The sequence below is a fragment of the Streptomyces sp. NRRL B-24484 genome (assembly GCF_000717715.1).
Taxonomy (GTDB): Bacteria; Actinomycetota; Actinomycetes; order Streptomycetales; family Streptomycetaceae; genus Kitasatospora.
Map to the genome: position 1 here is coordinate 1 of NZ_JOAI01000030.1, position 99661 is coordinate 99661.

Here is a 99661-nt window from a genome sequence, read left to right on the forward strand (position 1 = left end):
GAAACGCCCGGTTACATTCCGAACCCGGAAGCTAAGCCTCGTAGCGCCGATGGTACTGCAGGGGGGACCCTGTGGGAGAGTAGGACGCCGCCGAACAATCATTGAAAGAGAAGCCCCCTCCCCTTCGGGAGGGGGCTTCTCTGCGTTAACCTTCGCCAATGCAGAACCTGACGCTCACCTGGCAGGCCTCGGCCGGCGCATCCGCGGCGCTGTACGCCTCGGCCTTCGCCGCCGGGCGGGCCCGTCGTGCGACGCCGGCCGCCCTGCTGAGAGAGGCCGGTACGCTCCTCGCGCTGTTCACGCTGTGGCAGGTGGTGGGTCATCTCTCGGTGATGAGCACGGACCACGCGCTGGACCGGGCGGAGTGGATCCACCGCACGGAGCTGGCCTTCGGCCTGCCGGACGAGGTGGCCTGGCAGCGGGCGGTGATGCCGCACCCGTGGCTCGTCCAGGGGGCGAACTACTACTACGCCACCATGCACTTCGGGGTGATGCTCGTCCTGCTGCTGTGGCTGTTCCTGAAGCACCGGGAGAACTACGCCTGGGTGCGGACGACGGTCGTGGCGACCACGGCCGCCTGCCTGCTGATCCAGTTCATTCCGGTCGCGCCGCCGCGCATGCTGCCGGGCAACGGCTTCGTCGACCTGGCCGTGCAGTACGGGCAGTCGGTGTACGGCGGCGCGGTGGCCGGTGTGGTGCCGGACCAGTTGTCCGCGATGCCCTCGGTGCACGTGGCCTGGTGCGTCATCGTCGCGGTGGCCGTGATCGTGGTCGGGCGGAGCCGCTGGCGCTGGCTGGTGGTGGTGCACCCGGTCCTGACCGTGGTGGTGGTCGTGGTGACCGCGAACCACTTCTGGGCGGACGGGGCGGTGGCGGTGGCCCTGCTGCTGGTGGTCTACCTGGTGCAGCACGCAACGGCGGGCTGGCGGGGCCAGACGGGCGTGCCGGGCGTGGTGCAGGTCCGGCCGGAGGACGGCCGCCGTGAGGCGAAGGAGCACAGCCCCGCCGTCCGCTGAGACGCGGAACGGACGGGGCTGCGGGGACTGCGGTACTGCGGCGATGCGGGGGTCACGGCAATACCGGGATCGCGGTTCTGAAGTGACCGCGGGAACGGCGCCGGACGCGACGGTGGGCCGGGCCCCGTGGGGGAGAGGTCCGGCCCACCCGTTCCGGGGGGGGTTACTTGAGCGGCAGTGCCGCTCGGCCCCAGCCGCTGTTGGTCAGCGACGCGGTCGCCCAGTACCAGGACGCGAGGCCGGAGACGGCGGCGACCCAGCCGGCGAGCTTGCCGAGGCCGGAGCTGTCGCCGAACGCGGCGACCGCGCCCAGCAGCAGGGAGACCGTGAGCAGGCCGTAGACGGCGCGTCCCAGCCAGCCGCCGCTGTTCCAGCCGGCGAGGGTGAGGGTGAGCGCCAGCAGCGCCCAGAGCAGCAGGAAGAGCCCCGCGGCGTTCTTGCCGGCGCCCTCCGCGGTCGACCAGGTCGCCCAGAAGGCGCCGAGGCCGGTGAACGCGGTGCCGGTGAAGCCCTCACCGACGTGCAGCTGCCACAGGCCCGCGACGAACAGCGCGATGCCGCCGACCAGGTGGGTGAGCGAGACGGCGTCCTTGACGCCGGCACCGCTGAGGGCGCCGGTGGAGAGCAGGCCGTATGCCAGAAGGGTCAGTCCGAGGGCCAGGTATCCGAGAGGACCCGCGTCGGCTCCTGCGGGTCGGGCGTCCGCCCCGGTAGCGACATTGCTCACCGGAGGCTCCTTTCACTGCGTGCCGGGATGGCGGCGTGTTCTGTGGGGGCGCACCGCGGCATGGGGGAGCGCGGTGCGTGACGGTGCACGGAGGTGCACGAGGAGGTGCGGTGCGGTGCACGGAAGGTGCGTGAGGTGCTGCGCGATGCCGGGCCGCGGGCGCACGGACGTGGACGTGCGGGCGGTTCTCCGGCTGGTGAGGACCGGCGGCGCGGCCGTCGGTCGGTGCCCCTCCGGGGTGATCCCCCGGTGATGGATGTGTACCCGGTCCTGGCGCCTTGTACCCTTGTGAATCACACAATTTGTGCAGTCGTCAGCTGTGTGGTGCCGCGGTCCGACCACCCGGTGAACGGGATTGAACGCGCCGGTGCTGCTGGGAGGTTGGCCGCGGCGGTCAGGCGTGCCGCTGCTCGGGCACCCGCAGGGTGAGGATCGCCATGTCGTCGGAGGGCGGCTCGGGGGCGAACCGTTCGACGGCGCGCTGGACCCGGGCGGCCACCGCGCCGGCGGTCAACCCTGTGCAGCCGGTGAGGACTTCGGCGAGACCGTCGTCGCCGAGCATCCGCCGGCCCTCGCGGCGTTCGGTGACGCCGTCCGTGACGCAGAGCAGCACCTCGCCCGGGGCGAGTACCAACTCCTCGGCGGTAAGGTCGAGTTCGTCCATGACACCGAGCAGCGGCTGCGGCGAGGCGGCCTGGTCGACCTGGCCGTCGGTGCGCAGCCGCAGCGGCAGCGGGTGGCCGGCGCACACCAGGGAGAGGGCGGTGGAACCGTCCGGCCGGGGCGTCAACTCCCCGTAGAGCAGGGTGAGGAAGCGGCTGCGGGTGCCCTCGTCGAGGATGGCGGAGTTGAGCCGGGCGAGGACCTGCGGCGCGTCCAGGCCCTCGCGGGCGAGCAGGCGCAGCGAGTTCCGGGCGAGGCCGGTGACGGAGGCGGCCTCCGGGCCGGTGCCGCAGACGTCGCCGATGGCGAAGCCGTAGGTGCCCTCGCGGATCGGGAAGATGTCGTAGAAGTCGCCGCCGACCTCGTTGCCCTCGCCGGCGGCCTGGTAGAAGACCTCGACCTCGACGCCGGGGATCTTCGGCAGCTCGGGCGGCAGCAGGGCGCGCTGGAAGGCCTGGCTGGTGGCGTTGCGCTCCGAGTACAGGCGGGAGTTGTCCAGGGCGAGCGCGGCGCGGCGGGAGAGGTCCTCGGCGAGTTCGAGGATCTCCTGGCGGAAGCGGACGCCGCTGCCGACGCCGAGGACGAGCAGGCCGATGACCCGGTTGCGGGCGGCGAGCGGCAGGACGACGGTCTCGCCGAGCAGGCCGGCGAGGGCGGGGCTGTCGCTGAGGCCGAGGCTGCGGGCGGTCTCGGCCGGGGCCTTCCAGAAGCGGGCGCCGGCGGCGGGGACGGCCTCCGGGGAGGTGGTCTTGTCGAGGACGTCGCGCAGCGGGTCGATCCGGTCCTCGTCCTCGTGCAGCAGGAAGGCGAGGTCGGCGCCGCCGTTCTGCTCGCCGGTGGTGTAGACGGCGCACCAGGCGGCGAGCTTGGGGACGGCCATCTGTGCCATCAGGGCGAGGGTCTGCTCGTGTTCGAGGGTGCCGGCGAGCAGGTCGGAGGCCTCGACGAGGAAGGAGAGCGAGCCGCGGCGCAGCTGTTCGAGCTCGGTGAGGCGGGCGCTCTCCAGGGCGAGGGCGATCCGGTCGGCGGCGAACTGCAGGCGCAGCGCGTCCTCGTTGTCGTAGCGGGCGGGGGCGCCGGCGGCGACGCCGAGCGAGCCGGTGAGGCGGCCCTCGACCTTGAGCGGGACGGTGATGAGGGAGCGCAGGCCGCTGCCGTTGAGCAGGGGTGCGGCGGAGGGGCGGACGGAGAGGTCCTCGTGGACGGCGGGGAGCCGGGCTGAGTCGTAGCGGCCGGCGCCGCCGTCGATCGGCAGGCGGGCGTAGCGGCGGCCGGAGCCGGGCAGGCCGGTGGCGGCGCGGACCTCGAACTCGGTCTCGTCGTCGGTGGTGAGCAGCAGGTAGGCGGCGTCGGCGTCGAGCAGGTCGCGGGCGCGGTCGACGATCCGCTGGAGGAGTCCGTCGAGGTCGCCCAGGTCACCGGCGGAGAGGGGGCCGACGAGCAGGTCGAGGGGTTCGATCGCGGCGGGGACCTCGGCGGCGGTGCCGGGGCTGCGCAGCACGGCGCGGTCGCCGTCCCGGACGAGCAGGCAGAGCGTGGAGGGGACGCCCGCGGCGTCGCGGAGGCGGACCTGGACGCCGTAGACCTCGACGGTCCGGCCGTCGCCGGCGCGGACGCCGAAGCTGCCCTCCCAGCGGGCGAGCCGGAGGGTCTCGGCGAGGCCGAGTCCGAGGCCGGGGGACTGCGGCCAGGCGGCGAGGTCGGCCCAGGGGCGGCCGAGGGCCTGGTCGGCGCCCTGGCGGAAGAGCGCCTCGGCGTCCGGGTTCCAGCCGCGGACGACGCCCTCGTCGTCGAGCTGGACGACGGCGACGCGCACCGGCCCGTCGGTGTCGGGGAGTTCGCCGCCGGGCAGGCTCGGCACGGCGTAGCGGGTGCCGTGGACGTGCTCGGGCAGGGCGAGCCGGAACCAGACGGTCTTGCGTCCGGCGGCGTACTCGACGCCCCAGCAGGAGGAGAGGGCGGAGCACATGAGCAGGCCGCGGCCGCCCTCGCCGTCCGGGTCGGCGTAGCGGTCGGAGGCGGTGGGCACGTTGGCGAAGGCCGGCAGGCCGCGCTCGGGGTGGTGGTCGGTGACCTCGATGCGGACGGTGGCCTCTTCGCGGACGCAGCCGACCTCGGCGGCGGTGCCGGCGTGGACGACGGCGTTGGTGACGAGTTCGCTGACGAGGACGACGGCGTCGTCGACGACCTCGGGCAGGCCCCAGCCGAGCAGTGCGTCGCGGACGAAGCCGCGTGCGGCGGCGGCCGAGCGGCCGGCCGGTTCGAAGGTGGCGGCTGCGCGCGCGGTGACCACGTGCCCACGGCTCCTCTGCTCTGGTCCGGTCTGCTCAGGTCCGGTCTGTTCCGGTCTGTTCCGGCTGTGCGGCCACCGGGAGGGTCCGCCACGGGGCCCGGTGCAGCGTTCCACCCTACTTTCCGCTTCGTTCCCCGCGTGGGCCGGGCGCCGAAACAGATCCCTGGGGGTGATTCTGCCCACGGATTCGGTGCGCGTGCGGTGAACCCTGTGCAAGCGGACGGACACCGGGCGCAGGTGCTGACAGACTGGGGGGTCCGCAGGACATGGACCGGCGACGTACGGTCGGGAGGGGTACCGGCGCTGCTGAGGGCTGCCGGGCCGCCCGAGCGGTACTGGAACGGTACCGGACAGTCACGATGTGGGAGGGTCCCGTTGAGTTCGGCCACCAAGGACGCCATCGCCACGACCGGGGACGCGGACCGCGCCGGCCACCGGGCCCGCGGGGTGCCCGGGCGGCGGTCCGGGCACGCGAGGGGCGCCGAGCCGGCCGACCTGCGCAAGCTGCTGGCTGCGCTGACCGCGATGCGGGACGGCAACTTCCGGCGGCGGCTGACCTTCCCCGGGGACGGTCCGCTGGCGGAGATCGCCGCGGTGTTCAACGAGGTCGCCGAGCGAAACCAGCACCTCACGGGCGAGCTGGCGCGGGTGCGGCGGGCGGTCGGCCGGGAGGGCCGGCTCTCGGAGCGGCTGGAGGCGGGTGTCGGCGAGGGCGCCTGGATGGCCGCCATCGACAACTGCAACGCGCTGATCGACGACCTGGCCCGGCCGATGGCCGAGGTGGGCCGGGTGCTGACCTCCATCGCGGAGGGCGACCTGGACCAGCGGATGGAGCTGCGCTCGGTGCACACCAGCGGGGCGAGCTACCCGCTGCGCGGCGAGTTCCTGAAGGTGGGCCGTACCGTCAACGGGCTGGTGGACCAGCTGTCGGAGTTCACCGACGAGGTGACCCGGGTCGCGATCGAGGTGGGCACCGACGGCAAGCTGGGCGGCCAGGCCCGGGTGCGCAGCGTCTCGGGCAGCTGGAAGGACCTCGCGGACTCGGTCAACACCATGGCGGGGCGGCTGACGGCGCAGGTGCGCAACATCGCCGAGGTGACGACGGCGGTCGCGAAGGGCGACCTGTCGCGGAAGGTCACGGTGGACGTGGCCGGCGAGATGCTGGAGCTGAAGAACACCGTCAACACGATGGTGGACCAGCTGAACTCGTTCGCCGCGCAGGTGACGACGGTGGCCCGCGACGTGGGCACCGAGGGGCGGCTGGGCGGTCAGGCGCAGGTGCCGGGCGTGGCCGGCGTGTGGCGCGACCTCACCGACTCGGTGAACTTCATGGCGGCGAACCTGACGGCGCAGGTGCGCAACATCGCCGAGGTGACGACGGCGGTCGCGAAGGGCGACCTGTCGCGCAAGATCGAGGTGGACGCGCGCGGCGAGATCCTGGAGCTGAAGAACACCATCAACACGATGGTCGACCAGCTGTCCGGGTTCGCGGAACAGGTGACGAGGGTGGCCCGCGCGGTCGGTACCGAGGGCATCCTCGGCGGTCAGGCGCAGGTGCCGGGCGTGGCCGGCGTGTGGAAGGACCTCACCGAGAACGTCAACTCGATGGCGAACAACCTGACCAGCCAGGTGCGCAACATCGCCCAGGTGACGACGGCGGTCGCGAAGGGCGACCTGTCGCAGAAGATCCAGGTGGACGCGCGCGGCGAGATCCTGGAGCTGAAGAACACCATCAACACGATGGTCGACCAGCTCGGCGCGTTCGCCGACGAGGTCACCCGCGTCGCCCGGGACGTCGGTACCGAGGGCATCCTCGGCGGCCAGGCGAGCGTGCCGGGGGTGTCCGGCACCTGGAAGGACCTCACCAACAGCGTCAACCTGATGGCCAACAACCTGACCAGCCAGGTGCGCAACATCGCCGAGGTGACCACGGCGGTGGCCCGCGGCGACGTCTCCAAGAAGATCACCGTCGACGCCAAGGGCGAGATCCGCGAGCTGGTGACGACCGTCAACACGATGGTCGACCAGCTGTCGGCGTTCGCGGACGAGGTGACCCGGGTCTCCCGCGAGGTGGGCACCGAGGGCATCCTCGGCGGCCAGGCCCGGGTGCGCGGGGTCTCCGGCATCTGGCGGGACCTCACCGACAACGTCAACTTCATGGCGTCCAACCTGACCAGTCAGGTGCGCAACATCGCCGAGGTCGCCTCCGCGGTGGCCCGCGGCGACCTGTCGAAGAAGATCACCATCGAGGCGCAGGGCGAGGTCAAGGCGCTCGCCAGCACCATGAACACGATGGTCGACCAGCTGTCGGCGTTCGCCGTCGAGGTGACCCGGGTGGCCCGCGAGGTGGGCACCGACGGCACCCTGGGCGGCCAGGCCTCGGTGCCGGGCGTCGGCGGCATCTGGAAGGACCTCACCGACAACGTCAACCTGATGGCCAACAACCTCACCGGCCAGGTGCGCAACATCGCCCTGGTCATCACGGCGGTGGCCCGCGGCGACCTGTCGCAGAAGATCGACGTCGACGTGCGCGGCGAGATCCTGGAGCTCAAGACCAGCATCAACACCATGGTCGACCAGCTGTCCTCCTTCGCCGACGAGGTCACCCGCGTCGCCCGCGAGGTGGGCACCGACGGCCGGCTCGGCGGCCAGGCCCGGGTGCCCGGCGTGGCCGGCCGCTGGCAGGACCTCACCGAGTCGGTGAACGAGCTGGCGAACAACCTGACCCGGCAGGTCCGCGCGATCGCCCAGGTCGCCACCGCGGTGACCCGCGGCGACCTGTCCCCGCGGATCGACGTGGACGCGTCCGGCGAGCTCGACGAGCTCAAGGACAACATCAACCAGATGATCGCCAACCTGCGCGAGACCACCCGCACCAACAAGGACCAGGACTGGCTGAAGACCAACCTGGCCCGGATGTCCGGTCTGCTGCAGGGCCGCCGCGACCTGGAGGCCGTCGCCTCGCTCATCATGACCGAGCTCACCCCCGTGGTCTCGGCCCAGCACGGCGCCTTCTTCCTCGCCCAGCCGTCCGGGCGGACGGCCGAACTGGTCACCGAGGACGACGACGAGAACGACACGGTGCTGCGCCTGATCGGCAGCTACGGCTACCAGCGGCGCACCATGCCGACGACGTTCCGGCCGGGCGAGGGCCTGGTCGGCCAGGTCGCGGTGGAGCGCCGTTCGATCGTGATCAGCCACACCCCGCCCGGCTACCTGAAGATCGCCTCCGGGCTGGGCGAGGCCTCCCCGGCGCACGTGGTGGTGCTGCCGGTGCTCTTCGAGGGCCGGCTGCTCGGCGTGATCGAGCTGGCCTCGTTCAGCGCCTTCACCGCCGTCGCGCTGGACTTCCTGAACCAGATCGCCGACCTGATCGGCGTCACCGTCAACACCATCAGCGTCAACACCAAGACCGAGGGCCTGCTCCTGGAGTCGCAGCGGCTCACCGCCGAACTCTCCATGCGGTCCGCCGAGTTGGAGGCCCGCCAGGAGGAGCTGGAGCGCACCAACGAGGAGCTGCAGGAGAAGGCCGAGCAGCTCGCCCAGCAGAACCGCGACATCGAGATCAAGAACAGCGAGATCGAGGAGGCCCGGCAGATCCTGGAGGAGCGCGCCGAGCAGCTCGCCCTCGCCTCCCGCTACAAGAGCGAGTTCCTCGCCAACATGTCGCACGAGCTGCGCACCCCGCTGAACTCGCTGCTGATCCTCGCCAAGCTGCTCTCGGACAACAACGAGGGCAACCTGTCGTCCAAGCAGGTCGAGTTCGCCGAAACGATCCACGGTGCGGGTTCCGACCTCCTGCAGCTGATCAACGACATCCTCGACCTGTCCAAGGTCGAGGCGGGCAAGATGGACGTCCGCCCGGCCCGGATCGCCCTGGTGCAGCTGGTCGACTACGTCGAGGCGGCGTTCCGGCCGCTCGCCGAGGACAAGAGCCTGGACTTCGCCGTCCGGGTCACCGACGACCTGCCGGTCACCCTGCACACCGACGAGCAGCGCCTCCAGCAGGTGCTGCGCAACCTGCTCTCCAACGCGGTGAAGTTCACCGACAGCGGCGCCGTCGACCTGCTGATCCGCCCGGTCACCAACGGCGACGTCCCGCAGCACGTCCGCGAGCAGCTGCTGGAGGCCGACGCGATCGGCGACCCGGACGAGGAACTGATCGCCTTCTCCGTCTCCGACACCGGCATCGGCATCCCCGGGAACAAGCTGCGCGAGATCTTCGAGCCGTTCCGGCAGGCCGACGGCGGCACCAGCCGCAAGTACGGGGGCACCGGCCTCGGCCTGTCGATCAGCCGGGAGATCGCCCGTCTGCTCGGCGGCGAGATCCACGCCGAGAGCGAGCTCGGCCGCGGCTCGACGTTCACCCTCTACCTGCCGCTGCGCGCCGACGCGACGGACACCGCCCCGCAGGACCGCCCGGGGGCCGGCCAGACGGTGCGCGCCGCGGTCGGCGTCACCCCGGTCGGGACACCGGTGCCGGTCGGCGAGAACCCGGCGGAGCACTGGGCCCAGGAGGTGCGCGAGCTGGCCGAGGAACGCCGCAGGGGCGCCGCCGAGCGGCGCCGCGCGGTCGAGGGCCGCACCCCGCGCCGGGCCCTGGAGGGCCGCGCCTCCGCCGAGCCGGTGGTCGCCGAACGGGAGCAGTTCCCCCGCCAGCCCGAACGGCCCGCCGACCGGTCCGGCGCCGCCGGCCAGTTCCAGGGCCGCTTCGAGGGCCAGCGGGTGCTGATCGTCGACGACGACATCCGCAACGTCTTCGCCCTCACCAGCGTGCTGGAGGAGTACGGGCTGGCCGTGCTCTACGCGGAGAACGGCCGCGAGGGCATCGAGGTGCTGGAGCAGCACGAGGACGTCGCCCTGGTGCTGATGGACATCATGATGCCGGAGATGGACGGCTATGCGACCACCGAGGCGATCCGGCGGATGCCGCAGTTCGCCGGGCTGCCGATCATCGCGCTGACGGCCAAGGCGATGAAGGGGGACCGCGAGAAGAGCCTGGAGGCGGGCGCGAACGACCACGTCACCAAGCCCGTCGAGACCGACCACCTGCTGGCGGTCATGCGCCAGTGGCTGGCGGTCGGGTAGCCGCCAGGTCCACCGGTCGGTCCGCACTGGCGGGTCCGACCGGGAACCGGGTAGTGTGCCGCAATCGTTGCGAACGGTGACCGAACCGTGACTGGGTGTCCCGGATCGGCAGTCCCGGCGGCCGGAGTTGCCGGGAGCGATGTGGTGGGCGAGGGGGTACGGCTAGCATGACCGGGTCAGTAGTGGGCGGCACGGGCGTGCCGACCCTGGGCAGGCAACCGGCAGGAGGGCGGGTCCTGGTGCAGAAGGCGAAGATCCTCCTGGTCGACGACCGGCCGGAGAACCTGCTGGCGCTGGAGGCCATCCTCTCCGCGCTGGACCAGACCCTGGTCCGGGCCTCGTCCGGTGAGGAGGCGCTCAAGGCGCTGCTCACGGAAGACTTCGCCGTGATCCTGCTCGACGTCCAGATGCCCGGCATGGACGGCTTCGAGACGGCGGCCCACATCAAGCGCCGCGAGCGCACCCGTGACATCCCGATCATCTTCCTGACCGCGATCAACCACGGGCCGCACCACACCTTCCGCGGCTACGCCGCCGGTGCGGTGGACTACATCTCCAAGCCCTTCGACCCGTGGGTGCTGCGCGCGAAGGTCTCCGTCTTCGTCGACCTCTACATGAAGAACTGCCAGCTCAAGGAGCAGGCCGCCCTGCTGCGCCTGCAGCTGGAGGCGGGCGAGGCCCCGGCCATCGGCGGTGCCCTGCTCGGCGAGCTCTCCGCCCGGCTGGCGACGGTCGAGGAGCAGGCGGAGGCCCTCACCAAGCAGCTGGACGGCTCCTCGGAGACGGCCGCGGCCGCGGGCGCCGCCCACCTGGAGCGCAAACTCGCCGGCCTGCGCCGCGCCCTCGACGCCCTCCGCCCCGGCTCGTCCTGACGGCCCGCCGGGCGCCTTCCCGCGTCCACCCGGTCGGGTGAGGCCGGGGCCCCGACCGGACGTCCGCGACACGCCGCCCTGCTCGCGCTCGGTCACATGTGCAGGCGTGCCGGCCGCCGGTAGGCTGCTGTGCCATGGCCACACGTACGCCCGGAAGCCAGGCACGCAACCCGAAGCCCGGGCCGGCCAAGAAGGCGCCGGCCAAGAAGGCCGCCGCCACGCCCGCAACACCGCGCAAGGCCGCCGCGAAGAAGGCGCCCGCCAAGAAGGCCGCGGTGCCCGCCCCGCCGCCGCCCCGCCCGATACTCTTCCGTGCCGTCCGGGCCGTCTGGCTCGGCCTCGCGCACTCCGTCGGCGCGCTCTTCCGCGGCTTCGGCCACGGCGCCCGCAACCTCGACCCGGCGCACCGCAAGGACGGCGTGGCCCTGCTGCTGCTCGCCCTGGCCCTGGTCACCGCCGCCGGCACCTGGTTCAGCCCGCAGGGCTGGCTCGGTGAGGCCGCCACCAACGTCGTCTCCGGCCTGTTCGGCCGGCTCGACGTGCTGGTGCCCTTCCTGCTCGGCGGCGTCTCGGTGCGGCTGATGCGGCACCCGGAGGTGCCGGAGGCCAACGGCCGGATCGTGATCGGCCTGACCGCACTGGTCGTCGGCATCCTCGGCCTGGTCCACATCGGCTGCGGAGCGCCCGTCATGTCCAGCGGGGCGTCCCGGATACGGGCGGCCGGCGGCATCGTCGGCTGGGCCGCCTCCACCCCGATGATGGCCGCCGCCGGACCGCCGCTCGCCGTGCCGCTGCTGATCCTGCTCGCCTTCTTCGGCCTGCTCGTGGTCACCGCCACCCCGGTCAACAAGATCCCCGAGCGGCTGCGCGGCCTCGGTGAACGGCTCGGCGTGGTCGAGCCGGCCCTCGCCGGTGCCCCCGCCGGCGACGGCTCCGCGGTCACCGGCGCCTCCCGCGGGCACTCCACCGAGCCGCCCGAGGACGCCGACCCCGACGCGCTGCCGTTCACCATCGACGACGAGGGCGCCGCCCCGCGCAGGCGCCGCCGCCGCAAGCAGGTCGACGACCCGGAACTCGCCTCGGCCGTCCCCGACATGTTCGTCAAGGACCCGTACGAGACCCGCGACCTCGCGGCCGGCGTCGCCGCGGACCTGGACGGCGCCCTGCTGTACGGCGTCCCGGGTTCGCCCGCCGTCGCCAGCATGATCCACCAGGTCAAGGACAACACCGCCCCGCCGGAGGAGCCCGCGGTGCCCGCCGCCCGCTCCGAGGGCGCGCCCGAGGGCCACGGCCCGGCGCCGGTGCGGATGGAGCAGCTCACCCTCGCCGGGGACATCGCCTACTCCCTGCCGCCGCTGGACCTGCTGGAGCAGGGCGCCCCGGCGAAGGCCCGCTCCCGGCTCAACGACGAGGTCGTCGCCCAGCTCACCGGCGTCTTCGCGGAGTTCAAGGTGGACGCCCGGGTCACCGGCTTCACCCGCGGCCCGACGGTCACCCGCTACGAGGTCGAGCTCGGCCCCGCCGTGAAGGTCGAGCGGATCACCGCACTGGCCAAGAACATCGCCTACGCCGTCGCCAGCCCGGACGTGCGGATCATCTCGCCGATCCCCGGCAAGTCCGCGGTCGGCGTGGAGATCCCGAACCGGGACCGCGAGATGGTCAACCTCGGCGACCTGCTGCGCTCGCGCGCCGCCGCCGAGGACGACCACCCGATGGTCGTCGGCATGGGCAAGGACGTCGAGGGCCACACCGTCATGGCCAACCTCGCCAAGATGCCGCACGTCCTGGTCGCCGGTGCCACCGGTGCGGGCAAGTCCTCGTGCATCAACTGCCTGATCACCTCCGTCCTCGTCCGCTCCACCCCGGACGAGGTGCGGATGGTGCTGGTCGACCCCAAGCGCGTCGAACTGACCGCGTACGAGGGGATCCCGCACCTGATCACGCCGATCATCACCAACCCGAAGAAGGCCGCCGAGGCCCTCCAGTGGGTGGTGCGCGAGATGGACATGCGCTACGACGACCTGGCGGCCTTCGGCTTCCGGCACGTCGACGACTTCAACGCCGCGGTGCGCGCCGGCAGCGTCAAGCCGCCGCTCGGCAGCGAGCGCGAGCTGACGCCCTATCCGTACCTGCTGGTCATCGTCGACGAGCTGGCGGACCTCATGATGGTCGCGCCGCGGGACGTCGAGGACTCGGTCGTGCGCATCACCCAGCTGGCCCGCGCGGCCGGCATCCACCTGGTGCTCGCCACCCAGCGGCCCTCGGTGGACGTGGTGACCGGCCTGATCAAGGCCAACGTGCCGTCCCGGCTCGCCTTCGCCACCTCGGCGATGGCCGACTCCCGGGTCATCCTCGACCAGCCCGGTGCGGAGAAGCTGATCGGCAAGGGCGACGCGCTCTTCCTGCCGATGGGCGCCTCCAAGCCCGTCCGCATGCAGGGCGCCTTCGTCACCGAGGCGGAGATCGCCAAGATCGTCCAGCACTGCAAGGACCAGCTGGGCGCCGTCTACCGGGACGACGTCACGGTCGGCGGCGGCCCCAAGAAGGAGATCGACGAGGAGATCGGCGACGACCTCGACCTGCTGATCCAGGCCGCGGAGCTCGTCGTCTCCACCCAGTTCGGCTCGACCTCGATGCTCCAGCGCAAGCTGCGGGTCGGCTTCGCCAAGGCCGGCCGACTGATGGACCTGATGGAGTCCCGGGGCATCGTCGGCCCCAGCGAGGGCTCCAAGGCCCGCGACGTCCTGGTGAAGCCGGACGAACTGGACGGTGTCCTGCTGACACTCCGTGGATGAGCCGCCTCTCACTCGTTCGGAGGAATGTGATAAGTAGGGGGAACCGCGCCGAGCAGTCGGCGCGTCCCTATCGGGGCGGGGACGAATTGTGCGTCCGGCCTGCGCTGACCTGCCGTCAGACGCGACCGGCAAGCCGCCCACGTTCGGGCCTATTCCGCTTGAGATTCGTTCCACCCCCGCCCCTAGACTGTTTTCTCAGCAGGTGGCCAACGCTCGAAAGGCGCGTCCAGTGACCATCGGCAAGTCCCCCGACCGTGGCAGCAGCCGGCCCTCCGCCCGCACGTCCCGGAACGAACCGGGGCAGCCGGCGCCGGCGGCCGACCAGCCTGCCGCTGACCTCCCGAGCATCGGTCGTGTGCTCACCACCGCCCGCATCGACGCCGCCCTGACCGTCGATCAGGTGAGTACGAGCACCCGCGTCCGCGTCCCCATCGTCCACGCCATCGAGCAGGACGACTTCTCCCGCTGCGGCGGCGACTTCTACGCCCGCGGCCACATCCGCGCCCTGGCCCGCGCCGTCGGCGTCGACGGCGAGGAGCTGGTGGCCCGCTACGACGCGGCGCACGGCGGCGCGCCCGCCGACCGCCGCCCGACCCAGCTCCTCGACACCGCCCCGATCAAGGTCAACGACCACCGCCGGCCGAACTGGACCACCCCGATGGTGGTCGCCATCCTCGCGGTGGTCGGCCTGATCGGCTTCAACCTGTTCGGCGGCCACTCCAACACCCCCGCGACCGGCGCCGCCAGCTCCCCGCTGGCCAGCGCCGCCGGCTCCGCCCCCGCCAGCCCCTCCGCCCAGCCCCCGGCCCCCGCGCCGAGCCTCGCCCCGATCGCCGCGGCCCCGGCCGACAAGGTCACCGTGAAGCTCGTCGCGGAGAAGGCCACCAGCTGGGTCTCCGCCAAGGACGGCAAGGGCAAGGCCCTGTTCTCCAACAACCTGGAGACCGGCCAGGACCAGACCTTCACCGACCCCAAGCAGATCAGTCTGGTGCTCGGCAACGCCGGCGCCGTGCACGTGTACGTCAACGGCAAGGACCTCGGTCCGGCCGGTGCCGACGGCCAGGTGGTGCACGTCACGTACACCCCGGGAGACCCGCAGGCAGGCTGAGTCGGGGTGCTCGATCGGCGCGCAGGGCCTCCGGGGCGAACGGCACCGGGGGCCGCGCGTTAATCTTGGCGTCATGCCTGAACGCCGTACTGTCGCCCTTGTCACGCTCGGATGCGCCCGCAACGAGGTGGACTCCGAGGAACTCGCCGGGCGACTGGAGGCGGACGGCTGGCAGCTGGTCGACGACGCAGCCGACGCCGACGTCGCCGTCGTCAACACCTGCGGGTTCGTCGAAGCCGCCAAGAAGGACTCCGTCGACGCCCTGCTGGAGGCCAACGACCTCAAGGGTCACGGCCGCACCCAGGCCGTCGTCGCGGTCGGCTGCATGGCCGAGCGCTACGGCAAGGAGCTCGCCGACGCGCTGCCCGAGGCGGACGGCGTGCTCGGCTTCGACGACTACTCCGACATCTCCACCCGGCTGCAGACCATCCTCTCCGGCGGCCACGTCGAGGCCCACACCCCGCGCGACCGCCGCAAGCTGCTGCCCCTCACCCCCGTCGAGCGGCAGGCCGCCGCCGCCGAGGTCGCCCTGCCCGGCCACGGCGCCCCCGAGGACCTCCCCGACGGCGTCGCCCCGGCCTCCGGCCCCCGCACCCTGCGCAAGCGGCTCGACGACAGCCCGGTCGCCTCGATCAAGCTGGCCTCCGGCTGCGACCGCCGCTGCTCCTTCTGCGCCATCCCGGCCTTCCGCGGCTCGTTCATCTCCCGCCGCCCCTCCGACGTGCTGAACGAGGCCCGCTGGCTGGCCGAGCAGGGCGTCCGCGAGGTCGTCCTGGTCAGCGAGAACAACACCTCGTACGGCAAGGACCTCGGCGACATCCGACTGCTGGAGACCCTGCTCGCCGAGATCGCCGACATCGACGGGATCGAGCGCGTCCGGGTCAGCTACCTGCAGCCCGCCGAGATGCGGCCCGGCCTGATCGACGCGATGACCTCGATCGACAAGGTCGTGCCCTACTTCGACCTCTCCTTCCAGCACTCCGCGCCCGCCGTGCTCCGCCGGATGCGCCGCTTCGGCTCGACCGACCAGTTCCTGGAGCTGCTGGACGGCATCCGGGCCAAGGCCCCGCAGGCCGGCGCCCGCTCCAACTTCATCGTCGGCTTCCCCGGCGAGACCGAGGCGGACTTCGCCGAGCTGGAGCGCTTCGTCTCCGGCGCCCGCCTCGACGCGATCGGCGTCTTCGGCTACTCCGACGAGGACGGCACCGAGGCCGCGACGCTCGACGGCAAGCTGCCCGAGGACGTCGTCGCCGACCGCCTCGCCCGGCTCTCCCGGCTGGCCGAGGAGCTCACCGCCCAGCGCGCCGAGGAGCGGATCGGCACCGAGGTGCTGGTCCTCGTCGAGTCCGTCGAGGACGGCACCGTCGAGGGCCGCGCAGCCCACCAGGCCCCGGAGACCGACGGTCTCACCACCCTGCTCGGCGCGGACGACGCCGAGGTCGGCCGGTTCTACCGGGCCGTGGTGGTCGCCACCGAGGGCGTCGACCTCGTCGCCGAGGTCGTCGGCGACGCCGCGCCAGGAGCGGACGCGTGACCAAGGGGCCCGGCGCCCCGACCGCGGCCCCGCCCGGCCGCCCCGGGGCCGCGCCGTCGCCGCAGCAGCCGGGCCTGTGGAACATCGCCAACGTCCTGACGATGATCCGCCTGCTGCTGGTGCCGGTCTTCGTGCTGCTGCTCTTCGCGGACGGCGGCCACGACCCCAAGTGGCGCTCGGTCGCCTGGGCCTCGTTCGCCATCGCCATGATCACGGACGTCTTCGACGGCGAGCTCGCCCGCCGCAAGGGCCTGATCACCGACTTCGGCAAGATCGCCGACCCGATCGCCGACAAGGCGATCATGGGCGCCGCCCTGATCGGCCTGTCGATCCTCGGCGACCTGCCCTGGTGGATCACCGCGGTCATCCTGGCCCGCGAACTCGGCATCACCCTGATGCGGTTCTGGGTCATCCGGTACGCCGTCATCCCGGCCAGCCGCGGCGGCAAGCTGAAGACGCTCACCCAGGGCATCGCGGTCGGCATGTACGTGCTGGTGCTGACCGGTCCGCTGGCCACCGCCCGCGCCGTCGTCATGGGCGCCGCCGTGCTGCTCACCGTCGCCACCGGCCTCGACTACGTCGGCCAGGCGGTCCGGCTGCGCCGCGAGGGCCTGGCCGAGCAGCGCGCCGCGGAGAAGGCCGCCGGCCGATGAGCACCCCGGACGGCGGCGCCGAGCAGGACGGCACCGCCGAGCAGGAGGCCGCGCGGGACGGCGGCGCCGGTGACGGTCTCGCGGAGCGGGTGCACGCCGCGCTCCGCGGGCGGAGCGCCACCGTCGCCGTCGCCGAGTCGCTGACCGGGGGTCTGCTGGCGGCGGCTCTGGTCGACGTCCCGGGCGCCTCCGCGACCTTCCGGGGCTCCGTCACTGCGTACGCGACCGACCTCAAGGCGTCCGTGCTGGGCGTGGACGAAGGGTTGTTGGCCGTCCACGGCCCCGTCCATCCGGTGGTGGCCCGCCAGATGGCCGAGGGCGTACGGGCGCTGCTCGGTGCCACCTACGGGCTCGCCACCACGGGGGTGGCCGGACCGGAGCCGCAGGACGGCGTGCCGGTCGGCACCGTGCACATCGGTTTCGCCGGTCCGTCGGGAACACGGGCCGACTCCCGGGTGTTGTCGGGGCAACGTGCAATCATCCGTCGCACGACGGTGGCAGCCGCACTGGAGCTGCTGCTGGAGCGCCTAGCGAGTGACGGTCCGTCGCGCTGAGCTTTCCCGAAATCTCCGAATCGGCCGCCCGAGCTGGAGGATCGTGTTACAGCACAGGCCCCGGGCGGGCAGAACAGAGCCAAGCCGAGTCACCGCGTGGCGACGCCACGGGCCCGGACGACGCACAGCGGACGCCCGGGCGGGGTACGGAACGGGAGGGGACAGCCTTGCAGCCCAGAGTGAACACGACCACGGTCCCCGCACGCGATGCGGACGAGGCGGTACGGTGGGGTCGTGACATCTCGATCCGCAGTCCGAGGAGGGAGGCACCGATGATCCTGCTCCGTCGCCTGTTGGGCGATGTGCTGCGTCGGCAGCGCCAGCGCCAGGGCCGCACACTCCGCGAGGTGTCGGCGGCCGCCAGGGTTTCGCTCGGCTACCTCTCCGAGGTGGAGCGGGGGCAGAAGGAGGCTTCCTCCGAGCTGCTCTCCGCCATCTGCGACGCGCTCGACGTCCGGATGTCCGAGGTCATGCGCGAGGTCAGCGACGAGCTGTCCCTCGCCGAACTTGCGGCGATGGCCACCCTCTCGGAGGGTGATCTGCTGAGGCCGGTCCTCGAACCGGTTCCGCTGCCGGCCCCCGGTGTCGATCGGGCCGGCACGACCGTGCCCAAGGCAGCAGCCATGGACGTGGTCGCGGCCTGACCGGACCTCGCCCTCCCCGACCAGGGGAGCGAGTGAAGGAGGCCCCGGTGCGCAGAGTCGGTACGGCACGAGCCCAGGTGCTCGTCAGGGCGGCCGGGCGGGCCCACCTCAGGTGGGTCGGCCCGGCCGCCCTGCTGTGTGCGGCCGCCGGATGGTGGCTGTTCGGTCCGGGCGCGGCCGGGGACGGCCCGGCGCTCGGCATACTCGCGGCCGGCGGCTGGGGGCTCGGGCTGCTGCCCGTGCACACCGACCGCCGGCTGACCGGCCCGGCCCGGCGACCCCGGGCCGTCCCGCCGGACCCGGACCCGGACCCGCGGAACCTGCCGGACCTGCCGGACCGCGACGGACTCGGCCCGGCGGCCTAGGCCCCCGCGCGCGGATCGTGCCGGGCGTACGACGCCGGGCCGTCTCCCCGGCCCCGACGGGCCGGGAGGTGCCCCGCCCGCCTCTGGGCGGTTCGCCCGGGCGGCTCAGGAGCGTGCCTCCGCGACTATCGGCCGCGGTCCTGGGGCCGCAGGCGGTAGCCGCGGGGGGTGGGGTGGAAGCCGGCGGTCTCCAGGACGGGGCCGAGCGGAGAGGTGAGGGCGGCCTCGCCGTTGGCGCGCTCCACCGTGACGCTGCCGAGCGCCCCCTCGCGGGCCGCCCGCCCCAGGGCCTGCGCGGCCGTCGCCAGCACTTCGCCGTCCGCCCAGGACAGCAGCGACTTGCCGCCGCGCTCCACGTACAGCACCAGCTCGCCGTCGACCAGGACGACCATCGCACCCGCCTTGCGGCCGGGCCGGTGGGCGGAGCCCTTGGCCGGGGAGGCACCCGGCGGCTCCGGCCAGTCCAGGGCGGCGCCGTAGGCGTTGGCCGGGTCGGCGGCGGCCAGCACCAGGGCCTCGGGCTGGTCGGCGGCGCCCGGGCCGCCGGCCGTCCAGCCCTGGGCGCCGGCCCGCTCCAGCCGTCCGCTGACCGAGCGCAGCCGGTCCGCGGCGCCGTCCATGGCGAACTGGGCGCCGCCCAGCCCCTCGACGAAGTACCCGCGGCGGGCCCGGCCGCGCTCCTCGAAGGCGGCGAGCACCCGGTAGACGCCGGCGAAGCCGCCCGGGACGCGTTCGGCGGCGACGGTGCCCCGGGTGAGGACGCCGTGCCGGTCGAGCAGGCTCTGGGCGCGGGCCGCGGCCAGGGCGGTCGCCTCGGCGGCGGGCTCCGGCAGCAGTGACCAGCGGCCGGCCGTGGTGGGCGGCCCGGGGCGGCGGGCGCCGTAGGCCCGGCCGGCGCCGCCGAAGCGGCCGCGCGGGGTGGCGCGCGGTGCCCGGTGGGCCGTCGATCCGGCCGTCCGGCCGGAGCCGAGCAGGGCGCGCAGCGGGGCCAGCGAGTCGTTGGTGACGTACCCGGCCCAGACCAGGTCCCAGAGGGCGTCGGCGAGGGCCGTCTCGGCGGTGTCCGGCTGCCGGTCGGCGAGCTGGCGGAAGAGCAGGCCGTACCCGCCGGAGAGGGCCTCCAGCAGCTCGGTGTGGACGGGGGTGAGCGCGGGCGGCACCGGCTCGGGGCGCAGCAGGTGGGCGTTCTCGGCGAGGTGGAGGCTGATCCAGCCGTCCTTGCCGGGCAGGGCCCCGGCGCCGGCCCAGCCGACCTCGCCGGAGACCATCAGCTCGTTGAGCATCTCGGGGGCGTAGTCGTTCAGCCGGGCCGGGAGGATCAGCTTCTCCAGGGCGGAGGCGGGCAGGGCGGTGCCCTGGAGCTGCTCGACCACCCGGTAGAGGCCGTCGAGTCCGCGCAGCCTGTGCCCGGCGAGGTGCTGCCACTGCGGGAGGAAGGCGGCCAGCGAGCGGGGCGGCACCGGCTCGACCTCCTGGCGGAGGGCGGCGAGCGAGCGGCGGCGCAGTCGGCGCAGCACCTCGGCGTCGCACCACTCGACGGTGGCGGTGTGGCCCTCGACCGGCCGGAACTCGCCCTGGACGAGGCGGCCGGCGGCGGTGAGCCGGTGCAGGGTGCCGGTGACGACCGCGGAGCCGAGGCCGAAGCGGGCGGCGGCCTCGGGGGCGGTGAACGGGCCGTGGGTGCGGGCGTAGCGGGCGAGCAGGTCGCCGAGCGGGTCCTTGACCGGCTCGGTGAAGGCCTCGGGGACGCCGACCGGCAGGGGGGTGCCGAGGGCGTCGCGGAGCCGGCCGGCGTCCTCGATCGCGGCCCAGCGCAGCTCTCCGCCGACCCGGACCTGGATGGCCCGGCGGGCGGACTCCAGCTCCGGCGCCCAGAGCGGTTCGGCGCCGCGGACGGTGAGTTCCGCCTCGGAGAGCGGGCCGAGCAGCCGCAGCGCGTCGGCGACGCCCTCGGCGTCCTTGATCCGCCGTTCCGGGGTGAGTCGCCGGAGTTCGGCCTCCAGCTGGGCGAGGACCTCCGGGTCGAGGAGTTCGCGCAGCTCGGCCTGGCCGAGCAGTTCGGACAGCAGCCGGGAGTCGAGGGCGAGCGCGGCGGCGCGGCGCTCGGCGAGCGGGGAGTCGCCCTCGTAGAGGAACTGGGCGACGTAGCCGAAGAGCAGCGAGCGGGCGAAGGGGGAGGGCTCGGGGGTGGTGACCTCGACCAGGCGGACGGCGCGGGACTCCAGGTCGCCCATGAGCTCGACCAGGCCGGGCACGTCGAAGACGTCCTGCAGGCACTCGCGGACGGCCTCCAGCACGATCGGGAAGGAGCCGTACTCGGCGGCGACCTCCAGCAGTTGGGAGGCGCGCTGGCGCTGCTGCCAGAGCGGGGTGCGGCGGCCGGGGCTGCGGCGGGGCAGCAGCAGGGCCCGGCCGGCGCACTCGCGGAACCGGGAGGCGAACAGCGCGGAGCCGCCGACCTGGTCGGTGACGAGCTGTTCGATCTCGGCGCTGTCGAAGAGCGCGGCGTCCGCGCCGACCGGGGCCTCGTCGGCGGGCGGCGCGTCGGGGGAGGGGAAGTCCAGCAGGTCGGCGTCGGGGAGTCGCAGCACGATGCCGTCGTCGGCGTGCATGACCTGCGGGTCGAGGCCGTGCTTCTCGCGCAGCCGGGCGCCGAGGGCGAGCGCCCAGGGGGCGTGCACCTGGGCGCCGAAGGGGGAGTGGACGACGATCCGCCAGTCGCCGAGCTCGTCGCGGAAGCGCTCGACGACGATGGTGCGGTCGTCCGGCAGGTGGCCGCAGGCGGCGCGCTGCTCGGCGAGGTAGGTGAGCAGGTTGCCGGCGGCCCAGTCGTCGAGGCCGGCGGCCTTCAGCCGCTCGGTGGCCCGCTCGGGCGGGAGCGCGCCGAGCTCGCGGACGAAGGCGCCGACGGCGCGGCCGAGTTCGAGCGGTCGGCCGAGGGTGTCGCCCTTCCAGAAGGGCAGCCGCCCGGGCACGCCGGGGGCGGGGGTGACGAGGACCTTGTCGTGGGTGATGTCCTCGATCCGCCAGGAGGTGGTGCCCAGGGTGAAGACGTCGCCGACCCGGGACTCGTAGACCATCTCCTCGTCGAGTTCGCCGACCCGGCCGCCGCCCTTCTTCCCCGTCTTCGAATCGGCGCCAGTCGTGCCGGCGATGAAGACGCCGAACAGGCCGCGGTCGGGGATGGTGCCGCCGGAGGTGACGGCGAGCCGCTGGGCGCCGGGCCGGCCGGCGACGGTGCCGGCGACGCGGTCCCACACCAGGCGGGGGCGCAGTTCGGCGAAGGCGTCGGACGGGTACCGGCCGGCGAGCATGTCGAGGACGCCGTCGAACGCGGACTGCGGCAGGGAGGCGAACGGGGCGGCCCGGCGGACGAGGGCGAGCAGCTCGTCGACGTCCCAGGTGTCCAGGGCGGTGACGGCGACCAGCTGCTGGGCGAGGACGTCCAGCGGGTTGCGGGGCATCCGCAGCGCCTCGATCCGGCCGGCGCGCATCCGCTCGGTGACGACGGCGGACTGCACCAGGTCGCCGCGGTACTTAGGGAAGACGACGCCGGTGGAGACCGCGCCGACCTGGTGGCCGGCCCGGCCGACGCGCTGCAGGCCGGAGGCGACCGAGGGCGGGGACTCGACCTGGACGACCAGCTCGACGGCGCCCATGTCGATGCCGAGTTCCAGGCTGGAGGTGGCGACCACGGCGGGCAGCCGGCCGGCCTTGAGGTCCTCCTCGACCTGGGCGCGCTGCTCCTTGGAGACCGAGCCGTGGTGGGCGCGGGCGATCAGCGGCGGGGCGCCGCCGGCGGCCCCCGAACCGCCCATCAGCTGGGCGGGGGCGTGCGCCTCGGGCAGCGGTTCGCCGGTGGCGCGCTCGTGGGCGATCTCGTTCAGCCGGTTGCAGAGGCGCTCGGCGAGGCGGCGGGAGTTGGCGAAGACGATGGTCGAGCGGTGGGCCTGGACGAGGTCGACGATGCGCTCCTCGACGTGCGGCCAGATCGAGGTCTGCCGTGCGGGGTCGTTGTCGTCGCCGGCGGCGGAGGGCAGTTCGTCGAGGTCGGCGACCGGGACGACCACCGACAGGTCGAACTCCTTGGCGGCGGGCGGCTGGACGACGACGGCGCCGCGTTGCGGGCTGAGGAAGCGGGCGACCTCCTCGACGGGCCGGACGGTGGCGGACAGGCCGATCCGCCGGGCGGGTGCGTCCAGCAGCGCGTCCAGCCGCTCCAGGCTGAGCGCGAGGTGGGCGCCGCGTTTGGTGCCGGCGACGGCGTGCACCTCGTCGAGGATCACCGTGTCGATGCCGCGCAGCGCGTCCCGGGCGGCCGAGGTGAGCAGCAGGAAGAGCGACTCGGGGGTGGTGATCAGGATGTCCGGGGGGTGGGAGGCGAACCGGCGGCGGTCGGCGGCGGGGGTGTCGCCGGAGCGGATGCCGACCTCGATCTCGGGCTCGGGCAGGCCGAGCCGGACGGAGGCCTGGCGCAGGCCGGTGAGCGGGGCGCGGAGGTTGCGCTCGACGTCCACCGCGAGGGCCTTCAGCGGCGAGATGTAGAGCACCCGGCAGCGGCGCTTGGGGTCGGCCGGCGGCGGGGTGGCGGCGAGCCGGTCCAGCGCGGAGAGGAAGGCCGCCAGGGTCTTGCCGGAGCCGGTGGGGGCGACGACCAGGACGTCCGTCCCCCGGCCGATCGCGGTCCAGGCCTCGGCCTGGGCGGCGGTGGGCGCGGTGAAGGCGCCGGTGAACCAGGCCCTGGTCGCCGGGGCGAATCCGGCGAGGGCGTCCGCGGGGCTGTGCTGGGCCATGCCCCCCATGGTGCCCGGTCCCACTGACAGGGCGGGTCCACCGACAGGCCGTCCGTCTGCCGCAACCTGGCAGGCAGAATCGGACATTCAACTCATATGGTGAAGATTCAGTCACACTTTCCGGGGCCGGCGCGCCCCGGGAGGAGGACGTCACCAGCTCGGCCGCGCCGCCCGCGCCCGGCCCGAGGAGAGCGGAGGCCGCCATGGAACCGGGTGCCCCGGCGGCCGGCGGACCCGGCCGCGGACGCCGCCGCCTCCTCCAACTGCTGCTCGCCATGCTGCTCGTGGCCCTGGTCGTCGGTGGCGCCGTCCCGTACGTCTCCGGCGCCGGCCGCGCCTACCTCAGCTACCTCGTCCTCGCCGAGCGGCAGGACGCCGACGGCGCCTCGCTCGCCGCCGCCGAGGCCCGGGCGGTCGGCGGTCGGGTCGTCCAGGGCTACCCGCAGATCGGCGCGGTGCTCGCCTACGCCTCCGGCGGCTTCGCCCAGCGGCTGCGCGAGCGGCCCGGCATAGCCGCCGTCGGAGCCACCCGCACCGCCACCGTGCCGAGCCCGCCCGGCCCGCTCAGCGGCGCCGACTTCCGCCCCGCCAACGAGGCCGCGGCCGCCGCCGACAACGCCCAGGGCGGCCTCTCCGACCCGGCCGAACAGGACGACTGGAACCTCGCCATGATCGGCGCCGGCGACCCGCAGTCCGACTCCGCCGCCCTGCTGCGCACCCCCGCCGCGGACCGCGCCCAGCCCGCGGCGGCGCCCACCGCGGCCGCGCTGCGCGGCGTGCTCGTCGCCGTGCTCGACTCGGGTGTCGACGACACCCACCCCGACCTGCGCGACGCGGTCGACCCGCGTGCCTCGGTCTCCTGCGCCGACGGCCGCCCGGACGCCCGCTACGGCGCCTGGCGACCCGACGAGGGCGTCTCCGAGAGCGGCCACGGCACCCACGTGGCCGGCATCGTCGGCGCCGCCCGGGACGGCCGCGGCGTGACCGGCGTCGCCCCGGGCGTCCGGATCGCCGCCGTGCGGCTGCTCGGCCCGCTCGGCCAGTACTACACCGAGAACATCGTCTGCGGCATGCTCTGGGCCGCCGACCACGGCGCCCGCGCGATCAACGACAGCTACTTCGCCGACCCGTGGAAGTACAACTGCCCCGAGGACCCGGACCAGGCCGCGCTCACCCAGGCCGTCGCCCGGGCCGTCGCCTACGCCCAGAAGCGGGGCTCGGTGGTCGTCGCCTCGGCCGGCAACGACGGACAGGACCTCACCGCCGACCGGGACGACCGGCGCAGCCCCAACGACCGCACCTCCGGCCCGCCGCAGGACCGCCACCTCGGCACCGAGTGCATCCGGCTGCCCGGGGAGCTGCCGGGCGTGGTCACCGTCAGCGCCGTCGACCGCTCCGGGGTGCCGGCCGGCTACACCAACTACGGCGGCGTCACCATCGCCGCCCCCGGCGGCGACCCCGACGGCGGGGTGGACGGCGCGATCGTCTCCGACTGGCCGGGCGACCGGTACGCGGCGCTCGCCGGCACCTCGATGGCCGCCGCCCACGTCACCGGCGCCGTCGCGGTGGTCGCCGCCGAGCACCCCGGCTGGGGGCCCGACCGGATCACCGACGCACTGGAGTCGGCGGCCGCCGCCAACTGCCCGCCCGGGCCGGACACCTGCGGCGACCGCAGGTTCTACGGCGCGGGCCTGCTCGCGCTGCCCTGAGACCCGGGGCCGGCCGCCCGCCGGGCCGCGGCGGGTGCGGATGCCCGCCGGAGCGCGACGGGTGCGGACCCGGCTCGGGGATACTGGGTGCCATGAGGCTGACCGAGTTCTGGCGACGGATGCACGAGCACTTCGGCGAGGCGTACGCGGAGTCGTTCGCCCAGGACCACGTGATGAGCGAGCTCGGCGGCCGGACGGTGCTCCAGGCGCTGGACGGCGGCTGGGAGGCCAAGGACGTCTGGCGGGTGGTCTGCGGCAACCAGGGGGTGTCCGCCCGGCTGCGCTGACCCGCGCCGCGGCGGCCCGGCCGCGATTCCCGAAGGGCCGCCCGTCCGATGGGCGAGACTGGGCGGGTGGACAGCAGCCCAGAACAGACCAGCCAGGCGACCGGGGCCCCGGAGGAGCGGCCCGCCCGCGAGGACCGGTTCGGCCGCAGACCCCAGCTGCGCGGCGGCGCCATGCCGCGCTGGCTGCCGAGGGCGATGGTGCTCGCGCTGGTGCTGGTCGGCCTCTTCCAGCTCGCCGACTGGGCGTTCCACCGGCTGATCGACCTCTTCGTCATGCTGCTGGTGGCCTTCTTCCTCTCGCTGGCCATGGAGCCGGCGGTGGACCGGATGGCGGCCCGCGGGGTGCGCCGCGGGCTCGGCACCTTCCTGGTGTTCATCGCGGCGGTCATCGCGATCGGCGGCTTCCTCGCCGCGCTCGGCACGCTGCTCGTCGACCAGGTCACCCGGGTCGCCGGCGAGCTGCCGCACCTGCTGGAGAACCTGATCGGCTGGATCAACCGGACCTTCCACCAGGACCTCTCGCTGGACGAGCTGCAGAAGCGGGTCCTCAAGGACTCCGGCACCGTCGAGAAGTACGCCCAGCAGGCGGCCGGCAACGTCTGGGGCGTCTCCAGCACCGTGATCGGCGGGCTGTTCCAGGTCTTCACCGTCGGCCTGTTCAGCTTCTACTTCACCGCCGACGGCCCGCGGGTGCGGCGGACGGTCTGCTCGCTGCTGCCGCCCGCCAAGCAGGCCGAGGTGCTGCGCGCCTGGGAGATCGCACTCGCCAAGACCGGCGGCTACCTGTACTCCCGGGCGCTGCTCGCGCTCGTCTCCACGCTCGCGCACTGGCTGGTCTTCCAGGTCCTCGGCCTGCCGTACGCGGCCGCGCTCGGCATCTGGGTCGGCGTGATGTCGCAGTTCGTGCCCACCATCGGCACCTACATCGCCGGCGCGCTGCCGGTGCTGGTCGCGCTGACCGGGCAGCCGGTGGACGCGGTCTGGGTGCTCGGCTTCGTCATCGTCTACCAGCAGATCGAGAACTACGTGCTGCACCCGCGGATCACCGCCAGGACGGTCGACGTGCACCCGGCGGTGGCGTTCGGCTCGGTGATCGCCGGGGCGGCGCTGCTCGGTGCGGTCGGCGCGCTGATCGCGATCCCGGCCGCGGCCACGCTGCAGGGGTTCGTCGGCACCTACGTGCGCCGCTACGAGGTGGCGACCGACCCGAGGATCGACCGCGGGGAGGAGCGCAAGGAACGCCGGGAGCGCAGGCGGCAGGCCGCGCGCCGTCTGCGGCGCATGATGCGGGCCGGATCCGGCGATGATTCCGCAGGTCGGGGCAGGGGGGACGGGGAGGGGTAGGAGTCTCCGCAAGATTCGAACGATTGTTCTCTATACTCGGGAGCGGCGAGTTTTCCACAGGCGCGGCGCGATCCGGGTCGATTGTCGGTGGGACGCGCTAGCGTCGAGGACGATGAAGCGCACAGCACAGAACCCGAGGGTGGAAGCCATGGCAGGAACGGACCGCGAGAAGGCCCTTGAGACCGCACTCGCCCAGATCGAGCGGCAGTTCGGCAAGGGCTCGGTGATGCGCCTCGGCGAGAAGGCCAACGAGCCCATCGACGTGATCCCGACCGGCTCCACCGCGCTGGACGTCGCGCTCGGCGTCGGCGGCATCCCGCGCGGCCGCGTGGTCGAGATCTACGGCCCGGAGTCCTCCGGCAAGACCACGCTCACGCTGCACCTCGCCGCCAACGCGCAGCGGGCCGGCGGCACCGTCGCCTTCGTCGACGCCGAGCACGCCCTGGACCCGGAGTACGCCAAGAAGCTCGGCGTGGACACCGACGCCCTGCTGGTCAGCCAGCCGGACACCGGTGAGCAGGCGCTGGAGATCACCGACATGCTGATCCGCTCCGGCGCGATCGACCTGGTGATCATCGACTCGGTCGCCGCACTCGTCCCGCGCGCCGAGATCGAGGGCGAGATGGGCGACTCGCACGTCGGTCTGCAGGCCCGACTGATGAGCCAGGCCCTGCGCAAGATCGCCGGCGCGCTCAACCAGTCGAACACCACCGCCATCTTCATCAACCAGCTGCGCGAGAAGATCGGCGTCATGTTCGGCTCCCCGGAGACCACGACCGGTGGCCGGGCGCTGAAGTTCTACGCCTCCGTCCGCCTGGACATCCGCCGCATCGAGACCCTCAAGGACGGCACCGAGGCGGTCGGCAACCGCACCCGCGTCAAGATCGTCAAGAACAAGGTCGCGGCCCCGTTCAAGCAGGCCGAGTTCGACATCCTCTACGGCATCGGCATCAGCCGCGAGGGCGGCCTGATCGACATGGGCGTCGAGCACGGCTTCATCCGCAAGTCCGGCGCCTGGTACACCTACGAGGGCGACCAGCTGGGCCAGGGCAAGGAGAACGCCCGCAACTTCCTGCGCGACAACCCGCAGCTCGCCGACGAGATCGAGCGGAAGATCAAGGGCAAGCTCGGCATCGGCCCGAAGACCGAGGAGCCGGCCGACGCGGCAGCGGCGGCGGCACCGGCCGCCGAGGCTCCGGCTGCGGCGCCGGCCACCAAGACCGCCGCCAAGAAGACGGCGGCCGCCGCCAAGGCCTGATCCACCGATGCACATCCCCGACCGCGCATCGGGCTCGGCCGCACCCGCCGCCGAGCCCGATGACGTAGGCCCGCCCGACTGGTTCGCCGCCGTCGCCCTCCCCGAGGACGCGCCGGAAGCGACCGAATCCCCAGCACCCGACGGCCGCGACGACTCCGCAGCGCCGGACCTCGCCGACGTGCCGGGTCTGCGCTCGGCCTCCGCGCTGCCCACCGGCCGACGGCGCCGACGCAGCGCGCTCGCCCCCGACGACGAGGCGCCGCCTGTCGAGGAGGCGGCCCCGCGACCCCGCCGCGAGCGGGCGCCACGATCCGAGCGAGGTGAGCGGCGCGAGCGCGCCGAGCTCGGGGCGCACAGTGAGCACGACGAGGACTCCGGGCCGGGCGGCCGGGCCGGGCGGCCGGGCGGACGCCGCCGGCGGTCCGACCGCGCCGAGCGCGGCGAGCGGTCGTCGGACACCTCGTCCCGGCGCACCGAGGAGCAGGCCGACCCCGCGGGCCGGGCCCGCGACATCTGCCTGCGCCTGCTCACCGGCAGCCCCCGCACCCGCAAGCAGCTCGCCGACGCCCTGCGCAAGCGGGAGATCCCCGACGACGTCGCCGAGGAGGTGCTCTCCCGGTACGAGGAGGTCGGGCTGATCGACGACGCCGCCTTCGCCGCCGCCTGGGTGGACGCCCGGCACGGCCGCCGCGGTCTGGCCCGCCGTGCCCTCGCCCAGGAGCTCCGCACCCGCGGCGTCGCCGGCGACCTCGTCGAGGAGGCGCTCGCCCGGGTCGGCTCCGACGACGAGGCCGAGGCCGCCCGCGCCCTGGTCGACCGCAAGCTCCGCACCACCCGCAGTCTGGAGCCGCAGGCCCGCACCCGCCGGCTGGTCGGCATGCTCGCCCGCCGCGGCTACTCCGAGGGCCTCGCCTTCCGCGTCGTCCGGGAGGCCCTGGGGGAGGAGAGTGAAGGCCTCGGCGAGGATTGGTGACGGATCATCAGTCATCGGCATCAACTCTCGATCGCATCTTGACCGTTTCGTAACCTGCGCTTAGCCTCGCAAGCAGTGAGGGATCACTTCGATCACGCTACGGCCTGCCGTGCGCAGGATCGGTCGGAGTCGGTTCCGCGTACCACCCCCCGGTCCCCGGCAGTTCCCTCACCGCCGCACCGACACAGCGCGCAGGCACGGGGAGTGAGGCCGGGATGAGGATCGCGATGGGCACCGGATCGGTCGCCTCCCTGCTGCTGACCGCCGTCCTCTGCCTCGTCCTGGCGCTCACCTGGCTGATGATCCGCCGGCTGCAGGCCGCCCAGCGCCGCGCCGTCGGCGAGGCCGAGCGGGCCCGCACCTGGGCCGAGACCCAGGCCACCCAGCTGCGCGCCGAACTCGACCGCCGCGAGGAGCGGTTGGCCGAGGAGCTGCGCCGGCTGCGCGCCCAGGAGGACGAACTCGACCGCCGGGCCGGGGAGCTGGACGCCACCCGGGCCGACCTCGCCGAGCTGGAGGCCGACCGCCGCCGCGCGCTGGAGACCGCCGCCGGGCTGACCGCCGCCCGCGCCCGCGAGGAACTCACCCGCGCCGTCGAGTCCGAGGCCCGCCGGGACGCGGCCGTCACCGTCCGGGAGATCGAGCGCCGGGCGAAGAGCGAGGGCGACCAGCGGGCCCGCGAGATCATCGCCGGTTCGATCCAGCGGCTGGCCGCCGAGCAGACCGCCGACACCGTGGTGGCCGCCTTCAAGCTGCCCAACGAGGACATGAAGGGCCGGGTGATCGGCCGCGAGGGCCGCAACATCCGGGCCTTCGAGGCCGTCACCGGGGTCAACCTGATCGTCGACGACACCCCCGAACTCGTCCAGCTCTCCTGCTTCGACCCCGTCCGCCGGGAGGCCGCCCGGCTGACCCTGGAGGCGCTCACCGCCGACGGCCGGATCAACCCGCTGCGGATCGAGGAGGTCCACGAGCGCAGCCGCGCCGAGGTCGAGCGGCTCTGCGTGCGGGCCGGCGAGGACGCGCTGCTCGCCGTCCAGCTCGACGGCATGGAGCCGGAACTCCTCCGGACCCTCGGCACCCTGCGTTACCGCACCTCGTACGGGCAGAACGTGCTCGGGCACCTGGTGGAGTCGGCGCACATCGCCGGCATGATGGCGGCCGAACTCGGCGTGGACCAGGACCTGGTGAAGCGTTCCGCGCTGCTGCACGACATCGGCAAGGCGCTCAGCCACGAACTGCCCGGCAGCCACGCCGCGATCGGCGCCGAGTTCGCGCGCCGGCACGGCGAGTCCGCCGAGGTGGTGCACGCGATCGAGGCCCACCACGGCGAGGTCGAGCCGAAGACGGTGGAGGCGGTGCTCACCCAGGCCGCGGACGCCTGCTCCGGCGGCCGTCCCGGCGCCCGCCGCGAGTCGCTGGAGGCCTACGTCCGGCGGCTGGAGCGGCTGGAGGAGATCGCCCGCTCGCACGACGGCGTCTCCAAGGTCTTCGCGATGCAGGCCGGGCGCGAGGTGCGGGTGATGGTCCAGCCCGAGAAGGTGGACGACCTGCGGGCCAAGACCATCGCCCGGGAGGTCGCCCGGCAGGTCCGCGAGGAGCTCACCTACCCCGGCCAGATACGGATCACCGTCGTCCGCGAGAGCCGGGCCACCGAGTTCGCCCGCTGAGACCCGCCGCGACCCGCTGTGACCCGCCGCGACCCGCCGAGGCTCTCCACGCCTCGCCACGGGCCGGCGGGCCCCGGCCCCGACGGCTCGTCAGCGCCGGCCGGCACCGCCCTTCGCCGCGTCCGTCCGGGCCGCGTCCTCCCGGTCGGCCGCCGCTTCCCGTCCGCCGCCCTCGGCGGTTCCCGTCGCAGCTCCGGTCCCCCCGGCGGCGCCGGTGCCCCCGCCCGCCCCGGCGGCCTCGCCCGAGGCGAGCGCGGCCGGACCGCCGCGTGCGCCCTCGGCAAGGCTGTGCAGCTCCTCGGCACGGCAGCCCTGGGTGGTGCCGACCAGGTGCCCGTCCGGGCGCACCAGCAGCACGGTGTGCGGCTCGGCCCCCGGGTACTCCTCGGTCACCAGCACCTCGGCCGGGAGGGGGAGCGCGGCGGCGACCTCGGTGAGCCGGGGCATCATCCCGGCGCCCAGCCAGTGCCGGGACGACCAGACGGCGGTGCCGGGGGCGACCAGCACCAGCAGGAAGCCCAGCCCGAGCCGGGCGTGCAGCCGGTCCGGCGTGCCCTCGGTGGTGACCACCGGCAGGTCGGGCACCTGGACGCCCGGCGCGGTCGGGGGCAGGTTCTCGGTGAGCGAGGTGGCCCGGGTCGCGCGCTGCTCGGGCACCCGTCCGGGGACGCCGGACGGGGCGGCGGGGTAGGCGGGGGCGCCGCCGAAGCGTCCGGTGCCGAGCTGGCCGTCCGCCAGCAGCGGCGCGTGCTTGCGGAACGAGCCGGTGAACAGCGAGCGCCGGGTCTGCTGCCAGCCGCGCAGCGGCCGCAGCAGCGGCATCGCCTGGTCGACGGCGCGCAGCCGGGCGCCGACGGCGCTGCGCCGCTCGGCCTCGTAGCCGTCCAGCAGGGCCCCGCCGGGCCGCGGGCCGCCGGAGTGGAGGTGCCAGGCCAGGGCGAGCCGCCAGGCCAGGTTGTCGGCGTCGCGGAGCCCGTCGACGAGGTTCTGCATGCCGAGGGCGCCGTGCAGGTGGGCGGCGTCGCCGGCGAGGAAGCAGCGGCCGGAGCGGAAGCGGGCGGCGAGCCGCTGCTGGGCGGTGTGGTCGGCGGCGGCCAGCAGCTCGTACGCGGGGAGTTCGCCGCACCAGCCGGTGAGGGCGGAGCGGACCCGGGTGAGCAGGGTGTCGCCGGTGACGATGCCGGGCCAGGTGGCGTGCGGGTCGACCGGTTCGGTGGGGGCGGGGCGGCCCGGGGGCAGCCGCCAGTCGAGGCGCCAGAGGCCGTCCGGGAGCGGGCGGGCGGAGGCCTCGCGGTCGCCGCGCCACGGGGGCTCGCGGTGCAGCCGGGCCTCGCCGGCGAAGGGCAGGTCGACCCGGACGGTCGCGACCGCGTGCCGGTCGACGGCGGGCCGGCCGGGGAAGCGGATCTTCAGCAGCTTGCGGACGGTGGAGCGGGCGCCGTCGCAGCCGACCAGGTGGCTGCCGCGCCACCAGGTGGAGGCGCCGTCACGGGTGCCGGCGGTGCGGACGCTGACGCCGTTCCGGTCCTGTTCGAGTTCGACCACGCGGGTGAGCGGGACCAGCTGGATGAGCGGGGTGGCGGTGACGGCGTCCCGCAGGCCGCGCTGCATCCGGTGCTGCGCGAGGTGCAGCACAGGCTCCCCGTCGAGCGGGATGCGCAGGACCTCGGCGCGGCGGCGCCAGACCGTGAAGGCGTCCCAGCGGGCCGCGTCGGAGGCCGCCCGGGTGTAGCCGAGACGTTCGAGCAGGGCGGCGGTGTCGGGGCCGAGGACGACCGTGCGGGGGCTCTCCGGGCACAGGCCCGCGCCCTCGTCGAGGAGGATGCTCGGCACCTCGTGCCGGGCCAGGGCCAGGGCGAGCGACAGCCCGACCGGCCCGGCCCCGACGACGATCACCGGGTCCACGCGGGGACCTCCGGGCGTGCGGGATCAGCATATGCCGCGGGGGTGGTCCCTGGTGGTGTCACGAAGAGCAATGCAACAGATCACCTGGGTTGACGTCAAGCAGCAGCAGGTGTGCGCCGGTTCGCGCCGCGGCGGCCGCGCGCCTCGAGCCACTTGGCGAGGCCGGTGAGGGCCAGGCACAGACCGATGTAGAGCGTGCCGACGACGATCACCACGGGGATGTACGGGTAGCCCGTGGAGTTGCTGGCGATCAGCTTGCCCGCGTAGAGCAGCTCGGGGTAGGTGATGACGAAGCCGAGCGAGGTGTCCTTGAGGGTGACCACCAGCTGGCCGATGATCGCCGGGAGCATCGACCGGACCGCCTGCGGCACCAGGATCAGTGTCATGACCTGGGTCTTGCCCATGCCCAGGGCGTAGGCGGCCTCGCCCTGGCCGCGGGGCAGCGCGAGGATGCCGGTGCGCATGATCTCGGCCTGGACGGCGCCGTTGTAGAGGGTGAGCCCGAGGACGAGGGCCGGCATCGGCTCCGAGGGGAACACCGCGTGGTACAGCGCGAAGATCATGATGAGCAGCGGCATGGCGCGGAAGAACTGCACCACGGCCGAGGACACCGCGCGCACCGGGCGGTGGTCGGAGAGCCGGCCGGCGGCCAGCAGCGCGCCGAGCACGATCGACAGCACACCGGCCAGCGCGAAGACCTTGAGGGTGGCCACCACGCCGTCGAGGATGCGCTGCTGCACGGCCGTGTACTGGAACGGGTCCCACAGCTCGGGGTCGAACTGGCCGGCCGCGTCCAGCTTGGCGTACGCGTACCAGCCGAGGCCGGCGATGGCGAGCAGCGACAGGGCACCGAACAGCCGGTAGCGGAGCCTGGCCTTTGGGCCGGGGGTGTCGAAGAGGACCGTCGCGGTGGCGGTGCGGGTGCTCATCGGACCACCGCCAGGCGGCTCTCCAGGAACCGGAACACCCCGCCGACGGTGAAGCTGACCAGCAGGTAGGCCAGCGCCACCCAGAAGAAGATCGCGAGGATGGCGTACCCCTTGTCGCTCAGTGTCGCCTGCACGCTGTAGAGCTCGGCGACGCTGAACGCGCCGGCGATCGCCGAGTTCCTCGGCAGGGCGATGAAGATGCTGCTCATCGGCGGCAGCACGGTGCGGGCCGCCTGCGGCAGCACGACGTGGAGGAGCGTCTGGCCGAAGCTCATGCCCAGGCTGCGGGCCGCCTCGGCCTGCCCGAACGGCACCGTGTTGATGCCCGCGCGCAGCACCTCGCAGACGAACGAGCCGGTGTAGGCGCTGAGCGCGATCACCGCGAAGGTGAAGTTGTCGAAGTGCACGTCCAGCCGCGGGAGTCCGAAGATCACCGCGAAGAACAGCAGGGTCAGCGGGGTGTTCCGGAAGGTGTTCACCCACACGGTGCCGAACACCCGCAGCGCCGGGACCGGGGAGACCCGGAAGGCCGCCAGCACGGTGCCGAGCAGCAGCGCGAACAGCGCACTCACTGCGCTGAGCTCGATCGTCTGCAGGAAACCGTCGCGGAAGAGCGCGAAGTTGTCGCCCTCGAACAGTATGCCCACGCCGGCGGCCCTCCTCTCTAGGTCGTTCGACCGGTCCCGGACCGGATCAGTAGCGCTCGAGCGGCGGCACGGCCGGGGCGGCGGCACCGGACAGGCCGAGCGTCGCGTCGTACGCCTTCTTCCAGTCGCCGTTGTCCTCGTGGGCCTTCAGCGCGTTGTTGATGGCGTCCCGCAGCACCTTGTCGTCGTGGTTCAGGCCCACGCCGTACTTCTCGGCGGAGAAGGTCTTGCCGACGACCTTGAGCTTGCCGGCGTTCTTGGCGCCGAAGCCCTTGAGGATCGCGTCGTCGGTGGTGACCGCGTCGATCTCGCCGGTCAGCAGCTTGTCGACGCACTGGGCGTAGTTGTCGTACTGGACGACCTTCTTGCCCTCGCCGACGTACTTCTGGATCTGGGTCACCGAGGTGGAACCGGTCACCGAGCAGACGTTCTTGCCCGCGACCGACTCCGGGCCGGTGATGGCGGTGTTGTCCTTCTTCACCAGCAGGTCCTGGCCGGCGATGTAGTACGGGCCGGCGAAGGAGACCGAGGCCTTGCGCTTGTCGTTGATGCTGTAGGTGCCGACGTAGTAGTCGATGCCGCCGCCGCTGATCTCGGTCTCGCGGTTGGCGGAGACGACGGTCTTGAAGTCGATCTGGTCGGGCGCGAAGCCCAGGTCGGCCGCGATCATCTTGGCGATCTCGATGTCGAAGCCGGTGCGGGTGTTGGCGGTGACGTCCTCGAAGCCGAGGTACGGCTGGTCCGCCTTGGCGCCGATGGTGAGCTTGCCCTTGGCCTTGGCCTTCTTCCAGACCGGGGAGGCGTCCAGGTTGGCGGACTTGTTCACGGCGTAGGTGGGCAGCGTGGGCGCGGCGGCGTCGGAGCCGGCCGGCGAGCCGTCCTTGCCGCAGGCGGCGACGGCGGTCAGCGCGAGCACCGACAGGGCGGCGGCGATGGTGCGACGAGTCCTCATGAGGGTTGGCTCTCCTCGGTAATGGCCACCGGACGACCGGGGGCTGGGCTGGACCTTCCGTGACTGCGGCCGGGCACCCCGTCGGGCCCGGCCGCTCTGGGTCGGCGCGCAGTGGGGCGCCGCGGCGTTCAGTGACTCAGGATCTTGGACAGGAAGTCCTTGGCGCGGTCCGTCCGCGGGGCGGTGAAGAACGCGTCGGGGGTGTTCTCCTCGACGATCCGGCCGTCCGCCATGAACAGCACCCGGTTCGCGGCGGAGCGGGCGAAGCCCATCTCGTGCGTGACCACGACCATCGTCATGCCCTCGGCGGCGAGCTGGCGCATGACCTCCAGCACCTCGGTGACCATCTCCGGGTCGAGCGCGGAGGTCGGCTCGTCGAAGAGCATCACCTTCGGCCGCATGGCCAGCGCCCGGGCGATCGCCACGCGCTGCTGCTGGCCGCCGGAGAGCTGCGCCGGGTACTTGTCCGCCTGGGCGCCCACGCCGACCCGCTCCAGCAGCTCGCGGGCGGTGGCCTCGGCCTGGTCGCGCGCGACGCGGCGCACCTTCACCTGGCCCAGGACGACGTTCTCCAGCACCGTCTTGTGCGCGAACAGGTTGAAGCTCTGGAACACCATGCCGACCTCGGCGCGCAGCCGGGCCAGCTCCTTGCCCTCCGCGGGCAGCGGCCGGCCGTCGATGGTGATGGTGCCCGAGTCGATGGTCTCCAGCCGGTTGATCGTCCGGCAGAGGGTGGACTTGCCGGAGCCGGACGGGCCGATCAGCACGACCACCTCGCCCTGACGGATACTCAGGTCGACGTCCTGCAGCACGTGGAGGGCGCCGAAGTGCTTGTTGACGCCGGACAGCACCACCAGCGGAGCGGTTGCGGCCGCGGCATCGGTGACGGCGGTCTCGGTCATCGCGCGGTGGCTCCTCGTCTCTGGCCCGGGGTCAGTTCCCGCGGGTGGCAGTGCTGGTGGTGCGAAGTGGTGCCGAACTAGTGCCGGGGGCCGGAGCCGGCGGAGCCCGCAGCCCCCGGTGGGCCGACCATAGGAGGCCCGACGATGCCATGTCAGTCGATCTGAGCGGAACTTGAGGATCACGATCAGGCCACGCACGGCCGCCGGGGGATCACCCTGCGCGTTCGGCGCCGGCCGGAGGGTGCCGGGTATCGGCTCGGTAACGGCCCGCGGCCGCAGCCCCCGGGGAACGGCCGTGTGCGGTGCGATGGGCCGGGGCGCCGGGACCGCCCTGCAGACGGCGGTGTCGCCGCGCCCGGGGCGGACGGCACAATACTCCGAACCGCGTGGCCGTACCGGTCGGGCCGCCGGCCCGGCACACTGGCCGGACGGGCCACCGCGGCAACGGGAGAAAAGGGAGGTACCGGATGCGACTGCTGCTCGTCGAGGACGACGACCGGGTCGCCGCCGCGCTCACCGCTGTCCTGGGCCGGCACGGCTTCCAGGTCAAGCACGCGCGCAGCGGGCACGAGGCGCTGGACGCGCTGGTGCCCGACGGCAACGAGCCGTTCCGGGTGGTGCTGCTCGACCTCGGGCTGCCGGACCGGGACGGCTTCGAGGTGTGCAGCCGGATCAGGGCCGGCAGCGGCGTCCCGGTGATCATGGTGACCGCGCGGGCCGACATCCGCTCCCGGATCCACGGCCTCAACCTCGGCGCCGACGACTACATCACCAAGCCCTACGACATGGGCGAACTGCTCGCCCGGATCCACGCCGTCTCCCGCCGCGGCCTGCCCGCCGCTCCGGCCGGCCCGGCCGAGCAGGCCGACGGACCGCTCGCCTCCCGCGGCATCGTGATCGACCGCGAGCGCCGCCGGGTCAGCGTGCAGGGCCGCGACGTCCCGCTCACCCGCAAGGAGTTCGACCTGCTGGCGCTGCTCGCGCAGAGCCCCGGCGTGGTCTACCGCCGCGAGCAGATCTTCAGCGAGGTCTGGCGCAGCGGCTGGGAGGGCAACGGCCGCACCCTGGAGGTGCACATCGGCTCGCTGCGGACCAAGCTCGGCCTGCCCGGCCTCGTCGAGGCCGTCCGCGGCGTCGGCTACCGGCTGATCGCCGACCAGCCCGCCGACCAGCCCACCGACGGCGCCGACCGGACGGCACCGCCCGCAGCACCCGACGCCGGCTCCGGCGCCGCAGGCTCCGACACCGCCGGCTCCGGCACCGTGGAGCGCTGAGCCCGACGTGCGCAACCGCCTGCTCGGCATCCTGCTCTCCCTGATGGCCTGCGTGCTGGCCGCCCTAGGGCTGCCGCTCGCCGCCGCCGTCGCCGCGGCCGAGCAGAGCCGGGTGGTGGTCGACCGGATCGACGACGCCGCCCGCTTCGCCCAGGACCTGCCGACCCAGGGCCGGGCGGGCTCCGACGCGGCCGTGAAGGGCTCCACCGAACCCGACGCCGGGGACACCACGCGGCTGCGCATGCTCGCGCTGGAGGCCTCCCGCTACTTCGACCTGTACGGCGCCCGGGTGGGCATCTTCCAGCGGGACGGCAGCTCCGTCGCCGTGGCCCCGGTCGGCTGGACGGTGCCCGAGGAGGGCCCCGGCGCGCAGGCCTTCCAGGAGGCCCTGGACGGACGGCGAAGCCACAACCCGCCGCAGGTCTGGCCGTGGACCCCGGACCGCACCATCACCGTCGCCCTGCCGGTGGTCCGCGACGGCGACGTGGTCGCCGTGGTGATCACCGAGTCGCCGACCGGCCCGATGCGCGCCCGCGTGCTGCACAGCTGGCTGTGGATCGGCGCCGGCGAGGCGCTCGCCATGATCGTCGCCGTGCTGCTCGCCGTCCGGCTGACCGGCTGGGTGCTGCGGCCCGTCCGCACCCTCGACCGGGCCACCCACGACATCGCCACCGGCCGCCTCAACGCGCGGGTCGCCGCCAGTGGCGGCCCGCCGGAGCTGCGCCGCCTCGCCCGCTCCTTCAACGACATGGCCGACCACGTGGTGCTCGCCATCGACCAGCAGCGGGCCTTCGTCGCCGACGCCTCGCACCAGCTGCGCAACCCGCTGGCGGCCCTGCTGCTGCGGGTCGAGCTGCTCGGCCTGGAACTCCCGGAGGGGCACCAGGAGGAGGTCGGCGCCGTCCGCGAGGAGGGCATCCGGCTGGCCCGGGTGCTGGACGACCTGCTGGGCCTGGCCACCGCCGAGCACGCCCGCCCCGAGCCGGAGCCGGTGGACCTCACCGCGCTGGTGCTCGCCCGGGTCGACGCCTGGCGCCCGGTCGCCGACCAGCGGGGCATCGACCTCGCCTGGGACGGCCCCCCGGTGGCGTACGGCCTGGCCGACCCGATCGGCTTCGGCAGCGCGCTGGACGCGGTGCTCGACAACGCCCTGAAGTTCACCCCGTCCGGCCGCCGGGTGGCCGTCGACACGGTGCTGCGCAAGCGCGAGGTCAGCGTGGCGGTGACCGACTCCGGCCCGGGCCTCACCGAGGAGGAGCTCGGCCGGATCGGCGACCGCTTCTGGCGCAGCCCCCGCCACCAGAACGTGGACGGCTCCGGGCTCGGCCTGTCCATCGCCCGCACCCTGCTGCTCGCGGGCGGCGGCTCGCTGGACTTCGCCCCGGCCGAGCCCGGCGGGCTCACCGTCGTGCTGTCCGTGCCGCGCCGCCGGGACTGATCGCGCCGCCGCGACCGAGCGCGCCGCCGCGACCGAGCCCCGGGCGGCCACCCCTCAGGGCTTGATCGAGATGTAGTACCGCCGGGCGCCCTCGTGCAGCGGCAGCGGGTCGGTGTACACGGCGGTGCGCAGGTCCACCAGCTGCGCCGCGTGCACCTGCGAGCCGATGGTGTCCCGGCTGTCGATCACCGCCCGGGTCACCCCCTGCACCAGGTCCGGGTCCACGTCGTCCCGGGTGACCAGCAGGTTCGGCACCGCGACGGTGGGCACCGCGGTGCCGGCCGGCTCCGCCTTCGGGTAGGCGTCCTTGGGGATGGTCGCCGCCCGGTAGGCGTCGGTGCCGCCGCCGCCCTCCTGCTGGTGCAGCGCCTCGGCGAGGTCGGCCAGCGGCACGATCCGGATCCGGTAGCGCTCAGACAGGTCGGTGAGCGCGGTGGTCGGCAGGCCGCCGGACCAGAAGAACGCGTCGATCCGGCCGTCCCGCAGCTGGTCCGCCGCGTCGCCGACGCCCAGCAGCGCCGGCTTGATGTCCTTGTCGATGTCGAGGCCGGCCGCGGCGAGCAGCTTGCGGGTGACGAGGTTCACGCCGGACTTCTCCTGGCCCACCCCGACCCGCAGGCCGCGCAGGTCGGAGGTCCGCCGCACCTTGGAGTCGGCGGGCACGACCAGCTGGAGGTAGTCGTCGTAGAGCCGGGCGATCGCCCGCAGGTGCCACTTGGACGGGCTGTTGAAGCCGGCCACGGCGTCGGCGGTCGCGATCGCGAAGTCGTCCCGGCCGGCGGCCAGCCGCTCCAGGTTGTCCACCGAGCCCTGGGAGTTGTCCAGGCGCATCCGCATGCCGGGCATCGCCGTCGAGACGTAGCCCTGCAGCAGCTGTCCGTAGCGGTCGTACACGCCTCGCTGCACGCCGGTCGAGAAGCCGATCTCGCCCTTCGGGTAGCCGGGCGACGCGTTCGAGGAGAGCCACCACCCGGTCAGGGCGCCCGCCACCAGCAGCAGTGCCAGGCCGATCGGCACCGGCCGGCGGCGGGCGGCGCGGCGCACGGCGGCACCGAACCGGGCGGGTATCGAGGACTGGGCCATGCAGGGATACTGCCAGGCCGGGCGGCCCGGCGGGAGGCCCGTCCCACTGCCCGTACCCTTGCTGTCGTGGGTATGGAGGAGAGCTTGCGAACTTACAAGGTCGTCACGTACGGCTGCCAGATGAACGTCCACGACTCCGAGCGGCTGTCCGGCCTGCTGGAGGAGGCGGGCTACGCGAAGGCCGCCCAGGACGCCGACCCGGACCTGGTGGTCTTCAACACCTGTGCGGTCCGCGAGAACGCCGACAACAAGCTGTACGGCAACCTCGGCCGGCTGGCCCCCGTCAAGCAGCAGCACCGGGGCATGCAGATCGCCGTCGGCGGCTGCCTCGCCCAGAAGGACCGCGACACCATCGTCCGCAAGGCGCCCTGGGTCGACGTCGTCTTCGGCACCCACAACATCGGCCACCTCCCCGCCCTGCTGGAGCGGGCCCGGGTCGAGGAGCAGGCCCAGGTCGAGATCCTCGAATCGCTGGAGACCTTCCCCTCCACCCTGCCCACCCGCCGCGAGTCCGCGTACGCGGCCTGGGTCGCCATCTCGGTCGGCTGCAACAACACCTGCACCTTCTGCATCGTGCCGGCGCTGCGCGGCAAGGAGGAGGACCGCCGCCCCGGCGACATCCTCGCCGAGGTCGAGGCGCTGGTCGCCGAGGGCGTCGTCGAGGTCACCCTGCTCGGCCAGAACGTCAACTCCTACGGCTCCGACCTGGGCGACCGCGAGGCCTTCTCCAAGCTGCTGCGCGCCTGCGGCGGCGTCGAGGGCCTGGAGCGGGTCCGCTTCACCTCGCCGCACCCGCGCGACTTCACCGACGACGTGATCGCCGCGATGGCCGGGACGCCGAACGTGATGCACCAGCTGCACATGCCGCTGCAGTCCGGCTCGGACACCGTGCTCAAGGCGATGCGGCGCTCCTACCGTCAGGCGCGCTACCTGGAGATCATCCGCAAGGTCCGCGAGGCCATGCCGGACGCCGCGATCTCCACCGACATCATCGTCGGCTTCCCCGGCGAGACCGACGAGGACTTCGAGCAGACCCTGCACGTCGTCCGCGAGGCCCGCTTCACCAACGCCTTCACCTTCCAGTACTCCAAGCGGCCCGGCACCCCCGCCGCCGAGATGGACGGCCAGATCCCGAAGGCGGTCGTCCAGGAGCGCTACGACCGGCTGATCGCCCTCCAGGAGGAGATCTCCTGGGAGGAGAACAAGAAGCAGGTCGGCCGCCGGCTGGAGATCCTCGTCGCCGAGGGCGAGGGCAAGAAGGACGACCGGACGGCCCGGCTCTCCGGCCGCGCCCCCGACAACCGGCTGGTGCACTTCACCCGGCCGTCCGAGCCCGTGCGGCCCGGCGACATGGTGACCGTCGAGATCACCTACGCCGCCCCGCACCACCTCCTCGCGGAGGGCGCCCCGATCGCCGTCCGGCGGACCCGGGCGGGCGACGCCTGGGAGCGGCGGCAGGCGGCCCCGGCGGCCAAGCCGGCCGGCGTGATGCTCGGCCTCCCCACCATCGGAGCCCCGGTGCCGGTCGCGGCCCCGGCGGGGCCGGGGTGCGGCTGCGACTGACGTTCCCGTCGGGACCCGCGCGGCGGGAGGCCACGGTGCCTCCCGCCGCGCGCGGGTCCCGCGGCCCCCGGTCGGGAGGCACCCCCGCGCGCCCTCGGGGTTCGCCACGGGCCTCCGGCGGGGCTGCGCCGACTAGAGTGATCGCCATGCTGGTTGCCGCCGCCGTGTGTCCCTGTCCGCCGTTGGTCGTTCCGGAGGTGGCGGCGGGTGCCGCGCCCGAGCTGGACGGGCTGCGGGCCGCCTGCGCGGAGGCGGTGGGGGAGCTGCTCGACTCCGGTGCGGAGCTGATCGTCGTGGTCGGGACGGGCCCCAGGGCCGAGGTCTGGACGGAGGGCGGGGCCGGTTCCTTCCGCCGCTACGGGGTGGACCTCGCGGTGCGGCTGCCCGCCGCCGGCGTCTCGGGCCCCGAACTCGCACCCTCGCTGACCGTCGGCGCCTGGCTGCTGGCCGAGGCCGGCGCCGCGCTGCCAGCGCACGCCTGCGCCGTCCGGCCCGACACCGCCCCCGACCGGCTGGCCGGCCTGGGCAAGGGCCTGGCCGACCTCGCGGACCGGGTCGGCCTGCTGGTCCTCGGCGGCGGCAGCGCCTGCCGCTCGGTGAAGGCGCCGGGCTACTGGGACGAGCGCTCCGAGGCCTACGACGCGGCCGCGGCCGCCGCCCTGGCCGCCGCCGACACCGCCGCGCTGGCCGCCCTCGACCCGCAGCTCTCGGCCGAGCTGCAGGCCGACGGACGGGCGCCCTGGCAGGTGCTGGCCGGGGCCGCCGAGGGCGCGGGCCTGAGCGGCCGGCTGCTCCTCGACGAGGCCCCGTACGGCGTGGGCTACCTCGTGGCCTCCTGGCGCTGAGCCCCCGCCCGAGGTCCGGGAGGTCCGGCCCGCGGTCCGGGCGGATCAGGGGGTACTGCCCGCCTCCGGCTTGGTCGCGAAGTCGTTGACCATGTGCTTCGCCTTGGCCGTGCCGTGCTCGATCTTCTCGTGGTACTTGTGCTTGGTCGCCTTGTCGACGGCCTGGCCGGTCTTGTCGACGACGTCGTCGATCTTCTCCTCGTGCCGGCCGGTGAGTTCGCTCGCCTTGACCTTGAGCTCGTCGGCCTTGACCTTGAGGCTGTCCTTCAGTCCCATGGCTGGTCTCCTCGTCCGGTGGGGGAGGGCCGGACCCGGCGGGCCGGCGTCCCATTTCCTCCAACGCTCGGATGTGCCCGGTTGTTCTCCCCGGCAAACCGGGCGTAATCGGGCAAAACGATACGGGGGTGCGAACACCGCCGCAGGGTTTGGGAGACTGGGCGGGTGAGCAGCTCCAGCCCCGTCCCCTCCCGCGTGGTCTCCGTCGTCGGCGCCACCGCAGCCGGCAAGTCCGACCTCGCCGTGGCGATCGCCACGGCCCTCGGCGGCGAGGTGGTCAACACCGACTCGATGCAGCTCTACCGGGGCATGGACATCGGCACCGCCAAGCTCACCGAGGAGGAGCGCGGCGGGATCCCGCACCACCTGCTGGACATCTGGGACGTCACCGAGGCGGCCAGCGTCGCCGAGTACCAGCGGCTGGCCCGCGCCGAGATCGACCGGCTGCTCGCGGCCGGCCGCACCCCCGTCCTGGTCGGCGGCTCCGGCCTGTACGTGCGGGCCGTCGTGGACGAGATGGAGTTCCCCGGCACCGATCCGTCCGTACGCGCCCGGCTGGAGGAGGAGCTGGCCGAAAACGGCCCCGGCGTGCTGCACCGACGCCTCGCCGAGCTGGACCCGGCGGCCGCCGACGCGATCCTGACCAGCAACGGCCGGCGGATCGTCCGGGCGCTGGAGGTCATCGAGATCACCGGCCGGCCGTTCACCGCCAACCTGCCCGGCCACACCGCCGTCTACGACACCGTGCAGATCGGCGTCCGGGTGCCCCGGCCCGAGCTGGACGAGCGGATCGAGCTGCGGGTCGACCGCATGTGGCAGGCCGGACTCCTCGACGAGGTGAGGGAGTTGGAGAAGGTCGGGCTGCGCGAGGGACGGACGGCCTCGCGGGCCCTCGGATACCAGCAGGTGCTGGCCTTCTTCGCCGGCGAGTGCACCGAGGACGAGGCCCGGGCCGAGACCGTCCGCGCCACCCGGCGGTTCGCCCGCCGCCAGGAGTCCTGGTTCCGCCGCGACGACCGCATCCACTGGCTGGACCGCCCCGTCGGCGCCGACCCCGTCGAGCTGCTGGCGCGCTCGCTGGAGCTGATCGGCGGCTGATCCCGCGCTCCGCCCGCGGCGCCCCCGAGGTTCGCCGGGGAGTACCCTCCGGACGTGAGCCCCGAGGACGTCCCGCGCAGCCCCGGAGGCCGCGGGGGGCGCTTTCCGGCCATGTCGTTCGTGCAGCTGCGCACGCAGCGGCAGGTGCACGACGAACCCGCGGTCACGGCCCGATCACGTCATGGCCACGGATCACCCGGAGACCCCGTACGACGCCCTGTCGGCAACCTTGGACATGCCATCATCGTCACTACCGAGGGTCGGTCCGCGCGGGCCGGCTCCACCGTTCACGAGTCCGTGAACTCGTGTCGATCCGTCAGGGGAGGCCGCGTGTCGACGGGTACCGGCCCCGAAACCGAGGAGCTCAGGCAGGGCACCGAGCAGGTGCTGCCCGAACTCGTGGTGCCCACCTCCTACGCGATCGCACTGCCCGCCATCGAGGACCTCGCCGCTCCCGGCGTGGTGCACGAGCGGGAGATCCGGCCGCGCCGCCGACTGCGCTGGTGGCAGCTGCTGCCCATCGTGCTGATGGCCACCTTCGGCTCCCTGATGTTCGCCTTCCCGCTGGCCTTCTCCGGCGACGCCGCCTCCTCGATGATCGGCATGCTCGGCCTGCTGCTCACCGCGGCCTCGGGCGGCTGGGGCGCGATGGCCGCCCGCCGGGCCGGCTACCAGTGGCCGGGCCTGCCCCGGCGCGGCAGCGGCACCCGGGCGAGCTGGCGGGCGATCGCGGCCTACACCCTGATCGCGGGCGCGGCCGTGGCGCTGGCCCTCTGGCGGGTCGTCCACCTGCGCGGCTGATCAGTACCATCGGCCGTGTGAGCGCACCCACCGAATCCGGCCTCCCCTTCCTCAAGGGCCACGGCACCCAGAACGACTTCGTGATCGTCCCCGACCCGGACGGCCGCCTCGACCTCGGCCCCGCCGCGGTCGCCCGGCTGTGCGACCGGCGCGCGGGCATCGGCGGCGACGGTCTGCTGCGGGTGGTGCGCTCCGCCGCCGACCCGGCCGCCGCCCACCTCGCCGACGAGGCCGAGTGGTTCATGGACTACCGCAACTCCGACGGCTCGATCGCCGAGATGTGCGGCAACGGCGTGCGGGTCTTCGCCCACTACCTGGTGCAGGCCGGGCTCGCGAAGCCCGGTGCGCTGGCCGTCGCCACCCGGGCCGGCGTCCGGCGGGTCCGGGTCGCCGAACCGGCCGCCGACGGGACGCCCGGCGAGGTCACCGTCGACATGGGCCGGGCGGTGCTCCCCGGCCCGGACGGCATCGAGGTCGCGGTGGGCGAGCGGACCTGGCCCGCCCGCAACGTCAACATGGGCAACCCGCACGCGGTCGCCTTCGTCGACAGCCTGGGCGACGCCGGGCACCTGTTCACCGCTCCGCGCACCACCCCCGAGGGCGTCTACCCGGACGGCGTCAACGTCGAGTTCGTGGTCGACCGCGGCCCGCACCACGTGGCCATGCGGGTGCACGAGCGCGGCTCCGGCGAGACCCGCTCCTGCGGCACCGGCGCCTGCGCGGTGGCCGTCGCCACCGCCCGCCGCGACGGGCTCGACCCCGCCGTCACCGGCGAGGCCGCCCGCTACACGGTGGACCTGCCCGGCGGCCGACTGGTGATCGAGGAGTTCCCGGACGGCCGGGTGGAGATGACCGGCCCCGCCGAGATCGTCGCCTCCGGCACCCTGGACCCGGCCTGGCTGGCCGGCCTCCCGGCCTGACCCGCGGCCCCGGATCTGGACCGTCGGGCCGGCGGCGCGCACCACTGCGCCACCGCGCCGGCCCGACGGTCCGTCGGTTCCCCCGCCGCACACCCGCGGGCCGTCCGCGCACGAAGGTGTCCGGCGGTCCGTCAGCTCCGGCCGGAGTGCCCTGTTTTCCCGTTTCGGTCGTGGGCGAATCCGCCCGATCGGGTGATCCTGGTCACGGACCGGGAGCATTGCGTCGCGGATCGTGCTGTCCTCGGTAGCATGGACCACCGGGTCGGGAGCCCGCTCCGGTGATCGCTGCCGGAGGTGCGGATGGCCATCGAAGCAGGACCGATCGAGACCGCTCAGCCCGGCGCCGTACCCAGGCGCCCGCTCGGCCGGCTGAGCCGCAGCGCGCTGACCCGGGCCGGCCGCGCCGCCCTGCTGGCCACCGGCCGCGCCCCCGTCCCGGACGCCATCGAACCGATCGTGCAGGCGCACCGCCAGCACCATCCGCAGCCGGACCTCGCCCTGCTCGCCCGGGCCTACCGGCTCGCCGAGGAGGGCCACCGCGGCCAGACCCGCAAGAGCGGCGAGCCCTACATCACCCACCCGCTCGCCGTCACCATGATCCTCGCCCAACTCGGCGCCGGGACCACGACGCTGGTCGCCTCGCTGCTCCACGACACCGTCGAGGACACCGAGGTGACGCTCGATCAGGTCGCTGCCGACTTCGGCCCCGAGGTGGCCTACCTGGTCGACGGCGTCACCAAGTTGGAGAAGGTCGACTTCGGCGCCGCCGCCGAGGCGGAGACCTTCCGCAAGATGCTCGTCGCCACCGGCGACGACGTCCGGGTGATGGTGATCAAGCTCGCCGACCGGCTGCACAACATGCGCACCATCCGACACATGAAGCCCGCCAGCCGCGTACGCATCGCCAAGGTCACCCGGGACGTCCTCATCCCGCTCGCCGAGCGGCTCGGCATCCAGGTCCTCAAGACCGAGCTGGAGGACATCGTCTTCGCCACCCTCCACCCGGAGGAGTACGCCCGGACGCGCGCCGTGGTCGCCGCGCACGAGGCCCGGCCGGACGGACTGCTGGAGCCCTTCGCCGGGACGCTCGCCCGCCAGCTCGCCGAGGCCGGGGTGACCGCCGAGGTCACCGTGCGCCCCCGGCACTGCGTCTCCGTCCACCGGGTGCTGCTCAAGCGGGCCGCCGCGGCCGGCCCGGACGGGCGGCCCCAGGCACTGCAGCCCGCCGACTTCGGCCGGCTGCTCGTGGTCGTCGAGGACAACGCGGACTGCTACGCAGTCCTCGGCGAGCTGCACACCTGCTGGACCCCGCTGCCCGGCGAGTTCAAGGACTTCGTGGCGGCCCCCAAGTTCAACCTCTACCAGTCGCTGCACACCGCGGTGCAACTGCCCGGCGGCGAGGTCGCCGAGGTGCTCGTCCGCAGCCGCGGGATGCACCGGGTGGCCGAGTTCGGCGTGGTCGCGCTCGGCGACCCGCACCAGCCCGCCGACCGGTCGGGCCCCGCCGGCCCGGCCGCGACGGTCGCCGCGGCCGCGCCCGGCACCCCGGCGGCCGGCGACGAGCTCGACCGCACCGACCCGGCGAGACCGGGCTGGCTCAGCCGGCTGCTCGCCTGGCAACAGGAGACGCCCGACCCGGACGCCTTCTGGACGACCCTGCGGGACACCCTCTCCGACGACGGCGAGATCACCGTCGTCACCGAGGCCGGGGACACCCTCCACCTGCCGGTCGGCGCCAGCTGCGTGGACGCCGCCTACCTGCTCGGCGAGGAGACCGGCCACCGATGTATCGGCGCCCGGGTCAACGGCCGGCTCGCCACCCTCTCCACCGTGCTGCGCGACGGCGACATGGTGGCCGTGCTGACCGCCCCGACCGGGGAGCCCCCGGGCCCCTCCGCCGCCTGGCTGGAGCACGCCCGCACCCCCGCCGCCCGCCTCGCCGTGGAGCGCTGGCTGGCCGGCCGTCCCGACGCCGCGCCGGTGGTGGAGACCGGGCCGGCCGACAGCAGACCGGCCCCCCAGCCCCCGCAGCACCAGCCGGCGGGCGCCCGCGGCCGCGCCCCGGTCGCCGTGGCCGGCCGGCCCGGCACTCCGGTGCGGCTCGCCCGCTGCTGCACCCCGGTACCCCCGGACGCGGTCACCGGCTATCCGATCCGCGGCGGCGCCGTCGCCGTCCACCGCACGGGCTGCCCGGTCGGCGAGCGGATGCGCGAGGACGGCCGCGGCCCGCTGTCGCTCACCTGGGTCCCCGGCGCCGCACCGCCGAACGGCTACCGGGTCGCCCTGCAGGCCGAGGCGCTGAACCGGCCCCGACTGCTCGCCGACCTCACCGCCGCGATCTCCGGCGAGGGCGTCGGCATCTTCTCCGCCGACGTCGAGGCCCCCCGCGAGCTGCGGGTCCGGCACAGCTACACGATCGAACTGCCCGGCGCCGAGACGCTGCCCGCGGTGATGCGCGCGATGCTGCGCGTCCCCGGTGTGTACGACGTCTACCGGCCCGGCGCCCCGCGGGAGGACGCCGGCGACACCCCCGTCCGGAACGGCTTCGCCGCAGCCGGCCGCACCGCCGACCCGGCCGCCGAGGACCCTGCCGAGGGCCCGGTCGGCGACGCGGTCGGCGACGCGCAGGACAGTGCCGCCGAGGTGGCCGCGGGGCGAAATGGGGGTGACCCGGCCGGAGGGGCCGTGCGACCATCGTGGGGAATGCACGGCCGGTCCGCGGCGTTCACCGGAGGCAGTAGCGCCGGTGACGGCGGCGGTCCACAGGGGTAGCTCGTCCCGCCCGACGGTAGAAGGGGCGGCAGCCGGGCAGACTCCTCGACGCAGTCCGTCTGCGCCGGCCTTCCCGACACCGCAAAGGATGAGATGACCTCCACGTTCGACAGCCGCACCCAGACGAGCGGGTCCGCCCGCCGGCTCGCCGACCTCAGGGCCGGTGCCCTGATGGACGAGGACCTCGCGGCGATCGACGAGGACCTCGACCACTACGACGGGGAACAGTACGACCGCTCCGAGCGGGCGGCCCTGCGCCGCGTCGCCGGCCTGTCGACCGAGCTCCAGGACGTCACCGAAGTCGAGTACCGCCAGCTCCGCCTGGAGCGCGTGGTGCTCGTCGGCGTGTGGACGGACGGCACGGTCGACGAGGCCGAGAACTCGCTGGCCGAGCTGGCCGCGCTCGCCGAGACGGCCGGTTCCGAGGTGCTGGACGGTGTGATCCAGCGCCGTGACAAGCCCGACGCGGCCACCTACATCGGCTCCGGCAAGGCGAAGGAGCTGCGCGACATCGTCGCCTCCACCGGCGCCGACACGGTCGTCTGCGACGGCGAGCTCACCCCCGGCCAGCTGATCCACCTCGAGGACGTCGTCAAGGTGAAGGTCGTCGACCGGACGGCCCTGATCCTCGACATCTTCGCCCAGCACGCCAAGTCCCGTGAGGGCAAGGCCCAGGTCTCCCTGGCGCAGATGCAGTACATGCTGCCGCGCCTGCGGGGCTGGGGCCAGTCGCTCTCCCGGCAGATGGGTGGCGGTGGCTCCGGCTCCTCGGGCGGCGGCATGGCCACCCGTGGTCCCGGTGAGACCAAGATCGAGACCGACCGGCGCCGGATCCGCGAGAAGATGGCGAAGCTCCGCAAGGAGATCGCCGAGATGAAGAAGGGCCGCGACACCAAGCGCCAGGAGCGCAAGCGCCACCAGGTGCCGTCCGTGGCCATCGCCGGCTACACCAACGCCGGCAAGTCCTCGCTGCTCAACCGGCTGACCGGGGCCGGCGTCCTGGTGGAGAACGCCCTGTTCGCCACCCTGGACCCGACCGTCCGGCGCGCCCAGACCCCGAGCGGCCGGCTGTACACGCTCGCCGACACCGTCGGCTTCGTGCGCCACCTGCCGCACCACCTCGTCGAGGCGTTCCGCTCCACCATGGAGGAGGTCGCCGACGCCGACCTCATCCTGCACGTGGTGGACGGCTCGCACCCCGAGCCGGAGACCCAGCTCGCGGCCGTCCGCGAGGTGATCGTCTCGGTCGAGGCACAGGACGTGCCGGAGATCGTGGTGATCAACAAGGCCGACGCCGCCGACCCGGCGGTGCTGCAGCGCCTGCTGCGCCGCGAGCCGCACGCCATCGTGGTGTCGGCCCGCAGCGGCCAGGGCATCGACGAGCTGCTGCAGCTCATCGACGACGAGCTGCCCCGCCCCGCCGTCGAGGTGCGGGTACTGCTCCCCTACACCCGCGGCGACCTGGTCTCCCGGGTCCACGCGGAGGGCGAGCTGATCTCCACCGAGCACACCGGCGACGGCACCCTGGTGCACGCCAAGGTGGCCGCCGTGCTGGCGGCCGAGCTGGAGCGCTTCGCCGTGGTGGCCCAGGCCTGACGGCCGCGCACCGACGACGCCGCGGGCCCCGCCCCCTCACGAGGGGGCGGGGCCCGCGGCGTTCTCCGGTCACCGCTTCAGGGTGCTCACGTAGTCGAACATCGCCTTCGCCTGCGCGCCGAGCGCCGGGCCGGCCATCCAGGCCGCCGGACGCGGGCCGATCGAGTTGTTGCTGACCAGGGCCGGCTTGCCGTTGCGCAGCACGAACCAGCCGCCGCCGCTGGAGCCGCCGGTCATGGTGCAGCCGATCACGTACATGGTCGGCCGCTCGGCGTCGAAGGAGAGCCGGGCCGGCTTCACCCGCGAGTCGCAGAACTCCAGCTCCCGGCCGTCGAAGGGCGCACCCTGCGGGTAGCCGTACGCGGAGACGCCGGCGATCTGGGTGCGCGGCGCGTCGAACCAGACCGGCACCGAGCTGCCGACCGCCTCCTCCAGCGAACGGCCGTCGGAGGAGTCCTCGTTGTGCACCCGGAGGATGCCGAAGTCGTACTGGCTGGCGGGGCCGCCGCGCTCGCCGCCCTCCTCCGCCCACTGCGGGGAGACCACCGCGTAGTCGGCCGTCCAGGCACCGTACGGCGCGACCTGCTCGAAGGTCGCGTCGCGGCCCTTCGACGCCGCACCGGAGCGGTTGTACGAGGGCACGAACGCCATCTTCTTGAACCAGGTGCCGCCCTTGCCCTCGTGCAGGCAGTGCGCGGCCGTCCACACCAGGTTGGACTTGCCGGGGTGCGCCGGGTCGCTGATCACCGTGCCGGAGCAGACCGCGCTGGTCTGCGCGTCCACCTGCATGAAGATCTTGCCCAGCACCGCCGAGGCGGGGGAGTACGGGTGCGGCTGCGCCTTGGCGGGGATCTTCACCGGCGGCTGCGGGTCGTTCTCCGGCGCGGTCTTCTCGGACTGCAGGGTGGCGTCCTGGGTCTCCATGCCCTGCGCCTTGTCCATGCGCGTCCGGTCCCAGAAGCCCTTCAGCTTCTCCGGGGTGAAGCCGTGCGCGCCGGCCCACTTCGCCCAGTCGTCCGTCGTCCAGCTCTTCAGGTTCTTCAGCGCCTCGGACAGGTCGAGGCCGGGCTTGGCGGGGCCGGAGGCCGAGGCCGGCGCGGCCGCGTCGGCGCCGCCCCCGGCCTCCGGGTCGCAGGCGGTCGCGGTGAGGGTGAGCACGGCGGCCGCCGCGGCGGCGGCTGCGGTCCTGCGGAAGGTGGAAGGCATGTCTGTCCCCGTCTGCTGTGTCGGTGTGCCCGCGGCCGGCCGTCCCGGGGAGTGCCCCGGCACCGCCGGTCGCGTCGGTGCGTGTCCGCCGTCGGGCGGTCCTGCTTCCCGGGCGGTCGTGCTGTCGGGCGGTCTGTCGGCGGTACTACTGGCGGGCGATCCAGGCCAGTGCCTGCTGGGCGACGCCCTCCAGGTAGGGGCCGCTCAGGGTGGTGTGCGCGTTGGTGCCGATCGAGGTGTTGCTCACCAGGGCGAGCCGGCCGTCCGGCATCGCGGCGAACCAGCCGCCGCCGCTCGCACCGGCGGTCATGGTGCAGCCGATGGTGAGCATCGCCGGGCGGGCCGCGTCGAAGGACAGCCGGGCGGGCCGCCCGCCGTCGCAGCGGTCCAACTCCTGACCGTTGAACGGCTTGACCGCCGGATAGCCCCAGGCGGAGATCCGCAGCTGCTCGCGCGGCGCGTCGAACCAGACCGGCATCGCGGTGCCGATCGTCTCCTCCAGCGACTTCGAGGGGTCCTGCGGGTTGTGCACCCGCAGCACCGCGAAGTCGTACTGGTTGGCGGCGTCCCCGCTGTGCCCGCCCTCGACCGGCCACAGCGGCGAGGTGACCACCTTGTCGGCCCACCACTGGCCGAGCGGCGCCACCTCGGCGAGCGGAGCCCTGCGGCCGCCGCTCGCCGCCCCCGAACTGTTGTAGGCCGGAACGAAGATGACGTTCTTGAACCAGTCGCCGCCCTTGCCCTGGTGGACGCAGTGCGCGGCCGTCCAGACCAGGTTCGACCTCCCCGGGTGCGCCGGGTCGGCGACCACCGTCGCCGAGCACTGGCCGATGCCGCCGCCCGGCGCGTTGCTGAACACCTTCCCGGAGGCCGGGTAGCGGGTGTACGGGCGCTCCACCGCGACGGCCGGCACCGGCGCCGGGTCGGGCTCGGTGCCGTTGTCCCCGGGCGGCGGCGGAGCGGCCGGCGGCGCCGGCTGCTGCGGTGCGGCGGCGTCCATCCGGTCCGGGTTCCACAGGTCCCGCACCACCGGGTTGTGGAACACGTGCCGGGACGCCCACTGGTCCCAGTCCGCGTACTTCCAGTGGCGCAGCTCGTCCCAGCTCCGCGGCAGCCCGGCCAGCAGCCCCGAGGGCAGGTCGGTCGGCAGCTTCAGCCGGCCCGCCCGCGCCGATGCGGCGCTGCCCGACGGCTCCGGAGCGCCCCCGCCCTCCGGTGTGCAGGCCGCGACGGTGAGCAGCAGTGCCGCGGCGAGTGCCGCGAACGGCCCCGCCCGTCCGATGTGTGCCATGGCTACGTCCCCCCTGACGTCGCTGCGGCCGGATCGCCGCCGGTGAAGTCTGCCACCCCCGGCGCGGCCGACGTCGCAGGGGTGCACGCCGGTTGACAAGAGGTCACCGAACCGTGACCCGGACGCACCGTCAGCACACACCACCCCCACGGGTGAGCGAACCGGAATCTTTCACTGCAACGAGTGAGGCGCTTTTGTGGTCGGGCACCTCAGGAAGGTAACCCTTACCTGTCGCCTTCCGGGTGCCGTCCCCCCGCCGCACCCGTTCGACCCCGCGCCGGCCACGGCGCGCACCCAAGGAGCAGCCTTGAGCACCGCCCTCACCGGAGCCCCGACCCCCGCCGCGCCGCCCGGACCAGCTGCCCCCCGAACACGCCGCGCCCCCGACGACGACCCGCTGCACGACCCCCTGCCCGATCCGCCCGAGCACCCCGCGACGGACGACCCGCTGCTCCACCCCGACCCGGCCACCGCCGCCGAACACGCCACCACCGAGGCCGTGCTGCGCTGCTGGGCCCGCGAGACCGGCACCCGCCCCGACGCCGCAGGACGCCTCTCGGCCCCCGTCCTCGGCGGCGCCGCCCGGCTCTCCGCCCCCGTCCGCTACTGGTCCCCGTGCGGCCGCCACCGCTTCGGCCCGGCCACCGTCGGCACCGGGCCCGGCGGCCCCGCCGCCCCCGTCGACGCCGTCACCGCCACCGCCCTGCTCGCCCGCACCGCCGACGGCGACGGCCGGCACACCGACCCCGGCCGGATCGCCGACCTCGCCGCCCGGGTCGCCGACTCCGCCGCCCGCACCGCCGAGATCCTCGCCCACCGCCGCACCACCGCCGACCCCGCCGGACACCCGCCCTTCCTCCGCTCCGAACAGGCGTTGCTGCTCGGCCACCCGCTGCACCCCACCCCCAAGAGCCGCGACGGCCTCGGCCCCGCCGAGAGCCGCGCCTACTCGCCCGAACTCCACGGCTCCTTCCGCCTGCACTGGTACGCCGTCGACCGCTCCCTGCTCGCCGCCGACTCCGCCGAGGGGCAGAGCGCCGACCGGATCACCGAACGGCTCCTCGCCGCCCCCGGCCTCCTCCCGCCCGGCACCGCCGCCCTGCCGCTCCACCCCTGGCAGGCCCGCGAACTCGCGCTGCGCCCCGCCGTCGCCGCCCTGCTCGACCAGGGCCTGCTGCACGACCTCGGCCGGCACGGCGAGCCCTGGCACCCCACCTCCTCCGTCCGCACCGTCACCCGCCCCGGCACCCCCTGGATGCTCAAGCTCTCGCTGGGCCTGCGGATCACCAACTCCCGACGTGAGAACCTCCGTAAGGAACTCCACCGCGGCACCGAGGTCCACCGCCTCCTCGAAGCCGGCCTCGCCGCCGAGTGGCGGGCCGCCCACCCCGGCTTCGGCATCGTCCGCGACCCCGCCTGGATCGGCGTCGACCACCCCGCCCTCACCGACCCCGACGGGCTGTCCACCGTGCTGCGCCGCCAGCCGTTCGGCCCAGCCGACCGCGTCCACTGCCTCGCCGGACTGCTCGCCGAGCAGCCGGTCGGGCAGCGGCTCCACTCCCACCTCGGCCTCGTCCTCGCGGCCCTCGCCGCCCGCACCGGCCGCCGCCCGGGCACCGTCGCCGCCGAATGGTTCCTGCGCTACCTCGACGCCGTCGTCCTGCCCGTCCTCTGGCTCGACGGCACCGCCGGGATCGCCCTGGAGGCCCACCAGCAGAACACCCTCGTCCTGCTCGACGAGGACGGCTGGCCCGTCGGCGGCCGCTACCGCGACAACCAGGGCTACTACTACCGCGACTCCGCCGCCGAACGGCTCACCGCCCGGCTGCCCGGCCTCGGCACCGCCAGCGACACCTTCGTCCCCGACCCGGTCGCCGACGAGCGCTTCGCCTACTACCTCGGCATCAACCACGTCCTCGGCCTGATCGGCGCCCTCGGCGCCCAGCGGCTCGCCGACGAGGAGGTGCTGCTCGCCGCCCTGCGCCGCTTCCTCGCCGGCCCGCGCGCCGCCGCCACCGGCTCCGGCCTGCCCGCCCACCTGCTCACCGCCCCCACCCTGCGCTGCAAGGCCAACCTGCTCACCCGGCTGCACGGCCTCGACGAACTCGTCGGCCCGGTCGAGACGCAGTCCGTCTACGTCGACATCCCCAACCCGGTGGCCGCCGCATGACCCCGCCCGCCGCCCCCGCCCCGGCGGCTCCGGAACCGGGGGAGCGCCCGGCCCCGCCGGACGGCATCGCCGACCTGGGACCGATCGCCACCCCCGCCGGGGAGTTCCGGCTCCGGCCCGTCCGGCTGCCCGACGACCTCCCGCTGATCGCCGGCTGGATGAACGACCCCTCCGTCGACGCCTGGTGGAGCCTGGCCGGCCCGCCCGGACGCACCGAACGGCACCTGCGCGACCAACTCGACGGCGACGGCCGCAGCCTGCCCTGCCTCGGCCTGCTCGACGGCACCCCGATGAGCTACTGGGAGATCTACCGGGCCGACCTCGACCCGATCGCCGCCCACTACCCGGCCGAGCCCCACGACACCGGCCTCCACCTGCTGCTCGGCCCGCCCGCCGCGCGCGGCCGCGGCCTCGGCGCCGTCCTGCTCGACGCCCTCGCCGCGCACGTCCTCGCCCACCGCCCCGCCTGCCGCCGCGTCCTCGCCGAACCCGACGTCCGCAACACCGCCTGCCGCCGCTCCCTCGAACGGGCCGGATTCCGGCAGGACGGCGAGCTCCGACTCCCCGACAAGACCGCCGCACTGATGGTCCGCCCCCGCGCCCGCACCCGCCCGCTCCCCGCACCCCGCGGCGGCGGCGAACCGTACGACCTGCTCGGCGTCGGCATCGGTCCGTTCAACCTCTCCCTCGCCGCGCTCGCCCACGGCGCCGCCGACGCCGTCTCCGCACTGTTCTGCGAGGCCGAGCCCGAGTACCGCTGGCACCCCGGCATGCTCGTCGAGGGCGCCCGGATGCAGGTGCCCTTCCTCGCCGACCTGGTCTCCCTGGTCGACCCCACCAGCCCCTGGTCCTTCCTCAACTACCTGCGGCACCAGGAACGCCTCTTCCCCTTCTACTTCGCCGAGCGCTTCCAGCTCTCCCGCCGCGAGTACGCCCACTACTGCCGCTGGGTCGCCCACCGGCTGCCCAACTGCCGCTTCGGCGCACCCGTCACCGCGCTGCGCTGGGACACCGACGAACGGCTGTTCCGCGCCGAGGCCGGCGGCGAGGAGATCCGCGCCCGCAACGTCGTCCTCGGCGTCGGCACCCGCCCGCACCGGCCGGCCGCCTTCGCCGACCTCGCCGGCCACCCCCGGGTCTGGCACTCCGCCGACTACCTCGCACGCCGCGCCAGCCTCGACGGCGCCCGCGACATCACCGTCCTCGGCTCCGGCCAGTCCGGCGCCGAGGTCTTCCTCGACCTGCTGCGCCACCGCGCGGACGACGGCACCCGGCTGCGCTGGCTCAGCCGCACCCGCGCCCTGGCCCCCATGGAGTACTCCAAGCTCGGCCTGGAGCACTTCACCCCCGACTACACCCGCTACTTCCACAGCCTCCCGCGCGAGGTCCGCGACCGGCTGGTGCCCGCCCAGTGGCAGCTCCACAAGGCCGCCAGCGCGGAGACCCTCGCCGAGATCCACGACCTGCTGTACGAGCGTTCCGTCGGCCGGCCGCCCGGCGGCGACCCGGTCGAGATCGTCCCCGGCACCGCCGTCACGGCCGCCCGCACCGGACCCTGCGGCGGCCTCGAACTCCACTGCCGGCACAGCGACTCCGGGGCCGACCACACCCTGCGCACCGACGCCGTGGTGCTCGCGACCGGCTACCGCGCCACCCGCCCCGACGCCCTCGACCCGATCGCCGACCTCATCGACTGGGACGAGCAGGGCCGCTACCGCGTCGACCTGGACCACCGGGTCGCCACCCGGCCCGGACTCACCGGCGGCCTCTACGTGCAGAACGCCGAACTGCACACCCACGGCGTCGGCACCCCCGACCTCGGGCTCGGCGCCCACCGCGCCGCCGTGATCCTCAACGCCGTCGCCGGCAAGGAGCTCCACCCGCTGCCTGCCCGCACCGCCTGGACGAGCTTCGCCCCGCCCGGCGGGGTCTGAGCCCCGCCGGTCCGCCGTGGCGCCGTACCGCCGGTCCGCCGTGGCGCCGTACCGCCGGTCCGCCGGTCCGCCGTGGCGCCGTACCGCCGGTCCGCCGGTCCGCCGTGGCGTCCGGGGCCGGGCCGGGGCGCACGGGGCGCCCGGCCCGGCGGGCGCCCCGGCCCCGCCCGCCGCAGCGCGCACCGATTGTCGGCGGCGCGCAATAAGGTGGGCGGCGTCATGACGAACGACTCCGCACCCCTGCCCCTGCCGGGCGACGACACGCCGGCCCCCGTACCGCGCTCCCGCATCCCCGAGCTGCTGCACGCTGCCGTCACCGCGGTCGGCGGCATCGAGCGCCCCGGCCAGGTCAGGATGGCCGAGGCCGTCGCGGACGCGGTCGACGAGGGCGAACACCTCCTCGTCCAGGCCGGCACCGGCACCGGAAAGTCCCTCGCCTACCTGGTGCCCGCCCTCGCCCACGGCGACCGCGTGGTGGTCGCCACCGCCACCCTCGCCCTGCAGCGCCAGCTCGTCGAGCGCGACCTGCCGCGCACCGTCGACGCCCTGCACCCCGTGCTGCGCCGCCGCCCGGCCTTCGCGATGCTCAAGGGCCGCTCCAACTACCTGTGCCTGCACCGGGTGCACGAGGGCACCCCGGCGGACGAGGGCGAGGGCCTGTTCGACGCCGCCGAGGTGCTCGGCGGCCCGAGCAGCAAGCTCGGCCAGGACGTGGTGCGGCTGCGCGAGTGGGCGGACGAGACGGAGACCGGCGACCGGGACGACCTCTCGCCGGGCGTCTCCGACAAGGCCTGGGCCCAGCTGTCGGTCAGCTCCTCCGAGTGCCTCGGCGCCTCCAAGTGCCCGTACGGCCAGGAGTGCTTCGCGGAGGCCGCGCGCGAGCGGGCCAAGGTGGCGGACGTCGTCGTCACCAACCACGCGATGCTCGCGATCGACGCGATCGAGGGCGCGCCGGTGCTGCCCGAGCACGGGCTGCTGATCATCGACGAGGCGCACGAGCTGGTGAACCGGGTGACCGGCGCCGCCACGGCGGAGCTCACCGTCCACGCGGTGAACCGGGCCGTCCGGCGGGCCGCCAAGCTCGCCAACGAGAAGTCGGTGGACGCCCTCCAGGCCGCCGCCGAGAACTACCACGGGCTGATGGAGACCGCGCAGCCCGGCCGGGTCGAGGAACTGCCCGAGTACCTCGCCTACGCCGTGACCGCGATCCGGGACGCCGCCCGCCAGGTCATCACCTCGCTCGGCGAGACGAGGGACCGCTCGCTCTCGGACGAGGACGCGGTGCGCAAGCAGGCCATGGCCTCCGCCGAGTCGCTGCACGAGACGGCGGACCGGCTGCTCCAGGACTCCGCCTACGACGTGGTGTGGATCGAGCGCAGCGACCGGTTCGGGGCCGGCACGGCCTCGCTGCGGGTCGCCCCGCTCTCCGTCTCCGGTCTGCTGCGGGAGAACCTCTACCGGGACCGCTCGGTGGTGCTCACCTCGGCGACGCTCAAGCTGGGCGGCGACTTCAACGGCGTGGCCGCATCGGTCGGGCTGCCGGCGGAGGGCCGGCTGCCGGACGAGCGGACGGCCGTCGAGCCGGAGCCCGACGGCGGCGAGGACGTTCCGCCGACCTGGCGCGGCCTCGACGTCGGCTCGCCGTTCACCTACCCCAAGCAGGGCATCCTCTACGTCGCCAAGCACCTGCCGCCGCCCGGCCGCGAGCCGGACCGGCCGGCCATGCTGGACGAGCTCGCCGAGCTGATCGGCGCGGCCGGCGGGCGCACGCTCGGCCTGTTCTCCTCGATGCGGGCCGCGCAGGCCGCGGCGGAGGCGCTGCGCGAGCGGCTGGACAACCGCATCCTGCTGCAGGGCGAGGAGACGCTCGGCGAGCTGATCAAGGCGTTCGCCTCGGACGCCGAGTCCTGCCTGTTCGGCACCCTGTCGCTCTGGCAGGGCGTCGACGTGCCCGGATCGGCCTGCCAGCTGGTGGTCATGGACCGCATCCCCTTCCCGCGGCCGGACGACCCGCTGATGAGCGCCCGGCAGAAGGCGGTGGAGGAGGCCGGCGGCAACGGCTTCATGGCCGTGGCGGCGACCCATGCGGCGCTGCTGATGGCGCAGGGCGCGGGACGGCTGGTCCGCGCGGCGGACGACCGCGGCGTGGTGGCGGTGCTCGACCCGCGCCTGGCCACCGCCCGGTACGGCGGGTTCTTCCGCTCGTCGATGCCGGACTTCTGGTACACCAACGACCGCAACCAGGTCCGCCGCTCACTGGCGGCGATCGACGCCTCGGCCCCGCCGGTGAAGCCGGTCCGGTAGCCGGGGCGCGCCGTGCACCTCCCGCTCGGTCGGGGATGGGCCGGTCAGGGCAAGCAGAAGGGGGCGCGGGGAGCCGCGCGGGCCGTGTGCCCCGCGCAGTTCTCCGCGCCCCCGGCGCGCTGCCCGTCAGAGGCGTCGCAGCACCGCGACGACCTTGCCGAGGATGGTGGCGTTGTCGCCCGGGATCGGGTCGTACGCCGGGTTGTGCGGCATCAGCCAGATCTTGCCGTCCTCGCGCTTGAGGCGCTTGACGGTGGCCTCGCCGTCGATCATCGCCGCGACGATGTCGCCGTTCTCGGCGACCGGCTGCCGGCGGACGGTGACCCAGTCCCCGTCGCAGATCGCCGCCTCGATCATCGAGTCGCCGCGGACGGTGAGCGCGAAGAGCTCGCCCTCGCCGACCAGCTGACGCGGCAGCGGGAAGACGTCCTCGACGGTCTGCTCGGCGAGGATCGGGCCACCCGCCGCGATCCGGCCGACCAGCGGCACGTAGGAGGTCGAGGGGCGGCCGGCCGTCTCCGCGGTGTTGGGGCGGGCGACCTCGACGCCGCGGACCTCGTAGGCACGCGGGCGGTGCGGGTCGCGGCGGAGGAAGCCCTTGCGCTCCAGGGCCATCAGCTGGTGGGCGACGGAGGAGGTGGAGGAGAGGCCGACGGCCTGGCCGATCTCGCGCATGGAGGGCGGGTACCCCCGGCGCTGGACCGAGTCCCGGATGACCTCGATGACCCGGCGCTGGCGCTCCGTCAGGCCGGCCTCGTCGGTGCGGATGCCGGGCGGCCGGCCGGGCAGGGAGCGGGTGGGGACGGTCGCGCCGAGCACGGCATCCTGCACGGCGGCGTGCTCGATCGGCTGGCTACGGCTCATGCTGTGGTCCACGCCTTGCTGGTCCGTGGTGCGCGCGGAGCGCTCCTGCACCGGGATGGAGTTGCTCTTGAGTTCTACGGTGTTCATCGCGGCCCCTCATTGGACAGGCGTTTCTCCCTTGCCCTGCTCAACTGGTGCCCCTATCGAAAGGTTGCGCCAAACACACGTTCGAGTGAATTATTTAGCAGTCTGCTGACTCGATCAAGGCTTTGGGTGTACATCGATTAAATGTTCGACTCCGGGCAGTCTATTTCACCCTCCCCGGAGATTTCGACCCGGTCCGCGGAACACGCCGCGCGGGTGGCGGTGCGAACACTGCGGACGAACCGGATCCGTTCGGCGTGGCGAAGCCCCCGAGCGCTAGATCTTGTGCCAGTCTCACCCGTCGGGCCCACAGGTTGTGGTCGAGCTTGCTGTGGACCCCCGCTCATCGCGTAGAGTGGCCCGGTCCGCTGTCACGCCCTTCGGGAGGGAGTCCTCAGGTGCACTGCCCCTTCTGCCGGCATCCCGACAGCCGGGTCGTGGACAGCCGGGCCAGCGACGACGGCAGTTCCATCCGCCGCCGCCGCCAGTGCCCCGACTGCGGCCGCCGTTTCACCACGGTCGAAACCGCGACCCTGATGGTGATCAAGCGCAGTGGCGTCACCGAGCCCTTCTCCCGCGAGAAGGTGATCTCCGGCGTCCGCAAGGCCTGCCAGGGCCGGCCGGTCACCGAGGACGCGCTCGCGCAGCTGGGCCAGCGGGTCGAGGAGTGCGTGCGCGCCTCCGGCAGCGCCGAGCTGTCCACCCACGACGTCGGCCTGGCCATACTGGGCCCGCTCAAGGAGCTCGACGTCGTCGCGTACCTGAGGTTCGCGTCGGTCTACCGGGCCTTCGACGGCCTGGAGGACTTCGAGGCCGCCATCGCGGAGCTCCGCGCCGAGCGGCCGTTCGTCCCGGAGGACGGCGCCGCGCTGCCCTCCCCCGCCGCCGCGCCCTAGGGCCGCGGCCAAGGTCCACCGCTCCGGCCGTCCGCGGCCGGCGCGCGCCCGCGCAACGGTTACAGAACACAACACAACGTGCGAAAGCGGTCACCGTTCGAGGCTGCCCGCACACCAGGAAGCGAACCACCGGATGCCCCGTAAGCCGGAAGCATCGGGGCGTCCAGGGCGTTTGCCCAGGAGGAGGAGAAGAAGTGACTGACACGACGAGCGGTTCCGCACGCGGGTCGAAGTCCGCGAAGGCGACCAAGGCGGGCGGCAAGGCGCCCGAGGGCGGGCTGCGGATCGGGCGCATCTACACCACTCCTGGCGTCCACCCCTACGACCAGGTGACCTGGGAGCGCCGCGACGTCGTCATGACCAACTGGCGTGACGGCTCGATCAACTTCGAGCAGCGCGGCGTGGAGTTCCCCGACTTCTGGTCGGTCAACGCGGTCAACATCGTGACCTCGAAGTACTTCCGCGGCGCCGTGGGCACCCCGCAGCGCGAGTGGAGCCTCAAGCAGATCATCGACCGCGTGGTGCTCACCTACCGCGCCGCCGGTGAGAAGCACGGCTACTTCGCCACCCCGGAGGACGCCGAGACCTTCGAGCACGAGCTGACCCACGCCCTCCTCCACCAGGTGTTCAGCTTCAACTCGCCGGTCTGGTTCAACGTCGGCACCAAGCAGCCCCAGCAGGTCTCCGCCTGCTTCATCCTGGCCGTCGACGACTCCATGGAGTCGATCCTCGACTGGTACAAGGAAGAGGGCATGATCTTCAAGGGCGGCTCCGGCGCCGGCCTCAACCTCTCCCGGATCCGCTCCTCCAAGGAGCTGCTGTCCTCCGGCGGCAACGCCTCCGGCCCGGTCTCCTTCATGCGCGGCGCCGACGCCTCCGCCGGCACCATCAAGTCGGGCGGCGCCACCCGCCGCGCGGCCAAGATGGTCGTCCTGGACGTCGACCACCCGGACGTCGAGGCCTTCATCGAGACCAAGGTGAAGGAGGAGGAGAAGATCCGCGCCCTGCGCGACGCCGGGTTCGACATGGACCTGGGCGGCGACGACATCACCTCCGTCCAGTACCAGAACGCCAACAACTCCGTCCGCGTCTCGGACGAGTTCATGACGGCGGTCGAGAACGGCACCGCCTTCGGCCTGCGTGCCCGGATGACCGGCGAGGTCATCGAGACCGTCGACGCCAAGCAGCTCTTCCGCAAGATGGCCGAGGCCGCCTGGGCCTGTGCCGACCCGGGCATCCAGTACGACTCGACCATCAACCACTGGCACACCTGCCCGGAGTCCGGCCGCATCAACGCGTCCAACCCCTGCTCCGAGTACATGCACCTGGACAACTCCAGCTGCAACCTCGCCTCGCTCAACCTGATGAAGTTCCTCCGCGACGACGACTCCTTCGACGCCGGGACCTTCGCCAAGGTCGTCGAGCTGGTCATCACCGCGATGGACATCTCCATCTGCTTCGCCGACTTCCCGACCGAGAAGATCGGCGAGACCACCCGCGCCTTCCGCCAGCTCGGCATCGGCTACGCCAACCTCGGCGCCCTGCTGATGGCCACCGGCCACGCGTACGACTCCGAGGGCGGCCGCGCGCTGGCCGGCGCCATCACCTCGCTGATGACCGGCACCGCCTACCGCCGCGGCGCCGAACTCGCCGGCGTGGTCGGCCCGTACGAGGGCTACGCCCGCAACGCCGCCGCCCACCGCCGGGTGATGCAGCAGCACGCGGACGCCAACGCCGCCGCCGTCGCGGTCGACGACCTGGACGCCCCGGTGTGGGCCGCCGCCACCGAGACCTGGGGCGACGTGATCCGCCTGGGCGCCGCGAACGGCTTCCGCAACGCGCAGGCCTCCGTGCTCGCCCCGACCGGCACCATCGGCCTGATGATGGACTGCGACACCACCGGCGTCGAGCCGGACCTCGCACTGGTCAAGTTCAAGAAGCTCGTCGGCGGCGGCTCGATGCAGATCGTCAACGGCACCGTGCCGCGCGCCCTGAAGCGCCTCGGCTACCAGGACGAGCAGGTCGAGGCGGTCGTCGCCCACATCGCCGAGCACGGCAACGTGATCGACGCCCCGGGCCTCAAGTCCGCCCACTACGAGGTCTTCGACTGCGCGATGGGCGAGCGCTCCATCTCGCCGATGGGCCACGTGCGGATGATGTCGGCGATCCAGCCGTGGATCTCCGGCGCCATCTCCAAGACGGTCAACATGCCCGAGAACGCCTCGGTCGAGGACGTCGAGGAGATCTACTTCGAGGCGTGGAAGCTCGGTGTGAAGGCGCTCGCCATCTACCGCGACAACTGCAAGGTCGGCCAGCCGCTCTCGGCCAAGACCAAGACCCCGGCCGTCGAGGAGAAGGCCGCCGCGGCGCCCGCCGCGGTCGAGAAGGTCGTCGAGTACCGCCCCGTCCGCAAGCGCCTCCCGAAGGGCCGCCCGGGCATCACCACCTCCTTCACGGTCGGCGGCGCCGAGGGCTACATGACGGCCAACTCCTACCCGGACGACGGCCTGGGCGAGGTCTTCCTGAAGATGTCCAAGCAGGGTTCGACCCTCGCGGGCATGATGGACGCCTTCTCGATCGCCGTCTCGGTCGGCCTGCAGTACGGCGTGCCGCTGGAGACCTACGTCTCGAAGTTCACCAACATGCGCTTCGAGCCGGCCGGTCTGACCGACGACCCGGACGTGCGGATGGCGCAGTCGATCGTCGACTACATCTTCCGCCGCCTGGCGCTGGACTTCCTGCCGTTCGAGACCCGTTCCGCGCTCGGCATCCACTCCGTCGAGGAGCGGACCCGGCACCTGGAGACGGGCTCGTACGAGCCGGTCGAGGAGGAGGACGTGGACGTGGAGGGCCTCGCCCAGTCCGCGCCGCTCGCCGCCCCCCGGGCCGCCGAGCCCGCCCCGGCGAAGCCGCAGGCCGCCCCGGCCCGGGCCCACAACTCGACCGAACTGGTGGAGATCCAGCTGGGCCTGAACGCCGACGCGCCGCTCTGCTTCTCCTGCGGCACCAAGATGCGCCGCGCCGGCAGCTGCTACCTCTGCGAGGGCTGCGGCTCCACCAGCGGCTGCAGCTGACCCCGGGCGGGCCGCGCCGGACACGACGTCCGGCGCGGCCCGCGGGGGTGGCCGAACAGCAGCTCACGAAGGGGACCGGCCGTCGGCCGGTCCCCTTCGCCGTGCCTGCGTGCTGCGGGACACGACACCGGGCGGGTGCCGTGTCCCGGCCCGGCCGGCGGGGTGGTGCGGCATGATGGGCGGATGGAACTGGAGCCGCACCGGCGCGAGTTGGTGGCGTTCTGCTACCGGATGACGGGCTCGTTCCACGAGGCCGAGGACCTGGTGCAGGAGACCCTGCTGCGCGCCTGGAAGGCCCGTGACCGCTACGACCCGGCGCGTGCCTCGGTGCGGACCTGGTTGTACCGGATCGCCGCCAACGTGTGCCTGACGGCACTGGAGGGGCGCGGGCGGCGGCCGCTGCCGTCCGGACTGGGAGCGCCGAGCGAGGACCCGGGGGCGCCGCTCGTGCCGGCGCAGGACGTCCCCTGGCTGGAGCCGTTCCCGGACGCCCGGTACGACGCGGAGGTCCGGGCCGACCTCCGGCTCGCCTGGGTGGCCGCCGTGCAGCACCTGCCGGCGCGCCAGCGCGCGGTGCTCGTCCTGCGCGAGGTGCTGGCCTTCTCCGCCGCCGAGGTCGCCGAGCAGTTGGGGACCACCGTCGCCGCGGTGAACAGCGCGCTGCAGCGCGCCCGCGCGGCCGTGGCCGACGTGGGCGACGCCGGCGAGGTCCGCGAGCCGGACGACCCCGAGGTGCAGGCGGTGGTCCGGCGCTACGTGCGGGCGTTCGAGGCGGCCGACGTCGGCGCGCTGGTGCGGCTGCTGGCCGAGGACGCCGTCCTGGAGATGCCGCCCGTGCCGCTGTGGTACCGGGGCAGCCGGGACTACGGCCTGTTCCTGGAACGGGTCTTCCGGATGCGCGGCACCGGGTGGGGCGTGCGTCCGCTCACCGCCAACGGGCAGCCCGCGTTCGCCGCCTACGCGCCCGGGCCCGACGGCGGACTCCTTCTGCACACGGTGCAGGTGCTCACGGTCGCCCGCGGCCGCGTGACGCACAACGTGGTGTTCGCGGATCCGCGCGTCCTCGAAGCATTCCGCCTGCCGCCACGGATTTCCCCCGAGGAGTTCCGGCGGCGGCGATGAGTCCGGGCGGTGCCGCCGGTACGTACCGGTGAACACCGCACCGAAGGGAATCCGCCGTGAGCGTCATCGTCATCGAATTCACCACCCTGGACGGCATCGTGTCCGACCCGGACGGCTCCGGGGGGACTCCGCCGGGCGGCTGGGCCTTCCGGTTCGGCCGGGAGGCGGTCGCCGGGGACAAGTTCCGGCTGGGCAGCACGCTGGACGAGGGGGTCATGCTGTTCGGGCGGGAGACCTGGCAGCTGTTCTCCCGGCTGTGGCCGGGACGCGACGACCCCTTCGCCGTCCGGCTGAACGCGGTGCCCAAGCTCGTCGCCTCGCGCACCCTCACCGACACCTCGGCGTGGGCGAACTCCCGGCTGCTGGAGGGCGACCTGGTCGACACGGTCAAGCGGGAGCGGCGCGACGTGATCGTCACGGGCAGCCTGAGCGTCGTGCACCGGCTGATGGCCGAGGACCTGGTCGACGAGTACCGGCTGCTGACCTTCCCGACCGTCCTCGGCACCGGTCGGCGCCTCTTCCCGGCCGAGGGCCCGCTCGTCGACCTGGAGTGCCGGTCGGTGCAGCGGATCGGCGCCGCCGTCCTGACGCGTTGGACCAGGCCCGCCTGAGCCCCGCTGCTACTGGATTCGTACGCCGAGGGCCGGACCCCTGGTCGGGTCCGGCCCTCGGGCGCGTGTGCGGTGGGGTCAGTGGGTGGTGCTCAGGGACGGCAGGGGCCACTCGCGGTGGAATGCGGGCAGCGGGAGGTCGGCCTTGAGGAGGGGGGTGCCGAGGATCTTGATCTGGGCGTAGAGCCTGCCGTTGATGTCGAGGCCGGCGGTGTTGGTCCAACTGCCTTCGACGTGCGGGGGCTTGCCGGTGGTGTCGAGGGTCACCGAGCCGGCCACCCGGGAGGTCAGGTGGGGCTCGATGCTTGCGGCGACGCCGACGGTGTCGTACAGGCCGACGGAGGCCTCGGCGGTGAGGCCGGTGCGCAGGGAGCCCTCGCCGCTGAGCTTGGCGCGGACGGGTCCGACGGTGGTGGTGCCGGGGTCGGCGGCGGTCGTCCAGCCCTTGCCCTTGGCGTAGTCGGCGTGGACGGCCCAGGCGCCGTCGAGGTCCTGCTCGGCCTCGACGGTGAGCTTGCCGTCGGCGCCGACGGTCAGGTAGCAGGTGAGGTCGAGGTTGACCACCACGGGGAAGCCGGCGACGGTGAGCACGGGGCTGGCGCTGAGCTTGGCGAGCGGGACCCGCAGCGGGTTGGGGCTCGCCGCGAGGGTGGCGTCGACCTTCCAGTCGGCGTGGGCGCCGAGGCCGAAGCCGACCCGGGCCTTCTCGATGCCGCCCTTGAGGATGCCGCGGCCGTCGTAGGAGAAGTCGACGGAGGGGTCGAGGCGGATGCCGGCGGCGAGGTCGGCCTTGGCCCCGCCGGGCAGCGGGACGCTGGTGCTCGCGTCGAGGGAGAGCTGGGCGGAGGCGGAGCCGTTGCCGCCGCCGGGGCGGGTGGTGAAGCCGACCTTGAGGTCCTTGACCAGCGGCTGGACGTGGATGCCGTGGACGTCGATCGCCCTGTGCTGTTCGGTGGCGGTGGCGCCGAGCAGTTCGGCGACCTCGGCGGGGCGGGTGGTGACCTCGACCGTGTCGCCCTCGGCCTTCTGCACGCCGGTGACGGCGACCAGCGCGCCGCGGGGTGCGGCGGGGGTGGGCGGGCTGGCGATCAGCTGGCCGGTGCGGACGGTGTCCGGTGCGGCGGAGGCCGAGGCGGACGCGGACGTGGAGGCGGAGGCGGTGGCGTTCGGGCTGTGCGGGGCACCGGTGGTGCGGGAGCCGCCGGGGGTGGTGCTGCTGCCCCGGGTGCTGCCGGTGTTCCCGGTGTGCAGGGTGGCGCGGCCGCTGGCCGGGTCGTAGGCGACGAGGGCGACCGTCCGGCCGGTGCCGGCGGCCGGCTTGCCGGAGGTCGCCGGGCTCGCGACCGCGGCGGCCGGGGCCGCGGCGGCGGGGGTGTCGGTGCTGCTCGGGACGGTCGCGGCCGGGGCCGGCGCGGTCTCCGTGGTGAGGGCCGCGGCGGCGAGGGCCGGCTCGGCGGCGGGTGCGGAGGCGGCGCAGCCGGTGGCGGTGAGCAGCAGGCCGGTGGCCAGTGCGGGGAGCGCACGGGAGCGTATGGACATGCAGAGGGTTCGCCTTCGAGGTGGTGAGGGCAGGGTGAGGCCGGACGGGGGTGGCCGACCGACGCATTCCTTGGCATGTTACTGACGAGTCATCGGTTGGACGAAAGTGACGCAGGCTCAACTTTCTGGAGGTGGATGCCGGATGAGTTTCGGATGGCACGCCCGGCGGGTGGCGGATTCGAGGTTGCCGCTCCGGGTGAGGGTGGCGGCGCTGCGGTCGTGCGTGCAGCTGTACCGGCCGCTGGGGTTCCACGGGACGCTGGACCGTCTGGCGTGGCTGGCCGGGCCGTTCCAGCGGGACGAGGCGGCGCTGTTGCGGGCGCTGGCCGTGCTGGAGGAGGACCGCAGTCGCTGGCTGGCCGAGCTGGACGCGTACGCGCGGTCGCGGCGGACGGGCAAGCGCTGCGGTCGCCGCATGCCGAGGGAGGGGGAGCGGAACCCGAACGACCGGACGTACTGGTCCGTGTGAGGCACTGCCGTTGTGATCGTTCCGGGCCGGGTGTCAACCAGGGTTGACAGGAGCCCCGGTGTCAACCTAAGTTGACAACATGAGCGAGACGAGACAGCTCGCCGCGGACGCGAGCAGCCGCGACCCCGCGATCGGCCTCCGGGCCGTCCGGGCTCTGCGGGACCTGGCCGACCGGCTGGAGGACCTCCAGGTCGGCAACGCGCGCGAGCAGGGCTGGTCCTGGCAGGAGATCGCCGCCTGCCTCGGGGTCAGCCGACAGGCGGTGCACAAGAAGTACGCCAAGCGGATCTTCGGTTCGAGAGGGGAGGGCTGACCGTGTTCGAGCGGTTCACGGACGGCGCGCGCCGCGTCGTCATGCAGGCCCAGGTCGAGGCGCGCGAACTCGGCCACGAGAAGGTCGGCACCGAGCACCTGCTGCTCGGCATCCTGCACGACCCGGCCGACCCGGTGGCCGCACTGCTGGCCGCCGACGGCCTCGACCACGAGTCCGCCCGGGCCGAGGTCGTCCGGCTCTCCGGCGGCCAGGTCGACGGCCGGGCGCTGGCCGCGATCGGCGTCGACCTCGACGCCGTCCGGGCGGCCGTGGAGTCCGCGTTCGGCGAGGGCGCCCTGGAGCGCCGGCCCGCCGACGGACGCCGGGCCGGGAAGCACAGCCGGCTCACCCCGCGCGCCCGCAAGACCCTGGAGCTCTCGCTGCGTGAGACCCTCCGCCTCAAGCAGAAGGAGATCGCCACCGGCCACCTCCTGCTCGGCCTGGTCCGCGAGGGCCAGGGCCTGGGCGCGGCGGTGCTGTCCGGCCACGGCGTGGACTTCGCCAAGCTACGCCGGGACGTGGAGGCGGTCCTCGGTTGACCCGGCGCCGCCCCGAAGCGTGCCCCGGCGGGCCGTTCCCACATCGCGGAACGGCCCGCCGGACGTCTTCACAGGCCCTTCCGCCCCGCGGTTACCGGGTGGTACGGGCGCGGAGCGTCATGCTGTGCGACTGTGCGTCAACTCGGGCATTGAGTCGAAAACCTGAATGGATATGATCTGGCGACCGCGTGTACCGATCAAATGAGCGGAACGCGCCCGGCCGTACGCCGCGCCGGCCCGCCCGGCGTGCCCGCCGCCGGTCCCGCGGTCGCCCTGCTCCGCCGCCGACGCCGCACGAGGATCAGACAGATGAGAGCTCGCACGCGCCCCGCCCGGGCGGCGTACCAGGGATCCGACGGCGCACTCGCGGTCCGCGCCGGGGCCGGGATCGTCCTCGGCGCCGCGGCCGCGGCCACCGCCGTCGCCCTCACCCCCTCCGTCCACCGCGCCGCCGTCGCAGGCGTCGCCGCCGTCGCCGCCGTGCTCTGGTGCGGCCTCGTCGGCTGGACGGCCAAGCTCGGACTCCGCGCCCGCGCCGCCGAGCGCACCCTCGCCGACGTCCGGCGCGAACTCGCCGAGACCGGCGCCGCCGCCGGCGCGCTGCACACCGAACTCACCGCCGCCCACACCGCGGCCGGCGCCCTGCGCGCCGCCCTCGCCAACGCCCAGGCGGAGACCGCCGAGATCCGCACCGACCTGGAGCAGGCCCGCGCCGACGAGCACGCCCTGCGCGCCGAACTCGCCGCGCTCCACGAGGCGCACAGCGCCGCCGTCCGGGAACGCACCGAACTGGCCGCCCTCCGCGACCAGGTGCTGCCCCGGGTGGTCGAGAAGCTGCGCGCGGGCGCCTCGGTCGACACCGCCCTCACCGGCCACGACCTGCCTGTCCACCACGCACTGCTGCGCACCGTCGCCGAGGCCGTCGGCCGCGGCGAACGCCAGCGCGCCGCCGCCCTCGCCGTCTGCGCCACCGCCGCCGGCCGCGTCCAGGCACTGGCCACGAGCATGCACGCCGAACTGCGCGACATGCAGCACCGGCACGGCGAGGACGTCCTCGGCGACCTGCTCGTCCTCGACCACTCCACCGCCCAGGTCGGCCGGATGGCCGACTCCATCGCGGTGCTCACCGGCGCCCGCTCCGGCCGCCGCTGGACGAAGCCGATCGGCGTCGAGTCGATCCTGCGCGGCGCCCTCGGCCGGATCGGCGCCTACCAGCGCGTCCGGCTGCACAACGCCTCCACCGCCGCGGTGGCCGGCTTCGCCGCCGAGGGCGTGATGCACGTCCTCGCCGAACTCCTCGACAACGCCGCCAACTTCTCCGCCCCGCCGGCCGAGGTGCACGTCTACGTCGAGGAGGCCCACTCCGGCCTCGTCGTCACCGTCGAGGACGGCGGACTCGGCCTCAGCGACAGCTGGCTGCGCCGCGCCGAACAGGCCGTCTCCGCCCAGCCGCTGGACCTCAGCGCGCTCTCCGCCGGCACCCGGCTCGGCCTCGCCGTGGTCGGCTCGCTCGCCCGCAAGCACGGCCTGTCGATCTCCTTCCGGCCGTCCGCGCGCGGCGGCACCGGCGTCGTGGTGCTGATCCCCGAGCAGCTGATCAGCCACCCCGCACCCGCCCTCGCCCGGGCCCTGGACGCCGAGCGCCGCGCCGCGGCCGCCGCACCGGTCGCGGTCGCACCGGCGCCCGGCGCACCGCGCCCGGCCCGGCCCGTCCTGGAGCCCGCCCGGCCGGCCGCCCCCGCGGACCCCGCCGACGGCCCCGGCACCACCGCGGGCCCGGACAACACGGACAGCGACGCCGGCAACGAGGCCGGCGCCGACACCCCGCCCGCCGCCCGGACCCTGCCGCAGCGCCGCCGCGGGCAGACCCTGGCGGCGGCCGCGCCGGCGGGCCAGCCCGCTCCGCCGCCGCGGACCGAACGCTCCGCCGCCCTCTCCGCGGCCCGCTTCGGCGCGTTCCGCAAGGCCCTGCAAGGGGCCGAGTCCCCCGACGCCCACGCGAAGGACGATGCCTGATGAGCAGCAGCACCGACCGCGACCTCGACTGGCTGCTGGAGAACCTGCTGACGGCCACCCCCGGTGCCCGGCACGCCCTGGTGCTCTCCGCCGACGGACTGAAGCTCTGCCACACCGCCGCCCTCGGCACCGACCAGGCCGACCAGCTCGCCGCGATCGCCTCCGGCATGCAGAGCCTGGCCCACGGCGCCTCCATCGAGTTCGGCGACGCCGCGGGCGGCGTCCGCCAGTCGATGACCGAGTTCCACGGCGGCATCCTGTGCATCGTCGCCGCCGGTGAGGGCGCCCACCTCGCGGTCGTCACCGACGACGACGCCGACGTCGGCGTGGTCGGGCACAACATGCACGGGCTGATCGAGCAGATCGGGGTGTTCCTGAGCGCCCCGGCGCGCGAGATCGAGGCAGGGGTGTGACGCGGCCGCTCGCCGGCCGGGACGAGGACCCGGACCGGCTCTACACCGTGACCCGCGGCCGCAGCCGGCCGCCCGAGCACGCCTTCGACCTGGTCACCCTGGTCGTCACCGAGCAGGAGCCGGTGCCCGGCATGCAGTCCGAGCACGCCCGCATCCTGACCCTGTGCGCCACCCCGACGGCCGTGGTCGAGCTCGCCGCCGAACTCGCCCTGCCGGTCAGCGTGGTGAAGATCCTGCTGGGCGACCTGCTGGAGGCCGGCCGGATCACCGCCCGCCACCCCAGGTTCGCCCCGTCCAAGGCACGCCTGCCCGACCTCGACACGCTGAAGCAGGTGCTGCATGGTCTCCAACAGCTCTGACACCCTCGCCCCGGCCGGCAGGGCACCGCTCAGCAGCACCGCCGCGAACGGCCTGAAGATCGTCGTGGTGGGCGGCTTCGGCGTCGGCAAGACCACCCTGGTCGGCTCGGTGAGCGAGATCCGCCCGCTCAACACCGAGGAGACGATGACCCGCGCCGGCGAGGGCGTGGACGACCTCACCGGGGTGCAGGGCAAGCGGTCGACCACCGTCGCCTTCGACTTCGGCCGGATCACCCTCGGCGCCGAGAACGTCCTCTACCTCTTCGGCGCCCCCGGCCAGGAGCGCTTCTGGTTCCTCTGGGACCGGCTGTTCACCGGCGCCCTCGGCGCCGTGGTGCTGGTCGACACCCGCCGGCTGGAGGAGTCCTGGTACGCCATCGACCGGCTGGAGCACCACGGCACGCCCTTCGTGGTCGTCCGCAACAACTTCGGGGCGCCCGAGCACACCCTCGCCGAGGTGAGGGCCGCCCTCGACCTCGCCGAGCACGTCCCGCTGGTGGAGTGCGACGCACGGGACCGCGAGTCGAGCAAGCAGGTGCTGATCGAGCTTGTCCGCCACCTGCACCGCATGGCCGAGGCCGAGGCCTCCGGAGAGGACACCCCGTGACCGAGCCCGTCACCACCCCGCCGCCCGGCTGCCCGGCCCACGCGGACGCCGCGCCGCTGTACGGGCCGCGGTTCCAGACCGACCCCGGCGCGCTCTACCAGGAGCTGCGCGACCGCCACGGCCCGGTCGCACCCGTCGAACTCGCCGGCGGCGTCCCCGCCTGGCTGGTCATCGGCTACCGCGAACTCCAGCTCGTCACCGGCCAGCCCAAGGTCTTCGGCCGGGACTCCACCCGCTGGAACCAGTGGCCGAACATCCCCGAGGACTGGCCGCTCAAGCCGATGATGGCGCCCGTCCCCTCGATCCTCTACGCCGAGGGCGCCGAGCACCAGCGCCGCTCCTCCGCCGTCACCGACGCCCTCGCCGCCGTCGACCCGTACGAACTGCGGGTCCACTGCGAGGAGATCGCCGACCGGCTGATCGACGGCTTCGCCGGGCGCGGCGAGGCCGACCTGGTCGCCGACTACGCCCACCGGCTGCCGCTGCTGGTGCTCTGCCGGCTCTTCGGCCTCGACGAGGACGAGGCCCCGGTGCTGATCCGCGGCCTGCTCGCGATGCTCGACGGCGGCGCGGACGCCCAGGAGGGCGCCCAGCAGCTGCTCACCGTCATGCTCGGACTCGTCCACCGGCGCCGCGAGATCCCCGCCGCCGACGCCACCTCGCGGCTGCTCGCCCACGAGGCCGGGCTGAACGACGAGGAGGTCATGCGCGACCTGCGGGTGCTGCTGATCGCTGGCCACCAGCCGCTCGCCTACTGGATCTCCAACGCGCTGCGGCTGATGCTCACCGACGAGCGGTTCGCCGCCTCCCTCTCCGGCGGCCGCCGCTCGATCGGCCAGGCCCTCGGCGAGGCCCTCTGGGAGGACACGCCGACCCAGATCTTCGCCGGCCGCTGGGCGACCCGCGACGTCCACCTCGGCGGCCAGCGGATCGCCAAGGGCGACATGGTGCTGCTCGGCTTCGCCGGCGCCAACGCCGACCCGACGGTCCGCCAGGACTCCGGCCGCCCCGCCGAGGGCAACCGCGCCTACCTGAGCTTCTCCGCCGGCGACCACGGCTGCCCCTACCCGGCCCGCGAGGCCGCCGAGGTGATCGCCAACACCGCGATCGAGGTGCTGCTCGACCGGCTGCCGGACCTGCGCCTCGCGGTCTCCGAGAGCGCCCTGGTCTGGCGCCCCTCGGCGTGGGTGCGCGGACTGATGGCACTGCCGGTGGCCTTCACCCCCGGCTACGTGGCGGAGTGACGAGACCCGAGGAGGGGCACGGATGACCGAACCGACCGCAGGGACCGCAGTGGCCGAGGTGACCGGACCCGGCGTGCCGGCCGCGCCGACCGCCGACGCGCCGTTCGTGATGGACCCGCTGGCCCTCGACAACGCCGCCGAGGGCGCCCGGCTGCGCGCCGCCGGCCCGGTGGTCCCGGTCGAGCTGATGGGCGTCCGCGGCTGGGCGGTCACCCGGCACGCCGAGGCCCGCAAACTGCTCACCGACGCCCGGCTGGTCAAGGACGCGACGCACTGGGCGGCGTTCCGGCGCGGCGAGGTGCCCAGGACCTGGCCGCTGATCGGCCTGGCCGTGCCCGGCCCCTCGATGGTCACCACCGACGGCGCCGCGCACCGCCGGCTGCGGGCGATCGTGGCCCAGGCCTTCACCCCCCGCCGCGTCGAACTCATGAAGCCGCGCATCGAGGGGATCACCGCCGAACTGCTCGACCGGCTCGCCGCGTCCGGCCCGGTGGTCGACCTGAAGACGGCCTTCGCCTTCCCGCTGCCGATGTCGGTGATCGGCTGGCTGCTCGGCGTGCCCGAGCACGACCACGCCTACATCCGCGAGCTGTACGAGCGCTTCTTCTCCAGCACCACCGCACCGGCCGACGTGCCGGCCACCATCGCCGCGCTGAACGCCTTCGTCGCCGACCTGGTGGCGCTGCGCCGGGCCGAGCCCGGGGACGACCTGATCAGCGCCCTGCTGACGGCGGACGTCGAGGGCGGCCCGCTCACCGACGCCGAGGCCTCGGCCACACTGCGCGTGATCATCGCGGCGGGGCACGAGACCACCGTCAACCTGATCACCAACGCGGTCCGCGCCCTGCTCACCCATCCGGAGCAGCTTGCGCTCGCCCGTTCGGGCGAGGTGGGCTGGCCGGCGGTGGTCGAGGAGTCGCTCCGGTGGACCCCGCCGACAAGCAACTTCCTGTTCCGCTTCGCGACCGAGGACATCGAGGCGGGCGGCACGGTGATCCCCGCCGGGGACGCAGTCCTGATCTCGTACAACGCGATCGGCCGCGACCCCGGGCAGCACGGCGACACCGCGGAGCTCTTCGACATCACCCGCGACGCCGGACGGCACCTCTCGTTCGGCCACGGGCCGCACGTCTGCCCGGGCTCGCCGCTGGCCCGGCTGGAGGCGGCGGTGGCGCTGCCCGCGCTCTTCGAGCGCTTCCCCGGCCTCGCCCTCGCGGTGCCCGAGGAGGAGCTGCGGCCGAACCCCACCATGGTGGTCAACAGCCTGCGCGAGCTGCCCGTCCGGCTCTGATCGGGCCCGGAGCGGCGTCGGAGGGCCGGTGCGCAACCGGCCCTCCAGCACGGCCCGATCACGACCGGGACACCGGCCGATGAAGGTCGAACGCGCACCTTGGCGTGGGGTAACCGGTGAGTTAACGTCTTCAAGCCAGCGATACTGCTGGGTACAGCTCGATCAACCGGTACAGCGCAGACTTGTAGTCCCACGCCGGCATCTCGGGGTGCCCTGGCCAGGAGGAGCGCATTGTCCACCACCACGATCGCCTGTGAGGCCCGCCGATGACCAGACTCCAGCGGCGGCGCCTGCTCGCCGTCCCCGCCGTACTCGCCCTGGCCCTCGTCGCGGCGTGCTCGAACAGCTCGTCCAAGGACGGCGGCGGCACCTCGGCGGCACCCACGCTCACCGGTGACTGTGCCAAGTACCAGGCCTACGCGGGCCACTCGGGCACCAAGGTGACGATGTTCGCCTCGATCCTCAGCCCGGAGTCCGACTCGCTGGAGAAGTCCTGGGCGGAGTTCAGTTCTTGTACGGGCATCAAGATCTCGTACGAGGGCTCCAACGACTTCGAGTCGCAGCTGCCGGTGCGCGTGAGCGGCGGAAACGCCCCGGACTTCGCGATCATCCCGCAGCCCGGCCTGCTCGCGCAGATGGTCAAGACCGGAAAGGTCGTGAAGCCGCCGGCGCAGACCGTCGCCAACGAGGACAAGTGGAGCCCGGTCTGGAAGACCTACGGCTCCGTCAACGGCACCTTCTACGCGGCGCCGATGAGCGCCAACATGAAGTCGCTGGTCTGGTACTCGCCGAAGGCCTTCAAGCAGGCCGGCTACGAGGTCCCGAAGACCTGGGCCGACCTCATGGGCCTCAGCAACCGGATCGCCACCTCCGGCGGCGCCAAGCCGTGGTGCGGCGGCATCGCCTCCGGCACCGCGACCGGCTGGCCGGCCACCGACTGGGTCGAGGAGGCCGTCCTCGGCAGCTACGGCGGCGACGTCTACGACCAGTGGGTCAGCCACAAGATCAAGTTCAGTGACGAGAAGATCACCGGCGCCATGAAGACGGTGGCCGACTGGATGCAGAACCCGGCCTGGGTCAACGCGGGCATCGGCGACGTGAAGTCGATCGCCACGACCACGTTCCAGGACGCGGGCGCGCCGATCCTCTCCAACAAGTGCTACATGCTGCAGCAGGCCTCGTTCTACCGGGCGCAGTGGCCCAAGGGCACCAACATCGGCCCGGACGGCGACATCTTCGCCTTCCACCTGCCGGCCGTGAACCCGGCGGTCAGCAGCCCGGTCGAGGGCGGCGGCGAGTTCCTGGCCGCGTTCTCCAGCAGGCCCGAGGTGCAGGCGGTGCAGAACTACCTGTCGACCAGCGACTGGGCGAGCAGCCGGGTCAAGGTCGCCTCCGGCTGGGTCTCCGCCAACCAGGGCGTCGACAAGAGCCTCTACACCGACCCGATCGACAAGCTCTCCGCCGAGGCGCTCACCGACCCGGCCGCCACGTTCCGCTTCGACGCCTCCGACCTGATGCCGGCGGCCGTCGGCTCCGGCCAGATGTGGAAGTCGTTCACGGCGTGGTTCGCCGAGGGGCAGTCCATCCAGAAGGTGGCGGCCGACATCGACGCGGCCTGGCCGCAGTAACGCCGGTCGCCTCCGGGCAGCGCGGGTCCCACCCGCCCGCGCTGCCCCTCCCCATGTCCGAGGAAGGACCCTCCGCATGCCCACGGCCACCGCCGTGCACCTCGCCGACTCGGCGTGGACGGATGCGACGATCAAGTTCACCAACACCGTGGGAGCCGTCGCCGGCTTCCTCGGCGTGCTGCTGCTGGTCTTCTTCGCGGCGGGCCGGGCGACCGGGCGGTTCTCCCGCCCGCTGGCCGTCCTGGTGATGGTCGGACCGGCGATCCTGCTGCTGCTGGTCGGCCTGGTGATCCCGCTGATCCGCACCGTCTACCTGAGCTTCTACAACGACGACTCCACCAAGGCGGTCGGCGCCAGCAACTACGGCTGGGCGCTCACCACCGAATCCATCCACCAGGTGCTGTGGAACACCCTGCAGTGGCTGGTGGTCGCACCGCTGGTGGCCACCGGCACCGGCCTGGTGCTGGCCCTGCTGGTCGAGCGGCTGCGCGGGCAGGCGCTCTACAAGTCGCTGCTTTTCATGCCGATGGCGATCTCCCTGGTCGGCGCGTCGATCATCTGGAAGTTCGTCTACGAGGACCGCGACCCCTCCCAGCCGCAGATCGGCCTGCTCAGCCAGCTCGCGATCAGCCTCGGCTGGGACGACCCGCCGAACTGGATCCTCTCCCACCCGCTGAACAACTACCTGCTGATGATCGTCATGATCTGGGTGCAGACCGGCTTCGCGATGGTGGTGCTCTCCGCGGCGATCAAGGCCATCCCGGACGAGATCACCGAGGCCGCCCGCCTCGACGGCGCCCGCGGCTTCCAGCTGTTCCGGCACGTCACGGTGCCGATGATCCGCACCACGCTGATCGTGGTGCTGACCACCGTCATGATCACCACGCTGAAGGCCTTCGACATCGTCCGCACCATGACCGGCGGCAACTTCGGGACCCAGGTGCTGGCCAACGAGATGTACTCGCAGTCCTTCGTGCAGTTCAACGTCGGACGCGGCAGCGCGCTCGCCGTGATCCTCTTCCTGGCCGTGATCCCGCTGGTGGCCTACAACATCGTCCAGCTGCGCAAGGAGCGTGAGCACCGATGAGCGAGCAGCTCGCCCCGGCCCCGCCGCCGGGGGCGGAGGACCGCGAGCCCCCGGCGAAGGCCGTCCGCCGCGCGTTCAGCAGCCCGCTCGCCTCGCTGCTGATGGTCGTGGTCACCGTGCTCTGGACGATCCCCACCATCGGCCTGCTGGTCACTTCGCTCCGCCCGGAGGAGGACGTCGCGACCAGCGGCTGGTGGACGGTCTTCGGCGACCCGAACCTCACCCTGGAGAACTACCACACGGTGCTCTTCGAGGGCGGGTTCGGCGTCAGCGGCGGCCTGATGCCGTACCTGGTCAACTCGCTGGCGATCAGCATCCCGGCGACGGTCTTCCCGCTGGTCCTCGCCGCGATGGCCGCGTACGGGCTGGCCTGGGTGAAGTTCCGGGGCAGCGACGTGGTCTTCTTCGCGATCTTCGCGTTGCAGGTCGTGCCGCTGCAGATGGCGCTCATCCCGCTGCTGCAGCTGTTCTCCGGCGGCGCGCACATCGGCTCGGTCACCGTGATCCCCGCCTTCGACCTCAGCGGCACCTACGCCCCGGTCTGGCTGGCGCACACCATGTTCGCGATGCCGCTGGCGATCTTCCTGCTGCACAACTTCGTCTCGCAGCTGCCGCGCGACCTCATGGAGGCCGCGGTCGTCGACGGAGCCACCCACTTCAAGATCTTCCGGTCGATCGTGGTGCCGCTCTGCACCCCGGCGCTGGCCTCCTTCGCGATCTTCCAGTTCCTCTGGGTCTGGAACGACCTGCTGGTGGCCCTCACCTTCGCCGGCGGCACCCCCGAGGTCGCCCCGATGACCGTCCGGCTGGCCCAGCTGAGCGGCTCCTTCGGCGGCCGCTGGGAACTGCTCACGGCCGGCGCCTTCCTGTCCCTGATCATCCCGCTGATCGTCTTCTTCGCGCTGCAGCGGTACTTCGTCCGCGGTCTGCTGGCGGGCTCGGTCAAGGGCTGAGCCCGCCCCGCCCCGGCCCCGCGCCCCGGCTCCGGCTCCGGCCCCGCGCCCCGGCTCCGGCTCCCGCTCCGGTGACGCCCCCGCGCCCCGTGCGCGGGGGCGTCGCGCGTCCGACTCCTGACGTTCCGTGACATGGACCGGGAATGTGAGGATTTCGAGGACGCGCCACCCGTGCAGCCGGTACACCGGTAGCGGCGATTCCGCCGCCGATCCGGTTGTCCGACAAGTGGGGGATGGCGTGAGGTTCAGAAGACGTCTGGCGTGCCTGGTGGCCGCCGTGCTGGCAGGGGCGGTGCTGGCCGCCGCACCCGCAGGCGCGGCGGGGACGGCGACCCTCGGCACCACCGCGGTCGGCTCGGCCACCGACTCGGGCGACTCCAACTACATGAACACCTCGCGCTTCGTCACCGGCGCCAACGGCGGCGCCCTGAACAGCATCAGCGTGCACGTCGGGGCGGTCGGCGCCGCACCGAACAACCAGTACCAGGTCGCGGTCTACGCCGACGCGGCGGGCAAGCCGGGCGCGCTGGTCGCCTCCAGCGCCTCCGGCACGCTCGCCGCCAACGCCTGGAACACCCTGCCGCTGACCGGCACGCTCGCCGCCAACACCGCCTACTGGCTGGCCTACAACAGCAACGGGTCGAGCGCGGCCGTCAACAACCTGCACTACAGCAGCGGCGGCACCAGCGGGTACTCCACCGGCGGCGCCCCGTTCGGCACCTGGCCGGCGGCCTTCGGCGCGAGCAGCACCATGAGCGCCACCTTCTCGATCTACGCCACCTACACCCCCGACGGCGGCGGCACCACTCCTCCGGGCAGCGGACCGGGCTCGGAGGGCCCGATCCTGCTGGTCGGCAACGCGGCCAACCCGTACACCGCCTACTACGGCGAGATCCTCAAGGCCGAGGGCCTCAACTACTACAAGCAGACCGACCTGTCGGCGGTCACCGCGGCGCTGCTCGCGAACTACGACGTGGTGCTGCTCGGCGAGACCGCGCTCACCCCCGCCCAGGTCGCCATGTTCACCACCTGGACCAACGGCGGCGGACGGCTGGTCGCGATGCGCCCCGACAAGCAGCTCGCCGGACTGCTCGGCCTCACCGCCACCACCGGCACCCTCGCCGACGCCTACCTGAAGATCGACACCTCGGCGGCCCCCGGCGCCGGCCTCACCGCCGACACCATGGGCTTCCACGGCACCGCGGACCGCTGGACGCTCAACGGCGCCACGGCCGTCGCGGCCCTCCACGACGACGCGAACACGGCGAGCGGCAACCCCGCCGTCACCCTGCGCACCGCCGGCAGCGGCCGGGCCGCCGCCTTCACCTTCGACCTCGCCAAGTCCGTGGTGCAGACCCGCCAGGGCAACATCGCCTGGGCCGGCCAGCAGCGCGACTCCACCGACGGCTACGAGGCCAGCGAGATGTTCTTCGGCACCAACGGCCAGCCGAACTGGAACGACCTGAACAAGGCGCTGATCCCGATCGCCGACGAGCAGCAGCGGCTGCTCGCGAACCTGATCACCCTGATGGACTCGGCGAAGAAGCCGCTGCCGCGGTTCTGGTACTTCCCGCGGGACGTCAAGGCGGTCGTCGTGATGAGCGGCGACGACCACGGCATCGGCGGCACCGTCGGCCGCTGGGACAGCTACATCTCGCAGTCCCCGGCCGGCTGCTCGGTCGCCGACTGGGAGTGCGTGCGCGGTTCCTCGTACATCTACACCAACGACCCGATGACGCCCGCCCAGGCGCAGTCCTACACCGACGAGGGCTTCGAGGTCGGCGTCCACGTCACCACCGACTGCAAGCCCTGGGGCACCACGGCCAACCTGCAGCAGCTCTACAGCGGCCAGTTGGGCGCCTGGAAGGCCAAGTACGGCTCGCTGCCGAACCCGTCGAGCAGCCGCACGCACTGCGTGGAGTGGGACGACTGGGCCACCCAGGCCAAGACCAAGCTGGCCAACGGCATCCGGCTCGACATGGATTACTACTACTACCCGTCCGCCTTCGTGCAGGACCGGCCCGGCTACTTCAACGGCACCGGCATGATCATGAAGTTCGCCGACACCGACGGCAGCGTGATCGACGAGTACCAGGCCACCACCCAGCTCACCGACGAGTCCGGCCAGTCCTACCCGTCCAGCGTCAACGCCCTGCTCGACGGCGCGTACGGCGCCAAGGGCTACTACGCGGCGATCGGGGCCAACATCCACACCGACTTCGCGGCCTCCAGCGCCTCGGACGCGGTGATCGCGGCCGCCAAGGCCCGCGGCGTGCCGGTGGTCTCCGGCCGGCAGATGCTGACCTGGCTGGACGGCCGCAACGGCTCCGCCTTCTCCAAGCTCGCCTGGAGCGGCAACGCGCTGACCTTCGACATCACCGGCGGCACCCGCGGCCTGCGCGCCATGGTGCCGGTGAACTCCGCCTCCGGCACCCTCACCGGGATCTCCAAGCAGGGCCAGGCCGTGCCCTACCGGATCGAGACCATCAAGGGGACGGCGTACGCCTTCTTCGACGGCGCGGTCGGCTCCTACACCGCGACGTACGGCCAGGACACCACCGCACCCACCGTCACCGGCACCGCGCCCGCCAACGGCGCCACCGGGGTCGCGGCCGGCACGGCGGTGAAGTTCTCCTTCAGCGAGCCGCTCGACCCCGCGACGGTCACCGCCTCGGCGCTCACCCTGAAGACCACCGGCGGCGGCACCCCGGTCCCCGGCACCGTCAGCTACGACGCGGCGACCAGCACCGCCGTCCTCACCCCGAGCACCGACCTGGCACTGACGACCGGTTACACCGCCACCGTACAAGGGGTGAAGGACCTGGCGGGCAACACCCTCGCCGGGCCGGTGACCACCGCGTTCACCACCGCCGGGCTGCCGCCGAAGACCATCGGGTCGAACACGGTCGGCACGCTGGTCGACGACACCGACTCCAACCACCTCAACGGCTCCAAGGTGACCACCGGCTCGACGGCCGTCCCGCTCACCTCGCTCAGCGTGCACGTCGCCGGGGTCAGCGCGGCGCCCAACAACCTGTACCAGCTGGCCGTCTACACCGACAACGCCGGCTCGCCCGGCACCCTCGTGGTCGCCACCGGCTCCGGCACGCTGACGCCCAACGCCTGGAACTCGGTGCCCGTCACCACCACCCTCGCGCCCAACACCAGCTACTGGTTCGTCTACAACAGCAACGGGACGAGCTCGACGGTGAACAACATGCACTACTCGACCGGCCCGGCCGGCTCCGGGGCCTACAGCAACACGGTGGTGCCGTTCGGCACCTGGCCGACCAGCTTCGGAACCGCCGTCAAGGACAGCCTCGTCTACTCGCTGTACGGCGCGTACTGACGATCCGTCCGGCCCGGCCGCTCCGGCCGCCGGCCGGACCGCCCGCCCACTGCGGGGCGCTTGTGTCACAACTCTGCGACACAAGCGCCCCGCAGTACTTTTGAACCTGTTCAGAATTGTCCTCGGAGCCCTAGAGTCACGATCGCCCGCCGCGGGGCCGCACGTCGGCCGCCGCGTGTCCTGTGACGCTTGAGGGGGACTCATGTCGACACCGTCAGACAGCACACCGCCGCCCGTACCGCCCACTCCGTCCGGGCCTTCCGAGTCGTCCGCGCCTTCCTCTCCCTCCGCGCCCTCCTCACCTTCTTCGCCCTCCTCGTCTTCCGGGTCGTCCGCTCCGACCGGGGCTGCGGCGGAGGGCGGTGCCTCGGACGCGACTCCGTCGGGTGCGGGCGCGGCTGCCGACGCCGGCGTCCCGGGTGCCGGGGTGCCCGGCGCGCGGACGGCGTCCGGTGGCGGGCCGGCAGGCCCGGAGCAGGGCGGTACGGACGGGGGAGTGGAGGCCGGCCGTGTCGCCGCCGAGTTCCGCAAGGCGGCCAAGGAGCCCGACCTGGGGCCGGCCGCCGGTGCGGCGCCGCGGACCGGTGCGGGTGCGGGTGAGGGGGCCGGTTCCGGGGCCGCCGCAGGACCGGCAGCCCGTCCGGCGCCGCGTCCGGCCGGAGGAGGGGCGGCTGCAGGGGCCGGGAGCGTGCCGCGGCCGGGGGCCGGCCCGGGTCAGGCGTACGGCGGCCGCCCAGGGACCGGCCCGGGCGCATGGCTGCCGCCCGCGCCGCCGCCGGACCCGCTGTGGATCGTCGCGACCGCGCCGACCCGGCCCGCCCTGCCGGGCTTCGGCGTCCTGGCGGCCGGACTCGCCTCCGGCCTGCTCGCCGCGGTCCTGCTGACCGACGGCCTCGGCGTCAACGTCCTGCTGTGGGCCCTCGTCGGCGCGGTCGGGGCCGGCCTCGCCGCCTCCGCCACCGGCCGCAAGGTCCGGCCGTGGACGGTGGTCTGGACGGTCACCGCCCTGGTGCTGCTGCTCGTGCCGGCCCTGGTGGAGGCCTCCTGGCCGGTCGTCCTCGCGCTGCTCGCGGCCGCGGGCGCCGGCTCGCTCGCCCTGCACGGCGGCAGGCGCTGGCCCGGCGTGCTGCTCGGCCCGTTCGGAATGTGGCCGCACCTGATCCCCGGCCTCGCCTGGGGTCTACTCTCGCTGCGCAACCGCCAGTACCCGGCCCGGGACCGGGTGGTGTCCGTGGCCAAGGCGGCAGCCGTCTCGCTGGCGCTGCTGGTGGTCTTCGGCGCCCTGTTCGCCAGCGCCGACGCCGCGGTCGCCGAACTCCTCGGCGACCTCGCCCCGAGCATCGACACCGAGGACCTTCCGATGCAGGTCCTGCTCTTCCTGGTGGGCCTGCTGATCGCCCTGGCGGCCGCGCACACGGCGGCCGGCCCGCGCCGCTTCGACCGCTTCCCGGTGAAGCCGGGCCGCGAGCGCGGCCGTCTGGAGTGGGCGGTGCCGCTGGTCGCCCTCAACCTGCTGTTCGGTGCCTTCGTCGCCGTCCAGGCCGTGGTCTTCGTCGGCGGCTACGAATCGGTGATGAGCAAGCCCGGGATGATCCCGGCCGAGTACGCCCGGCAGGGCTTCTGGCAGCTGCTGATCGTCACACTGCTGGTGCTGGTCCTGCTGGCACTGGCGGGCCGCTGGGCACCGCGCTCCACCCCGCGGGACCGCGCCATGGCCAAGACCCTGCTCGGTCTGCTCTGCGGCCAGACAATGGTCGTGGTCGCCTCGGCGCTCTACCGGATGCAGCGCTACGTGGACAACTTCGGCCTGACCCGGCTGCGGATCTCGGTGGCCACGGTGGAGATCTGGCTGGGCGTCGTCCTGCTGCTGGTGCTCGTCGGCGGCATCCTCGCCTCCGCCAAGTGGTTGCCGAGGGCCGTCGTGCTGAGCGCCGCCGCCGCAACGGCCGTCTTCGGCCTGATCAGCCCGGACGCGGTGATCGCCGAACAGAACGTCCACCGCTTCGAGCAGACCGGACGGATCGACGTCGGCTACCTCCGCGACCTCTCCGCGGACGCCGTGCCCGCTCTGGACCGGCTCCCGGAGGACCAGCGCGTCTGCGCCCTGCAGAAGATCGCCAAGGACCTCGACGACGACCGACTGCCCTGGTACGCCACGAGCCTGGCCGAGTCCCGCGCCCGCGGGATCCTGGCGGACCGCGCGGTGTCGGTCGTCGGAGACGATGCCTGCCGCAGGGTCGGCGTCCGCCCGGACGACCGGTACTACGGCGACGGCGACTACTGACGCCACCCACCTCGGTCGGTCCGGCGCCGGGTGAGGCCGCTCCGGGCCGACCCGCCCCGGTGGCCGCGGTCGGGTGCCAGGACCGGTGGCCGCGGTCGGCTGCGAGGACCGGTGTGCGGTGGCGGGCCCGTGGGGGACCGCCACCGCACGGTGCGTCAGAGCACCACGCCGGCCGCCCCTTCGGACGGCAGGTCGCTCGCCTTCGCCTTCACCACGAACAGTGCCACCAGCAGGGCGACCACCGCCAGCGAGGCACCCACGATGAACGCCTGGCCGATGCCGTGCGCCAGCGTCTCGCTGTACGCGGCGCTGCCCACCGGGAACTCGTGCGCCGTCTGGAAGTGCTGCGCCTGCTCGGGCGTGGCGGACTTCAGGAAGTCCGGCACCAGCTCGGTGGCCTTGGACTTCGCCGTCTGGCTGAACACGGTGGTGAGGATCGACAGGCCCAGGGCACCGCCGATCTGCTGAACCGAGTTGAGCAGGCCGGAGGCGGCGCCGGTCTCGGTGTTCGGCACGCCGGACACCGCGATCAGCATCACCGGGACGAAGATCAGACCCATGCCGAAGCCGAAGATCACCGTGGGGCCGAGGATCCCGTCCACGTATCCGCTGTCTGCCTTGAGCTGGGTGAGCCAGCTCAGGCCGACCGTGACCAGGGCGGCGCCGCCGGCCATGAACACCTTCGGGCCGAGCTTCGCCTGGAGCGCCGAGGCGATCTGCGCCGCCACGATGATCGCGGCACTGATGGGCAGGAACGCCACGCCCGCCTTGAGCGGGCTGTAGTGGATGACGGTCTGAACGAAGATCGTGATGTAGAAGAAGATGCCGAACATCGCCGCGGCGAGGCAGAGCATCATGATCAGGCCGCCGGTGCGGTTGCGGTCCCGGAACAGGTGCAGCGGGGTGATCGGCTGCGAGGTCCGCCGCTCGATGACGACGAACGCGGCGACCAGGATCACGCCGGCGGCGAACGAGGCCAGCGTCAGCCCGTTGCTCCAACCGTCCGACGCGGCGCGGATGAAGCCGTAGACCAGGGCGACCAGGCCGAGGGTCGAGGCGAGCGCGCCGGGCAGGTCGAACCGGCCCTCCGTCCGCTCCGACTCGTTGATGAACCGCGGCGCGGCGAGCGCGATCAGTGCGGCGATCGGCACGTTCACGAAGAACACCCAGCGCCAGTCGAGGTACTCGGTGAGCAGACCGCCGGCCAGCAGGCCGATCGCGGCCCCGGAACCCGCGACCGCGGAGAAGACGCCGAAGGCGCGGTTGCGTTCGGGCCCCTCCTCGAAGTTGCTGGCGATCAGCGCGAACGCGGTCGGCGAACAGATCGCGCCGCCGAGGCCCTGCAGGGCGCGCGCGGCGAGCAGCATGGTCGAGTCCTGCGCGAGGCCGCCGAGCAGCGAGGCGAAGCCGAAGAGCAGGGTGCCGACGATGAACACCCGCCGCCGGCCGAGGATGTCGCCGAGGCGGCCGCCGAGCAGGAGCAGACCGCCGAAGGTCAGGGTGTACGCGTTGATCACCCAGGACAGGGTGGTGTCGGAGAAGCCGAGGTCGTTCTTGATGTGCGGCAGCGCGATGTTCACGATCGTCGCGTCCAGCACGACCATGAGCTGGGTCGCGGCGATGACGGTGAGGGTGATGCCCTTGCGCTGGGTGCGCCCCGCCTTCGGTGGTGCGGGTGCGCCGACTGTGTCGGAGAGTGCCACTGGTTTGCCCCCTGTTGGTCCTGCACCGTGGGGTGGTGCCGGAGAATTGCGCCCGTGACGTGCGCGGTTGTGCGACTGCGCACGGCCGGTGGCGGTGCGCGGACACTGTCAAGGAACGGAGTCGTTCACTATCATGTGGACGATATCCGGAAAGAGATTGTGAACGCAAGCGTTCTCTAGGGTGGTGACGATGGATCAGTTGGTGCGGCGTCAGGCGTCGGTCGGGCCGTCGGGCGGGGTGGCGGCCAGGTGCGCGCCGCCCGCCCCCGCCGGTGTGACGCGGGCCGTACCGCTGCAGGCCGGCGCCGATGCGCCGGCCGGTCCCTCGGCCCCGGAGCCGCCCGGCGGGCCGCAGTCGTCCGGTGGGCCGGAGCCGTCCGGTGGGCCGGAGCCGTCCGGTGGACCGGTCGCGCCGACCGCTTCCCGGCGGCGCGGCCGCGCGCTGGAGGCCGCGATCTTCGAGGCGACCCTCGAACTCCTCGTCTCCGGCGGCTTCGCCCGGCTGACCATGGAGGGCGTCGCCGGGGCGGCGCAGACCGGCAAGGCCGCGCTGTACCGGCGCTGGGCGTCGAAGGCGGATCTGGTCGTGCACGCCCTGGGGGCCACTCTGCCACCCCCCGTGGACATCCCCGACCTCGGGTCGGTCCGTGCGGAGTTGACGCAGCTCATCGCGGGCTTCGGCACGATGATGTGCTCGCCGGCCGGCTGGGCCATCCGCGTCCTGATGGCCGAGCTCGACCACGAACAGGCCGTCGCCTTCAAGGAGTTCCTCGACGGGCGGGTGCTGCGGCCGGCCAACACGGCGATCCTCGACATCCTCGGTCGCGGCGAGCGGCGCGGCGACGTCCGGCCCGGCGCGGCCACGCCGATCGTCGCCGACGTGGCCCCCGCGATGCTGCTCTACCGGGCCAAGGTCGCCGAGGGCGTGGTCGACGCGGCCTTCTGCACGGAGCTGGTGGACCAGGTGCTCATGCCGATGGTGGGCGCCCACTAGGCCCGCTCGGGCGGCTCCGGTGGCATCCCCCGGCGGGGTGCGGGGCAGCCGGTGCGCGGGCCGTCCGGGCCGGTGCCGCGGGGGACGTAGGCTGGTGCTGCCGGAGCGACACGAATGGACCAGCCATGCCCTACGATCCCCCGACCCACTCGGTCGAGCGCTCGCTGCGCCGGGCCGGAGCCGGCCTGGTCGCCGGGCTCGACGAGGTCGGACGCGGCGCCTGGGCCGGCCCGGTCACCGTCGGCGCCGCCGTCACCGGTCTGCGCCGCCCGCCAGAGGGTCTGACCGATTCCAAGCTCCTCACCGTCAAGCGCCGCGAGGCGCTCGCCCCGGTGCTCGCCGACTGGGTCACCGCCTACGCGCTCGGCCACGCCTCCCCGCAGGAGTGCGACGAACTCGGCATGACGGCCGCGCTCCGGCTCGCCGCCGAGCGGGCCCTCGCGGCGCTCCCGGTCCGGCCGGACGCCGTGATCCTCGACGGCAAGCACGACTACCTCGGCGGGCCCTGGCGGGTCCGCACGGTGATCAAGGGCGACCAGTCCTGCGTCTGCGTCTCCGCGGCCTCCGTCCTCGCCAAGGTCCGGCGGGACCGGATGATGGCGGAGCTCGGCACCGACCACCCCGCGTTCGGCTTCGAGGACAACGCCGGGTACCCCTCGCCGGTGCACCGCGCCGCCCTGGAGGAATTCGGGCCGACCTCGGAACACCGCCTGTCCTGGGCCTATCTCGACGGGCTCCCGCAGTGGCGGCACCTCAAGCGGGGCCGGGCCGTCGAGCCCGCGGACGAGCAGCTGTCGCTGGGCTTCTGACGCCCTGTCCGGTGCCGCGGAGGACTCCGCGGGGCCGCTCCGGGTGCCCAACAGGTGGGGCGCCCGTGCGCATCCGACCGGCATTTGATAGATATCCGGGTATGCCTGTCTTCCCCGAGGAGCCGGAGATTCACGAGAGTATCCCGGGCCCCGGCGTTCCCTTCCCTCACAAGTCGGACGCATCCAGCCCCCGTACGCCTTCCGCCAACCCCGCTGCCTCCGGTGTCGTGCCGGGTCAGCGGCCCGCGTCGCCCCGCCCGGCGCCGCCCCGTCCCGCACCGCCGAGAGCGGCCGGTGCCACCCCGGGTCCCCGCCCCGGGCCCAAGCCCGCACCGGGTCCCCGCCCTTCGTCCCCCGCCGTCCGGCTCGTCCCCGCCGACCCGCAGGAGGCGCTGGACCGCGCCGACGAGACGGTGGACCAGCTGCTCGAGTCCGGCCGTCGCCCCGGCGACGTCCTCGTGCTCACGGTCGGCGAACCGCACCCCTGGCAGCAGCACGAGCTGTCCTTCGGCGAGGAGCGCTACTGGGCGCAGCTCGCCGAGGCCGACGACGTGTTCTACGCGGACGCCGCCACCGGTCGGCCGCTGCGCCGCGAGGTGGTGGTCCTGGTGGTCAACGCCTCCGGGGTCAACCGCATCGCCGGGGCCGCGGTCCGTGCCGCCGAGCGCGCCGGCTCGCTGCTGGTGATCTGCGGCGGCACCGACGCCGTCGCATCGCTCTTCCCCGGAGCGGACCGGCCCGTCCCGGCCTGAGCCCGCGGGCCCGGGTCGGCGCGCGAGCCGCAGGGACGGCCGGTTCCGGCCGTCGCCGGGGTGCCGCCCGCCTCATCGGCGGGCGGCACCCCGGACGGTCGGTGCGAGGTCGCGCGAACGGTCAGTGCGACGCCGCGGGGCGCAGCGCGGCCACCGCCCCCACGTGGGGGTTGCGTGCCGTCCGCCGGGCGGAGTCCCGTGCATGGCGCGGCGGCAGCTCGGTGACGGTGTGCAGCGGGCCGTCGGACCACGATCCGGAGTGCGGGTTGCGGCCCTGCCGCCCGTCGCCGATCACGTGCCAGCCGGCCGGCGTCAGGGTGATGTAGGAACCGCAGCGCAGCCCGTGCAGCGCTGCGGCGTCCTGCAGGGCCCACATCCACGCGCCGTCCTGGGCCGTCCACTCGGGCGACCCCTCCCGGCAGCGCAGCAGCACGGCGGTGCGGACGGGCGCGGCGAGCCGGAGGTCGTGCGGGACGACCTGCCGCAGGTTCGCCAGGATCGCGTTGCGGTGCTGCCACCCGTCGGTGAGGTGCTGGCGGGTGCTGAAGGACGCCGAGGCGATCAGCTGGTGCCTGGCGTCCAGCACGGCGACGACCGTGGTGCCCGGTTGCGGCAGGTGCCGCTGGTGCAGTTCACGGACGAAGTCGCGCGGGGCGCGCAGCAGCGGCACGTCGGCCTCGGACCAGGCCTTCGGGTCGATGCTCCGTCTGGCGGTGGAAGGGTCCTGACCGTGGTCTCTGCGGTTGATCACGATCCTCCTTCCGGCCCGCTGGCACGGCGGTGACGTGGGTACGCCGAATACCGGGTCTTTCGACCGGGCGTGGGGTACGGCCTCAATTCTCCCGTCAGATCGGTCCGAGCGGCAATGATGAAATGCCGATCGCCGCCCGAAATTCAGTGTTCTGCCGGATATATTCCTTCGCGCCGGTGCACCCATTCGCCTGACGGCCGACCGGTGGGTGCTCGACAGGCACCCGAAGTCCGGTTTGCCCCCTGGTGTCCATCCGGTGAACGGTGCCCCCCCCCGGCCCGCCCGGGGCGCGGTTCGCGAGGGGCCGCCGTTCGTGGGCGCGGGCTCAGGTCCGGGCTCAGGCCTGGAGGGCGAGGACCAGCGGGAGGACGCCCGTCGCACCCGCGCGGCGGAGCAGCCGGGCGGCCACGGTCACCGTCCAGCCCGAGTCCACCAGGTCGTCCACCAGCAGCACCGGGCCGCCGGCCGCGGCGAGCGTCGCGGCCAGCTCCTCTGGGACGACCAGCGTGCCGGCCAGCGAGTGCAGCCGCTGCGCACTGTTGCTGCGCGGGCCGTGCGGCGGCCGGCCGGCCGTGTACTCGATCCGGCCCAGCAGCGGCAGCCGGCCCACCGCCGCGATCCGTGCGCCGAGGCTCTCCACGAGCTGGGGCCGGGTCGCCGAGGCCATGGTGACCACGCCGACCGGCCGGGCGAGCCGGGTGCCGTCCGCGCCCTCCGGCCCGGCCCAGCCGCCGGGACCGCGGGCCCAGTCGGCCAGGACGCTGACCAGTGCGTCGACCACCTCGGGCGGGACGGGGCCGTCCGGCGCCGACTCCGCGAGGAGCGAGCGCAGCCGGGTGCCCCAGCCGATGTCGGACAGCCGGCCGAGCGCCCGGCCGGTCTCCGCCTGCTCCCCGGCGGGGATGCGCCCCTTGAGCGGCACGCCGAGGGCGTCCATCCCGGTCGGCCACAGCCGGCGCGGCTCGAATTCGGTACCGGGCCGGCCGAGCGCCGCCCGGGCCGCGGCGAGCGCCTCCGCCGACACCTCCGGGCCGTGCGCGGGGCCGGCGCAGTTGTCGCACCGCCCGCAGGGCACGGCCTCCGGGTCGTCCAGCTGCCTGCGCAGGAACTCCATCCGGCAGCCGGCCGAGGCCGCGTACTTCCGCATGGCCTGCTGCTCGGCCTCCCGTGCGGCCGCGACCTTGGCGTAGCGCGGCGCGTCGTACTCCCAGGGGCGGCCGGTGGCCTCCCAGCCGCCGCGGACCTTGCGGACGGCGCCGTCGACGTCGAGCACCTTGAGCATGGTCTCCAGCCGGTTCCGCCGGAGGTCCACCCGGGCCTCCAGGGCGCCCGTGGACAGCGGCCGGCCGGCCTCGGCGAGGGCGTCGATCGTCCGCCGGACCTGCTCCTCAGGGGGGAAGCCCAGCGAGGCGAAGTACCGCCAGATCGCCTCGTCCTCCCGGCCGGGCAGCAGGAGCACCTCGGCCCGGTCGACGCCGCGGCCGGCCCGTCCGACCTGCTGGTAGTAGGCGATCGGCGAACCGGGCGAGCCCAGGTGCACCACGAATCCCAGGTCGGGCTTGTCGAAGCCCATGCCCAGGGCGGAGGTCGCGACCAGCGCCTTGACCCGGTTGGCCAGCAGGTCCGCCTCGGCACTGCGGCGCTCGGCGTCCTCCGTCCGGCCCGAGTACGAGGCCACCGCCCAGCCGCGCGACCGCAGGAAGGCCGTCACCTCGTCCGCCGCCGCCACGGTGAGCGTGTAGACGATGCCGGAGCCGGGCAGCTCGGCCAGGTGGTCCGCCAGCCAGGCCAGGCGGTGCGCCGGATCGGGCAGCGCGAGCACCCCGAGGCTGAGGCTCTCGCGGTCCAGCGGGCCGCGGAGCACCAGCGCCGTGCGGTCGGCCGGCGACGCGCCCGCCTCGTCGGGGGCGCCCGTCCCGAGCTGGTCGGCCACGTCGGCGGTGACCCGCGCATTCGCCGTCGCGGTCGTCGCGAGGACCGGCACGCCGGGGGCGAGGTCGGCCAGCATGGTGCGCAGCCGCCGGTAGTCCGGACGGAAGTCGTGGCCCCAGTCGGAGATGCAGTGCGCCTCGTCGACCACGAGCAGGCCTGTGGAGGCGGCGAGCTTGGGCAGGACCTGGTCGCGGAAGTCCGGGTTGTTCAGCCGCTCCGGGCTGACCAGCAGGATGTCGACCGCCCCGGCGGCGACCTCGGCCTGGATCTCGTCCCACTCCTGCGGGTTGGCGGAGTTGATCGTCCGCGCGTGGATGCCGGCCCGGGAGGCCGAGTCCACCTGGTTGCGCATGAGGGCCAGCAGCGGCGAGACGATCACCGTGGGGCCGGCGCCCGCCGAGCGGAGCAGCGCGGTGGCGATGAAGTACACGGCCGACTTGCCCCAGCCGGTGCGCTGCACCACCAGCGCCCGGCGGTGGTCCACGACCAGTGCCTCGATGGCCCGCCACTGGTCCTCCCGCAGCACCGCGGACGGCCCGGCCAGCTCCCGCAGCACGGCCTCGGCCCGCTCCCGGACGGCGGCGCGGTCCGGCCCGGCCGCACGCCCCCGGTCGGCGGCGTGCTCGGCCGCCGCCCGGCCGCCGGAGCGGTCGGGCGCGTCCGGGGTGCCCGCGGACTCGGATTCGGGGCGGGTGCTGCGCTCGTCCATGCCCCCATGCATACCGCGTGCGACCGACAATGGGCCAATGCAGCGCCCCGGCCTGTGGATGACCCGTCATCAGATCGGTTGACGGGAAAGGCCGCTGTGGCCCGGACGGCGGAATTCCCGCGGAATGATCAGGCCGGAACGGCCCCGCAACAATCCGCAATCCCGAGTTATCCACAGGCCGAACACGGGGTCCGGAAAAAGCAGCAAGCTTCGGGCCATGAACCACGACGAACACCGCACCCCGCCCACCGCCCCGGTCGAGGGGCCGACCCCCACCGTGCTGCCCATGCCGATGCGCGGCCCGGCCGACATGGCCGAGATGCTGCCCTACCTGCTCGGCTTCTTCCCCGACGACAGCATCGTCGCCGTCGGCCTGCAGGGGCCCTCGCTCCACCAGGGCGCCGTCGTCCGGGTCGACCTCCCCGACGACCCGGAGCAGTGGGGGCCGGTGGCCCGCGACGCCGCCGCGCTGCTGCTCGACCTCTCCGAGCAGCGCGACCGGCGGCCCGACCAGGTGCTGCTGTACCTCGTCCGGGATCCCGCCGACCCGGCGCAGTCGCAGAGCGGCGCACCGCCCGGTGGCGCCCCGCGGCCGGCCGAACCGCTGCGCCCGCTCGCGGACGACCTGGCAGCGGCCTTCCGCACGGCCGGGGTGGCCGTGAAGGAGTCGCTGTTCGTCTCCGGCGGCCGCTGGTGGTCCTTCCTCTGCACCCGCACCGGCTGCTGCGACCCCGACGGCACCCCGATCCGCCCGTCCCACCGGCCCAGCCCCGTCGCGGCCGCCGCGGCCTTCGCCGGCCTGGCCCCGCGCGGCAGCCGGCGGGCCATGGTCGCCGGGCTGGCCCCGGTCGGGCCGCCGCTCGCCGCCGTCCAGCGGCAGGAGATCGAGCGGGCCGGCCCCGGCTTCCTCCAGGAACTCGCCGCGGGGCGGACGACCACCGTCGACCGGACGGGCGAGCTGATCACCGACGTGATGGCCGAGTTCCGGGCCGGCGAGCGGGAGATCGACGCCGAGCGCACCGCCCGCCTGCTGCTCGGCCTGCAGGACAAGCTCGGCCGCGACCGCGGCGCAGAGTTCGCCGAGCGGGACGAGCTGGCCGTCGCCCAGCGGGTGTGGCGGTTCCTCGTCCAGCGCTGCGTCAGCCCGTTCGAGCACCTCGCGGCGCCGCCGCTCACCCTGCTCGCCTGGACGGCCTGGATCGCCGGCGACACCGCCACCGCCAGGATCATGCTCTCCAGGGCGCTGGAGGTGGACTCGCGCTACACCCTCGCCCTGCTGCTGTACGAGTCGATCAACGGCGGCCTGGCTCCGGAACGGCTGCTGGCGAGCGTCCGCGAGCAGCGCGCCAACCGCGTCGCCGCCCGCCCCGCCACCCACGCCGCCGAGCCGCTCGCCGATCACGTCGCCGACCCGCGGACGGAACCGGTGGAGGCCCGCCAGGAGGAGCCCGCGGCCGATGACCCCGGCCCCGACTCCCCGCCCGTACTGCCCGTACCGCCTGCGCCGGTCACCGAACCCGGCACGCCCCGGGCAGCGGCCACGCCCTCCAGGCCGGGGGAGTGCCGCGAGCCGGACACACCGTCCCCGGGCACCGGACCGATCACCGACGGGGGACCGGACTCCGCTGTCGGAGGGCCGACGGGGGCACAGCCCGCCGCCGACCCGGTCCCCACCCGGGGTGCCGTCGCCGCACGGCCCCACCGGCCGGGCGGGCACGGTGCCGGTGCTGCACCCCGAGCCGCGGCACCGGGCAGGCCCCCCGGCGGCCCGCCGCACGCCCCGCTGCGCCGCCCCACCGGTCCTGCCGGGGACAGGCCGAGGCCCGCGGCCCCACAGGCCCGGGACCGTGCAGGCGGTCAGTGGCACGCCCCGCAGCCCGGCGGCGGCTGAGATGCATCGCCGACCCGGCCTCGGAGCCCTGCTGTTACGCCTCGCCGCGCGCCATCCGCACCAGGCGGTCGAGCACCACCCGGCCGCTCACCCGCAGGGCGTCGTGCTCCCACTCGTTGGTCAGCCAGAAGCGCAGGTTGCCCACGGCCCGCGCGGTCTCCAGCGAGTCCGCGGTGTCGACGTACATGTCGTCGAAGTACACGGCGGCGTACACCGGCACCGTGTTGGCGGCCAGCCGCTCGGGGGAGTACAGGTCGGGCCAGTCGCCGCGCTCCGCGAGCAGCTGCGCCGTCTCGCGCAGCGGCTGCAGCGCCGGGTCGGTCTCGAACATCCAGGGGTAGATCATCTCGCCGGTGAACAGCACCGGGGCGTCGGTGCCGAGAGCGGACTCGGCGTCGAAGGCGGGGAACTCCTTGCGGACGCGCTCGGCGGCCCACCCGGTGCCCGCCGGGTCCACCGAGCGCTGGCCGTAGATCGACTCGTGCAGCACGGCGTACAGCGGGTTCTGCGCGAACGAGAGCTGGGCGTGGGCCCCGGCGAGGAAGGTGTCGGACAGCTCCGGCCCGTCCACCCCTTCCACCCAGGCCTCCTCCAGCAGGTAGTGCAGCGCGCCCGAGCCAGACCCGGCGCCGAGCATCAGGCCCAGCGCCTGGAAGGCCCGGACGGTCAGCAGTCCGCCGTCCGGCAGCCGGGCCGGCTGCTGCGCGAGGTGGGCCGCGATGCGGCGGACGGCCGCCACGTCCTGCGGGTAGCGGGCGTAGTGCGCCGCGTTCTTGGCCGCCACCCGCGGGTACGCCGCCCGGTAGACGTCGTCCGCCGAGGCCCGCAGGCCGGCCAGACCGCCCGTGACGAACGCCTCGCGCAGGCCCTCCGGGGCCAGCGACAGGTAGGTCAGCGTGCAGAAGCCGCCGAAGCTCTGGCCGAGGAGGCTCCACCTGCCCTCCTCGCCGAGCAGCAGACGGCGGACCAGCTCGGCGTCCCGGACGATCGAGTCGGCCCGGAAGTGGGCGAGGTAGTCGGCCTGCCCGGCCGGGCCGCCGCGGCGGGCGAGGGTCTGCCGGTTGGCCGGCGTCGAGCGGCCGGTGCCGCGCTGGTCGAGGAGAAGCACCCGGTAGTCGTCGAGCGCGCGGTTCAGCCAGTCGTCGCGCCCCAGCGGCCGCCCGGCCTTCCCGCCCGGCCCGCCCTGCAGGTAGAGCAGCCAGGGCAGGTCGTCGTGCTCCCGCCCGGATGCCACGACCTCACGGGCGTACACCTCGATCCGCTCGCCCTCCGGCCGGTCGTGGTCGAGCGGCACCCGGAAGACGTGGTCCGTGGTGACGATTCCGGGCAGTCGGCCGACGGTGGACATGCAGCTCCTCGGTACGTGCTGGTCGCAGGCGCGATGCGACGCGCGTCAACCATGTTCCGGGTACGGGCGCCGCCGAACCGCACCGTATCCTGGCCGCGGACGGGAGCCGTCGGGGGAGGGCCATCGAGGTGGCCGCGCCGCCGTCGGCAGCCGGATCGGGCAGCGTCGACGGGGGTGGCGCGGCAGGTCGGGCGGTCGTACCGGGCCTGCGCGCCGTCGCCGCCGCGCCGGTCGGCGTGACCTGTGGCACGTGCAGGACGTTCATCAACCGGGCGCAGGCGGGCACCGTCCGTCCGCAGGCCCTGCACGGAGTCGACGCGCACCGCACCACCGGTGTGTGCGGACCGCAACACGGCCCGTCCGGGCAGAGCAACGGCCGTACGGGGCCGCGCCGGAGTCGGTGCGGCCCCGGCCGCTCCCGGCGATCGGCCTGTCGCACGGTGGACAGCATCGACCTGCCACCCGGCAGAGCAGTACGGACCTGCCACCAGGCAGGCAGTGCGGACCTGCCGCACGGCAGCGCAGTACAGACCGCGAACGAGCACGCTCGCGGTCGACCGGCCGAGCAGCCGCCGGCCGACCGAGGGAGGAGAGCCCGGTGACCGTTTCCAGGCCACCACAGCCGGCCGCACCGCCGTCGGCCACCGAGCCGCACCCGGCGCCGGTTCAGCCCTCGGCATCGGCTCCGGCAGCCCCACCAGCGGCACCGTCACTTCCCCCCGTACCGTCCGCACCGCCCGCCGGGCCGGCGGCGCCCGGGACGGCAGCCGGTCCGTCCGCACCTGCGGCACCTCCCATGCGGCCCGTACCGCAGGGCGCTGCCATGCCCCACCCTCCTGCGACGCCGCCCACGGTCCCGCCCGCCCCGTCCGTCCCTCGCGTGCCGTCCGTGCCGTCCGGGCCGGCCGCCGGCCCGACTGCCCCCGGCCGGCCCGTCCGTCCGCAGACGAGTCCGCCCGCGGGGCCCCCGAGCCCCCGGACTCCGCCGTACGGCATCCCCACCGCTCCGACCGTGCAGACCCCGCCCCACGGCGTCCCGCTCCCGCCCCATCCGGGCGGGACCCCGCCCTACGGTGTGCCGCTGCCGCCCCCGGGTGCGCCGACCGGCACTGCTCCGGGCCATCCCAGACCGCCCGCGCCGCCGCGCACCCAGGCGGCTGCGGCCGCCCACGACCTGCTGTTCTGCGTGGCCGCCCCGGCCCTGGCGGCGTCCGGCGTCGACGGCCAGCTCCGCGGCCAGGGGCTGCAGGGCTTCTACCGGTCCGGGATCCGCACGCTGGCCCGGATGGAGCTCCGCCTCGGCGGCATCGAGCCGATGCCGCTGCAGGGCGCGCTCACCTCCGCGGCCGAGGCCCGCTTCGTCGGCAGCATCCGCGTTCCCGGCGACCCCGATCCGGATCCGGCCCTCACCGTCGAACGGCTGCGCCACGCCGACGGGACGGAGACGGTCACCGTCCGCAACGCCGGCGGCCGGCCCGCCCGCCTCCCGCTGGAGATCACCTTCGGCACCGACCTCGGTCTGCTCGGCGACATCGCGGCGGGCCAGCGCAGCGCCGACCTGCCGAGCCAGGTGCAATCGGCCGGTCTGCGCTGGGCGGGCCACGGGCGCAGTGCCACCGTGTCGGCTCGGCCCACCCCGCACGCCGTCCTGGCGGGCGCGGGCGTGCTCCGCTGGGACCTGGAGGTGCAGCCGGGTGCCCGCTGGTCGGTCGACCTGCAGGTGGAGCTGGAGAGCGTCCCGCCCGGCGGCCGTCCGCCCACCGGCCGGGGCCAGGGCGTCCCACTGCCCTGGTCCGAGCCCGAGGTGCGGTGCGACGACGCCCGGGCGCAGCGCCTGGTCCCCGCCTCCCTCGACGCGCTGGGCGCCCTGCTGCTCGCGGACGCCGACCGGCCGACCGACCTGTACGCCGCCTCGGGTGCGCCCTGGCGGTTCGGTCTCACCGCCGCCGACGCCCTGTGGGCCGCCCGGTGGACGCTGCCGCTCGGCACCCGGCTGGCGGCCGGGACGCTCCGCGCCCTGGCGCGCCGTCAGCACACCGGCCGTCCGGCGGGATCAGGCTCCGCATCGTCGGGTTCGCCGGCCGCGAGCGCGGCGGAGGGGCTGATCCCCGGGCCGATGCGGCACGGCGGTCCGGAGCTCCCGCCGACCTGCAGCGCGACCGAAGCGACCCTGCTGTTCGTCACCGTGCTGGCGGAGGCCTGGCGCTGGGGCCTGCCGCGGCACGAGGTGATAGAGCTGCTGCCGGCGATGGAGCGGGCGCTGGCCGCACTCCGCGCCTCCGTCGCCGAGGGGCCGGACGGGCCCGAGGGCTTCGTCGTCGACCTCGGCCGTCCCCCCGAGGAGAGGTCGAGCCGCACGGCGGTGGCCCGCTGTGAGGTGCAGGCGCAGGCGTACCGCGCCGCCCTGCACGGTGCCGAGCTGCTCGCGGCCTTCGCCCGGCCCGGCGCGGCCGAGTGGCTGAGCTGGGCCGCGGCCCTCCGGGAGCGGTTCCGGGAGCGGTTCTGGATCGACGACGTGGCGGGTGGGCGTCCCGCGGCGGCGCTGCTCGGCGGCGGGCGGGCGGCCCCCGCGGTCGCCTCGTCCTTCGCCCACCTGCTCGACGTGGGCCTCTCCCGCGAGGGCGACCTGCACGAGGGCCTGCTGGACCGCGAGCAGACCAGACTGCTCGCCCAGCGCCTCACCGCCCCGGAGCTGGACTGCAGCTGGGGGCTGCGGACCCTCGGCGCCAAGTCGCCGAGGTTCAATCCGCTCGGCCACCGCAGCGGTGCCGTCCGGGTGCACGAGACGGCGCTCGCCGTGGCCGGTCTCGCCGACGCGGGCTTCGAGCGCGAGGCGGGCCTGCTGCTGGAGGGCGCGCTCGGCGCGGCCGAGCACTTCGGCGGCCGCCTGCCGGAGATGTACGCCGGGGAACAGCGGGTGACGGGGTGTCCGCCGGTGCCGCATCCGGCGGCCTGCCGGCCGGCCGCGCTGTCCGCGGCGGCCGGTGTCCATCTCGTCGTGTCGATGGCCGGCATCAGGCCGGACGTCCCCGGCGGGCGAGTGGTGGTCCGTCCGGCCTCCAGCACGCCGCTCGGCGAACTGCAGCTCACCGGACTGCGGGTGGCGGGCGAGCCGTTCTCCGCCAGGGTCAGCCGGATCGGCGTCGCCGTCGTCGAGGAGGCCTCGCCCCAACTCCAGCTCGGCGCGGGCTGAACGACCCGTCAGCCGGCTGCCCGGGCGTCCCCGGGTCTCCGTCCGCCTTCCGCCCGTCCGTGGCGCCGGGCCTGCCGTGCGGGCCGGGCCTGCCGTGCGGGCCGCGTCCGCCACTGCGCCACGGACCACGGCACCAGCGCCGTACCGGACGGCGGACCCGTCGGCCCGGGCCGGAGTTGCCGGGGTCGTGCGGGCACTCTGTGTTTATCGTCAGAAAGACGACTATCATCATCGCCATGTCGCGTTATGACCCGTCGGCCTTTCCCCCGTTCGCCGTCACCGTCGACCTGGTGGTGCTGACGGTCCGGGACCACGAACTGTGTGCGCTGCTGGTCAGACGGGGCGAGCCGCCGTTCCAGGGGTACTGGGCGCTGCCCGGTGGCTTCGTCCGCCCGGACGAGGGCCTCGCCGAGGCGGCCTCCCGCGAGCTCGCGGAGGAGACAGGCCTGCGCGCGTCCGCACCCGCCCAGTCCACGGCCGGCGTGCACCTGGAGCAGCTCGCGACCTACGGCCACCCCCAGCGCGACCCGCGGATGCGCGTGGTCAGCGTCGCCCACCTGGTGCTGGCGCCCGACTTGCCCACCCCGCGCCCCGGCGGTGACGCCAGCAGCGCCCGCTGGGCCCCCGTCCGAGAACTGCTCGACGACGCTCCGGTGGACGGCGTCCCGCTGGCCTTCGACCACGGCCGGATCCTCGGCGACGGCGTCGAGCGCGCCCGCTCGAAGATCGAGTACTCCTCGCTGGCCACCGCCTTCTGTCCCCCCGAGTTCACGGTGGGGGAGCTGCGCCGCGTCTACGAGGCGGTGTGGGGCGTGGTGCTCGACCCGCGGAACTTCCACCGCAAGGTCACCGGCACCCCCGGCTTCCTGCTGCCGTCCGGCGGGACGACGACCCGGCAGGGCGGGCGTCCCGCACAGCTGTTCACGGCCGGCGGTGCAACCGTCCTCAACCCGCCGATGCTCCGGCCCGAGGCCTGACCCCGGCGCCCGGGCTGCTCCCTGCACGCGGAGGGAGCAGCCCGGGCGCCGGCCGGCCGCTGCTGGCGCCGGTCCCGTTCCGACCTGCTCGGAAGCGCTCCGGCCTGCACGGGGTCCGAACCGCGTCGGGCGCCGACCGCACTGACGATCGGTCAGAATCCTGGTCACGTCACCTGATCGAGTGAGGTCTGCGGGCGCGCTCCCCATCGGCCTCCGCAATGCCCGGAATCCTCGCCGCCGGGGCCTAGGGTGCTGGCGCGGGCAGGCGGAGCACCGCACTGCCCGGGGCCGGTGCACCGGTCGGCCGAGGCGTGGGAGCAGGCAGCGATGATCCAGATCACCGGACTGACCAAGGTCCACCGGCGGGGCGGCCCGCCGGCGCTGCTCGACCTGACCTTCGACACCCGTCCCGGTACGGTCACCGCCCTGCTCGGCGACGAGGGCGCGGGCAAGACCACTGCGATCCGGCTCATGGTGGAGCTCGAACGCGGCCGTGGCGCAGCCCTGTTCGACGGCCGTACCTACCGCAGGCTGCCCCGACCCGAGACCCGCGTCGGACTGGTCCCCGAGATCGGGCCGTCCTGCCCGGGCCACCCCGACCGGAAGGCAGCGGACCACCTCCGGATGCTCGCTGCCGCGATCGGCGTGCCCGCACGCCGCGCCGACGACCTGCTGGAGCAGACCAGGCTCGCGGGCGTCGCCTCCCACCGGCTGCGCACCTTCTCGCCGGGCATGAACCGCCGGCTCGCCCTGGCCACGGCCCTGCTCGGCGATCCGCAGGCCCTGCTGCTGGACGAGCCGACGGCCGGCCTGTCGCCGCGCAGCACCGAGTGGCTGCACTCCTTCCTGCGTTCCTTCGCCGCGGCGGGCGGCACGGTGCTGATGACCACCCGTTCCCCGCAGGAGGCCGGGACGGTCTCCGACCGGGTCATCACCCTGGTGCGGGGGCGCCAGGTCGCGGACCTGGGCGCGGCGGACTTCCGCGCCACCCGGCTCTGCCCGGAGGTGGTGGTGCGGGGGCCGCAGGTGGCCCGGCTCGCAGACCTGTTGCTCGCCCAGGGCGCCCGGGTCCGGTCGGACGGCCGCTCCGGCATCGCGGTCGGCGGCCTCGCCCGCGCGGAGATCGGCGAACTCGCGCACCGCCACGGCGTCCTGCTCCACGAACTCGCCGACCGCGCGATCGGCCGCCCGCCGCCCCGCCCGGTCCTGCCCACCGGATCGGGCCGCTCCGGCGCGGTCGTCCGGCTGCACCCCACCCCGGCTCCGCCGGCCACGGGATCCGCACCGCCCCCACCCGTACCGGCGCCCGTGCCGTTACCGGCCTCGCCGCACGCCTCCGGAACCGCCCGGAACCGCCCCGGGGTCCTGCCGACCGCCGGCGCCCCCAGCCCGCAGCCACGCCCCACGGAGTCACGCACCGCACAACCCCGCGCCACAGAACCACGCCCCACGGAGTCACGCACCGCACAACCGCGCACCCCCACGGCGCGGACTGTTCCCACGGCTGCTCCTGCCGGCCCCGCTCCGATCGAGTCCGCGCGGCCCCCGTCCGTACCCTCGCCCACCCCGCCCTTCCCCCGCACGGACCGGCCGACGGCACCCCCGGCC

At 74.0% G+C, this 99661-nt stretch carries 71 protein-coding genes and 1 rRNA gene; 54 read left to right on the forward strand and 18 right to left on the reverse strand.

The genetic code is table 11. The features are described from left to right. Both rrf and IE98_RS43020 read left to right on the forward strand, forming a co-directional pair. A 5S ribosomal RNA gene (gene rrf / locus IE98_RS44995) occupies positions 1-96 on the forward strand; the annotation flags it as partial. 62 nt (positions 97-158) lie between these two features. Continuing rightward, entirely contained in the window at positions 159-1016 is an 858-nt protein-coding gene (locus IE98_RS43020; protein WP_078661275.1) for a phosphatase PAP2 family protein, read from the forward strand. Positions 1017-1179: 163 nt separating this feature from the next. Here the strand turns inward: IE98_RS43020 and IE98_RS0124910 are convergent, their stop codons facing one another. Together IE98_RS0124910 and IE98_RS0124920 are read right to left on the reverse strand one after the other, a co-directional pair. Then, positions 1180-1743: an acetate uptake transporter gene (locus tag IE98_RS0124910; protein ID WP_030272528.1), complete on the reverse strand. Its 564-nt coding sequence runs from the start codon at positions 1741-1743 to the stop codon at positions 1180-1182. 394 nt (positions 1744-2137) lie between these two features. Then, complete coding sequence (locus IE98_RS0124920) at positions 2138-4699, reverse strand: SpoIIE family protein phosphatase (RefSeq protein ID WP_030272530.1); 2562 nt, start codon at positions 4697-4699, stop codon at positions 2138-2140. A gap of 525 nt (positions 4700-5224) precedes the next feature. On the opposite strand from IE98_RS0124920, the gene IE98_RS0124925 reads away from it, so the two are divergent. The 9 genes from IE98_RS0124925 to IE98_RS0124965 all read left to right on the forward strand — a co-directional run bounded on the left by IE98_RS0124925 (position 5225) and on the right by IE98_RS0124965 (position 18312). After that, entirely contained in the window at positions 5225-9787 is a 4563-nt protein-coding gene (locus IE98_RS0124925; protein WP_078661289.1) for a HAMP domain-containing protein, read from the forward strand. Positions 9788-10023: 236 nt separating this feature from the next. Further along, the gene (locus tag IE98_RS0124930; RefSeq protein WP_030272534.1) at positions 10024-10659 is read left to right on the forward strand and encodes a response regulator; all 636 of its coding nucleotides are present in this window, start codon (positions 10024-10026) and stop codon (positions 10657-10659) included. A 134-nt stretch (positions 10660-10793) separates the two neighbouring features. Further along, a complete protein-coding gene (locus IE98_RS0124935) occupies positions 10794-13454 on the forward strand; it encodes an FtsK/SpoIIIE family DNA translocase (protein ID WP_030272536.1) in 2661 nt (886 codons plus the stop codon). A 229-nt stretch (positions 13455-13683) separates the two neighbouring features. Then, positions 13684-14562, forward strand: a complete 879-nt coding sequence (locus IE98_RS0124940) for a helix-turn-helix domain-containing protein (RefSeq protein WP_030272537.1) — start codon at positions 13684-13686, stop codon at positions 14560-14562. Positions 14563-14635: 73 nt separating this feature from the next. Then, the gene (gene rimO / locus IE98_RS0124945; protein ID WP_030272539.1) at positions 14636-16096 is read left to right on the forward strand and encodes a 30S ribosomal protein S12 methylthiotransferase RimO; all 1461 of its coding nucleotides are present in this window, start codon (positions 14636-14638) and stop codon (positions 16094-16096) included. Beyond that, positions 16093-16749 carry a CDP-diacylglycerol--glycerol-3-phosphate 3-phosphatidyltransferase gene (pgsA, locus tag IE98_RS0124950; protein ID WP_030272541.1) on the forward strand — a complete coding sequence of 219 codons (657 nt, stop codon included), beginning with the start codon at positions 16093-16095 and terminating at the stop codon, positions 16747-16749. Before rimO ends, pgsA begins: the two co-directional genes overlap by 4 nt. Then, positions 16746-17303: a CinA family protein gene (locus IE98_RS0124955; RefSeq protein ID WP_078661276.1), complete on the forward strand. Its 558-nt coding sequence runs from the start codon at positions 16746-16748 to the stop codon at positions 17301-17303. Before pgsA ends, IE98_RS0124955 begins: the two co-directional genes overlap by 4 nt. Positions 17304-17575: 272 nt before the next feature. Beyond that, on the forward strand, positions 17576-17947 hold the full coding sequence (locus IE98_RS0124960; protein WP_030272544.1) for a helix-turn-helix domain-containing protein: 372 nt from the start codon (positions 17576-17578) through the stop codon (positions 17945-17947). Positions 17948-17994: 47 nt separating this feature from the next. Continuing rightward, the gene (locus IE98_RS0124965; RefSeq protein ID WP_159401044.1) at positions 17995-18312 is read left to right on the forward strand and encodes a hypothetical protein; all 318 of its coding nucleotides are present in this window, start codon (positions 17995-17997) and stop codon (positions 18310-18312) included. Between the two features lie 125 nt (positions 18313-18437). On the opposite strand, the gene IE98_RS0124970 is transcribed toward IE98_RS0124965, so the two are convergent. Further along, a complete protein-coding gene (locus tag IE98_RS0124970; protein ID WP_030272548.1) occupies positions 18438-23114 on the reverse strand; it encodes an ATP-dependent helicase in 4677 nt (1558 codons plus the stop codon). Positions 23115-23308: 194 nt separating this feature from the next. On the opposite strand from IE98_RS0124970, the gene IE98_RS0124975 reads away from it, so the two are divergent. From IE98_RS0124975 to rny, 6 genes are all read left to right on the forward strand, one after another. Next, positions 23309-24814, forward strand: a complete 1506-nt coding sequence (locus IE98_RS0124975) for a S8 family peptidase (RefSeq protein WP_030272550.1) — start codon at positions 23309-23311, stop codon at positions 24812-24814. 92 nt (positions 24815-24906) lie between these two features. Further along, a complete protein-coding gene (locus IE98_RS0124980) occupies positions 24907-25101 on the forward strand; it encodes a DUF3046 domain-containing protein (protein WP_030272552.1) in 195 nt (64 codons plus the stop codon). 66 nt (positions 25102-25167) lie between these two features. Further along, positions 25168-26445 carry an AI-2E family transporter gene (locus tag IE98_RS0124985; RefSeq protein WP_420706217.1) on the forward strand — a complete coding sequence of 426 codons (1278 nt, stop codon included), beginning with the start codon at positions 25168-25170 and terminating at the stop codon, positions 26443-26445. 148 nt (positions 26446-26593) lie between these two features. Continuing rightward, positions 26594-27703, forward strand: a complete 1110-nt coding sequence (recA, locus tag IE98_RS0124990; RefSeq protein ID WP_030272555.1) for a recombinase RecA — start codon at positions 26594-26596, stop codon at positions 27701-27703. Between the two features lie 7 nt (positions 27704-27710). After that, positions 27711-28676 carry a regulatory protein RecX gene (locus tag IE98_RS46715; RefSeq protein WP_078661279.1) on the forward strand — a complete coding sequence of 322 codons (966 nt, stop codon included), beginning with the start codon at positions 27711-27713 and terminating at the stop codon, positions 28674-28676. 215 nt (positions 28677-28891) lie between these two features. Next, positions 28892-30346 carry a ribonuclease Y gene (rny, locus tag IE98_RS0125000; RefSeq protein ID WP_030272557.1) on the forward strand — a complete coding sequence of 485 codons (1455 nt, stop codon included), beginning with the start codon at positions 28892-28894 and terminating at the stop codon, positions 30344-30346. Positions 30347-30436: 90 nt separating this feature from the next. Here the strand turns inward: rny and IE98_RS0125005 are convergent, their stop codons facing one another. The 5 genes from IE98_RS0125005 to IE98_RS0125025 form a co-directional block, all read right to left on the reverse strand. Continuing rightward, positions 30437-32251, reverse strand: a complete 1815-nt coding sequence (locus IE98_RS0125005; RefSeq protein ID WP_030272558.1) for an FAD-dependent monooxygenase — start codon at positions 32249-32251, stop codon at positions 30437-30439. Between the two features lie 95 nt (positions 32252-32346). After that, positions 32347-33180: an amino acid ABC transporter permease gene (locus IE98_RS0125010; RefSeq protein ID WP_030272559.1), complete on the reverse strand. Its 834-nt coding sequence runs from the start codon at positions 33178-33180 to the stop codon at positions 32347-32349. After that, the gene (locus IE98_RS0125015; protein ID WP_030272560.1) at positions 33177-33827 is read right to left on the reverse strand and encodes an amino acid ABC transporter permease; all 651 of its coding nucleotides are present in this window, start codon (positions 33825-33827) and stop codon (positions 33177-33179) included. The genes IE98_RS0125010 and IE98_RS0125015 overlap by 4 nt, the downstream gene beginning before the upstream one ends. Before the next feature lie 46 nt (positions 33828-33873). Continuing rightward, a complete protein-coding gene (locus tag IE98_RS0125020) occupies positions 33874-34779 on the reverse strand; it encodes a glutamate ABC transporter substrate-binding protein (protein ID WP_030272562.1) in 906 nt (301 codons plus the stop codon). Between the two features lie 128 nt (positions 34780-34907). After that, complete coding sequence (locus IE98_RS0125025) at positions 34908-35681, reverse strand: amino acid ABC transporter ATP-binding protein (protein WP_030272564.1); 774 nt, start codon at positions 35679-35681, stop codon at positions 34908-34910. Between the two features lie 467 nt (positions 35682-36148). Here IE98_RS0125025 and IE98_RS0125030 point away from each other — a divergent pair, with 467 nt between their 5' ends. Then, positions 36149-36955: a response regulator transcription factor gene (locus IE98_RS0125030; RefSeq protein ID WP_078661280.1), complete on the forward strand. Its 807-nt coding sequence runs from the start codon at positions 36149-36151 to the stop codon at positions 36953-36955. A 7-nt stretch (positions 36956-36962) separates the two neighbouring features. After that, positions 36963-38393: a sensor histidine kinase gene (locus IE98_RS0125035; RefSeq protein ID WP_030272568.1), complete on the forward strand. Its 1431-nt coding sequence runs from the start codon at positions 36963-36965 to the stop codon at positions 38391-38393. 54 nt (positions 38394-38447) lie between these two features. Here IE98_RS0125035 and IE98_RS0125040 read toward each other — a convergent pair whose 3' ends face one another. After that, complete coding sequence (locus tag IE98_RS0125040) at positions 38448-39476, reverse strand: TAXI family TRAP transporter solute-binding subunit (RefSeq protein ID WP_052390933.1); 1029 nt, start codon at positions 39474-39476, stop codon at positions 38448-38450. Between the two features lie 72 nt (positions 39477-39548). On the opposite strand from IE98_RS0125040, the gene miaB reads away from it, so the two are divergent. Next, on the forward strand, positions 39549-41039 hold the full coding sequence (gene miaB, locus IE98_RS0125045) for a tRNA (N6-isopentenyl adenosine(37)-C2)-methylthiotransferase MiaB (RefSeq protein ID WP_030272572.1): 1491 nt from the start codon (positions 39549-39551) through the stop codon (positions 41037-41039). 146 nt (positions 41040-41185) lie between these two features. Next, positions 41186-41884, forward strand: coding sequence for a hypothetical protein (locus tag IE98_RS0125050; RefSeq protein ID WP_030272574.1), 699 nt, complete (start codon positions 41186-41188; stop codon positions 41882-41884). Between the two features lie 45 nt (positions 41885-41929). On the opposite strand, the gene IE98_RS0125055 is transcribed toward IE98_RS0125050, so the two are convergent. Further along, positions 41930-42160: an antitoxin gene (locus IE98_RS0125055; RefSeq protein WP_030272576.1), complete on the reverse strand. Its 231-nt coding sequence runs from the start codon at positions 42158-42160 to the stop codon at positions 41930-41932. A 165-nt stretch (positions 42161-42325) separates the two neighbouring features. On the opposite strand from IE98_RS0125055, the gene miaA reads away from it, so the two are divergent. The 5 genes from miaA to hflX all read left to right on the forward strand — a co-directional run bounded on the left by miaA (position 42326) and on the right by hflX (position 49347). Then, the gene (miaA, locus tag IE98_RS0125060; protein WP_030272579.1) at positions 42326-43258 is read left to right on the forward strand and encodes a tRNA (adenosine(37)-N6)-dimethylallyltransferase MiaA; all 933 of its coding nucleotides are present in this window, start codon (positions 42326-42328) and stop codon (positions 43256-43258) included. A gap of 330 nt (positions 43259-43588) precedes the next feature. Further along, positions 43589-44059, forward strand: a complete 471-nt coding sequence (locus IE98_RS0125065; RefSeq protein WP_030272581.1) for a hypothetical protein — start codon at positions 43589-43591, stop codon at positions 44057-44059. 8 nt (positions 44060-44067) lie between these two features. Next, the gene (dapF, locus tag IE98_RS0125070; protein WP_420706219.1) at positions 44068-44979 is read left to right on the forward strand and encodes a diaminopimelate epimerase; all 912 of its coding nucleotides are present in this window, start codon (positions 44068-44070) and stop codon (positions 44977-44979) included. Positions 44980-45279: 300 nt separating this feature from the next. Then, complete coding sequence (locus IE98_RS0125075; protein ID WP_078661281.1) at positions 45280-47751, forward strand: RelA/SpoT family protein; 2472 nt, start codon at positions 45280-45282, stop codon at positions 47749-47751. A gap of 93 nt (positions 47752-47844) precedes the next feature. Continuing rightward, the gene (hflX, locus tag IE98_RS0125080) at positions 47845-49347 is read left to right on the forward strand and encodes a GTPase HflX (RefSeq protein WP_030272587.1); all 1503 of its coding nucleotides are present in this window, start codon (positions 47845-47847) and stop codon (positions 49345-49347) included. Positions 49348-49416: 69 nt separating this feature from the next. Here hflX and IE98_RS0125085 read toward each other — a convergent pair whose 3' ends face one another. Continuing rightward, the gene (locus tag IE98_RS0125085) at positions 49417-50553 is read right to left on the reverse strand and encodes a trypsin-like serine peptidase (RefSeq protein WP_030272590.1); all 1137 of its coding nucleotides are present in this window, start codon (positions 50551-50553) and stop codon (positions 49417-49419) included. Between the two features lie 145 nt (positions 50554-50698). After that, positions 50699-51844, reverse strand: coding sequence for a trypsin-like serine peptidase (locus tag IE98_RS0125090; RefSeq protein WP_030272592.1), 1146 nt, complete (start codon positions 51842-51844; stop codon positions 50699-50701). A 307-nt stretch (positions 51845-52151) separates the two neighbouring features. Between IE98_RS0125090 and IE98_RS0125095 the strand changes: the two genes are divergently transcribed. The 3 genes from IE98_RS0125095 to IE98_RS0125105 all read left to right on the forward strand — a co-directional run bounded on the left by IE98_RS0125095 (position 52152) and on the right by IE98_RS0125105 (position 58252). Next, positions 52152-54014 carry an IucA/IucC family protein gene (locus IE98_RS0125095; RefSeq protein WP_199922963.1) on the forward strand — a complete coding sequence of 621 codons (1863 nt, stop codon included), beginning with the start codon at positions 52152-52154 and terminating at the stop codon, positions 54012-54014. Next, positions 54011-55948: a GNAT family N-acetyltransferase gene (locus IE98_RS0125100; RefSeq protein WP_078661283.1), complete on the forward strand. Its 1938-nt coding sequence runs from the start codon at positions 54011-54013 to the stop codon at positions 55946-55948. The genes IE98_RS0125095 and IE98_RS0125100 overlap by 4 nt, the downstream gene beginning before the upstream one ends. Before the next feature lie 219 nt (positions 55949-56167). After that, complete coding sequence (locus tag IE98_RS0125105) at positions 56168-58252, forward strand: ATP-dependent DNA helicase (protein ID WP_052390934.1); 2085 nt, start codon at positions 56168-56170, stop codon at positions 58250-58252. Positions 58253-58378: 126 nt separating this feature from the next. On the opposite strand, the gene lexA is transcribed toward IE98_RS0125105, so the two are convergent. Then, positions 58379-59116, reverse strand: a complete 738-nt coding sequence (lexA, locus tag IE98_RS0125110; protein ID WP_420706220.1) for a transcriptional repressor LexA — start codon at positions 59114-59116, stop codon at positions 58379-58381. Between the two features lie 482 nt (positions 59117-59598). Between lexA and nrdR the strand changes: the two genes are divergently transcribed. The 4 genes from nrdR (at position 59599) to IE98_RS0125130 (ending at position 64903) form a co-directional block, all read left to right on the forward strand. Then, positions 59599-60096, forward strand: a complete 498-nt coding sequence (nrdR, locus tag IE98_RS0125115; RefSeq protein WP_030272601.1) for a transcriptional regulator NrdR — start codon at positions 59599-59601, stop codon at positions 60094-60096. Positions 60097-60290: 194 nt separating this feature from the next. Beyond that, a complete protein-coding gene (locus tag IE98_RS0125120; protein WP_030272602.1) occupies positions 60291-63170 on the forward strand; it encodes a vitamin B12-dependent ribonucleotide reductase in 2880 nt (959 codons plus the stop codon). 183 nt (positions 63171-63353) lie between these two features. Then, positions 63354-64292 carry a sigma-70 family RNA polymerase sigma factor gene (locus tag IE98_RS0125125; protein WP_030272603.1) on the forward strand — a complete coding sequence of 313 codons (939 nt, stop codon included), beginning with the start codon at positions 63354-63356 and terminating at the stop codon, positions 64290-64292. Positions 64293-64348: 56 nt separating this feature from the next. Next, positions 64349-64903 (forward strand): dihydrofolate reductase family protein, encoded by a 555-nt coding sequence (locus IE98_RS0125130; protein ID WP_030272604.1) that lies wholly within the window; start codon positions 64349-64351, stop codon positions 64901-64903. Positions 64904-64981: 78 nt separating this feature from the next. On the opposite strand, the gene IE98_RS0125135 is transcribed toward IE98_RS0125130, so the two are convergent. Then, positions 64982-66442, reverse strand: coding sequence for a hypothetical protein (locus IE98_RS0125135; protein WP_030272606.1), 1461 nt, complete (start codon positions 66440-66442; stop codon positions 64982-64984). Between the two features lie 142 nt (positions 66443-66584). Here IE98_RS0125135 and IE98_RS0125140 point away from each other — a divergent pair, with 142 nt between their 5' ends. The 14 genes from IE98_RS0125140 to IE98_RS43030 all read left to right on the forward strand — a co-directional run bounded on the left by IE98_RS0125140 (position 66585) and on the right by IE98_RS43030 (position 82994). Then, positions 66585-66911 (forward strand): hypothetical protein, encoded by a 327-nt coding sequence (locus IE98_RS0125140; RefSeq protein WP_043175061.1) that lies wholly within the window; start codon positions 66585-66587, stop codon positions 66909-66911. A 79-nt stretch (positions 66912-66990) separates the two neighbouring features. Next, positions 66991-67224 carry a helix-turn-helix domain-containing protein gene (locus IE98_RS0125145; protein ID WP_030272610.1) on the forward strand — a complete coding sequence of 78 codons (234 nt, stop codon included), beginning with the start codon at positions 66991-66993 and terminating at the stop codon, positions 67222-67224. Positions 67225-67226: 2 nt separating this feature from the next. After that, positions 67227-67763, forward strand: a complete 537-nt coding sequence (locus IE98_RS0125150; RefSeq protein ID WP_030272612.1) for a Clp protease N-terminal domain-containing protein — start codon at positions 67227-67229, stop codon at positions 67761-67763. Positions 67764-68072: 309 nt separating this feature from the next. After that, on the forward strand, positions 68073-69779 hold the full coding sequence (locus IE98_RS43025) for a sensor histidine kinase (protein WP_052390935.1): 1707 nt from the start codon (positions 68073-68075) through the stop codon (positions 69777-69779). Then, positions 69779-70192, forward strand: coding sequence for a roadblock/LC7 domain-containing protein (locus tag IE98_RS0125160; RefSeq protein ID WP_030272617.1), 414 nt, complete (start codon positions 69779-69781; stop codon positions 70190-70192). Before IE98_RS43025 ends, IE98_RS0125160 begins: the two co-directional genes overlap by 1 nt. Next, positions 70189-70551, forward strand: coding sequence for a DUF742 domain-containing protein (locus IE98_RS0125165; RefSeq protein WP_030272619.1), 363 nt, complete (start codon positions 70189-70191; stop codon positions 70549-70551). Before IE98_RS0125160 ends, IE98_RS0125165 begins: the two co-directional genes overlap by 4 nt. Further along, positions 70532-71158 (forward strand): GTP-binding protein, encoded by a 627-nt coding sequence (locus tag IE98_RS0125170; protein WP_030272625.1) that lies wholly within the window; start codon positions 70532-70534, stop codon positions 71156-71158. The genes IE98_RS0125165 and IE98_RS0125170 overlap by 20 nt, the downstream gene beginning before the upstream one ends. Continuing rightward, positions 71155-72402, forward strand: a complete 1248-nt coding sequence (locus IE98_RS0125175; protein ID WP_030272630.1) for a cytochrome P450 — start codon at positions 71155-71157, stop codon at positions 72400-72402. Before IE98_RS0125170 ends, IE98_RS0125175 begins: the two co-directional genes overlap by 4 nt. A gap of 22 nt (positions 72403-72424) precedes the next feature. Beyond that, positions 72425-73693: a cytochrome P450 gene (locus IE98_RS0125180; RefSeq protein ID WP_078661284.1), complete on the forward strand. Its 1269-nt coding sequence runs from the start codon at positions 72425-72427 to the stop codon at positions 73691-73693. A 266-nt stretch (positions 73694-73959) separates the two neighbouring features. After that, the gene (locus IE98_RS0125185; RefSeq protein ID WP_030272635.1) at positions 73960-75321 is read left to right on the forward strand and encodes an ABC transporter substrate-binding protein; all 1362 of its coding nucleotides are present in this window, start codon (positions 73960-73962) and stop codon (positions 75319-75321) included. Between the two features lie 76 nt (positions 75322-75397). Further along, the gene (locus tag IE98_RS0125190; RefSeq protein ID WP_030272638.1) at positions 75398-76408 is read left to right on the forward strand and encodes a carbohydrate ABC transporter permease; all 1011 of its coding nucleotides are present in this window, start codon (positions 75398-75400) and stop codon (positions 76406-76408) included. Next, on the forward strand, positions 76405-77361 hold the full coding sequence (locus IE98_RS0125195) for a carbohydrate ABC transporter permease (RefSeq protein WP_030272640.1): 957 nt from the start codon (positions 76405-76407) through the stop codon (positions 77359-77361). The genes IE98_RS0125190 and IE98_RS0125195 overlap by 4 nt, the downstream gene beginning before the upstream one ends. A gap of 238 nt (positions 77362-77599) precedes the next feature. Continuing rightward, positions 77600-80710 (forward strand): Ig-like domain-containing protein, encoded by a 3111-nt coding sequence (locus IE98_RS45000; RefSeq protein WP_159401045.1) that lies wholly within the window; start codon positions 77600-77602, stop codon positions 80708-80710. 688 nt (positions 80711-81398) lie between these two features. After that, a complete protein-coding gene (locus IE98_RS43030; protein WP_052390937.1) occupies positions 81399-82994 on the forward strand; it encodes a DUF4153 domain-containing protein in 1596 nt (531 codons plus the stop codon). Between the two features lie 155 nt (positions 82995-83149). On the opposite strand, the gene IE98_RS0125210 is transcribed toward IE98_RS43030, so the two are convergent. After that, positions 83150-84697 (reverse strand): MFS transporter, encoded by a 1548-nt coding sequence (locus tag IE98_RS0125210; protein ID WP_420706218.1) that lies wholly within the window; start codon positions 84695-84697, stop codon positions 83150-83152. A 190-nt stretch (positions 84698-84887) separates the two neighbouring features. Here IE98_RS0125210 and IE98_RS0125215 point away from each other — a divergent pair, with 190 nt between their 5' ends. From IE98_RS0125215 to IE98_RS52300, 3 genes are all read left to right on the forward strand, one after another. After that, positions 84888-85691 (forward strand): TetR/AcrR family transcriptional regulator, encoded by an 804-nt coding sequence (locus IE98_RS0125215; protein ID WP_078661285.1) that lies wholly within the window; start codon positions 84888-84890, stop codon positions 85689-85691. A 125-nt stretch (positions 85692-85816) separates the two neighbouring features. After that, positions 85817-86500 carry a ribonuclease HII gene (locus IE98_RS0125220; protein ID WP_030272651.1) on the forward strand — a complete coding sequence of 228 codons (684 nt, stop codon included), beginning with the start codon at positions 85817-85819 and terminating at the stop codon, positions 86498-86500. Positions 86501-86913: 413 nt separating this feature from the next. Further along, on the forward strand, positions 86914-87252 hold the full coding sequence (locus tag IE98_RS52300) for a hypothetical protein (RefSeq protein WP_043175064.1): 339 nt from the start codon (positions 86914-86916) through the stop codon (positions 87250-87252). A gap of 121 nt (positions 87253-87373) precedes the next feature. Here IE98_RS52300 and IE98_RS43040 read toward each other — a convergent pair whose 3' ends face one another. Both IE98_RS43040 and IE98_RS0125235 read right to left on the reverse strand, forming a co-directional pair. Then, positions 87374-88003, reverse strand: coding sequence for a hypothetical protein (locus tag IE98_RS43040; RefSeq protein ID WP_234443665.1), 630 nt, complete (start codon positions 88001-88003; stop codon positions 87374-87376). Positions 88004-88340: 337 nt separating this feature from the next. After that, positions 88341-90644 (reverse strand): RecQ family ATP-dependent DNA helicase, encoded by a 2304-nt coding sequence (locus IE98_RS0125235; RefSeq protein WP_078661286.1) that lies wholly within the window; start codon positions 90642-90644, stop codon positions 88341-88343. Between the two features lie 217 nt (positions 90645-90861). Between IE98_RS0125235 and IE98_RS45005 the strand changes: the two genes are divergently transcribed. Continuing rightward, positions 90862-92535 carry a DUF4192 domain-containing protein gene (locus IE98_RS45005; protein WP_052390938.1) on the forward strand — a complete coding sequence of 558 codons (1674 nt, stop codon included), beginning with the start codon at positions 90862-90864 and terminating at the stop codon, positions 92533-92535. Between the two features lie 34 nt (positions 92536-92569). On the opposite strand, the gene IE98_RS0125245 is transcribed toward IE98_RS45005, so the two are convergent. After that, positions 92570-93883: an alpha/beta fold hydrolase gene (locus tag IE98_RS0125245; RefSeq protein ID WP_030272660.1), complete on the reverse strand. Its 1314-nt coding sequence runs from the start codon at positions 93881-93883 to the stop codon at positions 92570-92572. A gap of 1012 nt (positions 93884-94895) precedes the next feature. On the opposite strand from IE98_RS0125245, the gene IE98_RS0125250 reads away from it, so the two are divergent. The 3 genes from IE98_RS0125250 to IE98_RS0125260 form a co-directional block, all read left to right on the forward strand. Beyond that, on the forward strand, positions 94896-97076 hold the full coding sequence (locus IE98_RS0125250) for a glycogen debranching N-terminal domain-containing protein (protein ID WP_234443666.1): 2181 nt from the start codon (positions 94896-94898) through the stop codon (positions 97074-97076). A 236-nt stretch (positions 97077-97312) separates the two neighbouring features. After that, on the forward strand, positions 97313-98053 hold the full coding sequence (locus tag IE98_RS0125255; protein ID WP_030272664.1) for an NUDIX hydrolase: 741 nt from the start codon (positions 97313-97315) through the stop codon (positions 98051-98053). A 327-nt stretch (positions 98054-98380) separates the two neighbouring features. Continuing rightward, positions 98381-99661, forward strand: a 1281-nt coding sequence (locus IE98_RS0125260) for an ABC transporter ATP-binding protein (protein ID WP_159401046.1), incomplete at its 3' end; no start/stop codon positions are given.

Excerpts from the sequence above, each read along its gene's own strand:
- IE98_RS43020 (WP_078661275.1), top strand. The coding sequence starts at position 159 with ATGCAGAACCTGACGCTCACCTGGCAGGCCTCGGCCGGCGCATCCGCG.
- IE98_RS0124925 (WP_078661289.1), top strand. The coding sequence starts at position 5,225 with ATGCGGGACGGCAACTTCCGGCGGCGGCTGACCTTCCCCGGGGACGGT.
- IE98_RS0124935 (WP_030272536.1), top strand. The coding sequence starts at position 10,794 with ATGGCCACACGTACGCCCGGAAGCCAGGCACGCAACCCGAAGCCCGGG.
- rimO (WP_030272539.1), top strand. The coding sequence starts at position 14,636 with ATGCCTGAACGCCGTACTGTCGCCCTTGTCACGCTCGGATGCGCCCGC.
- IE98_RS0124955 (WP_078661276.1), top strand. The coding sequence starts at position 16,746 with ATGAGCACCCCGGACGGCGGCGCCGAGCAGGACGGCACCGCCGAGCAG.
- IE98_RS0124960 (WP_030272544.1), top strand. The coding sequence starts at position 17,576 with ATGATCCTGCTCCGTCGCCTGTTGGGCGATGTGCTGCGTCGGCAGCGC.
- IE98_RS0124970 (WP_030272548.1), bottom strand. The coding sequence starts at position 23,114 with ATGGGGGGCATGGCCCAGCACAGCCCCGCGGACGCCCTCGCCGGATTC.
- IE98_RS0124975 (WP_030272550.1), top strand. The coding sequence starts at position 23,309 with ATGGAACCGGGTGCCCCGGCGGCCGGCGGACCCGGCCGCGGACGCCGC.
- IE98_RS0124980 (WP_030272552.1), top strand. The coding sequence starts at position 24,907 with ATGAGGCTGACCGAGTTCTGGCGACGGATGCACGAGCACTTCGGCGAG.
- recA (WP_030272555.1), top strand. The coding sequence starts at position 26,594 with ATGGCAGGAACGGACCGCGAGAAGGCCCTTGAGACCGCACTCGCCCAG.
- IE98_RS46715 (WP_078661279.1), top strand. The coding sequence starts at position 27,711 with ATGCACATCCCCGACCGCGCATCGGGCTCGGCCGCACCCGCCGCCGAG.
- rny (WP_030272557.1), top strand. The coding sequence starts at position 28,892 with ATGAGGATCGCGATGGGCACCGGATCGGTCGCCTCCCTGCTGCTGACC.
- IE98_RS0125010 (WP_030272559.1), bottom strand. The coding sequence starts at position 33,180 with ATGAGCACCCGCACCGCCACCGCGACGGTCCTCTTCGACACCCCCGGC.
- IE98_RS0125020 (WP_030272562.1), bottom strand. The coding sequence starts at position 34,779 with ATGAGGACTCGTCGCACCATCGCCGCCGCCCTGTCGGTGCTCGCGCTG.
- IE98_RS0125025 (WP_030272564.1), bottom strand. The coding sequence starts at position 35,681 with ATGACCGAGACCGCCGTCACCGATGCCGCGGCCGCAACCGCTCCGCTG.
- IE98_RS0125030 (WP_078661280.1), top strand. The coding sequence starts at position 36,149 with ATGCGACTGCTGCTCGTCGAGGACGACGACCGGGTCGCCGCCGCGCTC.
- IE98_RS0125040 (WP_052390933.1), bottom strand. The coding sequence starts at position 39,476 with ATGGCCCAGTCCTCGATACCCGCCCGGTTCGGTGCCGCCGTGCGCCGC.
- miaB (WP_030272572.1), top strand. The coding sequence starts at position 39,549 with ATGGAGGAGAGCTTGCGAACTTACAAGGTCGTCACGTACGGCTGCCAG.
- IE98_RS0125050 (WP_030272574.1), top strand. The coding sequence starts at position 41,186 with ATGCTGGTTGCCGCCGCCGTGTGTCCCTGTCCGCCGTTGGTCGTTCCG.
- IE98_RS0125055 (WP_030272576.1), bottom strand. The coding sequence starts at position 42,160 with ATGGGACTGAAGGACAGCCTCAAGGTCAAGGCCGACGAGCTCAAGGTC.
- IE98_RS0125075 (WP_078661281.1), top strand. The coding sequence starts at position 45,280 with ATGGCCATCGAAGCAGGACCGATCGAGACCGCTCAGCCCGGCGCCGTA.
- hflX (WP_030272587.1), top strand. The coding sequence starts at position 47,845 with ATGACCTCCACGTTCGACAGCCGCACCCAGACGAGCGGGTCCGCCCGC.
- IE98_RS0125085 (WP_030272590.1), bottom strand. The coding sequence starts at position 50,553 with ATGCCTTCCACCTTCCGCAGGACCGCAGCCGCCGCCGCGGCGGCCGCC.
- IE98_RS0125090 (WP_030272592.1), bottom strand. The coding sequence starts at position 51,844 with ATGGCACACATCGGACGGGCGGGGCCGTTCGCGGCACTCGCCGCGGCA.
- IE98_RS0125100 (WP_078661283.1), top strand. The coding sequence starts at position 54,011 with ATGACCCCGCCCGCCGCCCCCGCCCCGGCGGCTCCGGAACCGGGGGAG.
- IE98_RS0125105 (WP_052390934.1), top strand. The coding sequence starts at position 56,168 with ATGACGAACGACTCCGCACCCCTGCCCCTGCCGGGCGACGACACGCCG.
- lexA (WP_420706220.1), bottom strand. The coding sequence starts at position 59,116 with ATGAGCCGTAGCCAGCCGATCGAGCACGCCGCCGTGCAGGATGCCGTG.
- IE98_RS0125125 (WP_030272603.1), top strand. The coding sequence starts at position 63,354 with ATGGAACTGGAGCCGCACCGGCGCGAGTTGGTGGCGTTCTGCTACCGG.
- IE98_RS0125135 (WP_030272606.1), bottom strand. The coding sequence starts at position 66,442 with ATGTCCATACGCTCCCGTGCGCTCCCCGCACTGGCCACCGGCCTGCTG.
- IE98_RS0125140 (WP_043175061.1), top strand. The coding sequence starts at position 66,585 with ATGAGTTTCGGATGGCACGCCCGGCGGGTGGCGGATTCGAGGTTGCCG.
- IE98_RS0125145 (WP_030272610.1), top strand. The coding sequence starts at position 66,991 with ATGAGCGAGACGAGACAGCTCGCCGCGGACGCGAGCAGCCGCGACCCC.
- IE98_RS43025 (WP_052390935.1), top strand. The coding sequence starts at position 68,073 with ATGAGAGCTCGCACGCGCCCCGCCCGGGCGGCGTACCAGGGATCCGAC.
- IE98_RS0125160 (WP_030272617.1), top strand. The coding sequence starts at position 69,779 with ATGAGCAGCAGCACCGACCGCGACCTCGACTGGCTGCTGGAGAACCTG.
- IE98_RS0125170 (WP_030272625.1), top strand. The coding sequence starts at position 70,532 with ATGGTCTCCAACAGCTCTGACACCCTCGCCCCGGCCGGCAGGGCACCG.
- IE98_RS0125180 (WP_078661284.1), top strand. The coding sequence starts at position 72,425 with ATGACCGAACCGACCGCAGGGACCGCAGTGGCCGAGGTGACCGGACCC.
- IE98_RS0125185 (WP_030272635.1), top strand. The coding sequence starts at position 73,960 with ATGACCAGACTCCAGCGGCGGCGCCTGCTCGCCGTCCCCGCCGTACTC.
- IE98_RS0125190 (WP_030272638.1), top strand. The coding sequence starts at position 75,398 with ATGCCCACGGCCACCGCCGTGCACCTCGCCGACTCGGCGTGGACGGAT.
- IE98_RS0125195 (WP_030272640.1), top strand. The coding sequence starts at position 76,405 with ATGAGCGAGCAGCTCGCCCCGGCCCCGCCGCCGGGGGCGGAGGACCGC.
- IE98_RS0125215 (WP_078661285.1), top strand. The coding sequence starts at position 84,888 with ATGGATCAGTTGGTGCGGCGTCAGGCGTCGGTCGGGCCGTCGGGCGGG.
- IE98_RS0125220 (WP_030272651.1), top strand. The coding sequence starts at position 85,817 with ATGCCCTACGATCCCCCGACCCACTCGGTCGAGCGCTCGCTGCGCCGG.
- IE98_RS0125235 (WP_078661286.1), bottom strand. The coding sequence starts at position 90,644 with ATGGACGAGCGCAGCACCCGCCCCGAATCCGAGTCCGCGGGCACCCCG.
- IE98_RS45005 (WP_052390938.1), top strand. The coding sequence starts at position 90,862 with ATGAACCACGACGAACACCGCACCCCGCCCACCGCCCCGGTCGAGGGG.
- IE98_RS0125245 (WP_030272660.1), bottom strand. The coding sequence starts at position 93,883 with ATGTCCACCGTCGGCCGACTGCCCGGAATCGTCACCACGGACCACGTC.
- IE98_RS0125255 (WP_030272664.1), top strand. The coding sequence starts at position 97,313 with ATGTCGCGTTATGACCCGTCGGCCTTTCCCCCGTTCGCCGTCACCGTC.